103 protein-coding genes, 1 tRNA gene, 3 pseudogenes and 1 riboswitch are annotated in these 105,917 nt (G+C 66.9%); of the genes and pseudogenes, 49 read left to right on the top strand and 58 right to left on the bottom strand.

Annotated features, from left to right (window positions below):
- From OX89_RS03075 to OX89_RS03055, 6 genes and pseudogenes are all read right to left on the bottom strand, one after another.
- A partial coding sequence (locus tag OX89_RS03075) for an ABC transporter substrate-binding protein (protein ID WP_047349506.1) occupies positions 1–775 on the bottom strand: 775 nt, incomplete at its 3' end.
- 83 nt (positions 776–858) lie between these two features.
- A pseudogene (locus tag OX89_RS03070) lies at positions 859–1,792 on the bottom strand (ABC transporter substrate-binding protein); the annotation flags it as partial.
- A gap of 1 nt (position 1,793) precedes the next feature.
- On the bottom strand, positions 1,794–2,061 hold a 268-nt coding region (locus OX89_RS18940; protein WP_234305482.1), incomplete at its 3' end, for an ABC transporter substrate-binding protein.
- A 44-nt stretch (positions 2,062–2,105) separates the two neighbouring features.
- Positions 2,106–2,819 (bottom strand): ABC transporter ATP-binding protein, encoded by a 714-nt coding sequence (locus tag OX89_RS03065; RefSeq protein ID WP_047349504.1) that lies wholly within the window; start codon positions 2,817–2,819, stop codon positions 2,106–2,108.
- A gap of 1 nt (position 2,820) precedes the next feature.
- Positions 2,821–3,591 carry an ABC transporter ATP-binding protein gene (locus tag OX89_RS03060; protein ID WP_047349503.1) on the bottom strand — a complete coding sequence of 257 codons (771 nt, stop codon included), beginning with the start codon at positions 3,589–3,591 and terminating at the stop codon, positions 2,821–2,823.
- A gap of 172 nt (positions 3,592–3,763) precedes the next feature.
- Positions 3,764–4,549: a TOBE domain-containing protein gene (locus OX89_RS03055; protein ID WP_047349516.1), complete on the bottom strand. Its 786-nt coding sequence runs from the start codon at positions 4,547–4,549 to the stop codon at positions 3,764–3,766.
- Between the two features lie 133 nt (positions 4,550–4,682).
- Here OX89_RS03055 and modA point away from each other — a divergent pair, with 133 nt between their 5' ends.
- From modA to modC, 3 genes are all read left to right on the top strand, one after another.
- Entirely contained in the window at positions 4,683–5,444 is a 762-nt protein-coding gene (modA, locus tag OX89_RS03050; protein WP_047349502.1) for a molybdate ABC transporter substrate-binding protein, read from the top strand.
- 91 nt (positions 5,445–5,535) lie between these two features.
- On the top strand, positions 5,536–6,219 hold the full coding sequence (gene modB / locus OX89_RS03045) for a molybdate ABC transporter permease subunit (protein WP_047349501.1): 684 nt from the start codon (positions 5,536–5,538) through the stop codon (positions 6,217–6,219).
- An 8-nt stretch (positions 6,220–6,227) separates the two neighbouring features.
- Positions 6,228–7,304 carry a molybdenum ABC transporter ATP-binding protein gene (gene modC, locus OX89_RS03040; RefSeq protein WP_047349515.1) on the top strand — a complete coding sequence of 359 codons (1,077 nt, stop codon included), beginning with the start codon at positions 6,228–6,230 and terminating at the stop codon, positions 7,302–7,304.
- Positions 7,305–7,428: 124 nt separating this feature from the next.
- Here the strand turns inward: modC and OX89_RS03035 are convergent, their stop codons facing one another.
- The 4 genes from OX89_RS03035 to OX89_RS03020 are packed head-to-tail and all read right to left on the bottom strand — an operon-like array spanning position 7,429 to position 10,624.
- Entirely contained in the window at positions 7,429–8,283 is an 855-nt protein-coding gene (locus OX89_RS03035; RefSeq protein WP_052952228.1) for a molybdate ABC transporter substrate-binding protein, read from the bottom strand.
- A gap of 9 nt (positions 8,284–8,292) precedes the next feature.
- A complete protein-coding gene (locus OX89_RS03030) occupies positions 8,293–9,117 on the bottom strand; it encodes a substrate-binding domain-containing protein (RefSeq protein ID WP_047349500.1) in 825 nt (274 codons plus the stop codon).
- Positions 9,114–9,890, bottom strand: a complete 777-nt coding sequence (locus tag OX89_RS03025) for a phosphate ABC transporter ATP-binding protein (protein WP_047349499.1) — start codon at positions 9,888–9,890, stop codon at positions 9,114–9,116. Before OX89_RS03025 ends, OX89_RS03030 begins: the two co-directional genes overlap by 4 nt.
- The gene (locus OX89_RS03020; RefSeq protein ID WP_011806253.1) at positions 9,887–10,624 is read right to left on the bottom strand and encodes an ABC transporter permease; all 738 of its coding nucleotides are present in this window, start codon (positions 10,622–10,624) and stop codon (positions 9,887–9,889) included. Before OX89_RS03020 ends, OX89_RS03025 begins: the two co-directional genes overlap by 4 nt.
- A gap of 50 nt (positions 10,625–10,674) precedes the next feature.
- On the opposite strand from OX89_RS03020, the gene OX89_RS03015 reads away from it, so the two are divergent.
- Positions 10,675–11,796, top strand: a complete 1,122-nt coding sequence (locus tag OX89_RS03015) for a substrate-binding domain-containing protein (protein ID WP_047349498.1) — start codon at positions 10,675–10,677, stop codon at positions 11,794–11,796.
- Positions 11,797–11,832: 36 nt separating this feature from the next.
- Here OX89_RS03015 and OX89_RS03010 read toward each other — a convergent pair whose 3' ends face one another.
- From OX89_RS03010 to OX89_RS03000, 3 genes are all read right to left on the bottom strand, one after another.
- Positions 11,833–13,812 (bottom strand): TRAP transporter large permease subunit, encoded by a 1,980-nt coding sequence (locus tag OX89_RS03010; protein WP_047349497.1) that lies wholly within the window; start codon positions 13,810–13,812, stop codon positions 11,833–11,835.
- The gene (locus OX89_RS03005) at positions 13,809–14,429 is read right to left on the bottom strand and encodes a TRAP transporter small permease subunit (RefSeq protein WP_011806256.1); all 621 of its coding nucleotides are present in this window, start codon (positions 14,427–14,429) and stop codon (positions 13,809–13,811) included. The genes OX89_RS03010 and OX89_RS03005 overlap by 4 nt, the downstream gene beginning before the upstream one ends.
- A gap of 127 nt (positions 14,430–14,556) precedes the next feature.
- Positions 14,557–15,672: a TRAP transporter substrate-binding protein gene (locus tag OX89_RS03000; RefSeq protein ID WP_011806257.1), complete on the bottom strand. Its 1,116-nt coding sequence runs from the start codon at positions 15,670–15,672 to the stop codon at positions 14,557–14,559.
- Between the two features lie 432 nt (positions 15,673–16,104).
- On the opposite strand from OX89_RS03000, the gene OX89_RS02995 reads away from it, so the two are divergent.
- Together OX89_RS02995 and OX89_RS02990 are read left to right on the top strand one after the other, a co-directional pair.
- Positions 16,105–17,157, top strand: coding sequence for an Ldh family oxidoreductase (locus OX89_RS02995; RefSeq protein ID WP_047349496.1), 1,053 nt, complete (start codon positions 16,105–16,107; stop codon positions 17,155–17,157).
- Between the two features lie 67 nt (positions 17,158–17,224).
- Positions 17,225–18,808 (top strand): phospholipase D family protein, encoded by a 1,584-nt coding sequence (locus OX89_RS02990; protein ID WP_047349495.1) that lies wholly within the window; start codon positions 17,225–17,227, stop codon positions 18,806–18,808.
- Positions 18,809–18,860: 52 nt separating this feature from the next.
- Here the strand turns inward: OX89_RS02990 and OX89_RS02985 are convergent.
- Both OX89_RS02985 and OX89_RS18935 read right to left on the bottom strand, forming a co-directional pair.
- A pseudogene (locus tag OX89_RS02985) lies at positions 18,861–20,226 on the bottom strand (acyl-CoA synthetase); the annotation flags it as partial.
- A gap of 1 nt (position 20,227) precedes the next feature.
- Positions 20,228–20,496, bottom strand: a 269-nt coding sequence (locus tag OX89_RS18935; RefSeq protein ID WP_369799235.1) for an AMP-binding protein, incomplete at its 3' end; no start/stop codon positions are given.
- Between the two features lie 89 nt (positions 20,497–20,585).
- On the opposite strand from OX89_RS18935, the gene dnaG reads away from it, so the two are divergent.
- The 4 genes from dnaG to OX89_RS02965 all read left to right on the top strand — a co-directional run bounded on the left by dnaG (position 20,586) and on the right by OX89_RS02965 (position 26,965).
- On the top strand, positions 20,586–22,526 hold the full coding sequence (gene dnaG / locus OX89_RS02980) for a DNA primase (RefSeq protein ID WP_234305481.1): 1,941 nt from the start codon (positions 20,586–20,588) through the stop codon (positions 22,524–22,526).
- 258 nt (positions 22,527–22,784) lie between these two features.
- Positions 22,785–25,178: an RNA polymerase sigma factor RpoD gene (gene rpoD, locus OX89_RS02975; RefSeq protein ID WP_047349494.1), complete on the top strand. Its 2,394-nt coding sequence runs from the start codon at positions 22,785–22,787 to the stop codon at positions 25,176–25,178.
- A gap of 204 nt (positions 25,179–25,382) precedes the next feature.
- A complete protein-coding gene (locus tag OX89_RS02970) occupies positions 25,383–26,342 on the top strand; it encodes a ketopantoate reductase family protein (protein ID WP_047349493.1) in 960 nt (319 codons plus the stop codon).
- Positions 26,343–26,506: 164 nt separating this feature from the next.
- Positions 26,507–26,965: an isoprenylcysteine carboxylmethyltransferase family protein gene (locus tag OX89_RS02965; protein ID WP_047349492.1), complete on the top strand. Its 459-nt coding sequence runs from the start codon at positions 26,507–26,509 to the stop codon at positions 26,963–26,965.
- Positions 26,966–27,009: 44 nt separating this feature from the next.
- Here OX89_RS02965 and OX89_RS02960 read toward each other — a convergent pair whose 3' ends face one another.
- The 3 genes from OX89_RS02960 to OX89_RS02950 form a co-directional block, all read right to left on the bottom strand.
- A complete protein-coding gene (locus OX89_RS02960; RefSeq protein ID WP_047349491.1) occupies positions 27,010–28,011 on the bottom strand; it encodes a tripartite tricarboxylate transporter substrate binding protein in 1,002 nt (333 codons plus the stop codon).
- 96 nt (positions 28,012–28,107) lie between these two features.
- A complete protein-coding gene (locus OX89_RS02955; protein ID WP_047349490.1) occupies positions 28,108–29,316 on the bottom strand; it encodes a CaiB/BaiF CoA-transferase family protein in 1,209 nt (402 codons plus the stop codon).
- A gap of 37 nt (positions 29,317–29,353) precedes the next feature.
- Positions 29,354–30,325: a hydroxymethylglutaryl-CoA lyase gene (locus OX89_RS02950; protein ID WP_047349489.1), complete on the bottom strand. Its 972-nt coding sequence runs from the start codon at positions 30,323–30,325 to the stop codon at positions 29,354–29,356.
- A gap of 111 nt (positions 30,326–30,436) precedes the next feature.
- On the opposite strand from OX89_RS02950, the gene OX89_RS02945 reads away from it, so the two are divergent.
- The 3 genes from OX89_RS02945 (at position 30,437) to OX89_RS02935 (ending at position 32,307) form a co-directional block, all read left to right on the top strand.
- Complete coding sequence (locus tag OX89_RS02945) at positions 30,437–31,339, top strand: LysR family transcriptional regulator (RefSeq protein WP_047349488.1); 903 nt, start codon at positions 30,437–30,439, stop codon at positions 31,337–31,339.
- A 174-nt stretch (positions 31,340–31,513) separates the two neighbouring features.
- A complete protein-coding gene (locus OX89_RS02940; RefSeq protein ID WP_011806269.1) occupies positions 31,514–31,819 on the top strand; it encodes a helix-turn-helix domain-containing protein in 306 nt (101 codons plus the stop codon).
- A 128-nt stretch (positions 31,820–31,947) separates the two neighbouring features.
- On the top strand, positions 31,948–32,307 hold the full coding sequence (locus OX89_RS02935; protein WP_011806270.1) for an FKBP-type peptidyl-prolyl cis-trans isomerase: 360 nt from the start codon (positions 31,948–31,950) through the stop codon (positions 32,305–32,307).
- Between the two features lie 95 nt (positions 32,308–32,402).
- Here the strand turns inward: OX89_RS02935 and rimO are convergent, their stop codons facing one another.
- The 5 genes from rimO to OX89_RS02910 form a co-directional block, all read right to left on the bottom strand.
- Positions 32,403–33,794: a 30S ribosomal protein S12 methylthiotransferase RimO gene (gene rimO / locus OX89_RS02930; protein WP_015913872.1), complete on the bottom strand. Its 1,392-nt coding sequence runs from the start codon at positions 33,792–33,794 to the stop codon at positions 32,403–32,405.
- A 27-nt stretch (positions 33,795–33,821) separates the two neighbouring features.
- Positions 33,822–34,391: a polyhydroxyalkanoate synthesis repressor PhaR gene (gene phaR / locus OX89_RS02925; RefSeq protein WP_047349487.1), complete on the bottom strand. Its 570-nt coding sequence runs from the start codon at positions 34,389–34,391 to the stop codon at positions 33,822–33,824.
- Between the two features lie 199 nt (positions 34,392–34,590).
- A tRNA-Val gene (locus OX89_RS02920) sits at positions 34,591–34,667 on the bottom strand.
- A gap of 60 nt (positions 34,668–34,727) precedes the next feature.
- Positions 34,728–36,941, bottom strand: coding sequence for a bifunctional (p)ppGpp synthetase/guanosine-3',5'-bis(diphosphate) 3'-pyrophosphohydrolase (locus OX89_RS02915; protein ID WP_234305483.1), 2,214 nt, complete (start codon positions 36,939–36,941; stop codon positions 34,728–34,730).
- Between the two features lie 26 nt (positions 36,942–36,967).
- Positions 36,968–37,903: an alpha/beta fold hydrolase gene (locus OX89_RS02910; protein WP_047349485.1), complete on the bottom strand. Its 936-nt coding sequence runs from the start codon at positions 37,901–37,903 to the stop codon at positions 36,968–36,970.
- A gap of 69 nt (positions 37,904–37,972) precedes the next feature.
- Between OX89_RS02910 and OX89_RS02905 the strand changes: the two genes are divergently transcribed.
- Positions 37,973–38,755 (top strand): 3-hydroxybutyrate dehydrogenase, encoded by a 783-nt coding sequence (locus tag OX89_RS02905; RefSeq protein WP_011806275.1) that lies wholly within the window; start codon positions 37,973–37,975, stop codon positions 38,753–38,755.
- 79 nt (positions 38,756–38,834) lie between these two features.
- On the opposite strand, the gene OX89_RS02900 is transcribed toward OX89_RS02905, so the two are convergent.
- Positions 38,835–39,548, bottom strand: coding sequence for an SIMPL domain-containing protein (locus tag OX89_RS02900; protein WP_011806276.1), 714 nt, complete (start codon positions 39,546–39,548; stop codon positions 38,835–38,837).
- 220 nt (positions 39,549–39,768) lie between these two features.
- On the opposite strand from OX89_RS02900, the gene ompR reads away from it, so the two are divergent.
- Entirely contained in the window at positions 39,769–40,500 is a 732-nt protein-coding gene (ompR, locus tag OX89_RS02895) for a two-component system response regulator OmpR (RefSeq protein ID WP_011806277.1), read from the top strand.
- Positions 40,501–40,583: 83 nt separating this feature from the next.
- A complete protein-coding gene (locus OX89_RS02890; protein ID WP_047349484.1) occupies positions 40,584–42,089 on the top strand; it encodes an ATP-binding protein in 1,506 nt (501 codons plus the stop codon).
- 75 nt (positions 42,090–42,164) lie between these two features.
- On the opposite strand, the gene ispF is transcribed toward OX89_RS02890, so the two are convergent.
- Both ispF and ispD read right to left on the bottom strand, forming a co-directional pair.
- Entirely contained in the window at positions 42,165–42,644 is a 480-nt protein-coding gene (gene ispF, locus OX89_RS02885) for a 2-C-methyl-D-erythritol 2,4-cyclodiphosphate synthase (RefSeq protein ID WP_047349512.1), read from the bottom strand.
- 20 nt (positions 42,645–42,664) lie between these two features.
- On the bottom strand, positions 42,665–43,504 hold the full coding sequence (gene ispD / locus OX89_RS02880; protein ID WP_047349483.1) for a 2-C-methyl-D-erythritol 4-phosphate cytidylyltransferase: 840 nt from the start codon (positions 43,502–43,504) through the stop codon (positions 42,665–42,667).
- Positions 43,505–43,605: 101 nt separating this feature from the next.
- On the opposite strand from ispD, the gene mfd reads away from it, so the two are divergent.
- The 4 genes from mfd to OX89_RS02860 all read left to right on the top strand — a co-directional run bounded on the left by mfd (position 43,606) and on the right by OX89_RS02860 (position 49,573).
- Positions 43,606–47,109, top strand: a complete 3,504-nt coding sequence (mfd, locus tag OX89_RS02875) for a transcription-repair coupling factor (protein WP_047349482.1) — start codon at positions 43,606–43,608, stop codon at positions 47,107–47,109.
- Positions 47,110–47,117: 8 nt separating this feature from the next.
- Positions 47,118–47,792: a hypothetical protein gene (locus OX89_RS02870; RefSeq protein ID WP_047349481.1), complete on the top strand. Its 675-nt coding sequence runs from the start codon at positions 47,118–47,120 to the stop codon at positions 47,790–47,792.
- A gap of 41 nt (positions 47,793–47,833) precedes the next feature.
- Positions 47,834–48,550, top strand: coding sequence for a phosphoserine phosphatase SerB (gene serB, locus OX89_RS02865; RefSeq protein WP_011806283.1), 717 nt, complete (start codon positions 47,834–47,836; stop codon positions 48,548–48,550).
- Positions 48,551–48,787: 237 nt separating this feature from the next.
- Complete coding sequence (locus OX89_RS02860; RefSeq protein WP_047349480.1) at positions 48,788–49,573, top strand: MetQ/NlpA family ABC transporter substrate-binding protein; 786 nt, start codon at positions 48,788–48,790, stop codon at positions 49,571–49,573.
- 73 nt (positions 49,574–49,646) lie between these two features.
- Here OX89_RS02860 and OX89_RS02855 read toward each other — a convergent pair whose 3' ends face one another.
- The gene (locus OX89_RS02855) at positions 49,647–50,282 is read right to left on the bottom strand and encodes a LysE/ArgO family amino acid transporter (RefSeq protein ID WP_015913881.1); all 636 of its coding nucleotides are present in this window, start codon (positions 50,280–50,282) and stop codon (positions 49,647–49,649) included.
- 70 nt (positions 50,283–50,352) lie between these two features.
- Here OX89_RS02855 and OX89_RS02850 point away from each other — a divergent pair, with 70 nt between their 5' ends.
- A complete protein-coding gene (locus OX89_RS02850; protein WP_047349479.1) occupies positions 50,353–51,264 on the top strand; it encodes an HTH-type transcriptional regulator ArgP in 912 nt (303 codons plus the stop codon).
- Between the two features lie 54 nt (positions 51,265–51,318).
- Here OX89_RS02850 and OX89_RS02845 read toward each other — a convergent pair whose 3' ends face one another.
- Complete coding sequence (locus tag OX89_RS02845; RefSeq protein ID WP_047349478.1) at positions 51,319–51,819, bottom strand: Rrf2 family transcriptional regulator; 501 nt, start codon at positions 51,817–51,819, stop codon at positions 51,319–51,321.
- 89 nt (positions 51,820–51,908) lie between these two features.
- On the opposite strand from OX89_RS02845, the gene ytfE reads away from it, so the two are divergent.
- Complete coding sequence (ytfE, locus tag OX89_RS02840) at positions 51,909–52,631, top strand: iron-sulfur cluster repair protein YtfE (protein WP_015913884.1); 723 nt, start codon at positions 51,909–51,911, stop codon at positions 52,629–52,631.
- A gap of 112 nt (positions 52,632–52,743) precedes the next feature.
- Here ytfE and OX89_RS02835 read toward each other — a convergent pair whose 3' ends face one another.
- The 5 genes from OX89_RS02835 to OX89_RS02815 all read right to left on the bottom strand — a co-directional run bounded on the left by OX89_RS02835 (position 52,744) and on the right by OX89_RS02815 (position 55,961).
- Complete coding sequence (locus OX89_RS02835; RefSeq protein ID WP_015913885.1) at positions 52,744–52,995, bottom strand: DUF3820 family protein; 252 nt, start codon at positions 52,993–52,995, stop codon at positions 52,744–52,746.
- Positions 52,995–53,441 (bottom strand): CopD family protein, encoded by a 447-nt coding sequence (locus OX89_RS02830; protein WP_047349477.1) that lies wholly within the window; start codon positions 53,439–53,441, stop codon positions 52,995–52,997. Before OX89_RS02830 ends, OX89_RS02835 begins: the two co-directional genes overlap by 1 nt.
- An 18-nt stretch (positions 53,442–53,459) precedes the next feature.
- Positions 53,460–54,461, bottom strand: coding sequence for an aldo/keto reductase (locus OX89_RS02825; protein ID WP_015913887.1), 1,002 nt, complete (start codon positions 54,459–54,461; stop codon positions 53,460–53,462).
- A gap of 76 nt (positions 54,462–54,537) precedes the next feature.
- Positions 54,538–54,753 carry a SlyX family protein gene (locus tag OX89_RS02820; RefSeq protein WP_011806292.1) on the bottom strand — a complete coding sequence of 72 codons (216 nt, stop codon included), beginning with the start codon at positions 54,751–54,753 and terminating at the stop codon, positions 54,538–54,540.
- A 5-nt stretch (positions 54,754–54,758) separates the two neighbouring features.
- Entirely contained in the window at positions 54,759–55,961 is a 1,203-nt protein-coding gene (locus OX89_RS02815; protein ID WP_041836073.1) for a PLP-dependent aminotransferase family protein, read from the bottom strand.
- Between the two features lie 104 nt (positions 55,962–56,065).
- On the opposite strand from OX89_RS02815, the gene nth reads away from it, so the two are divergent.
- Positions 56,066–56,716 (top strand): endonuclease III, encoded by a 651-nt coding sequence (gene nth, locus OX89_RS02810; RefSeq protein WP_047349476.1) that lies wholly within the window; start codon positions 56,066–56,068, stop codon positions 56,714–56,716.
- Between the two features lie 37 nt (positions 56,717–56,753).
- Here the strand turns inward: nth and OX89_RS02805 are convergent, their stop codons facing one another.
- The 7 genes from OX89_RS02805 to cbiB all read right to left on the bottom strand — a co-directional run bounded on the left by OX89_RS02805 (position 56,754) and on the right by cbiB (position 63,773).
- Positions 56,754–57,635, bottom strand: a complete 882-nt coding sequence (locus tag OX89_RS02805; RefSeq protein WP_369799233.1) for a hypothetical protein — start codon at positions 57,633–57,635, stop codon at positions 56,754–56,756.
- Positions 57,602–57,976: a DUF2334 domain-containing protein gene (locus tag OX89_RS02800; RefSeq protein ID WP_047349475.1), complete on the bottom strand. Its 375-nt coding sequence runs from the start codon at positions 57,974–57,976 to the stop codon at positions 57,602–57,604. Before OX89_RS02800 ends, OX89_RS02805 begins: the two co-directional genes overlap by 34 nt.
- A 166-nt stretch (positions 57,977–58,142) precedes the next feature.
- A complete protein-coding gene (gene cobT, locus OX89_RS02795; protein ID WP_047349474.1) occupies positions 58,143–59,201 on the bottom strand; it encodes a nicotinate-nucleotide--dimethylbenzimidazole phosphoribosyltransferase in 1,059 nt (352 codons plus the stop codon).
- A gap of 104 nt (positions 59,202–59,305) precedes the next feature.
- Entirely contained in the window at positions 59,306–60,067 is a 762-nt protein-coding gene (gene bluB, locus OX89_RS02790; RefSeq protein WP_047349473.1) for a 5,6-dimethylbenzimidazole synthase, read from the bottom strand.
- Positions 60,068–60,111: 44 nt separating this feature from the next.
- Positions 60,112–60,304: riboswitch (cobalamin riboswitch) on the bottom strand.
- Between the two features lie 19 nt (positions 60,305–60,323).
- Complete coding sequence (locus tag OX89_RS02785; RefSeq protein WP_047349472.1) at positions 60,324–61,805, bottom strand: cobyric acid synthase; 1,482 nt, start codon at positions 61,803–61,805, stop codon at positions 60,324–60,326.
- Complete coding sequence (locus tag OX89_RS02780; protein WP_047349471.1) at positions 61,802–62,806, bottom strand: aminotransferase class I/II-fold pyridoxal phosphate-dependent enzyme; 1,005 nt, start codon at positions 62,804–62,806, stop codon at positions 61,802–61,804. Before OX89_RS02780 ends, OX89_RS02785 begins: the two co-directional genes overlap by 4 nt.
- Entirely contained in the window at positions 62,799–63,773 is a 975-nt protein-coding gene (cbiB, locus tag OX89_RS02775) for an adenosylcobinamide-phosphate synthase CbiB (protein WP_047349470.1), read from the bottom strand. The genes OX89_RS02780 and cbiB overlap by 8 nt, the downstream gene beginning before the upstream one ends.
- A 130-nt stretch (positions 63,774–63,903) precedes the next feature.
- Here cbiB and OX89_RS02770 point away from each other — a divergent pair, with 130 nt between their 5' ends.
- The 9 genes and pseudogenes from OX89_RS02770 to OX89_RS02735 all read left to right on the top strand — a co-directional run bounded on the left by OX89_RS02770 (position 63,904) and on the right by OX89_RS02735 (position 74,166).
- On the top strand, positions 63,904–64,503 hold the full coding sequence (locus tag OX89_RS02770) for a GspH/FimT family pseudopilin (protein WP_084001974.1): 600 nt from the start codon (positions 63,904–63,906) through the stop codon (positions 64,501–64,503).
- On the top strand, positions 64,482–65,138 hold the full coding sequence (pilV, locus tag OX89_RS02765; protein ID WP_047349468.1) for a type IV pilus modification protein PilV: 657 nt from the start codon (positions 64,482–64,484) through the stop codon (positions 65,136–65,138). The genes OX89_RS02770 and pilV overlap by 22 nt, the downstream gene beginning before the upstream one ends.
- Positions 65,139–65,236: 98 nt before the next feature.
- Positions 65,237–65,293 (top strand): annotated as a pseudogene (locus tag OX89_RS19335) (prepilin-type N-terminal cleavage/methylation domain-containing protein); the annotation flags it as partial.
- Positions 65,294–65,299: 6 nt separating this feature from the next.
- Positions 65,300–66,082, top strand: coding sequence for a PilW family protein (locus tag OX89_RS02760; RefSeq protein ID WP_369799234.1), 783 nt, complete (start codon positions 65,300–65,302; stop codon positions 66,080–66,082).
- Positions 66,083–66,180: 98 nt separating this feature from the next.
- The gene (locus OX89_RS02755) at positions 66,181–66,930 is read left to right on the top strand and encodes a PilX N-terminal domain-containing pilus assembly protein (protein WP_047349466.1); all 750 of its coding nucleotides are present in this window, start codon (positions 66,181–66,183) and stop codon (positions 66,928–66,930) included.
- 48 nt (positions 66,931–66,978) lie between these two features.
- Positions 66,979–70,719 (top strand): pilus assembly protein, encoded by a 3,741-nt coding sequence (locus tag OX89_RS17920; protein ID WP_084001972.1) that lies wholly within the window; start codon positions 66,979–66,981, stop codon positions 70,717–70,719.
- Positions 70,720–70,729: 10 nt separating this feature from the next.
- A complete protein-coding gene (locus OX89_RS02745; protein ID WP_047349465.1) occupies positions 70,730–71,164 on the top strand; it encodes a type IV pilin protein in 435 nt (144 codons plus the stop codon).
- Between the two features lie 36 nt (positions 71,165–71,200).
- Positions 71,201–72,313, top strand: coding sequence for a bifunctional diaminohydroxyphosphoribosylaminopyrimidine deaminase/5-amino-6-(5-phosphoribosylamino)uracil reductase RibD (gene ribD / locus OX89_RS02740; RefSeq protein WP_047349509.1), 1,113 nt, complete (start codon positions 71,201–71,203; stop codon positions 72,311–72,313).
- 182 nt (positions 72,314–72,495) lie between these two features.
- A complete protein-coding gene (locus OX89_RS02735) occupies positions 72,496–74,166 on the top strand; it encodes a phosphatidylserine/phosphatidylglycerophosphate/cardiolipin synthase family protein (protein ID WP_234305479.1) in 1,671 nt (556 codons plus the stop codon).
- On the opposite strand, the gene OX89_RS02730 is transcribed toward OX89_RS02735, so the two are convergent.
- The 4 genes from OX89_RS02730 to OX89_RS02715 all read right to left on the bottom strand — a co-directional run bounded on the left by OX89_RS02730 (position 74,126) and on the right by OX89_RS02715 (position 78,526).
- Positions 74,126–75,136 carry a tRNA-dihydrouridine synthase gene (locus tag OX89_RS02730; RefSeq protein WP_199856192.1) on the bottom strand — a complete coding sequence of 337 codons (1,011 nt, stop codon included), beginning with the start codon at positions 75,134–75,136 and terminating at the stop codon, positions 74,126–74,128. The genes OX89_RS02735 and OX89_RS02730 overlap by 41 nt on opposite strands.
- Before the next feature lie 95 nt (positions 75,137–75,231).
- Positions 75,232–76,404 carry a class I SAM-dependent methyltransferase gene (locus OX89_RS02725; RefSeq protein ID WP_047349463.1) on the bottom strand — a complete coding sequence of 391 codons (1,173 nt, stop codon included), beginning with the start codon at positions 76,402–76,404 and terminating at the stop codon, positions 75,232–75,234.
- An 8-nt stretch (positions 76,405–76,412) separates the two neighbouring features.
- On the bottom strand, positions 76,413–76,934 hold the full coding sequence (locus tag OX89_RS02720; protein ID WP_047349507.1) for a GNAT family N-acetyltransferase: 522 nt from the start codon (positions 76,932–76,934) through the stop codon (positions 76,413–76,415).
- A gap of 155 nt (positions 76,935–77,089) precedes the next feature.
- On the bottom strand, positions 77,090–78,526 hold the full coding sequence (locus OX89_RS02715) for a coniferyl aldehyde dehydrogenase (RefSeq protein WP_047349462.1): 1,437 nt from the start codon (positions 78,524–78,526) through the stop codon (positions 77,090–77,092).
- A 115-nt stretch (positions 78,527–78,641) separates the two neighbouring features.
- On the opposite strand from OX89_RS02715, the gene OX89_RS02710 reads away from it, so the two are divergent.
- Complete coding sequence (locus tag OX89_RS02710; protein ID WP_015913916.1) at positions 78,642–79,046, top strand: GFA family protein; 405 nt, start codon at positions 78,642–78,644, stop codon at positions 79,044–79,046.
- A gap of 83 nt (positions 79,047–79,129) precedes the next feature.
- On the opposite strand, the gene OX89_RS02705 is transcribed toward OX89_RS02710, so the two are convergent.
- From OX89_RS02705 to moaE, 3 genes are all read right to left on the bottom strand, one after another.
- Entirely contained in the window at positions 79,130–79,435 is a 306-nt protein-coding gene (locus OX89_RS02705; protein WP_047349461.1) for a hypothetical protein, read from the bottom strand.
- 64 nt (positions 79,436–79,499) lie between these two features.
- A complete protein-coding gene (gene clpB, locus OX89_RS02700) occupies positions 79,500–82,103 on the bottom strand; it encodes an ATP-dependent chaperone ClpB (RefSeq protein ID WP_015913918.1) in 2,604 nt (867 codons plus the stop codon).
- Positions 82,104–82,171: 68 nt separating this feature from the next.
- Positions 82,172–82,648, bottom strand: coding sequence for a molybdopterin synthase catalytic subunit MoaE (moaE, locus tag OX89_RS02695; RefSeq protein WP_047349460.1), 477 nt, complete (start codon positions 82,646–82,648; stop codon positions 82,172–82,174).
- Positions 82,649–82,714: 66 nt separating this feature from the next.
- Here moaE and OX89_RS02690 point away from each other — a divergent pair, with 66 nt between their 5' ends.
- The 3 genes from OX89_RS02690 to OX89_RS02685 all read left to right on the top strand — a co-directional run bounded on the left by OX89_RS02690 (position 82,715) and on the right by OX89_RS02685 (position 83,630).
- Positions 82,715–82,969 (top strand): hypothetical protein, encoded by a 255-nt coding sequence (locus OX89_RS02690; protein WP_047349459.1) that lies wholly within the window; start codon positions 82,715–82,717, stop codon positions 82,967–82,969.
- Between the two features lie 112 nt (positions 82,970–83,081).
- Entirely contained in the window at positions 83,082–83,222 is a 141-nt protein-coding gene (locus tag OX89_RS17915) for a DUF3149 domain-containing protein (protein WP_015913920.1), read from the top strand.
- A gap of 78 nt (positions 83,223–83,300) precedes the next feature.
- Positions 83,301–83,630 (top strand): hypothetical protein, encoded by a 330-nt coding sequence (locus OX89_RS02685; RefSeq protein ID WP_047349458.1) that lies wholly within the window; start codon positions 83,301–83,303, stop codon positions 83,628–83,630.
- Between the two features lie 6 nt (positions 83,631–83,636).
- Here OX89_RS02685 and moaD read toward each other — a convergent pair whose 3' ends face one another.
- From moaD to OX89_RS02655, 6 genes are all read right to left on the bottom strand, one after another.
- Positions 83,637–83,900 carry a molybdopterin converting factor subunit 1 gene (gene moaD / locus OX89_RS02680; RefSeq protein WP_047349457.1) on the bottom strand — a complete coding sequence of 88 codons (264 nt, stop codon included), beginning with the start codon at positions 83,898–83,900 and terminating at the stop codon, positions 83,637–83,639.
- Complete coding sequence (gene glp / locus OX89_RS02675; protein WP_047349456.1) at positions 83,897–85,141, bottom strand: gephyrin-like molybdotransferase Glp; 1,245 nt, start codon at positions 85,139–85,141, stop codon at positions 83,897–83,899. Before glp ends, moaD begins: the two co-directional genes overlap by 4 nt.
- On the bottom strand, positions 85,138–85,689 hold the full coding sequence (mobB, locus tag OX89_RS02670) for a molybdopterin-guanine dinucleotide biosynthesis protein B (protein WP_015913922.1): 552 nt from the start codon (positions 85,687–85,689) through the stop codon (positions 85,138–85,140). The genes glp and mobB overlap by 4 nt, the downstream gene beginning before the upstream one ends.
- 79 nt (positions 85,690–85,768) lie before the next feature.
- Positions 85,769–87,199: a threonine synthase gene (gene thrC, locus OX89_RS02665; protein ID WP_047349455.1), complete on the bottom strand. Its 1,431-nt coding sequence runs from the start codon at positions 87,197–87,199 to the stop codon at positions 85,769–85,771.
- A gap of 15 nt (positions 87,200–87,214) precedes the next feature.
- Complete coding sequence (locus OX89_RS02660) at positions 87,215–88,576, bottom strand: homoserine dehydrogenase (RefSeq protein WP_047349454.1); 1,362 nt, start codon at positions 88,574–88,576, stop codon at positions 87,215–87,217.
- A gap of 70 nt (positions 88,577–88,646) precedes the next feature.
- The gene (locus OX89_RS02655; RefSeq protein ID WP_011806328.1) at positions 88,647–89,879 is read right to left on the bottom strand and encodes a pyridoxal phosphate-dependent aminotransferase; all 1,233 of its coding nucleotides are present in this window, start codon (positions 89,877–89,879) and stop codon (positions 88,647–88,649) included.
- 152 nt (positions 89,880–90,031) lie between these two features.
- On the opposite strand from OX89_RS02655, the gene OX89_RS02650 reads away from it, so the two are divergent.
- The 4 genes from OX89_RS02650 to OX89_RS02635 all read left to right on the top strand — a co-directional run bounded on the left by OX89_RS02650 (position 90,032) and on the right by OX89_RS02635 (position 93,344).
- Entirely contained in the window at positions 90,032–90,406 is a 375-nt protein-coding gene (locus tag OX89_RS02650; RefSeq protein WP_047349453.1) for an Mth938-like domain-containing protein, read from the top strand.
- Between the two features lie 165 nt (positions 90,407–90,571).
- Positions 90,572–91,060 (top strand): peroxiredoxin, encoded by a 489-nt coding sequence (locus tag OX89_RS02645; protein WP_011806330.1) that lies wholly within the window; start codon positions 90,572–90,574, stop codon positions 91,058–91,060.
- Positions 91,061–91,215: 155 nt separating this feature from the next.
- Positions 91,216–92,979, top strand: coding sequence for a PhoH family protein (locus tag OX89_RS02640; RefSeq protein WP_047349452.1), 1,764 nt, complete (start codon positions 91,216–91,218; stop codon positions 92,977–92,979).
- Positions 92,979–93,344: a hypothetical protein gene (locus OX89_RS02635; protein ID WP_015913927.1), complete on the top strand. Its 366-nt coding sequence runs from the start codon at positions 92,979–92,981 to the stop codon at positions 93,342–93,344. Before OX89_RS02640 ends, OX89_RS02635 begins: the two co-directional genes overlap by 1 nt.
- A 71-nt stretch (positions 93,345–93,415) precedes the next feature.
- Here OX89_RS02635 and dnaB read toward each other — a convergent pair whose 3' ends face one another.
- The 5 genes from dnaB to rpsF form a co-directional block, all read right to left on the bottom strand.
- On the bottom strand, positions 93,416–94,834 hold the full coding sequence (gene dnaB, locus OX89_RS02630) for a replicative DNA helicase (RefSeq protein ID WP_047349451.1): 1,419 nt from the start codon (positions 94,832–94,834) through the stop codon (positions 93,416–93,418).
- A 182-nt stretch (positions 94,835–95,016) separates the two neighbouring features.
- The gene (gene rplI, locus OX89_RS02625) at positions 95,017–95,469 is read right to left on the bottom strand and encodes a 50S ribosomal protein L9 (protein WP_011806334.1); all 453 of its coding nucleotides are present in this window, start codon (positions 95,467–95,469) and stop codon (positions 95,017–95,019) included.
- Positions 95,470–95,483: 14 nt separating this feature from the next.
- A complete protein-coding gene (rpsR, locus tag OX89_RS02620) occupies positions 95,484–95,765 on the bottom strand; it encodes a 30S ribosomal protein S18 (RefSeq protein WP_011806335.1) in 282 nt (93 codons plus the stop codon).
- An 18-nt stretch (positions 95,766–95,783) separates the two neighbouring features.
- Positions 95,784–96,074, bottom strand: coding sequence for a primosomal replication protein N (priB, locus tag OX89_RS02615; RefSeq protein ID WP_047349450.1), 291 nt, complete (start codon positions 96,072–96,074; stop codon positions 95,784–95,786).
- A gap of 25 nt (positions 96,075–96,099) precedes the next feature.
- Positions 96,100–96,477, bottom strand: coding sequence for a 30S ribosomal protein S6 (gene rpsF / locus OX89_RS02610; protein ID WP_011806337.1), 378 nt, complete (start codon positions 96,475–96,477; stop codon positions 96,100–96,102).
- A gap of 239 nt (positions 96,478–96,716) precedes the next feature.
- Between rpsF and grpE the strand changes: the two genes are divergently transcribed.
- From grpE to ubiD, 9 genes are all read left to right on the top strand, one after another.
- Positions 96,717–97,253: a nucleotide exchange factor GrpE gene (grpE, locus tag OX89_RS02605; protein ID WP_011806338.1), complete on the top strand. Its 537-nt coding sequence runs from the start codon at positions 96,717–96,719 to the stop codon at positions 97,251–97,253.
- An 87-nt stretch (positions 97,254–97,340) separates the two neighbouring features.
- Positions 97,341–99,281, top strand: coding sequence for a molecular chaperone DnaK (dnaK, locus tag OX89_RS02600; protein WP_047349449.1), 1,941 nt, complete (start codon positions 97,341–97,343; stop codon positions 99,279–99,281).
- A gap of 95 nt (positions 99,282–99,376) precedes the next feature.
- Complete coding sequence (gene dnaJ / locus OX89_RS02595) at positions 99,377–100,507, top strand: molecular chaperone DnaJ (RefSeq protein WP_047349448.1); 1,131 nt, start codon at positions 99,377–99,379, stop codon at positions 100,505–100,507.
- A 190-nt stretch (positions 100,508–100,697) separates the two neighbouring features.
- The gene (locus OX89_RS02590) at positions 100,698–101,744 is read left to right on the top strand and encodes a peptidase U32 family protein (protein ID WP_011806341.1); all 1,047 of its coding nucleotides are present in this window, start codon (positions 100,698–100,700) and stop codon (positions 101,742–101,744) included.
- Between the two features lie 109 nt (positions 101,745–101,853).
- Complete coding sequence (locus OX89_RS02585; protein ID WP_011806342.1) at positions 101,854–102,756, top strand: U32 family peptidase; 903 nt, start codon at positions 101,854–101,856, stop codon at positions 102,754–102,756.
- Between the two features lie 25 nt (positions 102,757–102,781).
- A complete protein-coding gene (locus OX89_RS02580) occupies positions 102,782–103,300 on the top strand; it encodes an SCP2 domain-containing protein (RefSeq protein ID WP_011806343.1) in 519 nt (172 codons plus the stop codon).
- Positions 103,297–103,695, top strand: coding sequence for a putative zinc-binding protein (locus OX89_RS02575; protein WP_011806344.1), 399 nt, complete (start codon positions 103,297–103,299; stop codon positions 103,693–103,695). The genes OX89_RS02580 and OX89_RS02575 overlap by 4 nt, the downstream gene beginning before the upstream one ends.
- Complete coding sequence (locus tag OX89_RS02570; protein WP_047349447.1) at positions 103,692–104,279, top strand: UbiX family flavin prenyltransferase; 588 nt, start codon at positions 103,692–103,694, stop codon at positions 104,277–104,279. The genes OX89_RS02575 and OX89_RS02570 overlap by 4 nt, the downstream gene beginning before the upstream one ends.
- Before the next feature lie 56 nt (positions 104,280–104,335).
- Complete coding sequence (gene ubiD / locus OX89_RS02565) at positions 104,336–105,820, top strand: 4-hydroxy-3-polyprenylbenzoate decarboxylase (protein ID WP_047349446.1); 1,485 nt, start codon at positions 104,336–104,338, stop codon at positions 105,818–105,820.
- Positions 105,821–105,917: the final 97 nt, after the last annotated feature.

Below are 105,917 nucleotides of genomic sequence, written 5' to 3'. Positions count from 1 at the left end.
GTGACGGATTCAACAGCCTCACACACAGAAATCCTGACACTCCCCCGATGCCGAATTCCTTGGCCGCCTTGATCGAGTTGATCGTGTCGCCACCGGCGTTGGCCAGGCCCAGGATCTGCGCCTTGGAGTTCTGCGCCTGCAGCAGGAAGGACGAGAAGTCGGAGGCATTCAGCGGGTGGCGCACCGCGCCCACCACCGTGCCGCCCTTTTCCTTGACGACCCTGGACGTGTCCGCCTCGAGCGCGTGGCCGAAGGCATAGTCCGCCGTCAGGAAGAACCAGCTCTTGCCGCCACCGTCGACGATGGCACCGCCCGTGCCCTTGGCCAGGGCCACGGTGTCGTAGGCGTAGTGCACGGTATAGGGCGTGCACTGGTCGTTGGTCAGCGCAGAGGACGCCGCGCCGTTGTTGATCATCACGCGCTTTTTCTCTTCCGCGACCTTGGCCAGCGCCAGCGCAGTGCCGGAGTTGGTGCCGCTGAAGATCATGGTCAGGCCCTGGGTGTCGATCCACTCGCGCGCCTTGCTGGCGGCGATGTCGGCCTTGTTCTGGTGGTCGGCCGTCAGCAGCTCGATGGGTTTGCCCAGCACCTTGCCGCCAAAGTCGTCGATGGCCATCTGGATGGCCACGCCACCGTTCTTGCCTTCCACGTCGGCGTAGAGGCTGGACATGTCGGTGATGAAGCCGATCTTGACCTTGTCCTGCGCGTGCGCGGTCGACGCCATGAGCCCCGCGGCCCCGAGCACGAACGCCAATGTCGTGAGCTTCGCTTTCATGTGGTGTCTCCTTTGTCTTTCATGCTTTGGTTTGCAACGTCGACGCGCGCGGTCCCGGGCAGTGCCCGGGACCGTGGCTCAACTCACTTCCACAGGGCGCACTTGCTCTCGGCCTTGGTGGTGAACACCTGGTCGCCGGGCAGCTTGGCCACGACCTTGTAGTAGTCCCAGGGTTCCTTGGATTCGGAGGGCGACTTCACCTGCATGAGGTACATGTCGTGCACGAAGCGGCCGTCGGCGCGGATCGTGCCCTTGGCGTAGAAGTCGTCGATCGGCGTGGACTTGAGCTTCTCCATGACCTTGTCGGCATCGGTAGTGCCGGCGGCTTGCACGGCCTTCAGGTAGTTCATGGTGGCGGAGTAGTCGGCCGCGTGGATGTCCGTGGGCATGCGCTTGGTCTTGGCGAAGAACTTCTTGCCGAAGGCGCGCGTCTGGTCGTTCAGGTTCCAGTCCCAGCTGGTGGTCAGCAGCAGGCCCTCGGTGTTGCGCAGGCCCAGGCTGTGGATGTCGGTCAGGAACACGAGCAGACCGGCCAGCTTCATGGTCTTGGTGATGCCGAATTCCTTGGCGGCCTTGATGGAATTGATGGTGTCGCCGCCCGCGTTGGCCAGGCCCAGGATCTGCGCCTTGGAGCTTTGCGCCTGCAGCAGGAACGAAGAGAAGTCGGATGCGTTCAGCGGGTGCCTGACGCTGCCCAGCACGCGGCCGCCGTTGTCCTTCACGACCGCGGCCGTGTCGTTCTCCAGCGCCTGGCCGAAGGCGTAGTCGGCCGTCAGGAAGAACCAGTCCTTGCCGCCTTGCTTGACCACGGCGCCGCCGGTGCCCTTGGCCAGTGCCACGGTGTCGTAGGCGTAGTGCACGGTGTAGGGGCTGCACTGGGCGTTGGTCAGCGCCGAGGAGCCCGCGCCGTTGTTGAAATAGACGCGCTTCTTATCCTTCGCCACCTCGGCCATGGCCAGCGCGGTGCCGGAGTTGGTGCCGCCAAACAGCATGGTCAGGTTCTGCGTGTCGATCCATNCGCGCGCCTTGCTGGCGGCGATGTCGGCCTTGTTCTGGTGGTCGGCGGAAATCAGCTCGATGGGCTTGCCGAGCACCTTGCCGCCAAAGTCGTCGATGGCCATCTGGATCGCTACCACGCCGTTCTTGCCTTCCACGTCGGCGTAGAGGCTGGACATGTCGGTGATGAAACCGATCTTGACCTTGTCCTGTGCATGGGCCTGCATGGCGGATACCGCCAGGCCGGCGGCCCCCATCACTGCGACCAGTGTCTTGAGTGTCTTTTGCATTGTTGTCTCCTTGGTGGGTGCGAAACGAATGGGAAAGGGGTCGGTCAGACGCCCAGCAACTGGTTGAGCACGGGCATCTTGGCCTGCAGCTCGTCGGCGCCGAACTGCAGGGCGATCTGGCCGTGCTCCATGACGTAGAAGCGGTCGGCCAGCGGCGCGGCGAAGCGGAAGTTCTGCTCCACCATCACCACCGTGTAGCCCTTCTCGCGCAGCATGGTGATCATGCGGGCCAGCGCCTGCACGATCACGGGCGCCAGGCCTTCGGAAATTTCGTCCAGCAGCAGCAGCTTGGCGCCGGTGCGCAGGATGCGGGCCACGGCCAGCATCTGCTGCTCACCGCCCGACAGGCGCGTGCCCTGGCTGTTCTTGCGCTCGGCCAGGTTGGGGAACATGGCGTAGATCTCGTCGATCGACATGCCCTGCGAGCCCGTCTTGAGCACGGGCGGCAGCATCAGGTTCTCCTCGCACGACAGGCTGGAGAAGATGCCGCGCTCTTCGGGGCAGTAGCCCAGGCCCAGGTGCGCGATGCGGTGCGTTGGCAGGTGGATGGTCTCCACGCCGTGGATCTTCACCGAGCCCTTGCGTGCGCCGGTCAGGCCCATGATGGCGCGCATGGTGGAGGTGCGGCCCGCGCCGTTGCGTCCCAGCAGCGTGACCACTTCGCCGGGCTGCACGACCATGTCCACGCCGTGCAGCACGTGCGACTCGCCGTACCAGGCTTCGAGATTGCGGATTTCCAGTGCGGGGGTGCCGGCCATGTCAGTGCGCCCCCTGCAGTTGGCCGTCGGTCGTGCCCATGTACGCTTCCATGACTTGCGGATTCTTTGAGACTTCTTCGTAGGGCCCTTCGGCCAGGACGGCGCCGCGCTGCAGCACCGTGATGCGGTCGGCGATGGTCGAGATGACCTTCATGTTGTGCTCCACCATGAGGATGGTGCGGCCCGCGGACACCTTCTTGATGAGCTGCGTGACGCGGTCCACGTCCTCGTGGCCCATGCCCTGCGTGGGCTCGTCCAGCAGCATCAGTTCGGGCTCCATGGCCAGCGTGGTGGCGATCTCCAGCGCACGCTTGCGGCCATAGGGCAGGTTCACCGTGACCTCGTCGGCCAGCTCCTGCAGGCCGACCTCGGTCAGCAGTTGCACCGCACGGTCGTTGAGCTGGCTGAGGCTGCGCTCGCTGCGCCAGAAGTGGTAGCTGGTGCCCAGCTTGCGCTGCAGGCCCAGGCGCACGTTCTCCATCAGCGTGAGGTGCGGGAACACCGCCGAGATCTGGAACGAGCGAATCACGCCGCGCCGCGCGATCTGCGCAGGCTGCTCACGGGTGATGTCGTTGCCGTTGAAATGAATGGTGCCCGAGGTGGGCTCCAGGAACTTGGTCAGCAGGTTGAAGCAGGTGGTCTTGCCTGCGCCGTTGGGGCCGATCAGTGCGTGGATGGAACCACGGCGCACGCTCAGGCTCACGTCGCTGACCGCGGTGAAGCCCTTGAATTCCTTGGTGAGGCGGGATGTTTGCAGTATGACGTCGCTCATTGTCATCAGGCACGTGCCGCGCGGGGTGCGCGACACAGACCGTCTCCATGTTTATGTTGCACCGCATCCTAAAGTGCCACCCCCTGCGCCATAACTGGGAGAAATGCCTATGTATAAACGCCTACGTAGGAACGCTTCATGCCCCCGGCCAACACGGGGCCTTGCGGGTCATTCATGCGCTTTCGGCGGCGATCACGATGGCCGACTCCTCGGCCACCATGACGACACGCGAGCGCACGCGCAGCCCCGATCCCGCGGCAGCGAATCCCACCATCTGCATGCCCGCCTCCAACTGCGCCGCGACCTCGTCCCCCAACTCGCCGCGCGACACGCGCGCGGCCCGCGCGGCCCAGTGATTGGCGGCACCAGGCGCAGGCGCGCGTGCCGCAGCCAGCACACGCACGGCCGTGGCCTTGCACAGCGCCTGCACGGGCACGCCCGGGCGCAGGCCCAGCAGCTCGGCGCTCTCGCGCGTGATGCGCGAAAACACCTGCAGCTGCGCCGCGTCGCCCGCCCCACGCAGATGCACGCGCACGATCTGCCCACACGACTGCATGCCTTGCACGATGCAGGGCCATTGGTTGCGCATGCTGGTGCGCACCGCCAGCCGCGCGGCGACCGCCTGTGCGCCGCCGCCCTCGCCCACCCCAGCCAGCACCGTGGCGCGTACCTGCCGCATCGCATCGGCCGCCTCCAGCAACTGCCGCCCCGCGGGCGTGAGGCGCGCGCCGCCGCCGCCCACGCCGCCCACCACGCGCTCCACCAACGGTGCGCCGGCCAGGTTGGTCAGCGTATCCAGCGCCTGCCACGCGGCCTTGTAACTGACGCCCACGGCACGCGCCGCCTGGGAGATGGAGCCGCCCTGCCCGATCTGGCGCAGGATGTCGATGCGCTTGTCGGCCATGCCATGGCCCAGGGCGTCGAGGAACGATACGGAATGCTGCATGGGCGCGATCATGCCGCCTTGCGCGCACGGGCGCCAAGGCGCTTGGGGCGCACGCGGCATGCTGCAAACGGCAAACGGCAAACGGCATGCACGGGTGGGTAGCTATACTTCTCGCTATTCACAAATGGAATAACGAGGTCCTCTCATGTCCGGTTTCCCTGTCCGCTCCATCCTGTGGTCCGCTCTGGCTGCCGCTGCCCTGCTGCCGACAGCGCAGGCGGGTGAGGTGTCGGTGGCCGTGGCCGCCAACTTCACCGCGCCCATGCAACGGATCGCCGCGCAGTTCGAGCAGGACACGGGCCACAAGGCCGTGCTGTCTTTTGGCGCCACGGGCAAGTTCTACGCGCAGATCGCCAACGGCGCGCCGTTCGGGGTGCTGCTGGCGGCCGACGACGCCACGCCGCAGAAGATCGCCCGCGAGGGCCTGGGTAACGGCGCCACGCGCTTCACCTACGCCATCGGCCGGCTGGTGCTGTGGAGCAAGCAGCCCGGCTATGTGGATGCCGAAGGCCAGGTGCTGCGCACCGGCGACTGGAAGCACATCGCCATCGCCAACCCCAAGCTGGCGCCCTACGGCCTGGCCGCGATGCAGACGCTGGACAAGCTGGGCCTTGCGGCGCAGGTGCAGCCACGCGTGGTCACGGGCGAGAACATCGGCCAGACCTACCAGTTCGCCGCATCGGGCAACGCGCAACTGGGCTTCGTGGCGCTCTCGCAGGTGATGGAGAACGGCCAGTTGCGCGAAGGCTCGGCCTGGGTCGTGCCCGCCACCATGCACGCACCGATCCGCCAGGACGCCATCGTGCTCCAGCGGGGCGAGGGCAACCCCGCGGCCGACGCGCTCATGCAGTACCTGCGCGGCGAGAAAGCGCGCGCCGTCATCCGTGCCTACGGCTATGATTTTTGAAGCGCCTTGCGCATGATAGCGGAGCGTTTCCCAGCCAATCCGACTGACAACCCAGATAAATCAAGCGCCAACAGCTCTTGTTTTAATAGCATTGAACACACCCCTGATCGGCCCTGACGACTGGGCCGCCATCTGGCTCACGCTGCAGCTGGCCAGCGTCACCACCGTGCTGCTGCTGGTGCTGTGCACGCCGCTGGCCTGGTGGCTGGCCCACACGCGCTCGCGCTGGCGCGGCCCCGTGGGGGCCGTGGTGGCGCTGCCGCTGGTACTGCCGCCCACGGTGATCGGCTTCTATCTGCTGGTGAGCATGGGGCCAGGCGGCGCCATCGGGCAGCTGACCGAGGCGCTGGGCCTGGGACGGCTGCCGTTCACCTTCCCGGGGCTGGTCGTCGGCTCCCTCGTGTATTCGCTGCCGTTCGCCGTGCAGCCGCTGCAGCGCGCCTTCGAAGCGCTGGGCCGCCGACCGCTGGAGGTGGCGGCCACGCTGGGCGCCAGCCCGCTGGACCGGTTCTTCAGTGTCGCCCTGCCCTTGGCGCGCCCCGGTTTCGTGACGGCCGCCATCCTGAGCTTTGCGCACACGGTGGGCGAATTCGGCGTGGTGCTCATGCTGGGCGGCAACATCCCCGGGGTGACGCGCGTGGTGTCGGTGCAGATCTACGACCATGTGGAAGCCCTGGAGTACGCCCAGGCGCACTGGCTCGCCGGCGGCATGGTGGCGTTCTCGTTCATCGTGCTCATGCTGCTGCACTGGCTGCAGCCCAGGGGGGGGCGATGACGGGCGCAATGAACGGCATTCACGCCCGGCTGTCTTTGGCGCGGCCGGACTTCACGCTGGACGTGCAGCTGGCGCTGCCGGGCCATGGCGTGACGGCGCTGTTCGGCCCCTCGGGCTGCGGCAAGACCACCTGCCTGCGCGCGCTGGCGGGGCTGGAGCGCGCGCGCGGCAGCGTGCAGGTCAACGGCGAAGTCTGGCAGGACGACGCCACCGGCCAGTGGCGCCCCACGCACCAGCGCGCGCTGGGCTATGTGTTCCAGGAGGCCAGCCTGTTCGCGCACCTGGACGTGCGCCGCAACATGGAATACGGCCTGCGCCGCCAGCCGCCCGCACGCCGCCGCGTGTCGCTGGAGCAGGCGGTGGAACTGCTGGGCCTGGGCGCCCTGCTGCCCCGCATGCCCCACACCCTCTCGGGCGGTGAGCGCCAGCGCGTGGCGATTGCGCGGGCTCTCGCCACCAGCCCGCGCGTGCTGCTGATGGACGAACCCCTGGCTGCACTGGACGCCGCGCGCAAGGCCGAGGTCATGCCCTACCTGGAGCGCCTGCAGCGCAGCCTGGACATTCCCGTGCTCTACGTGAGCCACTCGAGCGACGAGGTGGCCCGGCTGGCCTCCCACCTGGTGCTGCTGCAGGCCGGCCGCGTCACGGCCCAGGGCCCCACGGCCGAGCTGATGGCGCGGCTGGACCTGCCCCTGGCGCACGGGGACGCCGCCGCCGCGCTGGTGCAGGGCCGCGTGCTGGCGCACGATGCGCACGACCAGTTGCTGACTGTGGCCATCGACGGCGGGCAGATTCAGTTGGCCAGCGGCCGCCCGCGCGCCGTGGGCGAGAGCGTGCGTCTGCGCGTGCTGGCGCGCGACGTGAGCCTGGCGCGCACCCGCGCAGCGGACAGCAGCATCCTGAACCTGCTGCCCGCGCGCATCACGCAGTTGGCCGACGACGGCCCCGGCCAGGTGTTGGTGGTGCTGGACGTGGCGGGCACCACGCTGCTGGCGCGCATCACGCTGCGCTCTTGCCGCACGCTGGCGCTGGCCGTGGGCGATGAGGTGTTTGCGCAGGTCAAGGGCGTGGCGCTGGTGGACTGAGACGATCACTCCTGCGGACGCACGGCGCTACACGTCATCTGGGCCAGCCATGCCGCGACACGCAGGTGCGCCCACCCATCGCCAAGTTCAACGCCCGCGATGGTGAAGCCGTGCCGCGCGCCGCTCAGGGCGCGGCAAATCCCAGGCGCCGCAGCACGCGCTGCGCGGGCTCGGCCATCAGGGTCTGGGCAAAGTCCAGCGCGGCCTGGGGCGCACCGCGACGCACCGTAAGCCCATAAGCTGCAGCCACGTGCAGCTCTGGCGGCACCTGCACCACCTGCAGCGCCGGCACTTCGCGGTGGGCAGAAACGGCGTTGGTGCAGTAGGTCAGAAACACGTCCGCCCGCCCCTCGGCCATGACCCAGGCATAGGTGCCGCGACCGGGTGGCGCCTTGGGCGAGGTGGGCCCGCCGGTCAGTTGCAGCGCCTTGGCCTCCAGCCGCGCAAAGGCGCCGGGGCGTACCTGCTCTGCCCGGCGAAACAGCTCCCAGGCATAGTCGCCCGACGGGTCCGACTGGGGCGTGGAGGTGCCCAGCCGCATGTCGGCGCGCAGCAGCGTGTCCAGCAGGTTGGCCGTGGTCACCGGCACGCCGGGCGCAGCCAGTGCACACAGGGCATTGCGGGTGAACACCTGCGGCGCGCCCCAATCGCCCGCGCGCGCCAGGCGCTGCGGGTGCTCGGTATCGGCGGAGGCGAATACCATGGCCGGCTCGCCGGACTCGATGCGCTCGCGCAGCAGGCCGGACGCTCCGAAGGTCAATGCCACCTTCTGGCCCGTGCGCACCTCGTGCTCACGCGCAATCTCGGTGAAGGCCTCGCGCAGGCTGCCGGCGGCATAAACGGTCACGTTCGTGGCCGCGCCCATGCCCGCGGACGGCGTGCTTGCACCCATTGCCGTGCCGCCAGGCTGGGCACAACCGCTCAACACGGCAGCCATTGCGGCCACGCCGGCCACACGGAGCAAGGAACGGCGGTCCATGGCATGGCCTTACGGGTTGGCGTTGGGGAAGAACAGCTGCTCGCCGTTGATCTTGTAGCCGGCGATGGCACTCTGGCCCGCGGGCGAGACCACCCAGTCCACGAACTTCTGCGCCTCGGCCTGCTTTACATGCGGGTGCTTGGCGGGGTTCACCACCATCACGCCATACTGGTTGAACAGGCGCTTGTCGCCTTCCACCAGCACCGCGAGGTTGTCGCGGTTCTTGAAGTTGAGCCAGGTGCCTCGGTCCGTCAGCGCGTACGCACCGCTGGAGGCCGCGATGTTCAGCGCCGGGCCCATGCCGCACCCGCATTCCTTGTAGCCGCTGCCCTTCACGCCCTCGGTGGCGATCTTCCAGTAGCGCAGCTCGGCTGCATGGGTGCCGCTCTTGTCACCGCGCGAGATGAACTCCGCGTTGGCCGCGGCGATCTTCTTGAGCGCGGCGGCGATGTCGTTGCCCTTGGTGCCGGCAGCATCCGCCTTGCCACCCACGAGGATGAAGTCGTTGTACATGACCGGGTAGCGCTTCACGCCCCAGCCGTCGGCCACGAACTTCTCCTCGGCCACCTGGTCGTGCACGAACAGCACGTCGGCGTCGCCGCGGCGCGCCATGTCCAGCGCCTGGCCGGTGCCCACGGCCACCACCTTCACGTCGATGCCGGTGGCCTGCTTGAAGGCCGGCAGTAGGTGGGTGAACAGGCCCGATTGCTCGGTGGAGGTGGTCGATGCCAGGGTGATGGCCTGCGCCGCAGCGCTGCCATACGCTACCAAAGCAATAGCTGCTACCGCAGTCTGTGTAAGCGCTAGAGGCCAAAAACGCTTGTGATTTTTCATGCTATTTCTCCTTTGACGAACAGACGGGCGGCCTCGGGCAGGGGGCCGTTGAAAAAATCGTGCACGGGCAGGTCCGCCAGCACGCGCCCGTGCTCCAGGTAGAGCACACGGCTGGCCAGGCGCTTGACCTGTCCCAGGTTGTGGCTGCTGAACAGCATGGTCACCGGCTGATCGGGGCCGGCGCTGCCGTGGCTGGCGGCAAAGTCGGCCATCAGCGATTCGATCTCGCGCTTGGCATGCGGGTCCAGGCTGGCGGTGGGCTCGTCCAGCAGCAGCACGTCGGGCCGCAGGGCCCAGGCGCGCGCAAACGCCAGCCGCTGCTGCTGCCCGCCGGACAAGGTGCGCGCGTTCTGCCGCGCGATGTCCTGCAGCCCCACGCGGTGCAGCGCCACGGAGGCCTGGGCGCAGGCCTCCTGCCAGCGCACCCGGCGCAGCCACAATCCCAGCGCCACGTTGTTCAGCGCGCTGGTGCGCAACACGAAAGGCCGCTGGAACACCATGGCCACGCGCGGCGCGCCGTCGCGGCGCAGCTGTCCCGCGCTGGGGCGCACCAGGCCGTGCAATGCGCGCAGCAGCGTGCTCTTGCCACTGCCGTTGGCACCCACCAGGGCCACGCGCTCGCCGGGCATCACACGCAGATTGATGCCGGCCAGCGCCTGCACCGCGCCGTAGCGCACGGACAGCTCGCGCAGCGCAAACAACGGCGGCTCGATGGTGGAAACGTCGCCCGGGCTCTCCTCCCCGGGGAAGACGGGTGACGGCAGCGCGCTCATGCCCCCACCCCGGCCAGGCCTCCCACGGCGGCACCATCCACGCGTTCGCGCCAGCGACGCAGCAGCGCAATGCCCACGTTGAGCAACAACACGACGCCCAGCAGCACGAGGCCCAGCGCCAGCGCCAGCGGCAGGTCGCCCTTGCTGGTCTCCAGCGCGATGGCGGTGGTCATGACGCGCGTGAAGCCGTCGATGTTGCCGCCCACGATCATCACCGCGCCCACCTCCGAGATGGCGCGGCCGAATGCGGCGATCAGCACCGTGAGCAGCGCATAGCGCTCGTCCCAGGCCACCAACAGGGCACGCAACAGGGTGCCGGCGCCCAGCGAGCGCAACTGCTCGCCATGCAGGCGGTCCACGTCCTCGACCACCTGGCGCGTAAGCGCGGTGACCACGGGCAACACCAGCAGCGCCTGCGCCAGCACCATCGCCTTGAAGGAAAACAGCCAGCCCAGGCTGCCCAGCGGGCCGGTGCGCGACAGCAGCAGGTACACGCCCAGGCCCACCACCACCGAGGGCACGGCCAGCAGGGTATTGAGCACCGCGAGCACCGCGTCGCGCCCGGCAAAGCGCGCCACGCCCAGCCATGCCCCCAGCACCACGCCCGCGCCGCAGGCGAGCAGGCAGGCCGTGGCACTCACGGCGAGCGAACGCACGACGATGGTCCACAAGGCGGCATCGGCGGAGGTGATGAGGTGCAGCGCCGTGGCGACGCTCTGGGTCATTGTGGACATGGGTTGGGCTATCGTATGCAGCAATCCAATACCCGGCGATATGAAAACTTGTGCATAGGATCCAACTCCACTACACGCTCGACCGCGACGCGGACGACGCGCTGATCCGCAATCCCCTGCTCGACATGCTGCAGGCCGTGGCGCAGCAGGGCTCCATCTCGGGCGCGGCGCGCGCGCTGGACCTGTCGTACCGCCACGTGTGGGGCGCACTCAAGCGCTGGGAAGAACAACTGGGCAGCGAGCTCATCGTCTGGGGCAAGGGCCAGTCCGCCCAGCTCAGCGAATTCGGCACCAAGCTGCTGTGGGCCGAGCGCCAGGCGCAGGCGCGGCTCGCGCCGCAGATCGAGGCGCTGCGCGCCGATCTGGAGCGCGCGTTTGCCGTGGCGTTCGACGAACATGCCCATGTGCTGACGCTGTATGCCAGCCACGACGATGCGCTGTCCGTGCTGCGCGCGTTCGCCACCGCGCCCGCCCACGCGGGCCAGGGCGGTGCGCTGCACCTGGACATCCGCTTCACCGGCAGCGTGGACGCGATCCGTGCACTCAACGAAGGGCGGTGCACCATCGCCGGCTTTCACACGCTGGAGGAGCCGGGCATGGATACCCTGGCCGCGCAGACCTACCGCCCCCTGCTGCAGCCGGGGCTGCACAAGGTGATCGGCTTCGCGCGCCGCGCGCAGGGCCTGATCGTGGCGCGCGGCAACCCGCTGGGCCTGACCTCGCTGGCGGACGTGGCGCGCACGGGCGCGCGCTTCGTCAACCGCCCGCTGGGCACGGGCACGCGGGTGCTGTTGACCGACCTGCTCGCGCAGGCGGGCCTGGAACCCGCAGAGATCGAGGGCTACGACCGCGATGAGCCCTCGCACGCCGCGCTGGCGCAGGCCATCGCCGCCGGCAATGCCGACGTGGGCATGGGCATCGAGCTGGCGGCGCGTGCGCGCGGGCTGGACTTCGTGCCGCTGGTGTACGAGCGCTACCACCTGGCCTGCCTGAAGTCCTCACTGGAGCAGCCGGCCACGCGCGCGCTGCGCGAACTGCTGCAGACCCCTGCCTGGCAACGGCGCATGGCTGCCATGCCCGGCTATGCACCCATGCACTGCGGCGAAGTGCTGGCCATGAGCCGCGTGCTGCCGTGGTGGAACTTCACGCGCCGCAGGGCCGCGGCGCGTTGACGCCATGAGGCGGGGACCGCAGTCCCCGGCCCGGCATCACTTGTAGAGCAGTTGCGGCAGCCACAGACCGATCTGCGGCCACACATACAGCAGCACGATCGCCAGCACCTGGATGCCCATGAACGGCAGCATGCCCAGGAAGATCTGGTTGAGCGTCACATGCGGCGGCGCCACGCCCTTCAGGTAGAACGCCGACATGGCCACGGGCGGCGACAGGAAGGCGGTCTGCAGGTTCAGCGCCACCAGCAGGCCGAAGAACAGCGGGTCCACGCCGAAGTGGCTCAGCAGCGGAATGAAGATGGGCATGAAGATCACGATGATCTCCGTCCACTCCAGCGGCCAGCCCAGCAGGAAGATCACCACCTGCGACAGCACCATGAACTCGATCTTGCTCAGGTTCATGGAGAGCACCCACTGCTCGATGAGCTCCTGCCCCCCCAGCAGCGCGAAGGCCGCGGAGAAGATGGCCGAGCCCACGAACAGCCAGCACACCATGGCCGAGGTCTTGGCCGTGAGGTACACCGACTCGCGCACCACATCCATGCTCAGGCGCTTGTAGGCCGCGGCCAGCACGAAGCCGCCGAACGCCCCCATGGCCGCCGCCTCGGTCGGCGTCGCCAGACCGAACACGATGGAGCCCAGCACGGCCATGATCAGTGTCAGCAGCGGGAAGAACGAGCCCAGCAGCATCTTGAAGATTTCCAGCCGCGCGAAGCTCAGGAACAGATAGAAGAGCGCGGTGGCCGCACCCAGCACGCCAAACATCACCCACCACCAGGTGGGCGCGGGTTGCGTGGCAGCCTGGGGCGTGGCACCTGCGGTGGAGCCGGGTGGCTCCCCCACTGCAGATTGGGCAGATTGGGCGGATGGGGCGGACTGCGCGGGCTCGGCGCCGGGGGGCTCGGCCAGCGCACCACTGTCCGCGCCCGGAGGCTCCTGCAGGCCCGTGGATTCCTGCGGCGGTTCTTGCAGACCGCCCTCCACCGGCGGCTCCTGCAAGCCAAACTCCGACGCCACCCGGGACGAGTTGTCGTTGAAGCCGATGGGTTGGATGCCGTACGCCTCCTCCACCGACACCGTGGTGACCGCACGCCAGCTGCTGGTGGCCAGCAGTACGAACAGCAGCCCCGGCATCACCACCAGTGCCAGTTGCCGCAGCACATAGGCCGTGGGTACCTGCGCATTGCGCTTGCCCTTGAGGGCATCCAGCAAGCGCACGGGGGCATATTGCCGCGTCTCGGCGGGCAGCGCGGCGGTCATGGCCGGCAGCACCACCTGCCGTTCCTCGGCCGACAGCGGCGGCGCCCAGGCCGGCTTGAGCTTGGCCATCAGGATCACGTACATCACATACAGGCCCGCCAGCATGATGCCGGGGAAGAAGGCGCCCGCGTACAGCTGCACCACCGATACGCCCGCCGTGGCGCCATACAGGATCAGCAGCACCGACGGCGGAATCAGGATGCCCAGGCAGCCACCCGCCGTGATCGCGCCGGCCGACATGGGCGTGCTGTAGCCCGCGCGCAGCATGGCCGGCAGCGCCAGCAGGCCCATCAGCGTGACCACCGCGCCCACGATGCCCGTGGCGGTGGCAAAGATGGCGCAGGTGATCAGCGTGGCCACGGCCAGCGAACCCGGCACGCGCGCCATGGCCAGGTGCAGGCTCTTGAAAAGCTTTTCGATCAGGTTGGCCCGCTCGACCAGGTAGCCCATGAACACGAACAACGGAATGGCGATGAGCACGTCGTTGGCCATGCTCTTGTAAGCCGCCTGCACCATCAGGTCCAGCGTGCGCGTGATGTCGCGGTCGTACGCCAGCCAGGTGAAGATCATGCCCATGCCCATGAGCGTGAACGCGGTGGGAAAACCCAGCATGATGGCCACCACCACCAGCGACAGCATCAGCAAGCCCAGGTGGCCGCGCGTGATCGTCTCCACGCCCAGCAGCATCCCGACGGCGCCGGCCACCACCAGCGCCATGATGGCAAAGCCGAACCACAGTTCCTTGCGCATCTTCATGGCTTGCCCCCCTGTGCGGCGGATGCGGGAGCCGGCACCTGCAGGTCGCTGTCGTTCACGTGCACCATCTCCTTGAGCTTCTCGACGTCCACCTCTTCCACGTCCTCGCCGCGCCGGGGCCACGCGCCCTGGCGCAGGCAGATCACGCAGCGCGCGATCTCCGCCAGCCCCTGCAGCAGCAGCACGGCGCCCGCCAGGGGAATCACGAACTTGAAGGGGTACAGCGGCAGCGGCGTGGCGGAGAACGTCTGCTCGCGGATGGCCAGCGATTCCTGCGCATAGGTCCAGCCGGCCCAGGTCATGGCCAGCACGCCCGGCAGGAAGAACAGGATGTAGAGCAGCAGGTCCAGCCCGGCCTGCACGCGCGGGCTGAAGAAGCCGTACAGCACGTCGCCGCGCACGTGGCCGTTCTTGGCCAGGGTGTAGGCGCCCGCCAGCATGAACATGGTGCCGTACAGCATGATCTGTGCGTCCAGCACCCAGGCATGGGGGTTGTTCAGCGCGTAGCGCGAGAAGACCTCCCAGCAGATCAGGGCCGTCAGGCCCACGACGGCCCAGGCCGCCGCCTTGCCGATGAAGGTGGACACGGCATCGATGCCGAGTAAGAGTTTTTGCATGGCTGGAAGAGAACGCTGCGGCCCCGCGGGGCAATGAACGGATACACGCTGGCCCGGGCGGCACCGCCTGCGCGCGCCCCCGGCCCTCGTCAGAATGAAAGGCAGGCCCGCCGGGCCTGCCGCGGCATCAGCTCTTGCGCTGCGCGAAGTAGTGGTTCCAGGCCATCTTGAAGTCGACGTCGGTGTCGTTCTTCCAGCGGCCGCTCCTCTGCGCAAAGGTGCGCATGGAGTCCATCACCTTCTTGAACATGGCGTTCTCTTCGGCTTTTTTGGCCGTGACCTTGTCCCAGGCGGCCAACTGCGCGCGCAGGATGGCGTCCGGCGTCTTGTAGAACTTCACCCCCTGCTTGGATTGCATCTCGGCGTAGTCCTTGGCGTAGCGGTCGGCGGCCTTCCAGCTCATGTCGGCGCTGGCGGCCTGCACGGCGTAGTCGATGACCGCCTTCAGCTCCGACGACAGCGCGTCGTACTTGCTCTTGTTGAACAGCACTTCGAACTGCTCGCTGGACTGGTGGAAGCTGTGCAGCATGCAGTTCTTGGCCACGTCGGGAAAGCCCAGCACGCGGTCGCTGGAGGCGTTGTTGAACTCGGCCGCATCCAGCAGGCCGCGGTCCAGCGCGGGCACGATCTCGCCGCCGGGCAGCGGGTTCACGGCCACGCCCATCTCGGTGAACACGTCCACCGCCAGCCCCACGGTGCGGAACTTCAAACCCTTGAGGTCTTCCACGCGCGCCACCGGCTTCTTGAACCAGCCCAGCGGCTGCGTGGGCATGGGGCCGTAGAGCTTGGAGACCACGTCCAGGTTCAGGCTCTTGTAGATCTCGTCGAGCAGCTCCTTACCGCCGCCGTAGTAATGCCACGCGAGCACGCCGTTGGCATCCAGGCCAAAGGCCGGGCCCGAGCCCCACAGCGCCACGGCTTGGTTCTTGCCGTACCAGTAGGCCACCACGCCGTGGCCACCGTCCAGCGTGCCCTTGGCCACGGCATCCAGCAACTGGAAGGCCGGCACCACGGCACCCGCGGGCAACACCTCGATCTTCAGGCGGCTGCCCGCCATGTCGTTGATCTTCTTGGCCAGGTCTCCCGCGAACTCGTGAAAGATATCCTTGGCGGGCCAGGTGCTCTGGAATCGGAACACCGTGGTCTGGGCCGTGCTGATCATGGGCACGGACATGGCTCCCGCGGCAACCGCAGCACCCTTGAGTAGGTTTCGGCGGCCTGGGGTCTTGGTCTGCTCTGTCATCTACTTCACTCCTTGATTGGGATGCCTGGACAATCCAGACCTGCATCTTTGGCGGGTTGCAAACGCACGCCAAAGAGGGTTTACGCGAAGCATCGCGCACCCCACCACGGCGTTCCGCCGCTTTTTGCGCAGTGCACACCTGCGCAGCTCCAGCGCACCGCACCTGTGCAATGCCGTGCATATCTGGCGCAGGGCGCTACGAATTGCGAAGCATGGTGGTGGGGTATGGCCCCGCAATTACTGCGGCGCAGCACGCAGGACCCACTCGGCATCTAGCGGCATGCGCACCACACGCGCCCCAGCGGGATGGATCATGCGAAGATTGAAGCGAAAACACCGTTAGCCCCATAGTGGGAGAGCGCGAGAAGCTATGCTTTTGGAAGCAAGACCCCCCTGCACACCACTTACGCGCCCCACACAGGAGACCTCTGCATGCCCCTTTCTCACACCGCCAGCGGCGACGTCCAGCACGTGCCTTTCGATGACCTGCGCGGCACGCTCGCGCGCATCTTCGAGCGGCACGGCACCAGCGCCGAAGTGGCCACCGTGCTGGCCCACAACTGCGCCAGCGCCGAACGCGACGGCGCGCACAGCCATGGCGTGTTCCGCATCCCTGGCTACCTGTCGACATTGGCCAGCGGCTGGGTGGACGGCCGCGCCGTGCCGCGTGTGGAGGATGTGGCGCCCGGTTACCTGGCGGTGGATGCCGGCAATGGCTTTGCCCAACCCGCCTACCGGGCCGCCTATTCGGCGCTGGTGGCCAAGGCGCGCGCGAACGGCGTGGCGCTGCTGGCAATCCGCAACTCGCACCACTTTGCGGCGCTGTGGCCCGACGTGGAGCCGCTGGCTGACGACGGGTTGGTGGCGCTGGCACTCGTCAACAGCATGGCCTGCGTGGTGCCCAGCGGCGGCACCACGGCGCTCTTCGGCACCAACCCCATCGCCTTCGCCGCGCCCCGCGCGGGCCATGAGCCGCTGGTGTTCGACCTGGCCACCAGCGCCATCGCCCACGGCGACGTGCAGATCGCCGCGCGCGAGGGCCGCCTGCTGCCCGACGGCCACGGCGTGGACCGCCACGGCCAGCCCACGAACGACCCGCGCGCCATCCTGGACGGCGGCGCGCTGCTGCCCTTCGGCGGCGTGCACAGCAGCTACAAGGGATCGGCCCTGTCGATGATGGTGGAGCTGCTGGCCGCCGCGCTCACCGGCGGCAACTTCTCGTTCGAGTTCGACTGGAGCCAGCACCCGGGCGCGCAGACGCCGTGGACGGGCGAACTGATCATCGCCATCGACCCGGCCAAGCATGCCGGCCGCGGCTTCGCCGAGCGCTGCGAGGACCTGGTGCAGGCCATGGCCGCCGCCGGCCAGACGCGCCAGCCCGGCGAGCGCCGCTACCGCCAGCGCGCACAGTCGCTGCGCGAAGGCATTGCGCTGCCCGCCGCCACCTGGCAGGAGCTGCAGCGCCTGGCAGGCGTGCCGGTCTGACCGCGGCACAATACAAGCCAAAATGGCCTGCAGCGCCCATATATAAAGCGCAAACAGCTATTAAATAATGAGCAAAATCTTCTCACCACTCCAGCCGCCGCGCCGCGCCCTCGCACTGCTGGGCGGCGTGCTGGCCAGTCTGCTGCTGGGCGGCTGGGCCCTGCCGCCGCTGGCGGGGCGCAGCGCATCGACCGCGCTGGACCTGCCCGCCGCGCAGGCCACGCCCCTGGGCCTGGCGCTGGCGCCCGAGGTGCAGGCGCGCCCCGGCCTGAGCGGCATCCACCCGCTGGAGCACCCGCACGATGCCTTCGCCGCCCGCGCGCTGCTGGCCCGCGCGGCCGAGCGCACGCTGGACGTGCAGTACTACATCTGGCGCGGCGACACCACCGGCACGCTGCTGCTGGGCGAGCTGCTGGCCGCGGCCGAGCGCGGCGTGCGCGTGCGCCTGCTGCTGGACGACGTGGGCACGTCCGGGCTGGACGCGCAGCTCGCGGCGCTGGACGCCCACCCGCACATCGAGGTGCGCCTGTTCAACCCCTTCGCGCTGCGCAGCCCCAAGGTGCTGGGCTATCTGGCGGACCTGCGGCGCGCCAACCGGCGCATGCACAACAAGTCGTTCACGGCGGACAACCAGGCCAGCATCGTCGGCGGGCGCAACGTGGGCGACGAGTACTTCGGCGCCACCTCGGGCGTGCTGTTCGCCGACCTGGACGTGCTGGCCGTCGGCCCCGTGGTGCAGGCCGTGTCCACCGACTTCGACCGCTACTGGAGCAGCGCCAGCGCCTACCCGGCCCAGGGCCTCCTGCCGGCCGTGGAGCCCGCCGCCATGGCCCAGTTGGCGCAGCAGGCGCAGGCACTGCTGGCGTCCGACGGCGCGCGCGACTATGCCCTCGCCATCCTGCGCAGCGACTTCGTCCAGCGCCTGCTGCGCCACGAGCTGCCGCTGGAATGGGCCCGCGTGCAGATGCTCAGCGACGACCCGGCCAAGGGCCTGGGCGCGGCGCGGCGCGAAGGCCTGCTGCTGCCCCAGCTGGAGGCCGCACTGGGCCAGCCGCGGCGCAGCGTCGACCTGGTCTCGCCCTACTTCGTTCCCACGGCCGCCGGCGTGGCGGCCTTTGCGCGGCTCCAGGAGGCCGGCGTGCGCGTGCAGGTGCTGACCAACGCCTTCGAGGCGACCGACGTGCCCGCCGTGCACGCGGGCTACGCCAAGTACCGCCGGCCCCTGCTGGCCGCCGGCGTCACGCTCTACGAGATGCGCCGCCTGGTGCCCGAACTGGCCGGCGCACCGGCCCAGCCGCTGGCCCGGCGCCTGGGCAGCTCGGGCTCCAGCCTGCACGCCAAGACCTTCGCGGTGGACGGCGAGCGCGTGTTCGTGGGCTCGCTCAACTTCGACCCGCGCTCGGCGCACCTGAACACCGAGCTGGGTTTCCTCATCGACAGCCCGGCGCTGGCGCAGCAGGTCGCACAGGCCTTCGCCACCACGGTGCCCGAACAGTCCTACCGCGTGAAGCTGGCCGGCGACGGCGCACTGCAATGGCACGGCGGCCTGGGCGACCCGCCGCCGGTCTACGCCACCGAGCCCCACACCACCTGGTGGAGCCGCACGATGGTGCGCGTGCTCATGTGCCTGCCCATCGAGTGGCTGCTGTAGCGCGCTGCCCCCGCCTGCGGCGCGGCGGGGGGCTGGCCTGACGCAGAAGGCCTCAGACGTCGATGGCCGCGGCCGATCCCGCCTGCTTGCGCAGCTCGAACTTCTGGATCTTGCCGGTGCTGGTCTTGGGCAACTCGCCGAACACCACGGCACGCGGCACCTTGAAGCCCGCCAGGTGCTTCTTGCAGTGCGCCACGATGTCCTCGGGCGTGGCCTGCGCGCCCGCCTTCAGCTCCACGAAGGCGCAGGGCGTCTCTCCCCACTTGGCGTCGGGCTTGGCGACCACGGCGGCGGCCAGCACGTCGGGGTGGCGGTAGAGCACGTCCTCCACCTCGATGGAGGAGATGTTCTCGCCGCCCGAGATGATGATGTCCTTGCTGCGGTCCTTGATCTTGATGTAGCCGTCGGGGTACTGCACCGCCAGGTCACCACTGTGGAACCAGCCGCCACGGAAGGCCTCCTCGGTGGCCTTGGGGTTCTTCAGGTAGCCCTTCATGGCGATGTTGCCGCGGAACATGATCTCGCCCATGGTCTCGCCGTCGTGCGGCACGGGCTCCATGGTGTCTGGGTTGAGCACCATGGCCGCGCGTTGCAGGTGGTAGCGCACGCCCTGGCGGGCATTCAGGCGCGCACGCTCGCCGATGTCCAGCGCGTCCCAGGCCGCGTGCTTGGCGCAGACGGTGGCCGGGCCATACACCTCCGTGAGGCCGTACACATGGGTCAGGTCGAACCCCATCTGCTCCATGCCCTCGATCATCGAGGCCGGCGGCGCTGCCCCGGCCACCATGGCCTTCACGCCCGCGGGAACGCCCTCCTTCATCGCCGCTGGCGCGTTGACCAGCAGGCCATGCACGATGGGCGCGCCGCAGTAGTGTGTGACGCCGTGGTTGCGGATGGCGTCGAAGATGGCCTGCGCCTCGACCCGGCGCAGGCACACATTGACGCCCGCGCGCGCCGCCACCGTCCAGGGAAAGCACCAGCCGTTGCAGTGGAACATGGGCAGCGTCCAGAGGTAGACGGCATGCTTGGGCATGTCCCACTCCAGCACGTTGCTGACGGCATTGGTGTGCGCGCCGCGGTGGTGGTAGACCACGCCCTTGGGGTTGCCCGTGGTGCCCGAGGTGTAGTTGAGTGCGATGGCGTCCCACTCGTCGCCGGGCAGTTCCCAGGCGAACTGCGCGTCACCCTGGGCCAGGAAGTCCTCGTACGTCAGCGTGCCCAGGCGCTGCGCGGCCGGGCCGTAGAAGGCGTCTTCCACGTCGATGAGCAGCAGCGGCGCCTGCGACTGGCGCAGCGCCAGCGCCTTGGCCATCACGGGGGCGAATTCGGGGTCCACGATCACCGCCTTGGCCTCGCCGTGGTCCAGCATGAAGGCGATGGTCTCCGGGTCCAGCCGGGTATTCAGCGCATTGAGCACCNCCCGCCATGGGCACGCCGAAGTGCGCCTCCACCATCGGCGGGGTGTTGGGCAGCATCACGGCCACGGTGTCGTTCTTGCCGATGCCCGCGCGGCGCAGGCTGCTGGCCAGGCGGCGGCAGCGCGCGTAGGTCTGCCCCCAGGTCTGGCGCAGCTCGCCATGCACGATAGCCAGGCGGTCGGGGTAGACCTCGGCCGTGCGTTCGATGAAGGACAGGGGCGACAGCGGCGCATGGTTGGCTTCGGTGCGCGGCAGATTCTGGTCGTACATGCTGGTCACGTGCGGGGCTCCTTTGTTTCTTGTTCAGGCCGGGAATGCAAGACCCGTTCATTAGAGCAAAGCCAGCTGGCGGCGGGCTGATGGAAAATACCCCGGTGTCCATCCCCCAGTCGTTCATCCAGGAGTTGCTTGCGCGCGTTGACGTCGTCGATGTGGTCGGCCGCTATGTGCAGCTCAAGAAGAGCGGCGCCAACTTCATGGGCCTGTGCCCCTTCCACGGGGAAAAATCGCCCTCATTCAGCGTCAGCCCGTCCAAGCAGTTCTTCCACTGCTTTGGCTGTGGCAAGAACGGCAATGCGATCGGGTTTCTCATGGACCACGCGGGCATGGGCTTTCGCGAGGCCGTGCAGGACCTGGCCCAGCAGATCGGTATGCAGGTGCCCGACGACGAGAACACCTCGCCCCAGGACCGCGAACGCGCCGCCGCCCAGCGCCAGAAGCAGGCCACGCTGACCGACGTGCTGGAGAAGGCCGGCGACGCCTGGCGACGCCACCTGCGCGAGTCACCGCGCGCCGTCCAGTATTTCAAGGGCCGGGGCGTATCAGGCCAGGTGGCCAAGCGCTACGGCCTGGGCTACGCGCCGGAGGGCTGGCGGGGCTTGGCCAGCGTGTTCCCCGAGTACGACAGCCCGCTGCTGGAGGAAAGCGGCCTGGTGATCGTGAACGAGGAAGACGGCAAGCGCTACGACCGCTTCCGTGACCGCGTGATGTTCCCCATTCGCAACGTCAAGGGCGAGTGCATCGGCTTTGGCGGACGCGTGTTGGGCGACGACAAGCCCAAGTACCTCAACTCCCCCGAAACCCCGGTGTTCCACAAGGGCCGCGAGCTCTACGGCCTGTACGAGGCGCGCAACGCCATCCGCGAACACGGCTACGCCCTGGTCACCGAAGGCTACATGGACGTGGTGGCGCTGGCGCAACTGGGCTTTCCCAATGCCGTGGCCACGCTGGGCACGGCATGTACGCCCGAGCATGTGCACAAGCTGTTCCGCTTCACCGACGTGGTGGTGTTCAGCTTCGACGGCGACGCGGCCGGCCGCCGCGCGGCGCGCAAGGCGCTCGACGGCGCCCTGCCCTACGCGAGCGACACGCGCAGCATCAAGTTCCTGTTCCTGCCGCCCGAGCACGACCCCGACAGCTTCGTGCGCGCCTATGGACCGGAGGCGTTCGCGCGCCACGTGGGCGACGCCATGCCGCTGTCGCGCTTCCTGCTCGAATCCGCGCGGGAGGGCTGCGATCTCGGCACGGCCGAGGGCCGCGCCCACATGCTGGCCAACGCCCGCCCGCTCTGGAGCCAGCTGCCCGACGGCGCCCTCAAGCGCCAGTTGCTGACCGAGCTGGGTGAACTGGGCCAGTTGCCGGCCAAGGACCTGGCCGAGCTCTGGGCTCAGGAGGGCCCGCGCGCCGCGCCCGCGGCAGCGCCGGAGGGCGGCGACCCGTTCGCGGACGAGCCGCCCTGGCACCCGCAGCCGCCCGGCCCGTGGCAGGGCGAACTCGCGCGCCGCCCCTGGCGCAAGGACGCCGGCGGCCGCTGGCGCCGCGAGCCCGCGCGCCCGGCCCAGCCCCCGCTGCCGCGCAGGCCCGCCGCCAGCCGCATCGACCACGCGGCGCGGCTGCTGCTGTCGCACATGCAGTTCCTCGAAGGCCTCTCGCACGAGGACCACGCCGCGCTGTGCGCCCAGCCCGAGCCGCACGGCCCGCTGTTCGCGTGGCTCGAAGGCCAGCTCCACGAGCACGGCCCCCAGCCCTGGGCCGTGCTGCGCGAGGCGCTGCGCGGCCACGACTGCGAGCCGCTCGCCGAGCGCGTGATGACCGGCTCGCACGCCCAGACCGAGGGCGACGAGGCCGAGCTGCACGCCGAGCTGCGCGGCCTGCTCGACCGCATGCTGATCGAGGAATTCAAGCGCCAGCAGCAGGAGCTGGTGCCCCGCGTGACGCGCGACCCCGCCGCGCTCGCGCAGTACCAGGCGCTGGAGCAGCGGCTCAAGGGATTGCTCGGTATTTCTCCCAGGCCTACTTGAAATACGCACCGCCGCTATAATTTAGGGTTTGTCGGCAAGAGCGACAGCAGCACCTCCGGACCAGGCGACCGTGACAAACGCGCACAACCGCCCTCCCCCACCGCAAGGACTGCACACCAAATGTTCGCCCAGACATCTTGCCCCTGAGGGTTTTCCCCTCAAACCGCGAAGGCCCTTGCCGTCGCCGTGCCTGCCCGCGCCGGGTTCCTTGGCGCTTGTGTTTTCTTTGTGTGTCCGTTTTTGACCTTGAGGTTGTCCATGCCCGTTCAAAAGTCCGCGAAGTCGCCCAAGTCTGCCTCTGGCACCCCCGCGAAGGCCGCTTCCAAAGCCGCAACCACTGTGAAAGCCGCCGCCAAGGCGCCCGCGAAAGCCGCCCCTGTCAAGGCCGCTGCCGCCGCGCCCAAGGCTGCGCCGAAAGTCAAGACTGTGTCCACGCCGAAAACTGCTGCCGAGCTGAAAAAAGCCGCTGATGAACTGTTGAAGAAGAAGCCCGCGCGCGCCAAGGCGGCTGCTGCCGAGCCCGAAGTCGCCGAAGAGGCGCCCAAGAAGAAGCCCGGCCGCCCCGCCAAGGCCGCCGGCACCACCGCTGCTGCCAAGCGCGGCCGCAAGCCCAAGGCCAAGGAAGAAGGCCTGGAGGACGACGCCGACCTGTCCGACATCGAGTCCGACCTCGAAGGCGAGCCCGAAGCCGAGGTGGTTGAGGCCGCCGAAGCCGCCCCGGTCGAGAAGGCCAAGCCCCTGCGCATGAAGATCAGCAAGGCCAAGGAACGCGCCTTGATGAAGGAGTTCGGCCTGGACGAGACCGTGCTGTCCGAAGAGGACATGGCCAAGCGGCGCTCGCAGCTCAAGAAGCTGATCACGCTGGGCAAGACGCGCGGCTACCTCACGCAGGTGGAAATCTCCGACCACCTGCCCGACAAGCTGGTGGACGCCGAAACCATGGAAGTCGTGGTCGCCATGCTGGGCGACATGGGCGTGGCCGTGTACGAGCAAACGCCCGACGCGGAAACCCTGTTCCAGAACAACGTGACCCCCACGGCCACCACCGTGGAGGAGGCCGAGGAAGAAGCCGAGGCCGCCCTGTCCACCGTGGACTCGGAATTCGGCCGCACCACCGACCCCGTGCGCATGTACATGCGCGAGATGGGTACGGTGGAGCTGCTCACGCGCGAAGGTGAGATCGAGATCGCCAAGCGCATCGAGGGCGGCCTGATGGACATGATGGAGGCCATCAGCGCCTCGCCCGCCACCATCGCCGAGATCCTCAACATGGGTGAGGAAATCCGCGAGGGCAAGGTCGTCATCTCCACCGTGGTGGACGGCTTCTCCAATCCCAACGAGGCCGACGACTACGTGGCCGAGGAAGATTTCGACGAATTCGACGAGGAAGACGACGACGACGGCAAGGGCGGCTCCAAGGCCCTGACCAAGAAGCTCGAAGAGCTCAAGAACGAGGCCCTGCGCCGCTTCGACACGCTGCGCGCGCTGTTCGAGAAGATGCACAAGATCTACGACCGCGAAGGCTACGGCGGCCCGGCGTACATGAAGGTGCAGCGCGAAATCTCGGCCGAGCTGATGACCATCCGCTTCACGGCCAAGACCATCGAGAAGCTGTGCGACATGGTGCGCGCCCAGGTGGACGACGTGCGCAAGAAGGAGCGCGAGCTGCGCCGCATCATCGTGGACAAGTGCGGCATGCCGCAGGAAATCTTCATCAAGGAGTTCCCGCCCAACCTGCTGAACCTGCAGTGGGTGGAGAAGCAGGCCGCCGCCGGCAAGCCCTGGAGCGCCGTGATGCAGCGCAACATTCCCCCCATCCAGGAACTGCAGCAAAAGCTGATCGACCTGCAGTCGCGTGTGGTGGTGCCGCTGTCCGAGCTCAAGGAGATCAACAAGCGCATGAACGAGGGCGAGGCTGCATCGCGCCACGCCAAGAAGGAGATGATCGAGGCCAACCTGCGCCTGGTGATCTCGATCGCCAAGAAGTACACCAACCGCGGCCTGCAGTTCCTGGATCTGATCCAGGAGGGCAACATCGGCCTGATGAAGGCGGTGGACAAGTTCGAATACCGCCGCGGCTACAAGTTCTCGACCTACGCCACGTGGTGGATCCGCCAGGCGATCACACGATCCATCGCGGATCAAGCTCGAACCATCCGCATCCCGGTGCACATGATCGAGACCATCAACAAGATGAACCGCATCAGCCGCCAGCACCTGCAGGAGTTCGGCTTCGAGCCCGATGCGTCCATCCTGGCCGCGAAGATGGAGATCCCCGAGGACAAGATCCGCAAGATCATGAAGATCGCCAAGGAGCCGATCTCGATGGAAACCCCCATCGGCGACGACGACGACAGCCACCTGGGCGACTTCATCGAGGACAGCAACAACACCGCACCCGTGGACGCCGCCATGCAGGCCGGCCTGCGCGACGTGGTGAAGGACATCCTCGACGGCCTGACCCCGCGCGAAGCCAAGGTGCTGCGCATGCGCTTCGGCATCGAAATGTCCACCGACCACACGCTGGAAGAAGTGGGCAAGCAGTTCGACGTGACGCGCGAACGCATCCGCCAGATCGAGGCCAAGGCGCTGCGCAAGCTCAAGCACCCGAGCCGCTCGGACAAGCTGCGCAGCTTCATCGACTCGCTGTAAGCCACGCATCTTCCGCGCACACCTCGCGCAGCCAACGCCCCCGCCGCTCGGCCGGGGCGTTTTTTATTGCGCGTCAGGGTTTCAAGCCAAATCGGCTTTTCACGCTTATACAGCAAGCGCCAGCAGCTATATTTTTGATAGCAAAACATGGAACGCCCGATCGGTGGACAATGGCCGTCCCGTCCTTCCTGAAAGCTCCCCGCCATGCCTCTGAACACCCCTTCGCACACAGGCCGTCTGCGCTTCGCCGTGATGGGCGCAGGCGCGGTGGGCTGCTACTTTGGCGCCCTGCTGGCGCGTGCGGGCCACGCGGTCACGCTCATCGGCCGCCCGGACCACGTGCAGGCGATCCAGGCCCACGGCCTGCGACTGCAAACCGCCACGCAGGACACCCATGTGCCACTGGAGGCCAGTACCGATGCCAGCGCCGTGCGTGGCGCCGACGTGGTGCTGCTGTGCGTGAAGTCCACCGACACCGAGGCAGCGGCGCGCCAGATGCAGCCCTACCTGGCACCGGGCGCGCTGGTGCTCACGCTGCAAAACGGCGTGGACAACGACGAGCGCGCCCGCGCCGTGCTGGGCGCGGCGCACCCCGTGGCGGCCGCCGTGGTGTATGTGGCCACAGCCATGGCCGGGCCTGGGCACGTGCGTCACTTCGGGCGGGGTGAGCTGGTGATCGGCCCGTCGCCCGCCAGCGCGCGCGTGGCGCGGGAGCTGTGCGACGCGGGCATCCCCGCCGAGGTGTCGGACAACGTGCGCAGCGCCCTGTGGGCCAAGCTGGTCATCAACTGCGCCTACAACGCGCTGTCGGCCATCGTGCAGCAGCCCTACGGCTGGCTGGTGCAGCAGGACGGCGCGACCGATGTGATCGCCGACGTCGTGGCCGAATGCCTGGCCGTGGCGCAGGCGGACGGGGTGCCCCCTCCCGCAGACATCCACGCGGCCGTGCGCAGCATCGCGCAGAGCATGGCGGGCCAACGGTCCTCCACCGCGCAGGACCTGGCACGGGGCCGCCCCACCGAGATCGGCCACCTGAATGGCTACGTGGTGCAGCGCGGCGCCGCGCTGGGTGTCGCCACGCCGGTCAACCGCGCGCTGCTGGTGCTGGTACGCATGGCCGAGGCCAGTGGCGTGCATGGCCCCCAGGACCATCAAAAAACATAGCTGCCAGCGCTTGATAGGCAAGCGCTAGAGGCCAAAAACACCCTGAATCGCCACAACGCAGACGCGCCGCACCGCGGGCTGGGCGCCGCCTCGGGACCGGCCTACACTGGCTGCGCGTGCACCCTTCCCCTTTTCCGCCGCCGGGCGTCCGGCGGCCCACACCCATGCACTGGCTTGAACACAAGATCCCTCCGCCGCTCGTCGCCGCCCTTGCCGGCGTGGCGATGTGGTTCACCGCGCAGGCCAGCGGCGGCGTGACGGACAGCGCGCCGCGCACCGCGGCGGCCGTCCTGCTCGCGCTGGTGGGCCTGGCGTTCGACGTGGCCGGCCTGCACGCGTTTCGGCGCGCGCGCACCACCGTCAACCCGCTGCGGCCGGGCGGTGCTTCGGCGCTGGTGGTGGGCGGCGTGTACCGCGTCACGCGCAACCCGATGTACGTGGGCCTCGCCCTCCTGCTGCTCGCATGGACGGTGTACCTGGGTGCGCCGCTGGCGCTGCTGGGCGTTGCGGCGTTCGTGGCCTACATCACGCGCTTTCAGATCGTTCCGGAAGAGGGGGTGCTGGCGCAGAAGTTCGGGCCGGAATTCGCCGCCTATCGATCCAGGGTGCGCAGGTGGCTGTAGCGCTTATCCAGCAAGCGCTGACAGCTCCTTGAACGATAGCGAAGTCAGTCCATCTTCACGCTGGCGCTCTTCACCACCTGCCCCATGCGCGCCAGTTCGCTGCGAAAGAACGCGGCCGAGGCATCGGGCGGCGTGAGCTTGATCTCGTAGCCCTGCGCCACCAGCGCGTCGCGCGCCTCCGGCATGGTCAGCGCGGCCTTGAAGCCGTGGTACAGCCGCGCCACGTCCGCCGGGGGCACGCCGGCAGGCGCCACGGCGGCGATCCAGCCCTCCAGTTCACAGCGCGGCAGGCCCTGTTCGGCGAGGGTGGGCACGCCGGGCAGCGAGGGGACGCGGGCGGCCGTGGTCACGCCCAGCGCGCGCAGGCTGCCGGACTTGATGTGCGCGGCCGCCGGCGCCACGGCCACCACGCCCAGCTGCACCTGCCCGCCCAGGATGTCATTCATCAGCGGGCCCATGCCGCGGTAGGGGATGTGCTTGATGTCCAGCTGCGCCTGGTCCACGAACATGGCCGCGCCCAGGTGCAGGATGGTGCCGTTGCCCGATGAGCCGTAGTTGAGCACCCCGGGCTTGGCCTTGGCGAGCGCGATGAGTTCGCGCGCGTTCCGGGCCTGCACCGAGGGATGGGCGACGAGCATGAAGGGCGTGGCGCCGATCACGGTGATGGGCGTGATGTCCTCGATGGCATCGAAAGGCGCCGATGGGTACACATGCGGGTTCACCACGTGGTTGTTGGACACCAGGCCGATCACCGAGCCGTCCTTGGGCGCGCGCACGAGCTGCGTGGTGCCCGTGATGCCGCCCGCGCCGGGCAGGTTCTCGATCACCACCGCCTGGCCCAGCGCCCTGGACAGGCTGGCCTGAATGGCGCGGATGGCACCGTCCGCGCCCGAGCCGGCCGACAGCGGCAGGATCACGCGCAGCGGCCGGTCGGCCGCACCGGGGCCCTGCGCATGCGCCAGCGCGGGCGCACAGAGGGCAACACTCCAGGCCAGCGCCTGGCGGCGCGTGAGGCGGCGGGGTGCGGGGAATGCATCGAGGGGCATGGGTGTCTCCGGTGGTTTTTATAGGGGTCTCAGAAAGCGCGGACTCAGGGATTGGCGGGCCACGCATGCACAAGGCCGTGGCCCGATTGATACCCCTCAGGCCACGGCTGCGCACGCGCGCAGCGCGGCCACCTGGTCGGCCGTGTAGCCCAGGCCTGCCAGCAGATCCTGCGTGTGCTGGCCGAGCCGCGGTGGGTCCAGGCGCACGCCCATGCGCTGGCCGTCCAGGCGCAGCGGCATGAGCGTGGTGCGTGCGGTGCCGCCCGCGCGCTCCCCGTCGGGCAGGGTGATCTCGGCCAGGCCGCCCGTGGCGTTGAGGTGCGGGTCGTCAAACAATTGCTCGGGCCGCAGGATGGGTGCGAACGGCAGGCCATGGCGCTCGAAGACCGCCGCCAGTGCATCGGCCGTGTGGGCGGCCAGGCGCTGGCGCAGCTCGGGCAACAGCGTGGGCCGCGCGCGCACGCGGTCGTTGTTGGTGGCATAGCGCGGGTCGGCCTTGAGGTCGGCATAGCCCATGGCGTCGCAGAAGGTCTGCCACTGCGCGTCGCTCACCGCGGCCAGGAAGATCTGGCCGCCGTCCTTGACGCTGAACACGTCGTACACCGCCCAGGACGAGATGCGGTCGGGCATGGGCGCGGCGGGCTGGCCGGTGACGGCGTACTGCATCATGTGCTGGCCGACCAGGAACACGTTGTTCTCGAACAGCGCCGAGTCCACCTCCTGGCCGCGCCCGGTCTGCTGGCGCTGCATGAGCGCCGCCATGGCGCCGATGGCGCCGAACATGCCGCCCATGATGTCGTTCACGCTGCTGCCGGCGCGCAGCGGGTCGCCCGGGCGGCCGGTCATGTAGGCCAGCCCCCCCATCATCTGCACCACCTCGTCCAGCGCCGTGCGGTGCTCGTAAGGGCCGGGCAGGAAACCCGTGTGGTTCACATACACCAGGCGCTCGTTCAGGCGCGACAGGGCCGCGTAGTCCAGGCCGTACTTGGCCATCACGCCGGGCTTGAAGTTCTGCGCCACCACGTCGGCCGACGAGGCCAGGCGGATGGCCACCTCCAGCCCCGCGGTACTGCGCAGGTCGATGGCGATGCTCTTCTTGTTGCGGTTGAACATGGGAAAGAAGCCCGCGCCCGCGCCCAGCAGGTGGCGTGTGCGGTCGCCATCCACGGGCTCGACCTTGATGACCTCGGCGCCCAGGTCGGCCAGCACCATGCCGCAGGTGGGGCCCATGACCATGTGGGTGAACTCCACCACGCGCAGGCCCTCCAGGGGCAGCCGGGACGAAGAGGAAGCGTTGGAATTCATGGTGTCCCAAAGAAGAAGCTAAAACAGGCGCGCCCGCTCAGGCAGGCTGCGCCAGGGTGGAAACAGAAGCGCCCGTGTGGCGCGGCAGACCGGCCTGCCACAGCGTGCCATGCAGCGTCTCGCCCGCGAGCCAGCCCTGCACGCGCTGGCGCAGCGCGAGCAGCGCGGCCACGTCGAGTCCCGTGGACAGCCCCATGCGCTCCAGCATGAAGGCCAGGTCTTCGGTGGTCACGTTACCGCTGGCGCCGGGCGCATGCGGACAGCCGCCAATGCCGCCCAGGCAGGCGTCGAAGCGCGTGATGCCCGCCTGCCAGGCGGCGTAGCAGTTGGCCAGCCCCATGCCGCGCGTGTCGTGGAAATGCGCGGCGGCCAGGCGGTCGCCCACCAGCGTGCGCGCCTTCTCGAAGAGGCGCTGCACGCCGGCCGGATCGGCATAGCCCACGGTGTCGGCCAGGCTCACGCGGTCGGCGCCGGCATCCAGCAGCGCCTGCAGCAGGCGCAGCACCTCGTCCTCGGCCACGTCGCCCTGGAGCGTGCAGCCGAAGGCCGTGCCCACGCCGCCCTCGATGCGCGACGCGCTGCCCGCCGCATCGCGGGTGGCGCGGATGCGGGCCACCTCCGCCACCACCTCGTCGGGCGTCTTGCGCAGGTTGGCGAGGCTGTGCGCATGGCTGGCCGACAGCGGCACGATCATCCAGTGCGCACCCGCGTCGATGGCGCGCTCGGCCCCCTTGAGGTTGGGCACCAGCACCGAGGCCACCAACCCCGGCAGCGTGAGCGCATGCGCGAGCACCTCGGCGGTGTCGGCCAGTTGCGGCAGCAGGCGCGCGGGCACGAATGAGCCCACCTCGATCTCGCGTTGGCCTGCGGCGTAGGCGGCGTCCAGCCACGCGATCTTGTGTGCTGTCGGCAGCGTGGTGGCGATGCTCTGCAGGCCGTCGCGCAGGCCCACCTCGCGCACGGTGGCGTGGCCGGGGCGCGGGTCGCAGAGGGTGGGTAGCGAAGCCATGGAATTGCCTGGAGGGTTGATGTGCGTCAGTGCCGTTGTGGATTTTAAAAATTCCAGCACACTACGAAATCTCAATTTTGGAACCCCACGTATTCCCAAACGGAAATTTTCATGCGTCTGCCCGACCTGCTCTCGCTCAAGCTGTTCGTCGCCGTGTGCGAGCACCGCAACATTGCGCGTGCCGCGCAGCAGGAGGCCATCGTGGGCTCGGCCGTCAGCAAACGGCTGGCGCAACTGGAAGACACCGTGGGCGCGCGCCTGCTGGTGCGCCGCCGGCATGGCGTGGCGCCCACCCCGGCGGGTGAGGCGCTGCTGGAGCATGCGCGCGAGATGCTGGCCAGCGTGGGGCGCATCGAGCGTGACATGGCCGCGTTCAACACCGGCATCCGCGGACAGGTGCGCATGCTGGTCACCGCCTCGGTCATGGCCGAGTCGCTGGCCGACGACGTAGCAGCGTTCCTGCAGGACCCCGCGCACCGCGACATCCAGGTGAGCATGGAGGAGCGCGTGAGCCCCGAGGTGGTGCGCGGCATCCGCGAGGGCAGCGCCACCGTGGGCATCTGCTGGGACGCGGCGGACCTGCAGGGGCTGCAGACCCGCAGCTACCGCCACGACCATCTGGCCATCGTCGCGCACCCCGATCACCCCGTGGCCCAGTCGGCGCGCGTGCGCTTTGCCGACGTGCTGGGGCATGAGTTCGTCAGCATGCCGGCGCTGAGCGCCGTACAGGTGCTGCTGGCGCGCGCCGCGGCCGTGGAGGGCAAGATGCTGGCACACCGCGTGCAGGTGTCCAACTTCGACGCTGCGCTGCGCGTGGTGCGCGCCAACCTGGCCATCAGCGTGATCCCACGCGAAGTGGCCGAGCCGTTTGCCGCCGCCACCGGCGTGCGCGTGATTCCGCTGGCCGACGGCTGGGCACGGCGGCGCTTTGCCATCTGCTTTCGCAGCGAGGAGGGCCTGTCACCCGCCGCCCGGCTGCTGGTGGAGCACCTCGTGCGCAGGGCGCCGGAGTGAGCCGCATGGCTACCCCATTTTTCAGGGTTTGCACATGTCAGCCGGACGCAACGAGCTACTAAACTTGTAGCAGGTACATTTCCAGGCTATATTGCTATCGTTTTTTGCAACCACTGCCGCTCCGCGCCTGCGCGGCGCGGCACCCCACCACCCTATGCGCAAGGAGAAGCGTTCATGAGCTCCAAGGAAAACGCCGCCGTCAACCAGCTGTTCGAGAAACTCGAATGCCGTTATGCGCTGCGCGTGCTGTGGGCCCTGCGCGACGGCCATCCGCAGACGTTCCGCCTGCTGCAAGACAGCGTCGGCGGCATCACGCCCAACACGCTCAACACCCGCATCAAGGAACTGCGCGAGTGCGGGCTGCTGGACCACGGCAGCGACGGCTACACCGTCACCCCCGTAGGCCAGGATCTGCTCAAGCGCCTGTCCGATGTGCAGGCTTTTGCCACCCGCTGGTCCGCCGCGCGCGTGAAGAAGTAAAGCGCCCCGCAAGCCCTTAGGCCCCCACCAGCCCGCCGTGTGCGGGTTTTGGTCTTTTTGGCCCCTAGCGCTTATTGGATAAGCGCTAACAGCTATCTTTTTTGAATCAAATCAAGGAACCGTTCACCATGGCATTCACCACCACCGCCTCCGGCCTGCAGTATGAAGACACCGTCGTCGGCACCGGCGCGCAGGCCACGCGCGGCCAGTCGGTGCGCGTGCACTACACCGGCTGGCTCTACAACGACGGCCAGCAAGGCGCCAAGTTCGATTCCAGCCGCGACCGCAACGACCCGTTCGAGTTTCCCCTGGGCGCGGGCATGGTCATCAAGGGCTGGGACGAGGGCGTGCAAGGCATGCAGATCGGCGGCCAGCGCACACTGATCATCCCGGCAGCCCTGGGCTACGGCGCACGCGGCGCCGGCGGCGTGATCCCGCCCAACGCCACGCTGAAGTTCGACGTGGAGCTGCTGGCCGTCGGCGTCTGACGGAACTCCGCGCCCCGCTGGCGGGGCGCCCGGAAAAAAAAGGGAACGTGGTTCGCACGTTCCCTTTTTTGTGGGCGCTGTATGGCCGCCGTTGATTACACCGGCACGCCCACCAGGTCATGCCCCTGCGTTCCCACGATGCGCGCCTTCACGAAGTCGCCCACCTTGTAGGTCTTGCTGAATTTCTCGGGCGGCAGCAGGTGCACCACGCCGTCGATCTCGGGCGCATCGGCGTAGCTGCGGCCCACGCCGCCCTTCTTGCCCAGGCCCACGGCCTGGTCCACCAGCACCTGCATGGTCTGGCCCACGCGGCGCTGCAGCTTGGCGGTGGAGACTTCCTCCGCCACCGCCATGAAGCGCGCACGGCGCTCCTCGCGCAGTTCCATGGGCAGCATGCCCGGCAGCTCGTTGGCAGCGGCGCCTTCCACGTCGCTGTAGGCAAAGCAGCCCGCACGGTCGATCTGCGCCTCGCGCACGAAGTCCAGCAGGTGCTGGAACTCTTCTTCCGTCTCGCCGGGGAAGCCCGCGATGAAGGTGCTGCGGATCACGATCTCCGGGCAGGCCTCGCGCCAGCGCAGGATGCGCTCCAGATTCTTCTCGCCGCTGGCGGGGCGCTTCATGCGCTTGAGCACGTCGGGGTGGCTGTGCTGGAAGGGCACATCCAGGTACGGCAGCACCAAGCCCTGCGCCATCAGCGGAATGATGTCGTCCACGCTCGGGTAGGGGTAGACATAGTGCAGGCGCACCCACGCGCCGTAGGTGGCGGCCATCTCGCCCAGCGTCTGCACCAGCTCCAGTGTGCGCGTCTTGACGGGCTTGCCGTCCCAGAAGCCCGTGCGGTACTTCACGTCCACGCCATAGGCCGAGGTGTCCTGGCTGATGACCAGCAGTTCCTTCACCCCGCCCTCGAACAGCGCCTTGGCTTCCTTGAGCACATCGCCCACCGGGCGGGACACCAGGTCGCCGCGCATCGAGGGGATGATGCAGAAGGTGCAGCGGTGGTTGCAGCCCTCGCTGATCTTCAGGTAGGCATAGTGGCGCGGCGTGAGCTTGATGCCCGCCTCGCCGAAGCTGCCCGGCACCAGGTCAAGGAAGGGGTCGTGCGGCTTGGGGCAGTGGGTATGCACGACCTCCATCACTTCCTGCGCCGCATGCGGCCCGGTCACGGCCAGCACGCTGGGGTGTACCTCTTTCACGAGGTTGCCGCCCGTCTCGCCGGCGCGCGCGCCCAGGCAACCGGTAACGATCACCTTGCCGTTCTCGGCCAGGGCCTCGCCGATGGTGTCCAGGCTTTCCTTCACGGCTTCATCGATGAAGCCGCAGGTGTTGACGATGACGAGGTCTGCGCCCTCGAAGGTCTTGGAGGTTTCGTAGCCCTCGGCGCTGAGTTGCGTGAGGAGGAGTTCGGAGTCGGTGAGGTTCTTGGGGCAGCCGAGGCTGACGAACCCGATCTTGGGGGTCTTGGCGGGGGAGAGTGCTTGGCTCATCCCCGCATTTTCCCAGTTCTGCCAGGCTCAGCGTTTTTTGAGGCCAAACGCGCCCAGCATCTGCTCGGTCTGCTTCTGCATCTGGTCCTGCATCTGCAGGAACATGTTCTGCGACTGCTCCACGTAGTTGCCCATCAGCCCCTTCATCATGGGCGACTGCAGATTCATGAATTGCGTCCACATCTCGGGCGTGAGGCCTTGCGACTGCTCGGCCAGCTTGGCCTGGATCTCGGTGAACATCTGCACGTTCTTTTCCAGGTACGCGCCCATGAAGCCCTGCATGGCGTGGCCATAGAAGCGGATGATGTTGGCCAGCGCCGCCTCGCTGAACATTGGCGCGCCGCCCGCTTCCTCCTCCAGGATGATCTGCAGCAGGATGCTGCGCGTGAGGTCTTCGCTGGTCTTGGCGTCGCGCACCACGACGGATTCGCCCTGCATCACCAGCTGCTTGACCTCGGCCAGCGTGACATAGGTGGAGGTGGACGTGTCGTACAGCCGGCGGTTGGGGTACTTCTTGATCACGCGCTGGGCGGTTTTTGGGTCAGGTGCTGGGGTCTTGTCTGGCACAGGCGGCTCCTCGGGTACATGGCCCGTCATGGCTTGTATTGCAGTGCAGCAGATTCTAGGCAGGCCGCACCCGCGCAGCGCGCAGGAATACCCTGATGGCTTGCACGACCGCCTGCTCCAGGCGGAATGCGGGGGATCCGGAAACAAAAAAGCCGCTCTGTCGAGCGGCGTTTTGTACAGAATTTCTCTCTTTGCATGCTGAAGTCTGGGTGGCTTCCGCAGAGAGAAATGGTAGGCGCGATTGGACTCGAACCAACGACCCCCACCATGTCAAGGTGGTGCTCTAACCAGCTGAGCTACGCGCCTGTGTTTGTTCGAGAAGCGGGAGTATAGCAGCAAAAAATGCCGCCTCAGCCCTGGCGGCCATCATCGCCGGCGCGCCGACCGCACCCCCTGCACCGCGGCCACGATACCCAGCACCTTGTTGAGCCGCCCCGCATCGGACACTTCCACGGTGAAGGTCATCCATGCCGTTCCCTTGACGGACTGTGTTTGCACGCCGATGACGTTGGTCTTCTCGCGCGCGAACACTTCCGAGATGTCGCGCAGCAGGCCCTGGCGGTCCGAGGCTTCCACCGCCACGTCCACAGGGTAGACGGCGGCTTCTCCGGCGACGCGCTGCGACTTTCCCCACTCCACGTCGATCACGCGCTCCGCATTGCGCGCCGCCATCTCGCGGAAGTTGCTGCAGTCGGCGCGGTGCACGCTCACGCCCTTGCCGCGCGTGACGAAACCACGGATTTCATCGGGCGGCGCGGGCTTGCAGCACTTGGCCAACTGCGTCATGAGGGAATCCACGCCCACCACCAGCACGCCGCCCTTGGGCGCGCCGTCGGGTGTGCGCGCCTTCTTGAGCAGCACGTCAGGCTCATCGACCGCTGGCTCGGGTGGCCGCAACAAGGTCTCGATGCTGCGCAGCGAGAATTCGTCCTTGCCCACCACTTCGAACAAGGCCTCGGCCGACTTGAAGCCCAGCTGCACCGCCAGGTCGTCAAGCTTGAGGGCCGTCTTGCCCTCGCGCTGCAGCAGCTTTTCCACCAGCTCGCGGCCGCGCGCCACCGTGGCATGGGTGGCCTGTGCGTTGAACCACGCGCGCACCTTGGCCTTCGCGCGGTTGCTGGTGAGGTAGCCCAGTTCCGGGTTGAGCCAGTCGCGCGAAGGACGCCCTTCCTTCACGGTGGTGATCTCCACCGTCTGGCCGTTTTGCAGCGGCGTGTTCAGCGGAACCATGTTGCCGTCGACACGCGCACCCCGGCAGCGGTGGCCGACGCTGGTGTGCACGGCATAGGCGAAGTCCACGGGCGTGGCGCCCTGGGGCAGTTCCACCACGGCCGCGTCCGGGGTCAGCACATAGATGCGGTCTTCGAACAACCCGCTGCGGCTGGCGGAGCCCACCAGGTCGCGCTCCCACGCCAGCAGCTGGCGCAGTACGGCGATCTTGGCGTCGTACTCGCTGCTGGCCGACACGCCAGCGTAGCCCTTGGTGCCCGCCTCCTTGTAGGCCCAGTGCGCGGCCACGCCATGCTCGGCATGGTCGTGCATGGCCTGGGTGCGGATCTGGATCTCGATGGCCTTGCCCGCCTCGTCGCGCACCACGGTGTGCAGCGACTGGTAGCCATTGGGCTTGGGGCGGGCGATGTAGTCGTCGAACTCCGCCTCGATGGGCTTGAACTGGCTGTGCACCCAGCTCAAAGCGGCATAGCAGTCCTTGACGCTCGGCACCACCACACGCAGCGCACGGATGTCGAACACCTGGTCGAAGTTCAGCGACTTGCCACGCATCTTCTTGACGATGCTGTAGATGTGCTTGGGCCGGCCCTGCACGCTGGCACTGATGCTGCGCGCGCGCAATTCGGACTCCAGCCGGCTGCGCACCTGCTCCATGTACAGCTCGCGCTCCACGCGCTTCTCGTCGAGCAGGCGGGCCACTTCCTTGTAGGTCTCGGGCTCCAGGAAGCGGAAGGCCAGGTCTTCCAGCTCCCACTTCATCTGCCAGATGCCCAGGCGGTTGGCCAGCGGCGCGAACACCTGCAGCGCCTCGCGCGCGATGGCCGGCGATACCGGGCGCTTGGCTGCGGCATAAAAGCGCAGCGTCTGCAGGCGGGACGCCAGGCGCAGCATCACCACGCGCAGGTCGCGCGAGAAGGCCAGCAGCATCTTGCGCACGTTCTCGGTCTGCGTGGCCGCATCGTCCACCTGCTGGCCCGTCACCTGCGCCTCGCGCGCCTGCAGTTGCACGCGCATGAGCTTGGTGGTCTCCAGCGCCAGCGCGGCGAAATTGCTACCGAAGGCCTTGGTGATCACTTCCTCGGGCTTGTTCAGGTGCGAGCAGGCATACACCAGATAGACCGCCGCCTGCATGGTTTCCGAGCCGCCCAGGTGCTTGAGGATGGCGGACACCGCATCGGCATGGACGAGGGTGTTCTCTCCAGTTTCCAACGTTTCGCCGATCAAGAGCGGCTCGGCAAAGGCGCGGGCGCGCACCAGGGCGTCGGCATGCTCCGGTCCCGCCTGCGCGGTGGCTGCGATGAGCTGCGGCACCGCCTCGGGTCGGGGCCCGGCGGCCGCGCCCTGCCCCATGGGCAGATGGCCGATGGAACTGCTCTTCATGCTGTCAACTCCTCCTGCCGCTCCAGCAGGAACTGCGCGACCACGGCCACCTGGTCCGGCTGCACCAGCGTCGGCGCGTGGCCCACGCCGGCGAACTCCACCAGCCGCGCACGCGGGCCGCGCGCGGTCATCTCGCGCGCCGTGGCGCTGGACAGCAGGTCCGAGTCCGCGCCGCGCAGCAGCAGCACCTGGGCCGGGATCTGGTCGTACAGCTGCCATAGCTGCTGCTCACCCGCCAGCGCGGCCTCGGGCGTGAGGGCGCGAAAGGGCACGGCGATCGCCGGGTCGTAGTGCAGGGCCAAGCCCCCTTGGGGCGTCTCGCGCACCATGGCGCGAGACAGCTCCAGCCACTGCGCAGGCGTGTGCGGCCCGAAGCTGCGCGACACCGCCCACAGCGCGTCGGCCGCCTGCTGCAGCGTCGCGAAATGCGCGGGCTGGCCCAGGTACTGGCCGATGCGCGCGAGCGCCTGCCACTCCACCCGCGGCCCCACATCGTTGAGCACCAGGCGCCGCACGGGTACCGGCAACACCCCCGTCTGGCCGCACAGGCCCATGCCGATGAGCCCGCCCATGCTCGTGCCCACCCAATCCAGGGTGGCGATGGGGCCCTGGCTATGCAGCTGGACCAGCAAGGCCAGCATGTCGGCCGCGTACAGCGGCAATTGGTATTGCATCGGATCGGCCAGCCAATCGCTGCGTCCGCGCCCCACGACATCGGGGCAGACCACGCGCGCATGGCGGGCCAGCGCGCGTGCCAGGGTGTCGAAGTCCCGCCCCTGGCGTGCCAGCCCGTGGACGCAGACGATCACATGGGGATGGGCCGCGTCGCCCGTCTCGTTCCACTCCCAGTAGGCCATGCGATGGCCTTGTTCCGGGTGGCCGGCGGCCGCGGGGCCGGGGCACGGTACGTATTTCAGCGTAGGTTGAATCATGGAAACGGTACCGTCATGCAGCGCTCGATAATGCCTGCGCTGCATCCTAATTCATTCGGAGAGACTCTCATGTTGAACGGCAAAACCGCCCTCGTCACCGGCTCCACCAGCGGCATCGGCCTGGGCATCGCCAAGGCGCTCGCGCGCCAGGGGGCGAACATCGTGCTCAACGGCTTTGGCGACGTGGACGGTCCGCGCGCCGAGGTGCTGGCCGCCGGCGAGGCCGCAGGCGCCCGCGTGGCCTACCACGGCGCGGACATGAGCCGCCCCGCGGAGATCGAGGACATGCTCAAGTACGCCGCATCCCAGTTCGGCCGCGTGGACATCCTGGTCAACAACGCCGGCATCCAGCACGTGGCCAGCGTGCAGGACTTCCCGGTGGAGAAGTGGGACGCCATCATCGCCATCAACTTGACCAGCGCCTTCCACACCACGCGCCTGGCGCTGCCCGGCATGCTGGCCAATGACTGGGGCCGCATCATCAACGTGGCGTCGGTGCACGGCCTGGTGGGCTCGGCGCAGAAGTCGGCCTACGTGGCGGCCAAGCACGGCATCGTGGGCCTGACCAAGGTGACGGCGCTGGAGACCGCCCCGACGGGCGTGACCTGCAACGCGATCTGCCCCGGCTGGGTGCTCACGCCGCTGGTGCAAAAGCAGGTGGACGCCAAGGCCGCCGCGCTGGGCATCTCCAATGAAGAAGCCAAGAAAGTGCTGCTGGGCGAGAAGGAGCCCTCCATGCAGTTCACCACACCCGAAGAGCTGGGTGAGCTGGCCGTGTTCTTCTGCTCGGCCGCCGCCAACAACGTGCGCGGCGTGGCATGGAATATGGACGGCGGCTGGGTGGCGCAGTAAGACCGCTATCAAAAAGATAGCTGGTAACGCCCGGCTGGCGGGCGCTGCAGGCCAAAATGGCTGATAGCGAACGCTGGGGTCACTTGAGCTGTACCGAGCCAGCCACCGTCACCACCACCTGGGCCTTGCCGGCCTCCACGGGCACGGGAGCGTCGGACGCATAGGATGCCGCCTTGGCCTCCATGGCCATCATGCGCGGGCGCGGGCCGGGCGACATCTCATTGCTGTTCACCGCCACCTCGCGCAGCGAGTAGCCGCCAAAACCGAAGCCCCGCGCCAGTTCGGAGGCGCGTGCCTTGAAGGCTTCGATGGCCTGCGCCTGGGCCTCGGTCTCCACCTTGGCCCGCGCCTCGCGCGACAAGTCGAATGCGATCTGGCTGATGGACATGCTCTGGATCTTGCCCGCCGTGGCCGTGATGCGCGGGAAGTCGCGCCCTTCCAGCACCAGCTCGGCGCGGCCCTGCCAGCCGGTGATCTTGCCGTCCTTGCCATAGCGCGGGTACATGCCGAAGGCCCCCGTGCGCACGTCCATCTGCTGCGGCTGGGCGGCGCGGCGGGCTTCGGCCAGCGCGGCGTCCAGCGCCTGTTTGAGTTGCGTTTGCACGCCTGCGGCGTCCGCGGCTTCCTTGGTGGCGGCCAGCGTCAGCACCAGCAAGTCCTGCTGCACCTGCACCGTGCCCGATGCGGAGAGCTGCAGCACGTTCTGCGGCGGCGCCGAAGGATTCTGAGCGTAAGCGGCCACAGCGCCCGCCATCAGTGCGCAAGCAGCTATTGTTTTTATAGTTCTTTGCATGGTGTTCCTTTTCTTGGGTTGACGTTGTACGGGCATGTGCAGCATGCCCCAGGACCGACGCTAACCGCGTCAGCGCAGCGCTGGCATGAATGCCGGGTAATGTCGTTGCGAGGTGTCGCAAAACCTGTAACAGTTGGTCAGACCCCGGGGTAAAACCGGACTTTCCGTTCGCAAGCTGGTCAGAATCGGCTCTGTTACAAATTGGACTGGGAAAGAAAGCATGGCTTCAACAACCAACCGTACCGACAAAGTTCTCGTGGTGGATGACGATGCGCGCATCCGCGACCTGCTGCGCCGCTACCTCACCCAGGAAGGCTTTGAAGTTATGGTCGCGGAAGACGGCAAGGCCCTCAACCGCATCCTGCTGCGCGAGACCGTGGACCTGATCGTGCTGGACCTGATGATGCCGGGGGAAGACGGCCTGTCGATCTGCCGGCGCCTGCGCGCGGCCAATGACCGCACGCCCATCATCATGCTGACCGCCAAGGGCGAGGACGTGGACCGCATCGTGGGCCTGGAAGTGGGCGCCGACGACTACCTGGGCAAGCCCTTCAACCCGCGCGAACTGCTGGCCCGCATCCACGCCGTGCTGCGCCGCCGCCCGCCGCAGGAGGCCCCGGGCGCACCGTCGGGCGACAACGAAGTGGTGACCTTCGGCCCCTTCACCTTCGACCTGGGCACGCGCGCGCTGCAAAAGAACGGCGAGGAACTGCCGCTGACCACGGGCGAATTCGCCATGCTGAAAGCCCTGGTGCGCCACCCGCGCCAGCCGCTGTCGCGCGAAAAGCTCGCGCTGCTGGCGCGCGGGCGCGAGTTCGAGCCGTTCGACCGCAGCCTGGACGTGCAGATCTCGCGCCTGCGCAAGCTGGTCGAGGTGGACGCCGCCGCGCCGCGCTACATCCAGACCGTTTGGGGTGTGGGCTACGTGTTCGTGCCGGACGGCACGAACTGACCAGGGCATCCCTGCGAAAGGAACGGCGGCCCCACTCCACCGGCACGCCGTGCCCTGCATGACCGCTTGCACGCCACCTTGACATGAGCGCCACCCACGACGCGCCTTCCGATGCCACCAGCCCCGCGCCGCTGGAAACGTCCGCCAGCCGGCGGGCCCAGCGTGCGCGCGTGGGGCTGAACCTCTTCTGGCGCACCTTCTTCCTGCTGGCGGTGCTGCTGATCGGCAGCATCATGGCGTGGCTGCAGACGCTGCGTGCGCTGGAGTTCGAGCCCCGCGCCCTGCAGACGGCGCAGCAGATTGCATCGCTGGTCAACCTGAGCCGCGCGGCGCTCATCCACTCCGATGCCATCGCGCGCGTGTCGCTGCTCAAGACCATGGCCGACCAGGAGGGCGTGCGCATCCTGCCGCGCGAGCCGGGTGACAAGTTCGAGTTGCTCTCGCCCTCCCCGCTCGGCTCGCGCCTGACCGAAGAACTCACCCAGCGCCTGGGGCCCGGCACCATCGTGGCCGCCAGCGTGAATGGCGAGAAGGGGCTGTGGGTGGGCTTCACCATCAATGGCGACCCCAACTGGATGCTGATGGACCGTTCGCGCCTGAGTGCCGCTGGCGGCAAGACCTGGATGATCTGGTTGATCACCGCAGGCGCGCTGTCGCTGGCGGGTGCCGCCGTCATCGCGCGGCTGATCAACCGTCCGCTCAAGCAGCTCAGCGACGCGGCCAACCGCGTGCGCGACGGCGACTTTGCCAACAGCCGCCTGGACGAAGAGGCCGTGACCAGCGAGATCCGCGAGGTCAACATCGGCTTCAACCGCATGGCGCAAAAGCTCGCCAAGCTGGAGCAGGACCGCGCGGTGATGCTGGCCGGCATCTCGCACGACCTGCGCACGCCGCTGGCGCGGCTGCGCCTGGAAACCGAGATGAGCGTCACCGACGACGTGGCGCGCGAGCACATGGTGGCCGACATCGTGCAGCTGGACGCCACCATCGACAAGTTCCTGGACTATGCGCGGCCCGACACCACGGTGGCCCTGAGCCCCGTCAACCTGCATGGCGTGGTGTCGTCCTGCGTGTACGCGGTGCAGGACCACCGCGAGTTGCAGATCTCGATGAACGTGCCCGAGGACCTGATCGTGATGGCCGACGAGGTGGAGCTGGCGCGCGTGATCTCCAACCTGCTGGAGAACGCCCGCCGCTACGGCAAGAACCGCGAAACCGGCATCACCACCGTGGACATCGCCGCCAAGGCGCGCGAGAAGTGGGTGCTGGTGAAGCTGCGCGACCACGGGCCCGGCGCACCACCCGAGCAACTGGCCAACCTCACCAAGCCGTTCTTTCGCGGCGACTCCGCGCGCACGGCCGCGGCCGGCGCGGGCCTGGGCCTGTCGATCGTGGACAAGACCGTGCAGCGCATGGGGGGCATCTTCGCGCTGGCCAACTCGGGCTCGGGCGGGCTGGTGGCCCACATCCAGTTGCAGCGCGCGATGAACTTGCGGCAGGGCCAGGACCCCCAGCAGCGCCTGCAGCGCCCGCAGATCAAGCGCCACCTGCCACCGCGCAGCGGTGTGCCGCCATCTCAGCAAAATTGATAGCAGCCAGCGCTTGCTGCGTGGCTGATTTACAGCGTTTTCTGCCGGAAACCGGCACTCTTCCAGCGCAAGCAGCTATTTTTTGAATAGCAACACGGCGGCGCGCGCCTCGATGGACAGGCCCTGCCCCACGGGGCCCAGGCGCTCGGCGGTCTTGGCCTTCACGTTCACTTGGTCCAGCACCAGGCCCAGCGCGGCGGCAATGCGCTCGCGCATGGCGGGGATGTGCGTCGCCAGGCGCGGTGCCTGCGCAACGACTGTGCTGTCGATGTTGCCGATGGCGTAGCCCGTGTCGCCCACGCGGCGCGCCGCCTCCTCCAGCAGCGCCACCGAGTCCGCGCCCTTGAAGCGCGCGTCGGTGTCGGGGAAGTGGCTGCCGATGTCGCCCAGCGCCGCAGCGCCCAGCAGCGCATCGGTGATGGCATGCAGCAGCACATCGGCATCGGAATGGCCCAGCAAGCCCATGGCGTGCGGGATCTCCACCCCGCCGATGACCAGGCGCCGCCCGGGCACCAGCGCATGCACGTCCCACCCTTCGCCGATTCTGAAATTCATGCCCATTGCGTTCGCCGCCCTCATGCCTTGGAAGAAAAGAAAGTCTTGACCGGGTCGCTCGCCGCGGCGCCGCGTTCGCCGCCAAAGCGCTCCAGCGTGGCGCCGTGCATGCGCTGGGCCAGCACGGCCTCGGCCAGCGCGAAGTCCTCGGGGTAGGTCACCTTGAAGTTCTGCGCGCCGCCAGGCACCAGGCGCGGGCGCAGGCCCATGGCCTCCATGGCACTGGCCTCGTCGGTGGCGGTGGCGCCCACCCGCTCCAGCGCATGGCGCAGCGCACCGATGCGGAACATCTGCGGCGTCTGCGCCAGCCATTTGTCGCTGCGGTCCACGGTGGCGGCCACGCGCACGCCGCCGGGGCCGTCGCTCGCCACCTTGAGCGTGTCCGCCAGCTTGTGCGCCAGCAGCCCGCCCACGCTGTCGTGCTGGCAGGCGTCGATGAGCGCATCGATCTGCTGCGCCGTCACCAGGCAGCGCGCCGCATCGTGCACCAGCGCCCAGTCCTCGTCCTGCGCGCCGCGCGATTGCAGGGCCTTCAGGCCGCCCAGCACCGTGTCGGCGCGCGTGGGCCCGCCGCAGGGCACGGCAAAGAAGGCCGGGTGGGGGTGACCGTCGAAGAAGGTGTCGCCCGCGGCCACGGCCACCAGCGTGCCCGCCAGGCGCGCCACGCCCGCAAAGGCCGCCAGCGTGTGCAGCACCATCGGGTGACCCGCCACCGTGTGGTACTGCTTGGGCAGCACGGGGGGGCCGTCCTGCCCGCCCCTGCGCACGGCGCGCGTGCCGGTGCCGGCGCAGGGCACCAGCCCCCAGAAGCGCCCGGCCACAGGGCGAGCAGGGGTAGTGGGCGGCAGCAGGTCGGTCATGGGCGGGCATTCTAAAATCCCCGATCGTCGTCTTGAGCCTCGTGGCGCACACTGCTCCGTGTCCTGCGCCCTATCCCACACCATGGGGCGACGCCACCTGCATGCAGCTGCCCAAACTCTCCCCCGGAAAACGATTCACCCTGCCCCGCCCCGTGGGCAGCGCCGACGCCTTGCTGCTGGCCCGCCTGGGCGAGCGGGAAAAGGCCGCAGGCCGCACCACCGCCATCGTCACCGCCGATGCAACCGACGCCCAGCGCCTCATCGACGAGATGGCCTTCTTCGCGCCCGAGTTGCGCTGCGCGCTGTTTCCCGACTGGGAAACGCTGCCCTACGACAGCTTCTCGCCGCACCAGGACCTGATCAGCGAGCGGCTGGCCACACTCTGGCGCATCCAGCAGCGCGACAAGGACACGGGCGCCGACGTGGTGCTGGTGCCGGCCACCACGGCGCTGTACCGGCTGGCGCCGCCCTCGTTCCTGGCGGGCTACACCTTCCATTTCAAGGTCAAGCAGAAGCTGGACGAGGCCAAGCTGCGCGCCCAGCTCACGCTCGCGGGCTACCAGCATGTGTCCCAGGTGGTGGGCCATGGCGAATACGCGGTGCGCGGCGGGTTGATCGACCTGTTCCCGATGGGTTCGGCCGTGCCGTACCGGGTGGACCTGTTCGACGACGAGATCGACTCCATCCGCACGTTCGACCCCGACAGCCAGCGCAGCCTCTACCCGGTGCCCGAGGTGCGCCTGCTGCCCGGGCGCGAGTTCCCCATGGACGACGCGGCGCGCGCCAAGTTCCGCCAGCGCTGGCGCGAGCTGCTGGAGGGCGATCCCACGAGGAGCCGCATCTACAAGGACATGGGCAACGGTGTGGCCACGGCGGGCATCGAGTACTACCTGCCGCTGTTCTTCGATGAGACGGCCACCGTGTTCGATTACCTGGGCAACGAAGCCACCGTGGTGCTGCACGGCGACCTAGAGACAGCCTTCCAGCGCTTCTGGCAGGACACGCGCGACCGCTACCGCCTGATCCAGGGCGACCCGGACCACCCCACCCTGCCGCCGGAGGCGCTGTTCCTGGGCGCCGAGCAGTTCTACGCCCACGCCAACCAGCATGCCCAGTTGTCGCTGCGCCCCGGTGTGGAAGACGTGGCGGACAACGCGCAGTTCCAGAAGCTGCCCGACCTGTCCGTGGTGCGCGGCGCCGAGGACCCGCTGGCGCGGCTGCAGGCGCACATCCGCGCCACCGGGCAGACCGGCCAGCGCGTGCTGCTGCTGGCTGAAAGCGACGGCCGGCGCGAGAGCCTGCTGGATTTCCTGCGGGCCTCGGGGTTGAACCCGCCGGCTTTCGATTCGCTGGCCGAATTCCAGGGGACGCCCGAAGAGCGCGTCGGCATCGCCACGGCGGCGCTGGCCTCGGGCTTCGCGTGGATGGAAGAAGGGCTGGACCTGGTCACCGAGACCGAGCTGTTCGCCGCCGGCTCCACCACGCGCCGGCGCAAGAAGCAGGAGCAGGCCAGCGACGTCGAAGCGCTGATCAAGGACCTGTCCGAGCTGAAGGTGGGCGACCCCGTGGTGCACAACCAGCACGGCATCGGGCGCTACCGCGGCCTCATCCACATGGATGTGGGCAACAAGAACCCCGACGGCAGCCCCGCGCTGCAGGAGTTCCTGCACCTGGAATACGCCGACAAGGCCGTGCTCTACGTGCCTGTGAGTCAGCTACAACTCATCGGCCGCTACACGGGCGTGTCTGCCGACGAGGCCCCGCTGCACAAGCTGGGCAGCGGCCAGTGGGAAAAGGCCAAGCGCAAGGCCGCCGAGCAGGTGCGCGACGCCGCGGCCGAGCTGCTCAACATCTACGCCCGCCGCGCTGCGCGCGAGGGGCATGCCTTCCGCTACTCGCCCAACGACTACGAGCAGTTCGCCAACGACTTCGGCTTCGAGGAGACCGCGGACCAGAAGGCCGCGATCCACGCCGTGGTGCAGGACATGATCAGCCCGCGCCCCATGGACCGGCTGGTCTGCGGCGACGTGGGCTTTGGCAAGACCGAGGTCGCACTGCGTGCCTGCTTCGTGGCCGTGGCCGGGGGCAAGCAGGTGGCGTTCCTGGCGCCCACCACGCTGCTGGCCGAGCAGCACTACCGCACGCTGAGCGACCGCTTCAGCAAGTGGCCCGTGAAGGTGGCCGAGGTCTCGCGCTTTCGCTCGGGCAAGGAGATCACCGCCGCCGTCAAGGGCATTGCCGACGGCACGGTGGACATCGTCGTGGGCACGCACAAGCTGCTCAGCGAATCGACCCAGTTCAAGAACCTGGGCCTGCTCATCATCGACGAAGAACACCGCTTCGGCGTGCGCCACAAGGAGGCGATGAAGCAGTTCCGCGCCGAGGTGGATGTGCTCACGCTCACCGCCACGCCGATCCCGCGCACCATGGGCATGGCGCTGGAGGGGCTGCGCGACCTGTCCGTGATCGCCACCGCGCCGCAGCGGCGCCTGGCCATCAAGACCTTCGTGCGCAACGAAGGCACGGGCGTGATCCGCGAGGCCGTGCTGCGCGAGCTCAAGCGCGGCGGCCAGTGCTACTTCCTGCACAACGAGGTCGAGACCATCGAGAACCGGCGCCAGAAGCTCGAAGAGATATTGCCCGAGGCGCGCATCGCCGTGGCCCACGGCCAGATGCCCGAGCGCGAGCTGGAGCGCGTGATGCGCGACTTCGTGGCCCAGCGCTACAACATCCTGCTGTGCTCGACCATCATCGAGACCGGCATCGACGTGCCCACGGCCAACACCATCATCATCAGCCGCGCCGACAAGTTCGGCCTGGCGCAGCTGCACCAATTGCGCGGGCGCGTGGGCCGCAGCCACCACCAGGCCTACGCCTACCTGATGGTGCCCGACATCGACGGCCTGACCAAGCAGGCGCAGCAGCGCCTGGACGCCATCCAGCAGATGGAGGAGCTGGGCAGCGGCTTCTACCTGGCCATGCACGACCTGGAGATCCGCGGCGCGGGCGAGGTGCTGGGCGAGAGCCAGAGCGGCAACATGATGGAGATCGGCTTCCAGCTCTACAACGAGATGCTGGCCGAGGCGGTGAAGCAACTCAAGGCCGGCAAGGAGCCCGACCTGCTCGCCCCCATGCAGGCCGCCACCGACATCAACCTGCACGCCCCGGCCCTGCTGCCCGACGACTATTGCGGCGACGTGCACCTGCGCCTGTCGTTCTACAAGAAGCTGGCCACGGCCAAGACCAGCGACCAGATCGACGGCCTGCTCGAAGAGATCGTGGACCGCTTCGGCAAGCTGCCGCCGCAGGCACAGACGCTCATCGACGTGCACCGTCTGCGCGTGCTGTCCGCGCCCTACGGCGTCGTGAAGGTGGATGCCGCCCCCGGCGTGATCACCATCACCTTCAAGCCGCAGCCCCCGGTGGACCCGATGGCCATCATCCACCTGATCCAGAAAAACAAGCACATCAAGCTGGCGGGCAATGAGAAGCTGCGCATCGAGCGCGAGCTGCCCGACCCCGCCGCGCGCGCCCAGATGGTGCGCGACGTGCTGCGCAGCCTGGGCCAGCCGCTGGCCGAGGCACAGGCCGCCGTCCCCGCCTAGGCAGATCCATGGCACTGGAAGCCGCCCTCGCCCTGCTGGCACTGGCCTTCGCGCTGGCTGCGCGGCCCTGGCGGCTGCTGGGCAGCCGCAAACCGTTGGCGCACGAGGCCCATGGCGCACCTGCCACGCTGTGGACGCCGCTGCTCGCCACGCTCGTGCTGCTGCCCTGGGCCTGGGCTCTGCCTACGCTGCACCGCATGCCGCTGCAGCTGCAGTGGTCAGGCGCCTGCCTGGTGCTGCTCATGCTGGGCTGGCCGCTGGCGGTTCCGGCCCTGCTGGCCGTCGGCACGATCGCCGCGCTGGTCTCGCCCAGCCTGGGCTGGGGCGACGCGCTGGGCCTGGCCGTGTGGCAGGGCATCGTCCCCGCCACGCTCGCGCTGCTCGTGGGCGTGCTGCTGCGGCGCCTGGCGGGCGCGCGTGCGCTCACCGGCGTGCGCATCTTCGTCTATGTGCTGGGCCGGGGCTTCCTGGGCACGGCGCTGTGCGTGTTCGTGGCAGGCTCGCTGTCGCAATGGGCGGGCCATGTGCTGCCGGGCGTGGGTGAACAGTTGTCGCTGGTGGCGCGCTGGCTCATGGCCTGGGGCGATGGCATGGTCACGGGCATGCTGTGCGCGGTGTTCGTGGCCTTCAAGCCCGGGTGGCTGGCCACCTGGTCCGACCAGCTGTACCTGCCCAAGCCCTGAACGACAATCCCTCTTTTTCGCATCCGCTCTACTCCGCCTCCATGTCCCAGACTCCTTTTGAATTTGCCCCCGGTCTCGTCGTGCAGGGCATCACGCCGCCGCTGCGGCTCGCCGACTACAAGCTCATCGCCTTCGACATGGACTCCACGCTCATCAGCATCGAATGCGTGGACGAGATCGCCGACGCCGCCGGCCGCAAGGCCGAGGTGGCCGCCATCACCGAGGCCGCCATGCAGGGCCTGATCGCCGACTACAAGGAAAGCCTGCGCCAGCGCGTGGCGCTGCTCAAGGGCGTGGGCACGGACCACCTGGAGCGCGTGTTCACCGAGCGCTTGCGCTTCAACCCCGGCGCGGCCGAACTCATCGCCGCCGCCAAGGCCGCGGGGCTGGCCACGCTGCTCGTTTCGGGTGGGTTCACTTTCTTCTCCGACCGCGTGAAGGCGCACCTGGGGATCGACTTCGCACGCTCCAATGTGCTGGAGATCGAGAACGGCCTGCTCACCGGTCGCATGGTGGACCAACCCTGGGGCGACATCTGCGATGGCGCGGAAAAACGGCGCACCCTGCTGGAGGTCGCCTCGCTCATGGGCATCGACGCGCGCCAGACCATCGCCGTGGGCGACGGGGCCAACGACCTGCCCATGATGGGCGCGGCCGGGCTGTCCGTGGCCTACCACGCCAAGCCCGCCGTGCGCGCACAGGCCCGCGTGGCCATCAACCAGGGTGGACTGGACCGGCTGCTGGAAGTGCTGCGCTGAGCACCTATACCGCAGCCCCATTCACGCTCCCATATTCATAGCTTCTAGCGCTTGTCAAATGGGCGCTAGTGCGGTTTTTTATCAAAATAACAAAAGATAAAGAACCCATTCCATATATGAATATAAAAATAAAAACGACTTGCGGCTGAGTCGTCCCGCTTACACTTCACACCCTGGCCATCGCCCTCTTGCACAGGGCGGTGCTCTCAAGTCACCGCTACAAGGAAACCGTTCTCCATGCTGAAGAAAACCCTGTCTGCCATTGCCCTGGCCGCTGCCGCGCTGGGCGCGCAAGCCGCCGACGTGCTCAAGGTAGCCGCCACGGCCGTGCCGCACGCGGAGATCCTGAACTTCGTGAAGCCCCAGCTCAAGGCCCAGGGCCTGGACCTGCAGGTCAAGGAATTCAGCGATTACGTGCAGCCCAACGCCGCCGTCGAGGACAAGCAGCTGGACGCCAACTTCTTCCAGCACCAGCCCTACCTGGACAGCTACAACAAGGACCGCAAGAGCAGCCTGGTGGCCGTGCCCAACGGCAAGATCCACGTGGAGCCCTTTGGCGCCTACTCCAACAAGATCAAGAACGTGAAGGACTTGAAGGACGGCGCCACCGTGGCCATCCCCAACGATCCCTCCAACGGCGGCCGCGCGCTGATTCTGCTGGCCAAGCAGGGCCTGATCGAGCTCAAGGACCCCAAGAGCCTCACGCCCACCCCGCTGGACGTGGTGAAGAACCCCAAGAAGCTCAAGTTCAAGGAGCTCGAAGCCCCGCTGCTGCCGCGTGCGCTGGCCGATGTGGACCTGGCCCTGATCAACACCAACTACGCGATCGAAGCCAAGCTCAACCCCACCAAGGATGCGCTGTTCATCGAAGGCGCCGACTCGCCCTACACCAACATCGTGGCGGCCCGTGCCGACCGCGCCAACGACCCCAACATCGCCAAGCTGATCAAGGCGCTGCACACGCCCGAGGTGAAGAAGTTCATCCAGGACAAGTACAAGGGCGCCGTGGTCCCCGCGTTCTGACCGCGCAGCGGCAACGCTGTACGAAGAAAAGCGCTGCCGCGGCAGCGCTTTTTTCATGGGTGCGGGCACGACGTCAGGCACCCTGCCACACCCACCAGGCCAGCACGAACATCATCGCGCCCGTCAGCGTGTCCAGCACGCGCCAGGCGCGCGGGTTGGCAAACACGCCCTGCAGGCGCCGCCCGGCGAAGGCCAGCACCACGAACCAGGTCAGGCTGGCCGACGCCGCCCCCAGCACGAACACCCACTTGAGCCAACCATCCTGGCGCGCACCGATGGAGCCGATCAGCACCACCGTGTCCAGGTACACATGCGGGTTGAGCAGCGTGATGACGGCCAGGCCGCTGAGCACACCCAGCACCCCGCGCGCCACGCGTTCGCCACCCGAGGCGTTCAGCCCCGCATCCGGTGCAAAGAAAGCGCGATGCCAGGCAAACAAGCCGTAGGCCAGCAGGAACAGCGCACCGCCCAGTTGCAGCGCATGCGCCAGCGTGGGCGAACGGCCCAGCACCTGCGCCATACCGGCCACGCCCAGCGCCACCAGCAGCGCGTCGCTCGCCACGCACCACGCCACGCAGGCGCGCACGTGTTGACCCTGCACGGCCTGGCGCAGCACGTACAGGTTCTGCGCTCCGATGGAGACGATGAGCGACAGGCACACGGTGAAGCCCGTGAGCCAGGAGGAAGCGGCGGCGTGTTGAGTGAACATGCGCCCGATGGTAGGCCGCGCATTCATTTAAGTACACTTCAAACTTCTAACCGATATTAAGTAAAACTGAATGCTGGACTACGCTGGACTGGAAGCATTGGCCGCCGTGGTGCGCGAAGGCAGCTTCGAGCGGGCAGCGCGCCGCCTGCACGTAACGCCATCGGCCGTGTCGCAACGCATCAAGCAGTTGGAGGAGCGCGTGGGACAGGTGCTGGTGCAGCGCGGCAGCCCCTGCACCGGCACCGACGCGGGCCGCCGGCTGTGCCTGCACCTGGAACAGGTAGCGCTGCTGGAAAACCAGTTGCGCCGTACCAACCCCGACCTGCTGCCCGACATGCCCGCGCCGGCACCAACGCTCAAACTGGCCGTCAACGCGGATTCTCTGTCCACCTGGTTCATGGACGCCATGGCCGCCTTCACCGCGGGCGGCAACGAATTGCTGGACCTGCGCATCGACGACCAGGAGCACACGGGCGAGCGGCTGCGCCAGGGCGAAGTGATCGCCGCCGTCACCGCCACGGGCACGGCCATCGCCGGCTGCAACACCTGGCCGCTGGGCACCATGCGCTATGTGGCCGCCGCCAGCCCCGGGTTCATTGCGCGGCACTTTGCCGACGGTGTGACGGCCGCCACGCTGGCGCGCGCGCCGATCATGACCTTCGACCGCAAGGACCGGCTGCAAGACCAATGGATGCAGGCGCACGGCCTCACGTCGCGCACGCATGCACCCAGGCACTTCCTGCCGTCCAACTTTGGCTACGTGCGCGCCTGCGAGGTGGGCATGGGGTGGGGCATGCACCCGCTGACGCTGATCGGCCAGCAACTGGCCGAGGGCCGTTTGGTGCAGTTGCTGCCGAACACCGCCATGGACGTGCCGCTGTACTGGGCCCACCCGCGCACGGCGCAGGTGGCGCTGGAGCGCCTCACCCAGTGCGTGATGGCGGCGGCGCGCCAGTGGCTGGAGCCGCCGCTGGCGGCCTGAATCATCAAAAAGTAGAGCGCTTCGCGCTTGCAGGTAAAGCGCTGGAGCCCGTTTTTACGCCAATGTCTCGGCGCGGGTGATGGGCAACCCTGGCACCCAGCGCATGGACTGCACCAGCGCCGCCCCGCCCTGCCGCTGCGCAGCGATGGACGGGGTGACCAGATCGGCCACGGTGAAGCTGTCCAGCACTGCAAGGTAGGCCCGCGTGGCGTCGGACAGCACGGCTTGCAGACGGCAGTGGCTGCTCATGCGGCACTGGTTCAACTCGGCATTGAAGCACTCGACCATGTCGAAGTCGGTCTCCGTCATGCGCACGATCTGGCCCAGGTTGATCTCGCTGGCCGGCTTCATCAGGCGCATGCCGCCGCCACGCCCGCGCGTGGTGTCCAGCAGCCCCTGGGCCGCGAGTTGCTGCACGATCTTCGTGAGATGGCTGCGCGAGATGCCGTGTGCCTCGGCCACCTCGCTGATGGTCACGGGCTGCTCGCGCTCCTGGCAGGCGGCGCAGTACATGAGCACGCGCAGCGTGTAGTCGGTCCACTGGGTCAGTCGCATGGTTGCACCAAGGGTTCACACAAAGATTCACTCTATGTGGATTTTAATGAATAAAATATTCATCACAAGTGAACCTTTAAGGAAGCCCCATGAATACCGCCACATCTCCCTCCCTCGACCCCCGTCAGGCCATCGGCCAGATTGCCGTTGAACTGCCTGGCGCGACCGCCGTGTTCCGCCGCCTGAAGCTGGACTTCTGCTGCGGCGGCCAAGTGCCGCTGGAACAGGCGGCCGCGGACAAAGGCCTGGACCTGCAGGCCGTGGTGGATGAGCTTTCCGCCCTGCAACGCCCCAACGAACTGCCCGACGCCGGCACACCCACGGAACTGATCGACCACATCGTCGCGCGCTACCACGAGGTGCACCGCGCCCAGTTGCCCGAGCTGGTGCGCATGGCGCGCCGCGTGGAAGCCGTGCACCGCGACAACCCCAACACCCCGCACGGCCTGGCCGACGCGCTGGAAGAGATGCAGCAGGAGCTGCTGACCCACATGCACAAGGAGGAAGCCATCCTGTTCCCCATGCTGCGCAGCGGCGGCAACGCCTTCGTGACCCAGCCCATCGGCATGATGCGCAGCGAGCACGTGGACCACGGCGAGGCACTGGAGCAGATCGCGCGCCTGACCAACGACATCACCCCGCCCATGGGCGCCTGCAACACCTGGCGCGCGCTGTATGCGGGCCTCGCGCAGCTCAGCGACGACCTGGTGAACCACATCCACCTGGAGAACAACGTGCTGTTCCCGCAGTTCGAGGCCGGCGCCTCGCAGGGCTGCGGCAGCGGCTCGGCATGTTCGTGCAGCGGCGGCTGATGCCCGTCAGCGGCGCGCGCCAACGGGCGTGAACCGCTAGGCGCGGACGGAGCCCGCATGGCGGCGCTCCGCGCCCTTGCGTAAAAGCGTGAAAGCAGCCCGCGACTGCCGCTCACCGCCCTGGCGCAGCGCGCAGCGGGGCCAGCAGATCGCGCAAGCCGTTATGGTCCAGCTCGTACATCAGAGCGAGAAGCTGGCCGATCTCGCCGCGCGGAAACCCCTCGCGGGCGAACCAATGCAGGTAGTTGGCGGGCAGATCGGCGATCACCGTGCCACGGTGTTTGCCAAACGGCATCTCGCGCGTCAGCAGCAACTGCAGGCGCCGCGCATCGCAGCCCGGCACCGCAGGGCCCGCCCCTTCCATCACATTCCCAGTCCGCCGTAGCGGAACGCGATGCCCGTGAGCACGAAGCCCACCGACAGCAGCGTGACGGCCGCCACGTGCCACGCCATCAGCGGCAGCGTGCGTGCGCTCAGCGTGGGAATGACGCGCAACCGCGCATGGGCGGCCACCAACAGCGTGGCGGCCAGCAGCGCGAGCTTGAGCGACACGGCGCGTTCCAGTGGCGCATCAGGGCTGAACCACTGCCCCCAGTCGGGCACGAGCTGCAAGGCCATCCACAGCCCGGTGGCGACCTGGATGATCAGCGCGGGCATGCCCACGTGTTCGTAGCCCTGCTCGAAGTCCAGCAGCGCCTGGGGCGACCGCTGGCGCAGCGCGCGCGGCAACACGGTGAATGCCAGCACCAGATGGCCACCGGTCCAGACGGTGGCGGCCAGCAGGTGCAATGCAAAGACGTAGGGATACATGGCTCCGGTCCTCGGGCGTCAGGCGCGGCGCGCCTGCAGCGGATAGGCCGGGTCGGTAAAGCCCGGCGTCGACGGGTGGCCGGGGGCCACCAGGCTGTCGATGAGCGCCTCGTCCTCGGGCGTGACTCCATAGTCGAGCGCCGGCAGGTAGTCCTGCCACTGCGCCAGCGTGCGCGGCCCGGCGATGACGGAGCTGACGCCGCGGTGCGCCAGCACCCAGGCCGTGGCGAACTGCGCAAGCGTGATGCCCCGGGCCTCGGCATGCAGTTTGAGCTGCTGGGCGATCTGGAGCGACTCCTCGCGGAACTCGGTCTCGCCCATGCGCCGGTCGCCGCGCCCGGCACGTGTGCCTTGCTGGGGTGCCTGGCCTGGCAGGTACTTGCCGGTCAACACACCGCGCGCCACAGGGCTGTAGGGCGTCACGCCCAGCCCGTAATGCTGGCAGGCCGGCAGGATCTCCACCTCGGGCATGCGGTTGAGCAGGTTGTAGTACGGCTGGCACACGACGGGGCCGGGCATGCCGATGCGGCGCGCACCGTGCACCAGCTCGGCAATGCGCCAGCCGCGGAAATTGGACACGCCCCAGTAGCGGATCTTGCCCGCGCGCAGCAGCGCATCGATGGCGAACAGCGGCTCCTCCAGGTCCATGCCCTCGTAGTCGCGGTGCAGGTAGAGGATGTCCACATGATCCGTCTGCAGCCGCGTCAGGCTGGCTTCCACCTCGCGCAGCATCCAGGCGCGCGAGTAGCGACCCTCGTTGGGCCGCTCGGACATCTTGTTGCCCAGCTTGGTGGCCAGCACCCAGTCGTGGCGCTGGCCCTGCAGCAGCGTGCCCAGCATGCGCTCGGACGCGCCCTTGGTGTACACGTCGGCCGTGTCCATGTAGTTCACGCCATGCGCACGCGCGTGGGCCACGATGGAAGCGGCCTCGGCCTTATCCGTCTGGTCGCCGAACATCATCGTGCCCAGGCACAGCGTGGACACCTGGAGCTGGCTCTTGCCAAGAAAACGGTATTGCATGGGGCAGCCTTCGCTATATAAATAAGAGCTGCTAGCGCTTGATGGACGAGCGCTAGCGGCCAATTTGACGTAAACCTCAGTAATGCGGCGGCAGTTCGTCGCGCAGGCTGCGCACGGTGGCGCCGCCCCCCTCGGGCACCTGCTGGCGCAACTGCGCCACGGTGCGCGCCAGCTCGTCGATCTGTTGCTGCTGGCGGTAGATGGTCAGGTTGAGCTGGTCCAGCAGGTCTTCGGTGAAGGCGGCCTTGACCTCCAGCGCTTCCACCCGCTCCTGCGTGCGTGCGTCCACCATCGCCATCAACCCTTGAGCGCCTGCCCGAGGCGCGCCACGCCTTCGCGGATCTTGGCCACATCGGCCGTGGCGAACGACAGGCGCAGCGTGGCCGCGTCGGGGTTCTGGCTGAAGAATGGCGTGCCGGGCACGAAGGCCACGCCCTTGTCGATCGCGCGTTTGGCCAATGCGCCGGCATCACGCTCCTGCCCGCGCGCCCCTGTCAGGCGCACCCACAGGAACAGGCCGCCGCGCGGCTGCACGAACTCCACCGCGTCGCCCAGTTCCGCACGCAGCGCATCGCCCATGGCCTGCGCGCGCTCGGCATACACGGTGCGCACATGGGCCAGCGTCGCGGGCATGGCGCCGCTCTTGAGGTACTGCGCGGCCGTGGCCTGGGCAAAGGTGCTGGTATGCGCATCGCTGAACTGCTTGCACATCACGGCGCGCGCCAGCAGCTCGGGCGGTGCGATCAGCCAGCCCACGCGCAGGCCGGGGGACAGCACCTTGCTCAGGCTGCCGCAGTGCGCCAGCCACTCCCGACTGCCCGGCACCTGGGCCGAGAGCGCCAGCAGGCTGGCCGGCGGCGCCTCGCCGAAGTACAGGTCGCCATAGGGGTCGTCCTCCACCACCAGCACCTGGTGCCGCGCGGCCAGTTCCAGCACGCGCTTGCGGCGCTCCAGGCTCAAGGTGGCGCCGCTGGGGTTGCCAAAGGTAGGAATCAGGTAGACCAGCTTGGGGCGGTGCTCGACGATCAGCCGCTCCAGCGCATCGGGCTGCACGCCCTCGCCGTCCACGGGCGCGCTGATCACCTCGGCGCCATAGAGGCGAAAGCACTGGATGGTCGCAAGAAAGGTGGGGCCCTCGACGATCACCTTGTCACCGGGGTCGATCATGGTCTTGCCGAGCAGGTCCAGCGCCTGCTGGCTGCCCGTGGTGACGATGAGCTGCTCGGGCGCCAGCCCCGCCACGCCCTTGCCTTGCATGAAGGTGGCCAGTTGCTCGCGCAGCGGCTGGTAGCCCTCGGTGGCGCCGTACTGCAGCGCGGCGCCGGGCTCCTCGGCCAGCACGCGCTCGCTGGCGGCGCGGATGCCGGCCACGTCGAACATGGCGCTGTCCGGGAAGCCGCCCGCAAAACTGATGATGCCGGGCTTGCCCAGCAGCTTGAACAGTTCGCGGATGGCGGAGGTTTCAACGTTATTCAGGCGGTCGGCAAAGGCAAGCGGCATGGACGGCAATCGGGTGGATGGGTGAAAGACGGTAGCCCCCATTGTCGCCAATTGCCGCGCAGCTTTCCTGCGGCGCGCCCCTCAGCCGGCGACAATCGCCGCCCATGAAGCCCCAGGACATCGAGCCCTTCTTCGCGGCGCTGCAGGCCGCCAACCCGCAGCCCAACACCGAGCTGGAATACACCAACGTATTCGAGCTGCTGGCCGCCGTGCTGCTGTCGGCGCAGGCCACCGACGTGGGTGTGAACAAGGCCACGCGCCGGCTGTTTCCCGTCGCCAATACGCCGCAGGCCGTTCTGGAGCTGGGCCTGGACGGCCTGGAGGGCTATATCAAGACCATCGGCCTGTACCGCACCAAGGCGAAGAACCTGATGCAGACCTGCCGCATCCTGGTGGAGCAGCACGGCGGCCAGGTGCCGCGCACGCGCGAGGCGCTGCAAGCCCTGCCCGGCGTGGGCCGCAAGACCGCCAACGTGGTGCTGAACGTGGCGTTCGGCCAGCCCACCATGGCGGTGGACACGCACATCTTCCGCGTGGGCAACCGCACCGGCCTGGCGCCCGGCAAGAACCCGCTGGCCGTGGAGATGCAGCTGCTGCAGCGCGTGCCACCGCAGTATCTGGTGGACGCCCACCACTGGTTGATTCTGCTGGGCCGCTACGTGTGCCAGGCACGCAAACCGCGCTGCTGGGAATGCGTGGTCGCACCCTGGTGCGACTACGAGCCGAAGACGCCGGCGCCGTTCAACGCGGGTTGATCAACCTTGCGGGGTGCTGCCGCGGCAGCCGCCGGCATCAGCGCACGCCCTGCGCCACCAGCTCAGCCACCAGCGGCTCTCCCAGGTAGTGCGGGCCGTCGAAGGCCAGCACCTCCCACCCCTTGTAGGCATCGATCTGCGGCAGGAACTCCGCCGCCGTGGCGCTGCGGAACCCGCCTTCTGGCGCGGGGCGAAAAGCCTCGGCAATCATCTGCACGCGCGCCTGACCCAGGCGGTAGGTCAGCACCTGCAAGTACTTCAGCGCAACCTCCGGACTGCGCGCATGCACGCCCACGCCGTCCTGGAAGAACACCCCTACGTCGCCCGGCAGCCAGCGCTCGATCCAGTCCGCCAGCACGTGCGGGCCGAGGTTGGCACTGTCATAGGCGCTGATCCACAGCGGGCGTGGCAACTGCGCCAGGCCCTGGGACCACTCTGGCCCCGGCAGCCAGGTGGGATCCACCTCCAGGGGGAAATACCAGCCACCCAGCCTCAGCGGGAGCCGCTGCACGATGGGCACCAGGGCGTGCGCCTGCTCCACCAGCAGCGCCACCGAGGCACGTGCCTGCGCCTCGCCATGCATGGCCGCCAGGCCCACGATCACCTCCTGGGCCCAGGGCTCGGCGGCGATGCGCTCCCAGTCGGGTAGCTCAGCCGCGATCGGAGGCAGGCCGGTGCCCGGCACAAAAGCCTGTGAATCCACCGCCGTCCATTGCACCAACAGGCGGCGAACGCCCAGTTGCGCCCAGTTGCCCTGGGGGCGCAGCGTGCGCAGGCTGGGCTGCCACACCATGCCGCCGAGGTGGCGCAATGGCGCGCCGCACGACGGCGGCAAAGACACCGCGCACGGCAGCATGGCCGCCATGGCCACGCGCCGTGTCAGGGTCAGGGCTTGCGCTGGCGGCTGGGTGAGGTCCACGTGTAGCCCATGGCCGTCAGGCCATCCACGATTTCCTTCAGGTGCGTATAACCGCGCCCGTCATACTTCTGCGCCTGGGACTCAACCGCCAGGAAGGGGTGGAAGAAGAACGAGGCAAAGCCGTCACGCACCACCTTCTGGTAGCGCGCGTTTTCCAGCACCTCCTTGGATGTCAGCTCCTCATCTGCTCCGAACTCGAAATACTGCAGGTTGCCCAGGTTCTCCGGCAGCACGCGCAGGCCGTAGCGGTCGCGCTCGATGACGAAGGGGAAGAACTGGTCCACCATGTAGTCCCCGGCCTGGAGGTCGGGCTGGTCGGACGTGTAGTACCAGGGTTTCAATAGGTCACTTGGTAGAGAAGATTCTTACTACTTTTTCATCAATTGGCAAATTCGATCGATAGTATTTAGCTATTTACCCAGTGCGTGATAGGACGGCGTCTGGTTGCACAGCCCCTTCGAATTCCTCATGCGCCCATCCTGAAGATGGCAAGTGCCGGCAAGACACTTAGCGCATCGCTCCGTCCACCCCGGCCGCTTGAAAACTCGCCATCTCGCGCAGCACGCGGCATGCCGACTCCAGCAACGGCCAAGCCAGAGCGGCACCTGAGCCTTCTCCCAAGCGCAGCCCCAGGTCCAGCAGCGGCTGCGCCTGCAAAGCCTGCAGCATGTGGCCATGGCCCCGTTCGCCGGAGCGATGGGCAAACACACAGCGCTGCAGCACGGCAGGCGCCAGGCGCACGGCCACCAGCACAGCCGCGCAGGTGATGAAGCCGTCGACCACGATCACACGACGCTCGGCGGCGGCCTGCAGCACGGCGCCGGTGAGCGTGGCGACTTCAAAACCACCCAGGGCGGCCAGGGCCTCCAAGGGCTGCCTAGCACCGGCGTTGGCCGCCAGCGCCTGCTCCAGCACGGCCTGCTTGCGCGCGATGCCTGCCGCATCCAGTCCCGTACCGGCACCCGTGCACTCGGCCAGCGGCACGCCTGCCAGACGCGCCAACAACAGCGACGCCACGGACGTGTTGCCGATGCCCATCTCGCCCAGCAGCAGCGCGTTGCCGGGCATGGCGCGCACGATATCCATGCCGTTGCGCAGCGCCTGGGCGCACTGCGCCTCGGTCATCGCAGGGCCGACGCTCGCGTCCTGCGTGCCCGCCGCCACACGGCAGTGCACCAGGCGAGGCGCATCGGGAACGGCGTCGCGCGCGGGTACTTCGCGCGCCACGCCGCAGTCGGCCACGGTGAGCTGAAGGCCGTGCTGGCGCGCCAGCACGCTCACGGCTGCGCCGCCTGCCAGAAAGTTCTCGACCATCTGCCAGGTCACGTCGCTCGGGTAGGCCGATACGCCCTTGGCCGCCAGGCCATGGTCGCCCGCGCACACCAGCATCTGCGGCGCCTGCAGCATGGGTGATTCGGTACCTTGGATCTGGCCGAGACGGAGGGCGAGTTGCTCCAGGCGCCCCAACGCACCCAGTGGTTTGGTCTTGTTGTCCAGCTTGTGCTGCAGGGCCTGCGTCAGCGGCAGATCGGTGAGGTCAGCAACGAAAGGCAGGTCAATGATCATGGCGTGTTTCGATTGTCAAAAAAGGTCCAGCGCAACCCCGACTCACGGGGCGCACATCCAGAAGTGGCCGTATTGCGGGGCGGGCCCCATGCGTTGTGGCTGGCTTATGCCGGTGCGGTCTGGCGACTGCACTGCGCCGCAGCCTGGTCGCACCGCAGATGCGCGATGAGCGGCTGCTGGTCGTCGCGCTGCCCCCATTGCTCGAAGTACACCAGGTCTTCCACGGGCAGGCGTGGCAGCCAGCCAGCGGTTTCCAGTTCGGGCTTGGCATGGAAGTGGCTGACATAGCCGACACACAGGTAGGCGATGGGGGTGATGCCTTTGGGAATACCCAGCGCCTGCTGCAGGTCGGCCTGGTGAAAGATGCTCACCCATCCCACCCCAAGCCCTTCGGCGCGCGCGGCGAGCCACAGGTTTTGCACGGCACAGACGCTGCTGTACAGGTCCATGGTTTTCATGTGGGTACGCCCTACCACCACCGGACCGGTGCGCTCGCGGTCGCACGTGATGCAGAGGCCGATGGGCGACTCCAGAATGCCCTCGAGCTTGAGACGCTGGTACACCGCGCGCTTGTCGCCCTCGAACATACCGGCCGCTTCGGCATGGGCCTTGGCGAAGGCATCATGCACCCGGCGCTTGGTGTCCTGCGATCGAACCACCAGGAAGTTCCATGGCTGCATGAAGCCTACGGAAGGCGCATAGTGCGCCGCGGTCAGGATGCGGCTGAGCACCTCGTCCGGTACCGGGGTGGGCAGAAACTGCCCGCGCACATCACGGCGTGAAAAGATGGTGCGGTAAATGGCGTCGCGGGCCTCTTGCGTAAAGGCGTGAACGCTTTGCGTGGCTTGCGCCTGCGCGGTATTCATGGCAGTCCCCTGTGCGTGAATAGGTCGCACGCTGCCTGGCCTTGCAGCGCGATGAACGTTCAGGCCGGTCTTCTGGCTTGGATTCATCTGACCCGCCGCGCCTTCCCGGCCTTGGCAGCCAGTGGCATTGAGCGGGGGTCATCTTCCTTACAGCGTTGGGCACGCGGCGGACTCCAACCGCCTTCCCGATTCTCCCTTTGCCTTGCGGCAGCGGGCACCTGAAGACGGGGATGATAACAACCGCAGTTATCGTCCTTTACTGCACAGCGAGGGCATCCAACACCCCAGGCTCGAAGTGCCGTGCGATGCCGACGGCCAGCCCCTCAAACACCGCATCCAGCGTCGGAGCGTCGGCACCGAACAGTGCCCGCAGCACGGCTGCGTCCTCGAACAGGCCGTGCAGGTACAGGCCCAGCACATTGCCCCCGGGGTTCTGCCACGCCAACCCGGGCATGATTTCGCGCGCCACATCGCCGCTGGCTGCCATGGCCGGGTGCTGAGCAGTCTGGCCGTGGTGGATTTCATAGCCTTGCACAGCCACGCCGGCGAGATGCCGCCAGGCGCCTTGTACGGCGCCGAAGCACTGGCGCGTGGGCCGCACGGTCTTGGTGGCCTCGAAGCTCGTCACCAACGGCAGCAGGCCCAGGCCTGGGCCATTGCCGTCCACCCCCACGGTGTCGATCAACGCCTCGCCGAGCATCTGCAGTCCACCGCAGACTCCCAGCACACGGCCACCGCGTGCCGCATGGGCAGCAATCGCCGCGTCCAACCCCTGTGCGCGCAGCCAGGCCAGGTCAGCCGCCGTGGCCTTGCTGCCGGGCAGGACGATCCAGTCGGCGCCCTCCACATCCGCTGGGCTGCACGCCCAGGACAGACGCACACCCGGCACATTTTTGAGCGGCTGGAATTCGTCCAGATTGCTGATGCGCGGATACGCCACCACGGCGATGCGCGTATGCACGGCACCGACGGCGGTGGAGCGCATGTCGAACACGCCGTCCTCCTCGGGCAGGCCGTGGTTCCACTGCATCGGAATGGTGGCGACGACGGGCACGCCGGTCTTGTCCTGCAGCATTTGCGGCGCTGGCGCCAGCAGTGCCTCGTCGCCCCGGAACTTGTTGAGCACGAAGCCAGCGATGAGCGCGCGTTCTTCCTCGGGCAGCAACGCCCATGTGCCAAACAGGTGGGCAAAGGCGCCGCCGCGGTCGATATCCGTCACCAGCAGGCAACGCGCCTCAGCATGGCGCGCCACGCGCATGTTGACCACGTCGCTGGCGTGCAGATTGATCTCTGCCGGCGAGCCCGCGCCTTCGATGACCACCACGTCGTTCTCGGCCCGCAGTGCGTCCAGCGCCGCCGCGATCTGCGGCCACACACGCTGGCTGCGGCCGCGCCATGGCAGTTGCGAAAGCTCATCGCTCACCTGACCCAGCAGCACCACCTGGCTCTTCGTGTCCGCTTCGGGCTTGAGCAGCAGCGGGTTCATGCGCACGTCGGGCACGGCCCGCGCTGCCAGCGCCTGGAAATACTGGGCGCTGCCAATCTCGCCGAACTGCTCGCCCGGTGCAGCCACCACGCGCGCGTTGTTGCTCATGTTCTGCGCCTTGAAAGGCGCCACCTTCAGGCCCTGGTTGCTGTAGTAGCGGCACAGCGCGGTGGCCAGCCAGCTCTTGCCCGCGCCGCTGGTGGTGCCCAGCACCATGACGCAGCGCGCCGGCCCGGGTCGGGTCTTGTTCATTGCGATTCCTTGTAGAGGCGCCACGATACCTCCAACGCCCGCTGCGACTGCGGTGGCAGCACGCCCAGGCGCACATGCCCGGGCAGGCCAAACGAGGTGCAGTCGCGCAGCTTGACGCCACGCGAGCGCAGCCATTGCAGGAAGGTCCCCACATCTTGCACCGGCGGACATGCCGTGAAGAAGTTGGCGAGACTGCCCGGCGCAACGGCCCAGCCCAGGGCCGCGCACAGCGCCAGTTGCGCGGCCTTCCATTCGCGCAGGGTCGCCAGCGATTGCGCGAGCCATGCCTGCGTATCCGGCCGGACCCAGGCCGCCAACAGGGCAACACCGTCGGCACCGACCGGCCAGGAGGCCGCCAGCGCCTGCACAGCGGCGACACTGCCATCGGCGACCGCTGCACTCGGCGCAATGGCATAGGCCGCGCGTACGCCGGTCAGGCCCAGCGCCTTGTTGGGCGTCCACATCTGCCAGGCGGCATCAGGCGCTACGGTGGCGGCTCCCTCCAGGCGCAGTGGTGCATAGGCGCAGTCCAGTATGCGCAACACGCCGACAGGGGCCGGGGCGCACCACGCCGCCAGTGCAGCATCGGTCGTTCCCAACGGGCTGGCGGGCTCGCACGCCCAGTGCAGCGCCGGCTCAGAAGAAGGAGTGTGGCGGCAGTCCAGCCCCCACACTTGGGCCGCGCGGGTGTAGTCGCCGTAGCCATGCGCGGGCACAGCGACCTGGCGCACGCCGCTGCGTGCCGCGTGCGCGGTGATGCGATGAATGAACTCGCTGGCGCTGGCGGCGAGCACCACGCGCTGCACCGCCACGCCGTGGAACGTGGCGATCTGCGCGCGCAGCGCGGTGTAGGCCGGGTCGGGGTAGTGGGTGAAGTCACTCTGTCGGAGCGCCGCGATGGCCTGCGGACAAGGACCGCAGGCGTTGGCGTTGGTGGAGAAGTCATGCAGCGGCACGCCCAGCGCATCCGGGCCGCCGTGCTGTGGCGCATGGTCAGACATGGGTGTGCACTATAGCTATCAATAACAGAGCTGCTACCGCAAGCACCACAAGCGCTAGCAGTGTTTTTGATGCCAAATGCACCGCACGCTGCGTGTCCGCGGCCTGGGGCGCACGCCCGGGGGCGTTCAACACGTACACACCAGGTTTGGACAGGCGCACCCCCAACGCCAGCGCCATGGCGCCCATGGGCCAGCCGCCGTTGGGCGACGGCGTGGTGCGCGCCTGCAGCCGCAACGCGCCCCAGCGCACGCCGCCGCGCGCCGCAGCCCACAGCAGCAGCGCCGTGAGCCGCGCCGGCAACCACGACAGCACGTCGTCCGCCCGCGCCGCCCATTTGCCGGCCCACAGCCAGTAGCGGCCGCCGCGCATGCCCGGATAGCCCCACATGGCGTCGGCGGTGTTGGCAAAGCGGTACAGCGCCGCGCCCGGCAGGCCCAGCAGCACGAACCACAACAGCGGCGCCACCACCGAGTCGCTCAGGTTCTCGGCCAGGGATTCTATGGCGCTTTCGCGCACGGCCGTGGCATCGAGCCGCTGCACATCGCGGCTCACCAGCCAGGCCAGGCGCGCGCGCCCGGCCTCCAGCGACTCGCCCAGCGCCGCCTCCACCGCCAGCACCTCGCCACGCAACATGCGCCAGGCCAGCAGCGGTTTCAGCAACAGCCCCAAGGCCAGCGCCGCGCCCCAGGCCGGCAAATGGGCCCATGCCGCCCATTGCAATGCCGCAGCGCCCCCAAAAACCATAGCTGCCAGCGCGCACCAGATAATCGCCGCAAGCCAAAAAGACCATAAATCACGCCCCGTGGCCCGCACCGGCGCCACGCGCGCACCGCAGGCGCCCAGCGCCCGCCCCATCCACACCACGGGGTGCAGGGCCGCGGGCGGCTCGCCCCACCAGCGATCAACAGCCAGGGCCAGCAGCAGGGCCGCGGCGGCCACGGCGGCATCCAATGTCCAGAACAACATGCGACGAGCCTACCGCGAATGCGGGATGCGGACGCCCACCCGCTGCCGTGCGCGCCGCCCGTCGGCATGGCGGCTCCGCTCGTCCATCTGGCAGGTGTCAAGCAGACATGTCACAAATAGCATCAGCGGCATGCAATCGTTGCCCTTGTCTTGCCCGCCGCGAACCCATCCGCGCCATCGCCTCGGGGCCCTCTCGCGCGGTTTCACGGCCATTGAGCTGATGGTGGTCGTCGCCATCGTGGCGGTGCTCGCCGCGCTGGCGGCACCCAGCTTCACGCCCCTGATCGAGCGCTGGCGCGTGCGGCAGGCGGTGGAAGGGCTGCAGTCCTCGATTTACCTCGCACGCTCAGAGGCCATCAAACGCGGTGGCGGCATCGTCATACAGAAAAACGCCAACACTGCCCAGTGCGCGACAAGCGCCAAACAAGAGTGGGACTGCGGCTGGTTCGTGTGTGAAGACACCAACAACAACGGCAAGTGCGACAACACCGAGTCTGTGCTGCAGAGCGTTGAAACGCCTTCAAAGGTTCAGGTCACCCGGACTGGCGGCGGTGAAACCATCCAACTCAACCGCTGGGGCCTGGTGAATGGCACCTGGCTCGGATTCAGCTTGGTTCCCCTCAACAAATCCAGTTCCGACCCAGCCGCACGTGGTGTCTGCATGAGCTCCGGCGGGCGGATCAAGGTCATTCCCCCGGAGGACATTCCATGCTCCGCTTCAAACTCATGAAGCTCTCCCCCTCGCACCGCCAGCGCGGGATCACGCTGATCGAATCCCTCGTCGCTATCGTCATCGCGGCATTGGGCATTCTCGGTATCGTAGGCGTGCAAATACGCACGCTGGCCGACACGCAGACCACCGTGCGCCGCGCGCAAGCCATCCGCTTGATTGAAGACTTAGGCGAGCGCATGCGGGCAAGCCCCAATGCGTTATTGAACCTTGATAACTACGCGTCGGGTTTCGACAAGAAGGCGAGCGATCTGGCAGCCTCTGATTGCAGCAGTTCAAAGTGCACCTCAGCCGAGCAGGCCGCCTACGATCTCAAGCAATGGAAAACAGCGCTGGAACAAACCCTTCCGGGGGGGCAAGCCAGCCTCTTTCGAGCGCCTGGCGAAACCGTTGACGCCAACCGCCGACAGCTCGGCGTGATCATCGCGTGGCGTGAAAACGAGCGGGAGGGAACTAAGGACGACGCCATCGACGCCACCAAAGTCCGCGCCGCCGATGGCACTTTTTCTGCGGGAACCGACGACGCCAATGCCTGCCCTGCGGAAAAAACCTGCCACTTGCAGTACATCCCGGTCGCAGCCCGCTGCGCACCTTATTCGGACGGCAGCGGCACGGTGACGCTCTACTGCTCGTGAACGAGGCGATGCCATGCTTTCAAAAACTCATAGCGCTTCGCGCAAACCCGGCAAGCTCTTCCGCATGAAAAAAAAACCCATTACCGCTCAGGGAGCGCGGTGTAACACTGATGGAGCTAATGGTCGGCCTGGCCATAGGATTGTTGGTCGTTGCGGTGGCTATGGGGGCTTTGATAGCCTCACGCGGAATTTCTGGCACGGTGAGCGACGCCAGCAATATTCAACAACAGGCGGCCTTCGCGCTCAGAGTGATCGGCCAGCAACTGCGGCAGGCCGGCTCGCTGTATTTGAACCCCGATCCGATCGGCGGTGCTGCCTCCGATGCATTGAGTCCTGTGGTGTTTGAGATCAGTGCCACAGCACAGGGCAGCGGCAACAGTTTCAATCAGAACGACACCCTCTCGGGTAATGCAAGCACCTTTACGACGGGGTTTCGCCGCTACCCAGACACTGTTTTTATGGCTGCAAACGCCACCGCCTCCAGTGCAGGAACGGACTATCTGGCTCGCAACTGCGTGGGCGCGCCTGGCAACGGAAGTACCGATCAACGGATCGAAAGTATCTTCACCCTTGACACCGCCAAACAAGAACTGAAATGCGCCGGCAACGGCACGGCAGCGCAGGCGATCGCGCGCAAAGTGGCCCAGTTTGATGTCAATTATCTGGAGCAGACGGTTGAAGCCGGTACCGGTACCACCATGAAATACACAAAAGGCAGTGACATGCCAGCGAGCGACGCCACCGACAGATGGCGCCGGGTGCAAGGCGTGCAGGTGTGCATGGTGCTCTACGGCAGCGAGACGATCGACATGCCCGCAGGCAGCAGCTACACGGACTGTGAAGGTAAGAGTGTGGACATGACCACGCTCACTGGAGAGCGCAAGAACCGCATGCATCTGCTCTTTCGTGCCACCTACCAATTGCGTAGCCAAGGACTGATTTGATGCGCACGCCCCCGAATAGACGTCAATCCGCTGCCATGTCTGGACACTCGCTCTTCACCGCTTCGCGCAGGCCTGGCAATGGCGCCCCGGGACGAGCCATGCATGGCCACCAACGAGGCGTGGCACTTTTCGTTGTCATCGTGTTCGTCATGCTCTCAATGCTCTTGGCGCTGTGGGCTTCGCGCACCTCCCTGTTCAATGAAATGGTGGTGAGCAACGATGCTGACTACCAGCGCGCATTTGAAGCGGCGCAGGCCCTGCTGCAGGACGCAGAACTCGACATACGCGGCGAAATGGCCGATGGCTCCCCATGCAGCGGTCCTCCATGTCGGGCGTACTCAGGTGCACTGAAGTTCCCTGGTGACACCAACGAGATCAACCCCCTGATCACGCGGCTCGAAAGCGAGTCCACACGCTGTAAGGATGGTCTGTGCGCGCGGCGCGTGGGGCGACAGGACTTCTGGAACTACGAGAAAGGCACAACCACCATTACGCCAGCTGCCGATACCAGCCTAGGCGAAGTGCCGCTGACCGAACTCACGAAAGAGAACGTGGCAGCTCGTTACGGGCAGTTCACCGGGGCAGCCGACGACACGTCTTCGGGCCCCCTCAATCCCATCTTGACCGAGAAGGATGAAGGGAAGGGCGGATGGTATTGGATTGAAATCCTGCGCTACAGCGAAAAGGCCAAAACCGCCAATTTGATCGTGGACTCAAGCACCAGCCAGTTGCCGCTGAATTTGGATGTGTACGTTGTTTACCGCATTACCGCAGTAGCCAAAGGGCTCAAGCCCAATACCACCGTCGTGCTTCAGGAAACCTATGCACGCCAACGCGCCAAAGACTGAGCCTCGACCTTGTACGCCATTCAAACAATAGCTGGAAGCGCTTTACCCATGACCATGGCCGTCGCATGCCAATTTATTTTTCGCATTGACTCTACGCAGAAGGAGCACTCCATGCCCTGCACCCAGACCTTCCCTTTTCAGAAGAATCTGCTGGCCCTTGCCATCGGCTGCGCCCTGACTCCTGCTTGGGCACTGGAATTGGTACAGGAGCCGCCACTGCCCACATCCAAATCGGCATTTGTAGCGCCTAACGTGATTATCTCAATCGATAGTTCCGGAAGTATGAACGACGGCGTCAAAACCAGCGACACTGGATCTTCCTTAACCGGGAAAGGATATACAGAACCCGACAATACCGGCAAATGGAAAGACAATGCCAGGCGCATCAATGTCCTCAAATACTCCCTAAGGACCGTATTCAACAACAAAGACCTCATCCCAGATAATAAACTACGAATTGCCTGGCAGGCCATGAGCGGCACCACCAAAAATGTGGACAGCGCCACCATGGTCACCAACTCCATGAGGCCCATTGATGCCACGGTAGGCAAAAATAAGCATCGCGATAATTTTTTGAGCTTTGTTGACGGCATTTCACCGAGCGGCTATACGCCAACCCACCTCATGTTCAGCCAGGCCGATAGCTATATGCGGCGTCCACTGACCAGTAGCAGCCCTTGGTCCACGGACCCTGGCGGCACAGGCAGCAAGGCCACTGAATATCTCGGCTGCCGCCGCAATTACCACATCGTGATGACCGACGGTCGCTGGAATGTCAACAATCTCCCGAACCAGAAAAGAACAGGAGGCAACCAAGACGGCACCAATTGGGTAGCGCAAGGTGATCGGAAAGCCTATAGCACCACCTCCGATCAAACACGCATTTATTACGACAACGACCCGGATACGTTGTCGGACTGGGCTTTCAAGAGCTGGATGGATCCTTTGCAGAATGCAGCAAACCTGAAGGATGCAGACAAACTTAAACCATCGAAGGTTTATGAAGACGCACCAACCACGGAGCTATTCACAAAAACAAAAATCGTGGACGTCTTCGAGACGAGGCCAATATATGAGCAGCAATGTCAAAAATGGGAATGGAAAAAGGGTAGTCTGCAATGCACAGGGGGTTGGAAAGACGTTCAAACTGGCACACAGGAGGTTAAAGTAGGCACCAGGAATGAAACAAAATCAGTCAATCTAGAAAAATACTGGAACCCCAAATACAACCCGGCCAACTGGCCACATATGGTAACCTATACCATCGGCTTCAGTGACGAAGCCGTGACCTGGCCCGGGGCGAGCGAAATTATTGCGCCATCGACAAAAGTTCCATTTGGTTATGACAATAGTTTTGTCGACCTGGTAACCGGCTGGCAAACATGGCCCGCCATGGATGCCGAAAATAAGCGTTCTCTCGATTTATGGCATAGCGCCATCAACGGACGCGGTCGTTATTACGCCGTCACTGAAGCCGAAGATCTCGCTAAGGCATTTACAGAAATCATCGGCAAGATCAATGAGGAAAGCGCCCCTCTGCCCGATGAAATTGCCGGCGGTGGCAGCACCAGCGGCTACAACGTTTCGCAAAACAACGCGGGGATTTTTGCGTCGGTCTACAGCCCCAAGAGAGGATGGAGCGGCTCCATCACCGCCACGCGCGCGGTCGAGCCCGAAGAATATGCTTGCCCCACGAAAGCCGACCCGGCTCTCAAATGCATCCGTTTTCCTGACACGACGGCAGGGTGGGAAGGCAAGTCCACGGCAGATCGCTTGGATGAGCTGGCATCTGTCGACAACCGGTTGATTTTGAGCTGGAGCGACGAAACCAACAAAGGCATCCCGTTCAAGTGGGACAGCACGACACCCATCGGGTACAGCACGGCCCAGAAGTTGGCGCTTCTTGGCGTGACTTCGGGCGATACCACAGCGGATCCGCTAAAAACGCAAGGGCAAAACATCGTCAACTACATCCGCGGCGACCGGTCGTTGGAGGGCACCACGACTGACAAACCGCTGCGCGTGCGTTATAGCCGGCAAGGCGACGTGGTCAACTCTGAGATCTGGTACACGGGCCGGCCGTCTAGCAACTATGCAATGGGCTATTCATCCTTCGTTGCTGCCCAGAAAGACCGCACGCCTGTCATTTACGTCGGCGGCAATGACGGCATGCTGCATGGTTTTTCGGCCACCAATGGCACAGAGTTGATCGCGTATGTGCCGCGCGGCGTTGTGGGCAGCCTGAAAGCCCTCACCGACAAAGACTACCAGCACCAATACTATGTCGATGGATCGCCCATGACGGGCGACATCAAGGATGGTACTAGCTGGAAAACAATGCTCGTAGGCTCATTGGGGGCCGGTGGCAAGGGCTATTTTTTGCTGGACGTGACTAACCCTGACGGCTTCGCCAGTGCCACTGCGGCCAGCCTGGTCGTACTGGACCGTACCCGCGGCAACAGCGAGCCCCCCCCTAACTGTGCTGCGTTGGCCAGCGCGGCGCAAACTGCGTGCTATGCGGCAGTCGAAGAAAACAAAGACATTGGCAACATCGTCGCCAAGCCTGGGCGCAACCCCGCCAATCTGCAGGAGGCAACGCAGATCACCCGCATGAACAATGGCCGCTGGGCGGTAGTGATGGGCAATGGCTACAACAGCGCCAACCAGCGTCCTGTGCTGCTGGTGCAATACCTGGATGGAGACAAAGCGCTCAAGCGTATCCAGGCAACTACCCACATCACGGGCGCTGGCAATGCTGCTGATAACGGCTTGGCATCGCCTGCACTTGTGGATCTGGATGGGGATGGCAAGACCGATGTGGTCTATGCCGGCGACAACCTGGGCAATCTCTGGAAGTTCGACCTGACGAGTACAGACGACAGTAATTGGAGGGTCGCGTTTGGGGACAACATTCCGCTAGTCACGGCGCGTGGCCCGGCAACGCTGACGGGCACCACGCGCGACAAGGTGCAACCCATTACTGCGCCACCCATCGTGCGGCCCAACGATCGTGTCATGACCGTTGGCACCGGCCCTACCGCCAAGACGGTTCCGGTGGGGGGCATGATGGTCGCCTTTGGCACAGGTCGCAATCTCACTACAACGGACCGCCGAACCGACATTGCCCAACCAATACAAACACTGTATTCGGTACTGGACAACACCCGCTATCGAATGAAGTCTGACAACTCCTCCCTGGAAGTTCACCCAGGCAGTGGCGACATACCAGCACCCACGCCACTAGGTGTCATAGCCAACGACGGTAAGCCCCTGGCCAAACAAAGCATCAAAACCGTGAGTGGCGACTTCGCCACAGTGGAAGCAACCCAGGAATTGAAGAATGAAACTTGGAAAAACTACAAGGGCTGGTATCTGGACCTGCCATTCGCAGGCGAGCGGCTTCTCAAACCCATGCAATTTTTCGACGGCAGCAATATTTTGGCGGTGTACACCGAATCGCCCGACGGCACCAAGAACAGCGAGAGTGACAACATCAACGAGAGCTGCGTGCCGGTAAAGGTGGATACGAGCGCCGGTAGCCAGTTCCGCACGCTCATCAACATCATGGACGGCAAAATTCCCCGCGTCCAATTGGTGGACTATGACAACAACGGTGTCTACGACGCTGCAGACATGAAGGTAGCCCGCGCGCCAGTAAAAACCGGAACGCCCATTCTGATCACGAAAACCAATCGCATTGTGGACCTCACAGGCGGGGGCGGCGCCCGAGATACGTTGAATCGCATGCCCGAGCAATCCGTGCGCCCCAGTTGGCGCCAACTAAAGTGAGAGACTGACCATGGTTCCCCATCCTCAGAAGACGCAACGCGGCTTCACGCTCATCGAGCTGATGATCGTGGTCGCCGTCGTGGGCATCCTGTCGGCCATCGCCTACCCCAGCTACACCGAGTACGTGCGGCGCGGCCACCGGGCGGATGCGCGCACCGGGCTGCTGCAGGCGCAGCAGTGGCTGGAGCGGGCGGCGACCGCCACCGGCACCTACCCCACGGCGCTACCTGCGGCCCTCACCTGGAGTGGCGACACCACCAAGCGTTATGACATCGCCTTCCAGGCAGGCAACACCAATGCCGCCTACACGCTCACGGCCACGCCCAAGGGCGCGCAGGCGGGTGACAAGTGCGGCACCTACACGCTGAGCCATACCGGCGTGCGGGGCGCCGCCGGCAAGAAAGCCGGCGAGACCGGCTACAACCCCGACTGCTGGGGCAAGTAAGCCGCCCGCGTCATGGCGCGCTACCATCGTGGCGCCATGACAGATGCATCGCCCTTCATCACCCAAGCGCTTGGGCTCGCCGCCCAGGCGCTTTTTCTTTCCAACCCCAATCCGCGCGTGGGCTGCGTCATCATCAGCCGCGACGGTGCGGTTCTAGGCCGGGGCTTTACCCAGCAGGCCGGCGGGCCGCATGCCGAGGTGGTGGCGCTGCGCGACGCGGCGGCGGCTGGCCACGACCTGCGCGGCGCCACGGCCTATGTGACGCTGGAGCCCTGCGCGCACCAGGGGCGCACCGGCCCGTGCTGCGACGCGCTGATCCAGGCCGGCATAGGGCGCGTGGTGGCCTCGATTGCCGACCCCAATCCGCTGGTAGCGGGCCAGGGCTTTGCGCGGCTGCGGGCCGCGGGGGTGGAGGTCGAGGTGGGGCCGGGCGGCGCGCAGTCGCGTGAACTCAACATCGGTTTTTTCAGCCGCATGGTGCGCGGCACTCCCTGGGTGCGCATGAAGGCCGCGGCCTCGCTCGATGGCGTGACCGCATTAGCCAACGGCACCAGTCAATGGATCACATCCCCGGCGGCCCGTGCCGACGGGCATGCCTGGCGTGCCCGCGCCTGCGCCGTGTTGACAGGCGTCGGCACCGTGTTGGCGGATGATCCGCGCCTGGATGTGCGGGAGATCGCCACCCCACGCCAGCCGCATCTGGTGATTGTCGACAGCCTGCTGCAGACGCCTGCGAATGCCCGGCTGTTCGACGTTGCCGACCGGCGCGTACTGATCTACACCGCCCGGCCAGATGCCGCTGGCGCCGCGGCGCTGCGGGCACGCGGCGCCACGATCACCGAACTGCCCAATGACCAGGGCAAGGTGGATCTGCCCGCCCTGTTGCGCGACCTGGCCCGCGAAGGCGTGAATGAATTGCACCTGGAGGCCGGTCACAAGCTCAACGGCTCCTTCCTGCGGGAAGGGCTCGTGGATGAGCTGCTGCTCTATCTGGCCCCGCTCATGCTGGGCCAGGGAGCCCAGGGCCTGTCCAACTGGGGGCCGTTGCAGACGCTGGCCGACGGGATTCCGATGCAATTCCAAACCGTGCAGCAGGTGGGGCCCGATTTACGGGTGGTGGCCCGCATCGCGGGGCACGCGGACTTCTGAATCCCGCCCTGCGCAGTCCAGGCGATGCACCACACGCCCGCGTGCTTGCATGCCGTTGTCCGACAGTCGCGCTGCCGAGTTTCGCGCTATACCCCTGTCGTCACCTCACCTTATTGCGTTCGATGTCCTTCATAGACCTGCTCCGCCACCTTCGCCATCGCACCTGGTCGCGCTGGCTGACCATGGCTTTGCTGGTCCTGTCCTTCGGCGGTTGCGGTGGGTTGCCCAAGGATGTGGACCGGCCCGTGTCCATGGCGTTGGACACGGCGGGCGAGCCTACGGAGTTAGCCACCATAGTGCAACAGCTGCGCCAGAAGGCAGGCGCCCGCCATGCGTCAGGATTCTCCCTCTTGAGCGGCCCGCAGGAGGCCTATGGCAGCCGGCTCGCGCTGGTGCAGGCGGCGCAGAAGACGTTGGACCTGCAGTACTACGCCATCCATGCCGATGCCAGCTCCGCGCACCTGCTGCGCAGCGTGGTGGGCGCGGCGCGGCGTGGCGTACGCGTGCGCATCCTGCTCGATGACTTTCACAGCACGGGGCGCAACGCGCTGGTCATGCGCATGGCGTTCGAGCCGAACATCGAAATGCGCATGTTCAACCCGGTGGCGGGCCCCCGGGCATCGTTCCTGGGCCGGATGTGGGGCGCGGTCAGCGATTTTTCGCGTGTGCAGCAGCGCATGCACAACAAGCTGTTCCTGGCCGACAACATGATGGGCGTAACCGGAGGGCGCAACCTGGGCGACGCGTACTTCGGCAAGGCAGAGGCCGAGAATTTTGTTGACCTGGACGTGCTGGCCGTCGGCCCCATCGTGGCCGACATGTCGCGCAGTTTTGACAGCTACTGGAACAACCCGCGCGCCTATCCCGTGCAGTCGCTCGTCAGCCGAGAAGAGCTGGACCGTTTGCGTGCGCAGGTGCGCAGCAGTGGCGAGAAGGCAGGCGCGCAAGCCGGCTCGCCCGGCTCCACCACCCCTGCAGACCGCCCCCGCACCTCATCGCCCCAATGGGACACGCAGCCCATGGACCTGCGCACCGTCGATTTCATATGGGCGCCCGCCGCCATGCTGGTGGACGAGCCGACCAAGATTCCGCTGGAGGGTGACGAACCGCCACCGTCGGCCGCGATACGCGCGGGCACAACGCCGGGCGCCCATCCGGAAGCCAGCGACACGCCCCAAGCACTGCCGGCGCCCGCAGCGCCCGTGTCCAGCGGGGACACGGTGGTGGACGGGCTGCTCACCCTCATGGACCGTACACGGCGCGAGCTGCTCATCATCTCACCCTACTTCGTTCCAGGCGACGACATGAAGCGCGCCTTTGCACGTGCGCGCCAGCGCGGCGTGCGTGTGCGGTTGCTCACCAATTCGCTAGCGTCCAATGACGCGCCCATTGCCCACGTGGGCTATGCCCGCCACCGCGAAGACCTGTTGGCCATGGGTGTGGAGCTGTACGAACTGCGCAGCGAGCAGGCCGGCCTGCGCTCGGCCTTTGGCAGTTCGGGCGCGAGCGCGGCGGGGGCTTCGCGCTCCATGCTGCATTCGAAGGTCATGGTCGTGGACGGCCGCATGGTGGTGGTCGGCTCCATGAACCTGGATCTGCGCTCCCAGTTGCACAACACCGAGATCGCCCTGCTGATTCGCAGCCGCGCCCTGGCCGCCGAAGCTGCGCAGCAAATCGACACCGCCATGCGCGAGGGGGCGTGGCACCTGCAACGCAGCGCCGACGGTGACCTGGTCTGGCGCGCGCCGCAGGGCAGCGGCCTGGAGGATGCGCACACCGACCCCGACAGCAGCCTGGCCTTGCGGCTGTTGCTCAAGCTGCTGGGGCCGCTGGCGCCCGACCACCTGCTGTGACAGATGCCCCAGCGCAGACGCGCGCCACCCACGCGGTAATGGCCTGCTGGTCGGTCATCACGCGCACCTCGTCGAACGCGGCCTGCGCCTGCGGGTAACGGCGGCGCAGCAGGTTCAGCCACTGCTTGAGCCGGCCGGCGCGCTGGCGCGGCTCCAGGTCTTCGCACACCAGATGCCAGAAGCGCGCCATGTGCGGCAGCAGGTCTTCCCAGGGCAGGCCCAGTGCAGGCGCACCGCGGTCGTGCGCGCGGATAGACAGTGCCAGGCCCGGGTCTGCCACGATGCCGCGGCCCAGCATAAGAGCGTCGCAGCCCGACACGCTGCGGCACCGCAGTGCGTCCTGCACGGTCCAGATCTCGCCGTTGGCCACCACCGGAATGCCCACCGCCTCGCGAATCGCGGGGATCTGCTCCCAGTACGCGGGCGGGCGGTAGCCGTCGGCCTTCGTGCGCGCATGCACCACCAGCTCGCAGGCGCCGCCGCGTGCCATGGCCTGCGCGCATTCACGCGCCAGGGCTGCATCGTCGTAGCCCAGGCGCATCTTGGCGGACACCGGTACATGCGCGGGCACGGCGCGGCGCACCGCCTCCACCACCGCCGCGATGCGCTCGGGCTCGCGCAACAGGGCCGCGCCACCCCCATGGCGGTTCACCGTCTTGGCGGGGCAACCGAAATTCAGGTCAATGCCTTCCGGACCCAGCTCTGCCAGCCGGGCCGCGTTCTCGGCCATGCTGACCGGGTCCGATCCCAGCAGCTGCGCCCGCACGGGCACCCCTGCCAGCGTGCGGCCGCCGTGGTTCAGCTCGGGTATGTAACGCAGGAACACCTTGTCCGGCAGCAGGCTGCCGGTGACGCGGATGAACTCGGACACACAGCGGTCCACCCCGCCCACCCGTGTGAGCACGTCGCGCAGCACGAAGTCGAGCAGCCCTTCCATGGGGGCGAGCAGCAGTGGTGCGGGCGTGCTCATCAGCAGTTTATGGGTCAAACAAGCCTCTAGCGCTTACTATTCAAGCGCTGTAAGCTATAAAAACAGGAGCATAGTATCGCCCGAGCGCATGCGATTCAGGACTGTTGCGTCGGGCTTGCCAAACCCAGGCGCCACAGCGACGTGACCTCGGCCGCGCGCGCGTCGGCCAGTGCATCGCCACCGGCGGTGGCCTTGGCGTGGCGCGGGCGGATGTCGTGGCGGCCCAGCACCCGCAACCCCGCGGCGCCAATCCAGCCTAGCAGTGCGTCGCGGGTGCGCAGGCGCAAATGCTCCGCCAGATCCGACAGGATGAGCCATCCCTCGCCGTGCGGCGCCAGGTGCGCAGGCAGCCCCGTCAGAAAACCACGCAGCATGCGACTGTCTTCGTCATACACCGCGCGCTCGATGGGCGCGCTGGCCTTGGCCGGCAACCAGGGCGGGTTGCAGACGATGAGTGGCGCCCGCCCGAAGGTGGTCGCGGGCGGGAACAGATCGGTCTGCAGCAGCTGCACGCGGTCCTCCAGGCCCAGCCGCGTCAGGTTGTCCCGCGCGCAGGCCAGGGCACGCGGGTCCAACTCGGTCGCCACCACGCGGGCCACGCCACGCCGTGCCAGCACCGCGGCCAGCACGCCGGTGCCGGTGCCGATCTCGAAAGCGAGCGCATCCGCGCCCGGCGGCAGCGGGGCCTGGGCGACCAGGTCCACATACTCGCCCCGCACGGGCGAAAACACGCCGTAATGCGGGTAAATGCGTGCGCCCAGAGCGGGCACATCCACGCCCTTGCGGCGCCATTCGTGCGCCCCCACGGCGCCCAGCAACTCGCGCAGCGAGACAATGGTGGACTCCTGCAGCGCCGGGCCCCAGGCCTCGGCGCAGGCCGCGCGCCAGTCGGGCGCGCGGCGCAGGGCGATGCTCCAGTCGGGCTGCAGCTCGATCAGCAGCAGCCCCAGCAGGCGGGCGCGCTGTGCCTGCGCCTGGCGATGCAAATGAAAGGCGTGCGGGAACTCCGCCGCGGGCACGGCGTTGTTCCGACCGCCTTTGCCGCTCTTGCGCGGACGTTCGATACGGCGCTTGAGCGCGTCCAGCAGATGGCGCGCGTTCTGAAAGTCGCCGCGCCACAGCAGGCCCGTGCCTTCGCATACCAGGCGATAGGCCGCATCGGCAGCCAGCGTATCGTCAGCCAACACCACCCGGCGCGGCGCGCTGGCGCCGCTTTCGGAGCGCCACGGCGCGCTGCGGTCCTCGCCGTGTTCGCTCCAGTGGATCATGGCGGGGCTCAGTTGATCGGGCGCTTGAGGCGCACTTCCTCGATCTTCACGCCGCCGACCACAGCGGTCTTGGCGGTCGTCATCTCGCGCTTGAAGCCGGCAAGTTCATGAAAGCGCAGGGCACGCTCATTGCGCAGCGGCACCCAGGCCGTCACGGTGGTGCAGCCCTCTTCGTGCAGGCCCTCGCGCGCGGCGTCCCACAGGGCCACGCCCACACCCTTGTTCCAATGCGAGGGGGCCGCGTAGATGGCCCAGATTTCACCGGTGGTGTTGCGCGTCTTTTCATCACGCGAGCGGTCGAAGCCGACGAAACCGACGATCTTGTCGCCGTCCACGGCCACCTGGACCTGGGGCTCGCAATACTCGATCGCCTCGCGCCAGTAGGCTTGGCGCTTCTCGACGGACGACATGGACTTCAACTGATCGTCAGGCAGCAGCCCTCGGTAAGCTTCCAACGCGGCGGAGGTATGAACCTGGGCAATGGCTTTGGCATCGCGAAGGGTGGCGGGACGAACCTGGATACTGGACATGGGAAAACGAAAGCAGGTGAAAAGCGAAAAACCCAGCATTTTCGCGCAAATGCCGCTTCGCCTCTCATGCCCCGCAGTTTCCACCTTGCCAACCCCGCCATTGCACGCAAACGCGGCCATCTGTGGCATAGCGCACATGCCACGGCCACGCCGCGCTACATCAGGCGGCGCAGCAGCGCCATTACCTGGTCGAAACGCGCGCCATAGGGCGGGTATAGCAGATGTCCCAGCGACCAGCGCGACTGCGCCAGCACCGACTTCTGGTGGCAAAAGCGCAGAAAGCCCGCCTCGCCATGGTAGGCGCCCCAGCCGCTGTCACCCACGCCGCCAAAAGGCAGCGCGTCGTGCGCGATGTGCATCAGCGTGTCGTTCACCGAGACGCCGCCGCTCACGGTGCGCCGCAGCACATCGTCGCGCACCGCCTCGCTGCGCCCGAACCAATACAGCGCCAACGGACGCGGGTGGGCGTTGATGTGGGCAATGGCATCGTCCAGGCGCTCGTAGCTGAGCACGGGCAGCACGGGCCCGAAGATCTCTTCCTGCATGAGCTGCATGTTCGGGCTGGCACCGAACACCAGCGTTGGCGCCATCTGCCGCCCTACCCCGTCGCCGATACCCTGAGGCGGTGGCGGGGGCGAGCCAGGCACGGGTTGCAGCACGTGTACCTCCGCCCCTTGCGTCTGGGCCTGCTGCAGCATGGTGCGCAGCCGCGCGAGGTGGCGCGTGCTGATGATGGAGGCGTAATCCGGGTTGCCCTCGAAGTACGGAAACAGCCGCGCCACCGCCACGCGGAACGCCTCGGCAAAGGCCGCCTCGTTGCCACGCGGCAGCAGCACGTAGTCGGGTGCGATGCAGGTCTGGCCCGCGTTGAGCAGCTTGCCATGGGCGATCTTGAGCGCGGCCTCCTGCATGTCGCAGTCCGCATCGATGATGCACGGCGACTTGCCGCCCAGCTCCAGCGTGGTCGGCGTGAGGTTGGCCGCCGCCGCCTGCGCTACCTTGCGCCCCACGGCGGTGGAGCCGGTGAACACCAGATGGTCGAACGGCAGCGATGCCACGAGCGCGGCCGTGGCCGCGTCGCCCTGCACCACGCAGAACTCTTCGGGCGCGAAGAACTGTGCCACCAGCGCGGCCAGTTGGGCCGACGTGTGGGGCGTGAGCTCACTCGGCTTGAGCATCACCCGGTTGCCCGCGGCCAGCGCACCAATGGCCGGCCCCAGCGCCAGCTGCACCGGGTAGTTCCACGGCGAGATGATGCCCACCACGCCCAGCGGCTGGCGCTCGATCCAGCCGCGTGCGGGCTGCAGGAACAGCGGCGTGCGCACCTTGGTGCGCCGACTCCAACGCGCCAGATGCCTGAGCGTGTGCCCCAGTTCCGCGCGCAGCACGAAAAGGTCGGCCACCTCCGTCAGGCGCTGTGAGCGCATGCCAAAGTCCGCCTGCACCGCCGCTGCCAGCACCGGCCCATGTTCGTCCAGCATCTTGGACAGCCGCAGCAAGCGCTCTCGACGCACCATCAAGGGCACATCGGGGTGGGCGCGGCTGGCTTGGCGCTGGAGGTCGAACAGGTGGTGGATGTCATCAGGGCTCATGCCGTGCATGATAGGGCTCGCCACCCCACCGCCAGACCGAGCCGCGCGTGACATTGTGTTGCCGCCCTGCCCCCGTAAGATGCGCCCCTGCCCTCCCGCTTGAAAGGAACACGAGATGAACGGTCATTGTCTTTGCGGCGCAGTCCACTTCACGTCCCCCGTGGCCAAGGAAATCGGCGCCTGCCATTGCGGCTTCTGCCGCCGCTGGGGTGGCGGGCCGCTGCTGGCCGTGCATTGCGGGCCGGAGGTGGAGTTCACGGGTGAGGAGCATATCGGCGTGTATGCGTCCTCTGATTGGGCACAGCGGGCCTTCTGCACGCGCTGCGGAACACACCTGTACTACAAGTTGCTGGCGACGGGCGAATATTTCATTCCCGCCGGGGCCTTCGAGACGCAGGACTTCGAACTGGCCAGCCAGATCTACATCGACAAGAAGCCCGCGTACTACGCCTTCGCGAACCAGACGCCGACGCTCACCGAGCAACAGGTGATCGCGCAATACGGGCCGCCCAACGGCTGAATGCACGGGGTGGAGAGTGTTATAGCCTTTTAAGCCTGCAGCGCTTATCCAGCAAGCGCAAGCAGCTCATGTTTCAATAGCAATCAATGCACTTCGCGCGGCACGACGTCGGTGACGTCCGTGCTGCGCTGCGGGGCATGCGCCGTCGGGCCGGGCGCCGTCCAGCGCGCCGTGCTGCGGTACACGGTGCTCCACCCCTCGCGCGGGTTCATGCGCATCGCCCAGGGCATGACCGGGCGGCCCGTGAGGCGCGCCCACACGGCGCGTGCGCCCCACACGAGTGCCAGAACGGCGGCTGCGGCCAGCAGACTCAGGAAAAAAAGTGCACCCATGGCGACGACCACGAGCTGCAACGTCCACCGGATCGCGCCGGCCACAATGTCGTTCAAACCATGCCCCTTTCTGGCAGATGAGGGCGCGGGAAAGGCCCGCGCCCTCGTTCAATGGTAGACCTCACCCCGCGGGGCGGGCCTCGCCGAAGTGGAATACCCCTGGGTCTGTCACAGGATCGACATCCACCGGAATCACGCTCTTGGGCGGGTAGCGCCCCTCCAGCAGCAGCTTGGACAGCGGGTTCTCGATGCGCTGCTGGATGGCCCGCTTGAGCGGACGCGCCCCGAACACCGGGTCGAACCCCACCTTGGCCAGTTCGCCCATCGCGGCCGGCGACACCTGCAGGGCCAGGTCCATTTTGGCCAGCCGCGCCTCCAGCAGACGCAACTGAATGCGTGCAATCGCTTCGATGTGCTTGGCATCCAGCCCGTGGAACACCACCGTCTCGTCGATGCGGTTGAGGAATTCGGGACGGAAATGGCCCTTGAGTTCCCCCCACACGGCTTCCTTGATGTCCTCGGCATCCTGGCCCACCATGGCCTGGATCAGGTGCGAGCCAATGTTGCTGGTCATCACGATCACCGTGTTCTTGAAGTCCACGGTGCGGCCCTGGCCATCGGTCAGGCGGCCGTCGTCCAGCACCTGGAGCAGCACGTTGAACACGTCGGGGTGTGCCTTTTCCACCTCATCCAGCAGCAGCACACTGTAGGGCTTGCGGCGCACAGCCTCGGTCAGGTAGCCGCCCTCTTCATAGCCCACATAGCCGGGAGGCGCGCCAATCAAGCGTGCCACGCTATGCTTTTCCATGAACTCGCTCATGTCGATGCGCACCAGATGCTCTTCACTGTCGAACAAAAAGCCCGCCAGCGCCTTGCACAGCTCGGTCTTGCCCACGCCCGTGGGGCCCAGGAACAGGAAGCTGCCCAGCGGCCGGTTGGGGTCCGATAGGCCGGAGCGCGAGCGGCGGATGGCATTGGCCACGGCGGAGATCGCCTCGTCCTGGCCCACCACGCGCTCATGCAGCTTTTCCTCCATGTGCAGCAGCTTGTCCTTCTCGCCCTGCATCATCTTGGCCACGGGAATGCCCGTGGCGCGGCTGACCACCTCGGCGATCTCTTCGGCGCCCACCTGGGTGCGCAGCAGCTTGTGCTTGGTGCCCGTGCCGCCGGCCTCGCTGTCCTGCGCTTCCTTCAGGCGCTTTTCCAGTTCTGGCAGCGTGCCGTACTGCAGCTCGGCGACCTTGTTGAAGTCGCCCTTGCGCTTCAGGTCGTCGATCTGTGTGCGGATGGCATCGATGTCCTTGCGGATCTGCTCAGAGCCCTGCGCGCTGGCCTTCTCGGCCTTCCAGACCTCTTCCAGATCGGCGTACTCGCGCTCCACATTGCCCAACTCTTCCTCGATGAGCTGCAGGCGTTTTTGCGAGGCCTCATCGGTCTCTTTCTTCATCGCCTCGCGCTCGATCTTGAGCTGGATCATGCGGCGCTCGAGCTTGTCCATCGACTCGGGCTTGGAGTCGATCTCGATCTTGATCTTGGCCGCGGCCTCGTCGATCAGGTCGATGGCCTTGTCAGGCAAAAAACGGTCGGTGATGTAGCGGTGCGACAGCTCGGCCGCGGCCACGATGGCCGGGTCGGTGATGTCCACGCCGTGGTGCGCCTCGTAGCGCACCTGCAGGCCGCGCAGGATGGCGATGGTGTCTTCCACGCTGGGCTCGTCCACCAGCACCTTCTGAAAGCGCCGCTCCAGCGCCGCATCCTTCTCGATGTACTTGCGGTACTCGTCCAGCGTGGTCGCGCCGATACAGTGCAGCTCGCCGCGCGCCAGTGCGGGTTTCAGCATGTTGCCCGCGTCCATGGCGCCTTCGGCCTTGCCGGCGCCGACCATGGTGTGGATCTCGTCGATGAAGAGGATGATGCGGCCTTCCTCGTGCGCCACTTCCTTCAGCACGGACTTCAGGCGCTCCTCGAACTCGCCACGGTACTTGGCACCCGCCAGCAGGCCGGCCATGTCCAGCACCAGCACGCGCTTGTTCTTCAGCGTCTCGGGCACCTCGCCCTCGACGATGCGCTGGGCCAGCCCCTCGACGATGGCGGTCTTGCCCACGCCGGGCTCGCCGATCAGCACGGGGTTGTTCTTGCTGCGCCGCTGCAGCACCTGGATGGCGCGGCGGATCTCGTCGTCGCGGCCGATCACCGGGTCCAGCTTGCCCTGGCGGGCGCGCTCGGTCAGGTCCAGCGTGTATTTCTTCAGCGCCTCGCGCTGGCCCTCGGCTTCGGCGCTGTCCACCTTCTGGCCGCCGCGCACGGCGTCGATGGCCGCCTCCAGGCTCTTGCGGGTCACGCCGTTGTCCTTGGCCAGCTGCGCGGCCTCGCCCTTGCTGTCGACCAGCGCCAGCAAAAACAATTCGCTGGCGATGAACTGGTCGCCGCGCTTGATGGCTTCCTTCTCGGTGGCCTGCAGCACACGGCCCAGCTCGGGGCTGCCCTGCACCTGGTCCTGGCCCTGCACCTGGGGCAGGCGCTTGACGGCGGCCTCGGCCGCGGCCAGCAGGCCCGGCACATTGGCGCCGGCACGCTGCAGCAGCGCGCGCGGGCCTTCATCCTGGCGCAGCATGGCCACCAGCATGTGCACGGGCTCTATGTAGGCGTTGTCATGTCCCAGGGCCAGCGACTGCGCATCGGACAGCGCTTCTTGGAACTTCGTGGTGAATTTATCGAGACGCATGTGAAACCTCCAACTTGTCGCTAGCTAGGGCTCCGGGGCCTCGATTTCAAGCCGCCGGACGATAAAAGTCAGCCCGCCTGCGGCGGCGCGGCGATGCCCCAGCGCGCCAGCGCCGCATCGTCGCTCACGCGCGCATCCACCCAGCGCGCACCCTCCGGCGTCTGCTCCTTCTTCCAGAACGGCGCCTGGGTCTTGAGGTAGTCCATGACGAACTCGCAGGCCTGAAAGCTCTCGCCGCGGTGCGCCGAGGTCACGGCCACCATCACGATCTGGTCCATGGGCGCGAGCAGCCCCACGCGGTGGATCACGCGCACGCCATAGAGGTCAAAACGTGCAAACGCCGCATCCACCATGGCATCGATGGATTTCTCGGTCATGCCCGGGTAGTGCTCCAGCTCCATGGAGGCCACGCTGTCCCCTTCGTTGCGGTCGCGCACCGTGCCCACGAAGCAGCACACCGCCCCCACGCGCGCGTCCCGCGCACGCAGCGCCGCCAGCTCGGTGGAAACGTCGAAGTCATGGGTCTGGATGGAAACGCGGTGCATGGCAGTGGTCAGCGGCAGAATTGCGGAATTGACGGCACTTTAACGCCCACCCCACACTTGCACACCATGGCCCTGCAGACCATCACCACCGACGACTACCTGCTCTACCCCTCGCCGCGCAATGCGCACCGTGTGGTGTTTGAGTTCCAGACTTTCGTGCCCCACCCCTATGCCTTGGTCGATCTGCCCAGCTTCGACCTGGCGGGCCGCTACAGCCTGTTCTCCGCCCACCGCAAGGCTGACGCGAAGATGGGCCAGCTCGTGACCTTCGAGCTGGAAGGCGACCAGCAGCGCTTTGAGCGCCTGTTCGTGCCTGATTGAAGGTACTTGACGACAATAGTGGGGTATACCCGGATTTTTGACTTGTCTCAAAGGGGCTTCCGCCGGGCTGCGCTGCAATGGCTCCATCACATAACGACGGAGGAAAAACGCCATGCAACTGCTCAAGCAACTCTTCACCACCGAGGTGGGCCTGTTCAGCGCCATAGGCATCGGTTTCATGCTGTGCATGGGGGGCTTCTTCGTCTGGCTGTTCACGCGCAACGATGCGCCCCCGGCACAGCAAAAGCGCTGATCCACTCCATACCCGCGCAGGTGCTGTCTCCACCAGGAGCGGCGCCTGTGTTTTTTCGCCGTGCCAGACAATAGGCAGATGCACGACGACAACCAGATCCTGGTCCCGCCCTCCTTCATCGCGCTGTACAGCGACACACGCGCACGCCTGCAGGCGCCTGCCGCCGAGGTGCGGGCGCGCTACGAGTGGTGCGAGGACCTGGCCTGCCACTTGGTGGAACAGGCGCAGCAGCTGTACCACGGCGGTGCGCGGTCGGAAGAAGGGGTGCTGCTGGGCATCCACGCCGGCCTGGCCGGTCCGGACGCGGGCGTGACCCCGGCCGAGGCGCGCTGGATCACGCTGCGCCTGGCCGAGTTGCTGGGGTGGCGCAGCCCCGAGCTGCCCGCCCAGGCGGTGCGGCAGCCTTGAAGGCCGTCAACCGCCCGTGACGGGCGGAAAGAACGCCGCCTCGGCGCCTGCCGCCAGCGGCGTGGCGTCATGCGCCATGGTCTGGTCGAGGGCCACGCGCACGGCGCGCCCGCGCGAGAGGCAGGTGGCCCAGGGCTCGCCACGGGCGATGAGTTCATCGCGCAAGGCGCCCAGCGTGGTGGCGCCGGTCTGCACCGTCTCCTGCCCCGTGCCCACGGCCTCGCGGATGGAGGCGAAGTAGCGCACCGTGATCGTGAAGGGCGTGGTCATGACAGCAACTCCGCAAATGGCAGGAAGCGCACGGTGTCGCCGCGCGCAATGGTCTGGCCGGCGGGGTTGTCCACCACGCCGTCCGCCCAGGCGGCCGAGGTAAGCACGCCCGAGCTTTGGTTGGGAAACAGCTCCAGCGTGCCATCGGCGCCCTGGCGCACGCGCAGGAATTCACGGCGTTTATCGGCCCGGGGCCAGTCGAATCCAGCCGTAGCAGCTATCGCTTTAGGAGCAACATCACGCACGCCCTGCAGGCGCAACAGGAAGGGGCGCACCAGCAGGCCGAAGGTGACGAAGCTGGACACGGGGTTGCCCGGCAGGCCCATGAAGTGTGCACTGCCGCCCGCGTGGGGAATCTGGCCGTAGGCGAAGGGCTTGCCCGGCTTCATGGCGATCTGCCAGAGCTGCAGCGTGCCCAAGCGCTCCACCGCCGGCTTGATGTGGTCTTCCTCGCCCACACTCACGCCGCCGCTGGTCAGGATCAGGTCATGTCCCTGGGCAGCCTCGCGCAGCGCGGCCACGGTGGCCTCGCGCCGGTCGGGCACTATCCCTAAGTCGCTCACCTCGCAGCCCAGGCGCAGCAGCATGGCGCGCAGGAAGAAACGGTTGCTGTTGTAGATGGCGCCGGGCTTCATCTGCGCGGGCGGCACATCACCCGGCATGACGAGTTCGTCGCCCGTGGAAAAAAGCGCCACGCGGGGCCGGCGCGCCACCTGCAGGGTGCCCAAGCCGATACTGGCAGCCAGGCCCAGCTCTGCGGGGGTGAGGCGCGTGCCAGCGGCCAGCACCTCAGCACCCCGGGTGATGTCCTCGCCCGCGCGCCGAATCCACTGACCCTGGGCCGGTACGGCATTCACGCGCACGCGATCCCCGTCGAGCGCCTCGCAGTCTTCCTGCATCACGATGGCATCGGCCCCCTCGGGCACCGGCGCGCCCGTGAAGATGCGCGCCGCCGTACCCGCCGCCAGCGGCACGCCGAAGGCGCCCGCGGGAATACGCTGCGCCACCGGCAACTCCACCCCCGCTGCCGGCACGTCGGCGCAGCGCACGGCGTAGCCGTCCATCGAGCTGTTGTCGTTGGGCGGCACCTGCAGCGGCGAGGTGGCGGCCTGCGCGAGCACGCGACCGTCGGCGTCGAAGGTGTTGACGGTGTCGGTGCCTGCCAGCGGGGCGGCCTGCGCCAGCAGTTCGGCCAGGGCTTCGTCCAGTGGCTTGAGGGGTGCACGCGCTTGGGGTTTCATTCGCAGGCCTCCGCCCGGTCGGGCACATAGTCAAAACGCGCGCCCTGCGCCAGCAGCCATTGCACCACGGCGTGAGGGTCGTCCAGGTTGAGCACCGGCAGCGCGGTGGGCACCGGCGGCAGCGGCGCGTCGGTGGCCACGGCGACGATGCAGGGATCGTGCGGATAGAGAGCGGGCCGTTCGCGGTAATCGGGTGATGCGGCGCGCCAGATCTCGATCTTGGGCAGGTCGCTTTCCTTGAAGCCTTCCACCAGCACCCAGTCCACGCGCGGATCCAGCTCGGCCAGCAGTTCGTGCACGCTGGGCGTGTGCTCCTGCTCGAATTCGCGCATCAGCGCCATGCGCCGGTCGGAGGCCACGGCCACTTCGTAGGCGCCGGCCTCGCGGTGGCGCCAGGTGTCCTTGCCCACATGGTCGATGTCGAACTTGTGGTGCGCATGCTTGACCACCGACACGCGCAGGCCATGCAGGCGCAGTTCGGGAATCAGCTGCTCCACCAGCGTGGTCTTGCCGCTGCCTGAATAGCCGGCAAAGCCAACCACCTTCATCCCGCCACTCCTTCAGTTTCACTCATCTATTAATAGCTACCAGCGCTTGATGGATAAGCGCCATAGGCCGATTTGATCCCTAATCGCAATGGGCTGCGATATAGGCCTTGACCTGCTCGGCATCGGCCGCCAGCACCTGCAGGCGCTTGGGCAATTGCTCGATGCCCTCGAACCTGGCCGGGCGCTCGGGCGCGCGGCCCAGGGCTTCCTGGATGGTCTCGGCGAACTTGATGGGCAGGGCCGTCTCCAGCACGATCATGGGCACAGCGGGATCGCCACGGTGCTCGCGCGCTACCTTCACGCCGTCGGCGGTGTGGGTATCGATGATCTGGCCGAAGCGCTCGTACGTGTCGCGGATGGTGGCCAGGCGGTCGGCGTGCGTGCTCTTGCCGCTCTCGAAGCCGTACTTGGCGCGTGCGTCTCGGAACACGGGGTCGCTCCCCAGGTCGAAGAAGCCCTGTTTGGCCACGCCCTCGGCGAACAGCTCGCGCGTGCGCTCCGCATTGCGCCCCAGCAGGTCGAACACGAAACGCTCGAAGTTGCTGGCCTTGCTGATGTCCATGCTGGGGCTGCTGGTCTCGTGCGTGTCGGCCGCGCCGCGCACGCGGTAGGCGCCGGTGCGGAAGAACTCGTCGAGCACGTCGTTTTCGTTGGTGGCAACGATCAGGCGGTCGATCGGCAGGCCCATCTGGCGCGCCACGTGCCCGGCGCAGATGTTGCCGAAGTTGCCGCTGGGCACGGTGAAGCTGACCTTCTGGCCGTTCGTCTCCGTCGCCTGGATGTAGCCCGCGAAGTAGTACACCACCTGCGCCAGCAGGCGCGCCCAGTTGATCGAGTTGACGGTGCCGATCTTGTATTGGGCCTTGAACGCGTGGTCGTTGCTCACCGCCTTGACGATGTCCTGGCAGTCGTCGAATACGCCTTCGATGGCCAGGTTGTGGATGTTCGCGTCCTGCAGGCTGAACATCTGCGCTTGCTGGAACGGGCTCATGCGACCGTGCGGGCTGGTCATGAACACGCGCACGCCCTGCTTGCCGCGCATGGCGTACTCGGCCGCGCTGCCGGTGTCGCCGCTGGTGGCGCCCAGAATGTTGAGCTGCTCGCCACGGCGGGCCAGTTCGTACTCGAACAGGTTGCCCAGCAGTTGCATGGCCATGTCCTTGAAGGCCAGCGTGGGACCGTTGGACAGGGCCTCGATCCACAGGCCGTCTTCCAGGTGGCGCAGCGGCACGATCTCGCCCGTGCCGAACACCTCGGCGGTGTACGTTTTCTCGCACAGGCGCTTCAGGTCCGCGGGCGGGATGTCGTCGATGTACAGCGACAGGATGCGCAAGGCCAGCTCGGCATAGCCTTGCGTGTGATAGGCGGTGCGCAGCGCGGTCAGCTCGGCGTCGCTGATCTGCGGGTAGCGCTCGGGCAGGTACAGGCCGCCGTCGGGCGCCAGGCCTTCGAGCAGGATGTCGCAGAAATGCTTGCGGTCCGCGTGGCCGCGGGTGGACAGGTACAGCATGGCGTGCAGCCCCTCTTAGTTGTTGAGCTCTTCCTTGCGGATGCGCGTGATGCTGGCCAGCACGGTGGGCAGGCCCTGGATTTGGGCGAGCGCGGCGTCCATGTCGCCCTCGCGCGTGTCGTGCGTGAGGATGATCAGGTCGGTCTGCGTGCTGCCTTCGCCGCCCACCTCGTCGGCCTCGCGCTGCAGCACGGCGTCGATGCTGATGCCCGCGCCGGCCAGGATGCCGGTGATCTTGGCCAAAACACCGGCCTCGTCGGCTACGCGGATACGCAGGTAGTAGCTGGTGACCACGTCGGCCATGGGCAGCACGGGCAGCTCCTGCCCCGCCTCGCGCAGCGTGTGGCTCTGGAAGGCCAGCGGCGGCACGCGGTGCGCGGGGTCGGCCTCGATCAGGCGGGTGATGTCCACCAGGTCGGCGATCACGGCGCTGGCGGTGGGCTCGCTGCCCGCGCCCTTGCCGTAGTACAACGTGGTGCCCACGGCGTCCCCGTGCACCACCACGGCGTTCATCGCGCCTTCGACATTGGCGATCAGGCGCTTGGCAGGCACCAGCGCGGGGTGCACGCGCAGCTCCACGCCATCGGGCGTGCGCTTGGTCGCGTCGCCCTGGCGGCGCTTGGCGATCCCCAGCAGCTTGATGCGGTAGCCCAGTTGCTCGGCATAGCGGATGTCGACGGCGGACAACTTGGTGATGCCCTCCACGTAGGCCTTGTCGAACTGCACCGGAATGCCGAAGGCGATGGCGCTCATGATGGTGGCCTTGTGCGCGGCGTCCACGCCCTCGATGTCGAAGGTGGGGTCGGCCTCGGCGTAGCCCAACGCTTGCGCTTCCTTGAGCACCACGTCGAAGTCCAGGCCCTTGTCGCGCATCTCGGACAGGATGAAGTTGGTGGTGCCGTTGATGATGCCGGCCACCCACTGGATCTGGTTGGCCGCCAGGCCTTCGCGCAGCGCCTTGATGATCGGGATGCCGCCGGCCACCGCCGCCTCGTAGGCGACCACCACCCCCTTCTCGGCCGCGGCCTTGAAGATCTCCGTGCCATGCACGGCCAGCAGGGCCTTGTTGGCCGTCACGACATGCTTGCCGGCGGCGATCGCCTCCAGCACCAGCTGCTTGGCGATGCCGTAGCCGCCGATCAGCTCGACCACGATGTCGATCTCAGGGTTGGCGATCACTTCGCGCGCATCGCCCACCACGCGGGCGTTCTCGCCCACGATGGAGCGTGCGCGGGCGGTGTCCAGGTCGGCCACACAAGCCATCTCGATGCCGCGGCCGGCGCGGCGGCGGATTTCTTCCTGGTTGCGCGACAGGACGTTGAACACGCCGCTGCCCACGGTGCCAATGCCCAGCAGGCCCACTTGGATCGGTTTCATATCAGGGTTACCCGTCAAAAAAGGCTCCAGCGCCCTATTGACGGGCGCCAGCAGCTATCAAAAATGAAGTTCACGCCGCCTTGGCGTGGCGCTGCCGGTAGGCGGCCAGGAAGCCCGCCAGCCGGCCGATGGCCTCGCGCAGGTCGTCTTCGTGCGGCAGGAACACGATGCGAAAGTGCTGGTTGTCGGGGTAATTGAAGCCCGAGCCCTGCACCAGCATGACCCGCGTGGCGCGCAGCACTTCCATAAAGAACTGGCGGTCGTCCGCGATGGGGTACATCTCGGGGTCCAGGCGGGGGAACATGTACAGCGCCGCCTGCGGCTTGACGCAGGTGACGCCGGGGATGGCGGTGATCAGCTCGTAGGCCAGGTCGCGCTGGCGGCACAGGCGCCCGCCGGGTTTGACCAGGTCGTTGATGCTCTGGTAGCCGCCCAGCGCGGTCTGGATGGCCCACTGGCCCGGCACGTTGGAGCCGAGCTTGATGTTGGCCAGCATGTTGATGCCTTCGATGTAGTCGCGCGCGGCCGTCTTGTCGCCCGAGATCACCATCCACCCGGCGCGGTAGCCGCAGGAGCGGTAGGCCTTGGAGAGCGAGTTGAAGGTGAGCGTGACCACGTCGGTCGACAGGCTGGCCATGGCCGTGTGCTTGACGCCGTCGTACAGCACCTTGTCGTACACCTCGTCGGCAAACAGCACCAGGTTGTGCTCGCGCGCGATCTGCACGATGCCCTTGAGCAGCTCGTCCGAGTACAGCGCGCCCGTGGGGTTGTTGGGGTTGATGACCACGATGCCGCGCGTGCGCGGGGTGATCTTGGCGCGGATGTCCGTCAGGCTGGGCATCCAGCCGTTGTCTTCATCGCACAGGTAGTGCACAGGCCGACCGCCCGACAGGCTGGCCGCCGCCGTCCACAGCGGATAGTCGGGTGCGGGCACCAGCAGCTCGTCGCCGTCGTCGAGCAGCGCGTTGGTGGCCATGGTGATCAGGTCGCTCGCGCCGTTGCCCAGGTAAATATCGTCCAGCGTCACGCCGGCCACGCCCTGCTGCTGGCTGTAGTGCATCACGGCCTTGCGCGCCGCAAAGATGCCCTTGCTGTCCGAGTAGCCCGCCGAGTTGGGCAGGTTGCGGATCATGTCCTGCTGGATCTCCTCGGGCGCGTCAAAGCCGAACGGCGCAAGGTTGCCGATGTTCAGCTTGATGATCTTCTGGCCCTCGTCCTCCATCTGCTTGGCCGCGTCCACGATGGGGCCCCGGACATCGTAGAGAACATTGTTGAGCTTGGCGGATTTGCGGATGGGCTTCATGTGCGGGCAGGCGTGAGGAGAGGGGCACAAGTGGGGCTGCGGCCCCGCCGGGCGCAAGGCGCCTCGGTGAAACCTATAATTTGACCACAGTTCCACCCACGGCCCCGGCCGCCCCACAACCGCGCAGGGTGCGGGCAGCCTCCGCAACGCCCATGAAATTCCAGCCCGAACGCCCCGATACCCAGTCCATCACCGCCTACGGGCCGGACTGGATCGGCGTGGACGCCGATCGGGTGACCGAGAGCGTCATCATCGGTGCGCGCGGCCAGCGCATCGCCTGGGACTGCCGCCGCTTCGAGGACCTGACTGCCGCGCACTTCGCGCAACTCGCCGAACTGGACGCCGAGGTGGTGATCTTCGGCAGCGGCCTGCGCAACCGCTTTCCACCGCCCGCCTGGTTGCAGCCACTGATGGCGCGGCGTATCGGCCTGGAAACCATGGACACCCAGGCCGCCTGCCGGACCTACAACGTCCTGGCAGGCGAAGGGCGCAACGTGGTCGCAGCCCTGCTGTTGGAAACCGAGTAACGGCAGATTTCCCCTGTCGCCGTATCCGGGTGCCAGGGCGGCCGTTTCTCCTGGAGGGGGTTTCGGGGTAAAATAGCCTGTTGCGGTCGGGGGCACCACCCAAAAAAGAGTACACCCCCACTCCCCCGGCTTTTCTTCGACTAATTCGTGAGAGATAGAAGTGCCATGGCGATCGTTGTCAACAAACCCCTTCCTGAATTTGAAGCCAACGCGACTGGCGGAATCAAGGTTTCCAACGTCTCGCACCAGGGCCAGATTCTGATTCTGTATTTCTACCCGAAGGACAACACCCCGGGCTGCACCACCGAGGCCATGCAGTTCCGCGACAAGTTCAAGGATTTCGAGAAGGCCGGTGCCGTGGTCTTCGGCGTGTCGCGCGACAACATGAAGTCGCATGACGACTTCAAGGAAAAGCTGGAACTGCCCTTCGAGCTGATCGCCGACACCGAAGAGAAGATGTGCCACATGTTCGGCGTAGTGAAGAACAAGATCATGTACGGCAAGAAGGTCAAGGGCATCGAGCGCAGCACCTTCCTCGTCAATCCCGAAGGCATTCTGGTGCAGGAATGGCGCGGCCTGAAGGTACCCGGCCACGTGGACGAGGTATTGAAGGCCGTGAAGGCGATCAAAGCGCCTGTCAAGAAGGCGGCCTGAACACCCAGCGGCTCTACCGTGGGCCGTCACGGGGAGCATGCATAATGGGTCAATGCTGCTGAGAAACGCAACACGCTCCCCGCAATCCAAAGCCGCCTCGGTCTCCTAGGCGGCTTTGTGCTTTTTGAACGTTACTTTCCTCAAGGCTCCCTGCAATGCCCCTGCCCCCCGCCCCGACCCAGCGCGCCGCCCTGCTCAAACCAGACGCCTATCGCATGACGGTTTTCGAGGATGACGAGGCCGCGGAGGCTTCCGCGGCCCCGCCCGCTACAGCGGCCGCTCCCACTCGCAAGCGCGCGGCCACCAAGACCAGCGCCGCCAAGAAAGCCGCCGCACCTGATACCGCCATCCCATCCGGTGCAGGCCGCTCGACCAAAGCAGGGGTATCTGCTGCACCCGCCCATTCGCGCGCACGCCCTGCGGATGAGGGCGCAGTGCGCATGAGGCCCCCCGTCACCGCAGTGCCCCCGGCTGCCGCGCCGCGCGCCGCACCGGACGCTGCACCTCGCAAGAAGCGTGCTGCCGGGCCGAAGAAAATGTTCGTGCTCGACACCAACGTGCTGCTGCACGATCCCACGAGCCTGTTCCGCTTCGAAGAACACGACATCTTCCTGCCAATGATCGTGCTGGAGGAACTCGACGGCCACAAGAAGGGCATGACCGAAGTGGCCCGCAACGGCCGCCAGGCCAGCCGTACGCTGGATGCGCTGGCGGCAGCCCATGGCAGCGCCGATATGGCCTTGGGCCTGCGCCTGGATTCCACGGGCCAGCGCGCCGCCGGCGGTTGCCTGTACTTCCAGACCGCCCCCCTGAACTACCAGTTGCCCTCCAGCCTGCCCCAGGGCAAGGCCGACAACCAGATCCTGGGCGTGGTGGAAGCGCTGCGCAAGCTGCATGCGCCGCGCGAGGTGGTGCTGGTGTCCAAGGACATCAACATGCGCGTGAAGGCGCGCGCCCTGGGCCTGGTCGCGGAGGATTACCAGAACGACAAGACGCTGGAAGACGGCGACCTGCTCTATTCGGGCAGCCTTGCGCTGCCAACGGACTTCTGGACCAAGGCCGGCAAGAACGTCGAAAGCTGGCAGAGCGGCGTGCACATGTACTACCGCATCAGCGGCCCCGTGGTGGCGCAGCTGATGATCAACCAGTTTGTGTATTTCGAGGCGCCGGGCGAACCCAGCCTGTATGCGCGCGTGACCGAGATCCGGGACAAGACGGCGGTGCTGGAGACGCTCAAGGACTATGGCTCGTCCAAGAATACGGTCTGGGGTGTGAACACCCGCAACCGCGAGCAGAACTTCGCCATGAACCTGCTCATGGACCCCGACGTGGACTTCGTGACGCTGACCGGCACGGCCGGCACCGGCAAAACGCTGATGGCGCTGGCCGCGGGCCTGACCCAGGTGCTGGACGAGCGCCGCTATACCGAGATCATCATGACCCGCGCCACGGTGAGCGTGGGCGAGGACATCGGCTTCCTGCCCGGTACGGAGGAAGAAAAGATGGGCCCCTGGATGGGCGCGCTGGACGACAACCTGGAATTTCTTGCCAAGGGCGACGGGGGCAATGCTGGCGAGTGGGGCCGCGCGGCCACCAATGAGCTGATCCGCAGCCGCATCAAGATCAAGAGCATGAACTTCATGCGTGGGCGTACCTTTCTGAACAAGTACGTCATCATCGACGAGGCGCAGAATCTGACGCCCAAGCAGATGAAGACGCTGGTCACCCGCGCGGGCCCCGGCACCAAAATCATCTGCATGGGCAACCTGGCACAGATCGACACGCCCTACCTCACGGAAGGCTCCTCCGGCCTGACCTATGCGGTGGACCGGTTCAAGGGCTGGCCACACAGCGGGCACATCCTGCTCGCGCGCGGCGAGCGCTCACGCTTGGCCGACTTCGCCAGCGAGGTGCTCTGATGGCCGTGGGCTGGATGTCCGCGCTGAAGCTTGTGCCCTGGGGCGACGTGATCGAGGCCACGCCCCAGATCATGCAGGCCGCGCGCAAACTCATCAGCAACACGCGCAAGGCGCCGCCGCCCGAGGCGCCCGCGCAGCGGATCGATAGCACGCCCGATCAACTGGCAGTACTGCAAGCGCGGATGGCCCAGCTGGAGGAAGACCAGCGCGCGTCCGCCGCGCTGATCGAATCGCTGGCCGAGCAGAACGCCCAACTGGTGCGCGCCGTCGATGGGTTGCGCCGGCGCAGCCTGCACCTGCTGCTCGCCGTCTGCGGGCTCGGCGTATGCACGCTGGCGCTGCTCGCCTGGGCACTGTCGCGTTGAGACCGCTCAATCACTACTAAATAAATAGCTACTAGCGCTTACCCAGTAAGCGCTAGAGCCATTTTTGACTCTTAATAGTAATCGTCACCTGCGCCCACCGCCAGGTTCTCAAAGCGCGTCTGGTTCTTCTGGAAGAACAGCTTCACCGTGCCCGTGGGGCCGTTACGCTGCTTGCCGATGATGACTTCGGCAATGTTCGGCTCCTTGGACTCCTTGTTGTAGTAGTCGTCGCGGTAGATGAACATGATGATGTCCGCGTCCTGTTCGATGGCGCCCGATTCGCGCAGATCGCTCATCATGGGACGCTTGTCGGTGCGCTGCTCCACCGAACGGTTGAGCTGCGACAGCGCGATCACCGGGCACTGCAGCTCCTTGGCCAGCATCTTCAGGCCCCGCGAGATCTCGCCCAGCTCGGTGGCGCGGTTGTCGGAGCTGTTGCTGCCCGAACCGCTCATGAGCTGCAGATAGTCGACCACGATCAGGCCGAGCTTGCCGCACTGGCGCGCCAAGCGGCGCGCGTTGGCGCGCAGCTCGGATGGGGTCAGGCCCGGCGTCTCGTCGATGTGCAGGCTCACGGTGCGCAGCCGCTCGATGGCTTCGGTCAGGCGCGGCCACTCCTCGTCGCTGAGCTTGCCGGTGCGCAGGTTGCCCTGGTTCACGCGCCCGATCGAGCCCACGATACGCACCGCCAGTTGGGCGGCGCCCATTTCCATCGAGAAGATGGCCACCGGAAGGCCCTCGTTGAGCGCCACATGCTCGGCAATGTTCACCGCGAACGAGGTCTTGCCCATGGAGGGGCGTGCCGCGAGCACCACCAGGTCGCCTGCCTGCAGACCGCTGGTCATGCGGTCCAGGTCGGCGAAGCCCGTGGGCACGCCGGTCACGTCCATGGGGTTGTCGGCCATCTCCTGTACGCGGTCCAGCAGGTCGATCACGAGCGAATCGAGCGACTGGAAGCCCTGCTTCATCCGCGAGCCCTCTTCGCCGATGGCGAAGATCTTCTGCTCAGCCTCGTCCAGGATGCGCTCCACCGGCCGGCCCTGGGGATTGAAGGCGTTGGTGGCGATGTCGTCGCTGGCGGTCACCAGCTTGCGCAGGATGGCGCGCTCGCGCACGATCTCTGCGTAGCGGCGGATGTTGCTGGCGCTGGGCACGTACTGCGCCAGGCTGTTCAGATAGGCCAGCCCGCCGATCTCCTCGGCCTTGCCCATGCCCTGCAGATGCTCGTAGACCGTGATCACGTCCGCGGGCTTGCTGGCGTTGATCAGCGCGCCGATGGCGGCGTAGATCTGCTGGTGCTCGTGGCGGTAGAAATCGCCATCCACCAGCAGGTCACCCACGCGGTCCCACGCCATGTTGTCCAGCAACAGGCCGCCCAGCACGCTGGACTCTGCCTCGATGGAATGGGGCGGAACACGCAACTGGGCCACCTCGCGATCCAGCGATGGGACGGTATAACCGTCAGGAAGGGTGGGCACAACGGCAGACATGGGACTCAGGGGCTTTCAGGAGGGCAAGCAGACGATGCTAGCGGGCGGTGCCACGCCCGTCATTGCACAACTCTGTGGATAAGGCGTGCAAAGGCAGTGGGCAGCAGGTGCACAGGTGCGGGTGAAAAAACAAAAGCCGCCCAAGGGCGGCTTTGTATGGCAGAGCCAGGGGTGCGAACCGATCAGGCCGTTTCGCCGTAGACGGACACGGTGACTTCAACGGCCACGTCGGTGTGCAGGGCCACCGTGACGGTGTTGTCGCCCACGACCTTGATCGGGCCGTTGGGCAGGCGGACTTGCGACTTCACCACGTTGTAGCCTTGCTTGTTCAGCTCTTCGGCGATGTCATGGTTGGTCACGGAGCCGAACAGACGGCCGTCCACGCCAGCCTTCTGCGTCAGCTTGACGGTGGTGCCGGCCAGCTTTTCGCCTTGTGCCTGGGCGGCAGCCAGCTTCTCGGCGGCGGCCTTTTCAAGTTCGGCGCGCTTGGCCTCGAACTCGGCCTTGGCGGCTTCGGTGGCGCGGCGGGCGCGGCCCGTAGGGATCAGGAAGTTGCGGGCGTAACCGTCCTTGACCTTGACGATCTCGCCGAGGTTACCGAGGTTCACGACCTTGTCGAGCAGGATGATTTGCATGGTAATCGTGCTCCTTAGATCTTGTGCTGGTCGCTGTAGGGCAACAGGGCCAGGAAGCGGGCGCGCTTGATGGCGGTGTTGAGCTGGCGCTGGTAGATCGCGCGCGTGCCGGTCAGGCGCGCGGGGATGATCTTGCCGTTCTCGGCGATGAAGTCACGCAGGGTGTCGACATCCTTGTAGTCGATTTCTTCGACGCCTGCGACCGTGAAGCGGCAGAAGCGCTTGCGCTTGAACAGCAGCGACTGGGTGTTGCGCTTCGGGCGCTTGTCCTTGTTGAATTTCTTGAACGTGGCCATTTTCGGACCTCTTGAAAATTAATCTTGTTGAATATCCTGGATGTGGAACACCAATCCCTTGCCGCTGCGCCCCGTGGCCAAGAAGCCCTGGAACCTCCAGACGCTTCCCAGTGCTTGCCGGGCCAGGCGCTCCGCAAGAGCGCCAAATGCGAGGGCTTTCACGCTGGCCTTGACCTGCCGATCCGCCCCGGCTTCCCGCTGGAGCGACTCGTGCTCGAGTCGTATATCCAGCGCCGGCAGGCCGGCGGGCGTGTAGCGCAGAGGCTGGACCTCGGCGATACAGGCTGTCAGGACCCAATGGTTGTTCACACCTCCTGGCTGACAGGCTGGTCGATCAGCGCTCGTTCGAAGCGGCAAACTCGGCCTGGCTGGCCTTGCGTGCTTCTTCGCGCTCGACGGTCTTCATCATGGAGGACGCGCCCGTTTCGGCCTTCTTCTTCTGCACCGTCAGGTGACGCAGCACGGCGTCGTTGAACTTGAAGGCGTGCTCGAGTTCGGCCATCACAGCCTGGTCGGCTTCGATGTTCAGGCACAGGTAGTGGGCCTTGGCCAGCTTGTTGATCAGGTAAGCCAGTTGACGGCGACCCCAATCTTCCACACGGTGCACCTGGCCGCCGCCGGCAACGATCATGCCCTTGTAGCGCTCCAGCATGGCCGGAACCTGTTCGCTCTGATCCGGATGGATCAACAAAATGATTTCGTAGTGACGCATGCAAACTCCTTTTGGATGACACCACCCGCCGCGTCGTGTAGCGGTGTGGCAAGGCAAAGCGCGAGATTATAGCAACGCGCGCTCACCTTGTACACTGCGCACCGTCCACACTCCTGCACGCGGCACGCCAAAGCCCCCGCGTTGCACGCAAAGCACGCCATTTGCACCATTCGCGCTTGAAAACCGCGGATGCGCCCCTAACTGGCGCGCACAAGCATTCCAATTCAACCCGAGTCGACATGTCCGAGAACCAGAATCCCCCTCCCTCTCCTGAAGAGATTGAAGCGGCGATGTCCGCCAATGCCGCCGACGAACTGAACCGCCTGCAGGGCGAACTGGCCGAGCTCAAAGCCAAGAGCGCCGACCTGGCCGATCAATTTTTGCGCGCCAAGGCCGAGGCCGAGAATGCCCGCCGGCGTGCGGAGGATGAGGTAGCCAAGGCCCGCAAGTTCGGCATTGAGAGCTTCGCCGAAAGCCTGCTGCCTGTCTGCGACAGCCTGGACGCCGCCCTGGCCATCGAGAACGCCACGGCCGAGCAACTGCGCGAGGGTTCGGACGCCACCCTGCGCCAACTGATGTCGGCGCTGGAGCGCAACAAGGTGGTCATCGTGAACCCCGAGGCCGGCACCAAGTTCGACCCGCACCAGCACCAGGCCATCAGCATGGTGCCCGCCGACCAGGAAGCCAACACCGTCGTGAGCGTGCTGCAAAAGGGCTATCTGATCTTTGACCGCGTCCTGCGCCCTGCGCTGGTCACGGTGGCCGCGCCCAAGTAAATAAATCTCAGCACCGCCGCTTGAAGACGGGCAAGTTATCCACAAGTTACTGGCTATCCAGCCATTTCAGACATCACGGAGAAAAACATGGGAAAAATCATCGGTATTGACCTGGGCACCACCAACAGCTGCGTGGCCATCATGGAAGGCAACAACACGCGCGTGATCGAGAACAGCGAAGGCGCGCGCACCACGCCGTCCATCGTCGCGTACCAGGAAGACGGCGAGATTCTGGTCGGCGCCTCGGCCAAGCGCCAGGCCGTGACCAACCCCAAGAACACGATCTACGCCGCCAAGCGCCTGATCGGCCGCAAGTTCGAGGAAAAGGAAGTGCAGAAGGACATCGACCTGATGCCCTTCACCATCACCCGCGCCGACAACGGCGATGCCTGGGTGGAAGTGCGCGGCCAGAAGCTGGCCCCCCCGCAGATCTCCGCGGAAGTGCTGCGCAAGATGAAGAAGACCGCCGAGGACTTCCTGGGCGAGCCGGTGACCGAGGCCGTGATCACGGTTCCCGCATACTTCAACGACGCTCAGCGCCAGGCCACCAAGGACGCCGGCCGTATCGCGGGCCTGGATGTGAAGCGCATCATCAATGAGCCTACCGCCGCCGCGCTGGCTTTCGGCCTGGACAAGCAGGACAAGGGCGACCGCAAGATCGCCGTGTATGACCTGGGTGGTGGCACGTTCGACGTGTCCATCATCGAGATCGCCGACGTCGATGGCGAGAAGCAGTTCGAGGTGCTGTCCACCAACGGCGACACTTTCCTGGGCGGCGAGGACTTCGACCAGCGCATCATCGACTACATCATCGGCGAGTTCAAAAAGGAACAGGGCGTGGACCTGTCCAAGGACGTGCTGGCCTTGCAGCGCCTGAAGGAAGCCGCCGAGAAGGCCAAGATCGAGCTGTCCAACAGCGCGCAGACCGACATCAACCTGCCCTACATCACGGCCGATGCCTCGGGTCCCAAGCACCTGAACATCAAGCTGACCCGCGCCAAGCTGGAATCGCTGGTAGAAGACCTGATTGAGCGCACCATCGCGCCCTGCCGCACGGCCATCAAGGACGCCGGCATCTCCGTGTCCGACATCGACGACGTGATCCTGGTCGGCGGCATGACCCGCATGCCCAAGGTGCAGGAAAAGGTCAAGGAATTCTTCGGCAAGGAACCCCGCAAGGACGTGAACCCCGACGAAGCCGTGGCCGTGGGCGCAGCCATCCAGGGCCAGGTGCTGTCGGGCGACCGCAAGGACGTGCTGCTGCTGGACGTGACGCCGCTGTCGCTGGGCATCGAGACCCTGGGCGGCGTGATGACCAAGATGATCACGAAGAACACCACGATCCCGACGAAGTTCGCGCAGACCTTCTCGACGGCCGAGGACAACCAGCCCGCCGTGACGATCAAGGTGTTCCAGGGCGAGCGCGAGATTGCCAGCGCCAACAAGCTGCTGGGCGAGTTCAACCTGGAAGGCATTCCCCCGGCGTCGCGCGGCACGCCCCAGATCGAAGTGACCTTTGACATCGACGCCAACGGCATCCTGCACGTGAGCGCCAAGGACAAGGGCACGGGCAAGGAGAACAAGATCACCATCAAGGCCAACTCCGGCCTGTCCGAGGACGAGATCCAGAAGATGGTGAAGGACGCCGAGCTCAACGCCGCCGACGACAAGAAGAAGCTGGAGCTGGTGCAGGCCCGCAACCAGGGTGAGGCCGCCGTGCACACGGTGACCAAGAGCCTGTCCGAGCACGGCGACAAGCTGGACGCCGGTGAGAAGGAAAAGATCGAGGCCGCCGTGAAGGACCTGGAAGCTGCCCTCAAGACCGAGGACAAGGCCGCCATCGACGAGAAGACCACCGCACTGATGGCTGCCAGCCAGAAGCTCGGCGAGAAGATGTACGGCGATGCGCAGGCCGCTCAAGGGGCCGAGGCTGCCGGTGCGCAAGCTGCCGCCAGTGGCTCCGCCGGCGCCGCCGCGCAGGACGACAACGTGGTGGATGCCGAGGTCAAGGAAGTCAAGAAGGGCTGATCGCGCCAGCGCATCCCGTGCCTAGCCGCCGCGTCGGGCCCTGCCAGCCGGGGTTCGCGCGGCGTTCGTGCTCCCAACCGGCCTGAAGATTGCCCATGTCCAAGAGAGATTTTTACGAGGTCCTTGGCGTTCCCAAGAACGCCTCGGACGATGAGATCAAGAAAGCCTATCGCAAGCTCGCCATGAAGTACCACCCTGACCGCAACCAGGGTGATGCTGCCAAGCCTGCCGAGGAGAAGTTCAAGGAGGCCAAGGAAGCCTACGAGATCCTGTCCGACGCACAGAAACGCGCCGCCTACGACCAGTACGGCCACGCGGGCGTAGACCCCAACATGCGTGGCGGCATGGGTGGCGCCGAGGGCTTTGGTGGCTTTGCCGAAGCCTTCGGAGACATCTTCGGCGACATGTTCGGCGGCGCGCGCGGGCGCGGCGGCCGGCAGGTGTACCGCGGCAACGACCTCTCCTACGCGATGGAAATCACGCTGGAGGAAGCCGCCAAGGGCAAGGAAGCGCAGATCCGCATTCCCAGTTGGGAAAGCTGCGAGACCTGCCACGGCAGCGGCGCCAAACCCGGCACCAGCGCCAAGACCTGCGGCACCTGCCAGGGCTCTGGCACGGTGCAGATGCGCCAGGGTTTCTTCAGCGTGCAGCAGACCTGCCCCCACTGCCGCGGCACGGGCAAGATCATTCCCGAGCCCTGCACGACCTGCCACGGCCAGGGCCGGGTCAAGAAACAAAAGACGCTGGAGGTGAAGATCCCCGCCGGCATCGACGACGGCATGCGCATCCGCTCCACCGGCAACGGGGAACCGGGCACCAATGGCGGGCCGCCGGGCGACCTGTACATCGAGATCCGCATCAGGAAGCACGACATCTTCGAGCGCGACGGCGACGATCTGCACTGCCAGGTTCCGGTGAGCTTCATCACCGCGGCGCTGGGTGGAGAGATCGAGGTGCCCACGCTGCAGGGCAAGGCGGCCATCGATATCCCCGAAGGCACACAGGCCGGCAAACAGTTTCGCCTGAGGGGCAAGGGCATCAAGGGGGTGCGCTCCAGCTACCCCGGCGATCTGTACTGCCACATCATCGTGGAAACCCCGGTCAAGCTCACCGAGCACCAGCGCAAGCTGCTCAAGGAACTGGACGAGTCGCTCAAGAAGGGCGGTGCCAAGCATTCGCCGTCCACCGAGAGCTGGACCGACCGGCTCAAGAGCTTCTTCAGCTGACCCCCTGGACAAGGCCCGCGGACAGCGGGCCTTTTTTTGCCTGGGCTTTGGTCAATCCCGATCTGTTTATTCAGGAACGACCGGCCCATCGTTGACAAAAATCAGGTTATGGGTATTCACCGCGACCTAAGGTACGCAGCCTGCGCAGGATCAGACGATCCGCGCACAAGCCAGCCGAAAGAGCGCCCCCGTGACCGACCCAGCCCGCCAACCGACTTCCCCCGACATCCCTTCCGCACCCGAACTGGTCTGCCCCGCCGGCAGCCTGCCTGCACTCAAGGCGGCCGTTGACGGCGGAGCCGACTGCGTCTACCTCGGACTGCGCGACGCGACGAATGCACGCAATTTCGCGGGTCTGAACTTTGACGAGGCGGCCATCCAGAACGGCATTGCCTACGCCCATGCGCGCGGGCGCAAGGTGCTGCTGGCACTCAACACCTACCCGCAGGCCGCCAACCCCGCCCCCTGGCGCGCCGCCCTGGACCGCGCGGCCGCCTGGGGGATCGACGCCGTGATCATGGCCGATCCCGGCCTGATGCAATACGCCATGCGCCACCATCCGCAGCTGCGGCTGCACCTGTCGGTGCAGGGCTCGGCCACCAACCACGACGCCATCAACTTCTACCACCAGCAGTTCGGCATCCAGCGCGCCGTGCTGCCGCGCGTGCTCTCGCTGGAGCAGGTGCGCCAGGTGATCGACCGCACGCCGGTGGAGATCGAGGTGTTCGCCTTCGGCAGCCTGTGCGTGATGGTCGAAGGGCGCTGCGCGCTGTCGTCTTATGCCACGGGTGAGTCGCCCAACACGCACGGCGTGTGCTCACCCGCGAAGTTCGTGCGCTGGCAGGAGACGCCCAAGGGCCTGGAGTCGCGCCTGAATGGCGTGCTCATCGACCGCTACGGCAACGGCGAGAACGCCGGCTACCCCACGCTGTGCAAGGGCCGCTTCGACGTGGGCGACGAGAGCAACTACTACGCGCTGGAGGAACCCACCAGCCTCAACACGCTGGAACTGCTGCCCAAGCTTGTGAAGATGGGCGTGCGTGCCTTCAAGATCGAGGGCCGTCAGCGCAGCCCCGCGTACGTGGCCCAGGTGACCAAGGTCTGGCGCGAGGCCATCGACCACTGCATGGCGCAAGGCCACCTGTACAGCCCCAAGACCGCCTGGATGGCCAGCCTGGACCAGGTGGCCGAGGGCCAGCAGCACACGCTGGGCGCCTACCACCGCCCCTGGAAATGAAGTGCGAAGAACACCCCCCTGTGCCGTTGCCCGGCAGCCTGGGCCTGGGTCACGCCGATTTATGCGGCGGGGACTGCGCTTGGCCCCCTGAAGAACTGAGAGCATCAAGATGAAACTAGCCCTGGGCCCGCTGCAGTACTACTGGCCGCGCGATACCGTTTTTGATTTTTACCAGGCCATGGCCGAGACGCCGGTGGACGTCGTCTACCTTGGCGAAGCCGTGTGCTCGCGCCGCCGCGAGCTGCGCCAGAGCGACTGGATCGACATCGCACGCATGCTGCGCGACGCCGGCAAGCAGGCGGTGCTCTCCACCATGGTGCTGCTGGAGTCCACCTCCGACGTATCCGCCATGCACAAGATCGCCCAGGACGAGGAATTCCTCATCGAGGCGAACGACATGGGCGCCGTGCACCAGCTCGCAGGCAAGCGCGCCTTCGTCGCCGGCCCCCAGCTCAACCTGTTCAATGCCGATTCGCTGAACTGGATGGTCGGCCTGGGCGCCAGCCGCTGGGTCATGCCATTGGAGATGCGCCAGGCCGACCTGGCCGTGCTGCAGCAGCACAAGCCCGCGGGGCTGGAGACCGAAGTCTTCGCCTACGGCCGCATGCCCTTGGCGTTCTCGGCGCGCTGCTTCACGGCACGCCACCACAACCTGCCCAAGGACGACTGCGGTTTTCGCTGCATCGAGCACCCGGACGGCCAGCTGCTGGCCACCCGCGAAGGCGAGGGCTTCCTGGTGCTCAACGGCATCCAGACCCAGTCGGCGCGCGTGCACAACCTCATCCAGGACGTACCTGCGCTGCGCGCGCTGGGCGTGGAACTGCTGCGCCTGTCCCCCCAATCGCAGCACATGGCAGAGGTCATCGCCGCCTTCGACGCGGCCCGCAAGGCGCCCCAACCCGATGCAGGTGCCCTTGACCGCATGCGCCCCCTGATGCCCGAGGCCCCCTGCAACGGTTACTGGCACGGCAAGCCCGGACTGGATCTGGTGCAGCCCGCCGTGACATCCTGAGCCACCGCACTTACTCCTTCAAGCCATGACCGCTACCCCACCCGCACCGTTCACCCTGCCGCGCCCCGTGGGCGCCGTGCTCTCGCGTCTGCCCGCCTATCCGGGCTCGGTCCTGCTGGTTACGGCCATCAACCTGGCCCTGTCGCGCCACCTGCCGCAGGACGTGAAGGACCTGCTCAAGGACAAGCGCCTGTCCATCCGCGTGCGCGACGCGCGCGTGGCCTTCGACTTCACTTGGAACGGCCAACGCTTTGCGCCCAGCGCGCCGCAGGGCAACCCGGACCTCGCGATCAGCGCCAATGCGCAGGACTTCGTGCTGCTGGCGCAACGCCGCCAGGACCCGGACACGCTGTTCTTCAACCGCCGCCTGGTGATGGAGGGCGACACCGAGCTGGGCCTGGTGGTCAAGAACGCGCTGGACGCCATCGACCTGCCCGTGCTCGACCCGCGCCACTGGGCGCCGCGCGCCGTGCTCTCGCGCTGGGCACCGCAGCTTGCGCGACAATTGCCGCCTCTTCCGCCCTTCTTTGGAGGTCGTTCGTGACGGAACCTGCCCCTTGCGATGCCCACCCGCTGGTCTATTCCTGCTCCGGCTGCTCCAGCGCCGCGCAGCTGGCCAACCATGTCGCCGTGCGGCTGGACCGTGAGGGCGTGGCGGAGATGTCGTGCATCGCTGGCGTGGGGGGCGACGTGCCCAAGCTGGTCAAGCTGGCGCGCTCGGGCCGTCCCATCATCGCGCTCGACGGCTGCCCCCTGGTGTGCGTGAAGAGCAGCCTGGCGCGCCACGGCATTACGCCGGCACGCCACTTCCAGTTGCATGAATACGGCGTGAAGAAGCGCAACCACCAGGACTTCGACCCGGCCGAGGCCGCCCAGGTGCTGGCGCGCATCCAGGCCGACCTGCACGACCATCCCCTGCGCTCCAAGGCCGCCGCATGAGCCAGCCGCCCCACCGCGTGATCGTGGGCATCTCGGGCGCCAGCGGTGCCGTGTATGGCGCACGCCTGCTGCAGGCGCTGCAGGACATGCCCAACGTGGAATCGCACCTGGTCGTCTCCGACGCCGGCTGGCGCAACCTGCGCCACGAGCTGGACATGGACCGCGCCAGCGTCGAGGCGCTGGCGGACGTGGTGCACGACCTCGCCAACGTGGGCGCCAGCATTGCCAGCGGCTCGTTCGCCGCGCACGGCATGGTGGTGGCGCCCTGCTCCATGCGCACGCTGGCGGCCGTGGCCCACGGCCTGGCGGACAACCTGCTCACGCGCGCGGCCGACGTGGTGCTCAAGGAGCGGCGCCGCCTGGTGCTGATGGTGCGCGAATCCCCTCTGCACCTGGTGCACCTGCGCAACATGGCGACGGTGACCGAGATGGGCGGCATCGTGTGCCCGCCCATGCCCGCGTTCTACCAGCGCCCCACCAGCGTGGGCGAGATCGTGGACCACAGCGTGGCCCGCGTGCTGGACCTGCTGGGGCTGGAGCACGCCCTGGCGCCGCAATGGCAGGGCCTGCCGTTGGACTCCTGAAACAATAGCTGCTAGCGCTTGCTGGATAAGCGCTGGAGCCTGATTTCATTCAAAGCATGCATTACCGCGACCTGCGCGACTTCATGGCCCAGCTGGAGGCCGCGGGCGAATTGCGCCGCATTGCCGAGCCCGTATCCCCTCACCTGGAAATGACCGCGCTGGCCGACCGCGTACTGCGCGCGGGCGGCCCCGCATTGCTGTTCGAGCACCCCACGGGCCATACCATGCCGGTGCTCGCCAACCTGTTCGGCACGCCCGGGCGCGTGGCCCGCGCATTGGGCGTGGCGGGGCTGCCGGAAATCCGCGCCTTCGGCGAGGTGCTGGCGCAGCTCAAGGAGCCCGAGCCGCCGCGCGGCATGAAGGACCTGTGGGGCAAGCGCGACCTGCTCAAGACCCTGTGGAGCATGGCCCCGGCCACCGTGCGCCGCCCGCCCTGCCAGGAGGTGGTGTGGGAGGGCAGCGACGTCGACCTGACCCGCCTGCCCATCCAGCACTGCTGGCCTGGCGACGTGGCGCCATTGGTCACCTGGGGCCTCACCATCACGCGCGGGCCGCGCAAGGCACGCCAGAACTTAGGGATATACCGCCAGCAGCTGCTGGGCAAGAACCAGCTCATCATGCGCTGGCTGTCGCACCGCGGCGGTGCGCTGGACTTTGCCGACCACTGCCGGCTCAACCCCGGCCAGCCCTACCCGGTGGCCGTGGCCATCGGGGCCGACCCGGCCACCATCCTGGGCGCCGTCACGCCCGTGCCCGACACGCTGTCGGAATACCAGTTCGCCGGCCTGCTGCGCGGCGCGCGCACCGAGGTGGCGCCCGCTTTGGGCGTGCCGCTGCAGGTGCCGGCCAGCGCCGAGATCGTGCTGGAAGGCCACATCCATCCCGATGCCAACCACAAGAGCGGCTGGCAGCACGCGCTGGAAGGCCCCTACGGCGACCACACTGGCTACTACAACGAGTGCGCCGAGTTCCCCGTGTTCACCGTCGAGCGCATCACGCAGCGCCAGGACGCCCTGTACCACAGCACCTACACCGGCAAGCCGCCCGACGAGCCGGCCATGCTGGGCCTGGCGCTGAACGAGCTGTTCGTGCCGCTGCTGCAGCGCGCCTTCCCGGAGATCATCGACTTCTACCTGCCGCCCGAGGCCTGCAGCTACCGCATGGCGGTGGTGCGCATCCGCAAGGCCTATGCGGGCCATGCACGGCGCGTGATGATGGGCGTGTGGAGCCACCTGCGCCAGTTTCTGTACACCAAGTTCATCGTGGTGGTGGACGAGGACGTGGACGCGCGCGACTGGAAGGAAGTCATCTGGGCCCTGACCACACGCATGGACCCGGCGCGCGACACCCTGTTGATCGAGCACACGCCCATCGACTACCTGGACTTCGCTTCACCCGTGGCAGGCCTGGGCAGCAAGATGGGACTGGACGCCACCAACAAATGGCCCGGGGAGACCCAGCGCGAATGGGGCCGCCCCATGGCCATGGATGCCGGCGTGAGCCAGCGCATGAACGCGCTGGCCGACGCGCTGGGACTGTAGAACCCGTCTGCGGTCGCCTCGCCGGGTGGGCGAAGCCGCAGGAAGCCTTCCAAGGAGATGTAATGGATGCCTCCCTCCCCACGGGGAAGTCGATCGC

The organism is Diaphorobacter sp. J5-51, assembly GCF_001023515.1.
Taxonomy (GTDB): domain Bacteria; phylum Pseudomonadota; class Gammaproteobacteria; order Burkholderiales; family Burkholderiaceae_C; genus Diaphorobacter; species Diaphorobacter nitroreducens.
Note: the sequence above shows the minus strand (reverse complement) of the source record. Positions and strands in the feature narration are given on the sequence as shown.

Bases quoted from the DNA above. Each gene is read 5' to 3' on its own strand.
- OX89_RS03065 (WP_047349504.1), bottom strand. From the start codon at position 2,819: ATGGCCGGCACCCCCGCACTGGAAATCCGCAATCTCGAAGCCTGGTAC.
- OX89_RS03060 (WP_047349503.1), bottom strand. From the start codon at position 3,591: ATGAGCGACGTCATACTGCAAACATCCCGCCTCACCAAGGAATTCAAG.
- OX89_RS03055 (WP_047349516.1), bottom strand. From the start codon at position 4,549: ATGATCGCGCCCATGCAGCATTCCGTATCGTTCCTCGACGCCCTGGGC.
- modA (WP_047349502.1), top strand. From the start codon at position 4,683: ATGTCCGGTTTCCCTGTCCGCTCCATCCTGTGGTCCGCTCTGGCTGCC.
- modC (WP_047349515.1), top strand. From the start codon at position 6,228: ATGAACGGCATTCACGCCCGGCTGTCTTTGGCGCGGCCGGACTTCACG.
- OX89_RS03035 (WP_052952228.1), bottom strand. From the start codon at position 8,283: ATGGACCGCCGTTCCTTGCTCCGTGTGGCCGGCGTGGCCGCAATGGCT.
- OX89_RS03030 (WP_047349500.1), bottom strand. From the start codon at position 9,117: ATGAAAAATCACAAGCGTTTTTGGCCTCTAGCGCTTACACAGACTGCG.
- OX89_RS03025 (WP_047349499.1), bottom strand. From the start codon at position 9,890: ATGAGCGCGCTGCCGTCACCCGTCTTCCCCGGGGAGGAGAGCCCGGGC.
- OX89_RS03020 (WP_011806253.1), bottom strand. From the start codon at position 10,624: ATGTCCACAATGACCCAGAGCGTCGCCACGGCGCTGCACCTCATCACC.
- OX89_RS03010 (WP_047349497.1), bottom strand. From the start codon at position 13,812: ATGAAGATGCGCAAGGAACTGTGGTTCGGCTTTGCCATCATGGCGCTG.
- OX89_RS03005 (WP_011806256.1), bottom strand. From the start codon at position 14,429: ATGCAAAAACTCTTACTCGGCATCGATGCCGTGTCCACCTTCATCGGC.
- OX89_RS03000 (WP_011806257.1), bottom strand. From the start codon at position 15,672: ATGACAGAGCAGACCAAGACCCCAGGCCGCCGAAACCTACTCAAGGGT.
- OX89_RS02995 (WP_047349496.1), top strand. From the start codon at position 16,105: ATGCCCCTTTCTCACACCGCCAGCGGCGACGTCCAGCACGTGCCTTTC.
- OX89_RS02990 (WP_047349495.1), top strand. From the start codon at position 17,225: ATGAGCAAAATCTTCTCACCACTCCAGCCGCCGCGCCGCGCCCTCGCA.
- dnaG (WP_234305481.1), top strand. From the start codon at position 20,586: ATGGAAAATACCCCGGTGTCCATCCCCCAGTCGTTCATCCAGGAGTTG.
- rpoD (WP_047349494.1), top strand. From the start codon at position 22,785: ATGCCCGTTCAAAAGTCCGCGAAGTCGCCCAAGTCTGCCTCTGGCACC.
- OX89_RS02970 (WP_047349493.1), top strand. From the start codon at position 25,383: ATGCCTCTGAACACCCCTTCGCACACAGGCCGTCTGCGCTTCGCCGTG.
- OX89_RS02965 (WP_047349492.1), top strand. From the start codon at position 26,507: ATGCACTGGCTTGAACACAAGATCCCTCCGCCGCTCGTCGCCGCCCTT.
- OX89_RS02960 (WP_047349491.1), bottom strand. From the start codon at position 28,011: ATGCCCCTCGATGCATTCCCCGCACCCCGCCGCCTCACGCGCCGCCAG.
- OX89_RS02955 (WP_047349490.1), bottom strand. From the start codon at position 29,316: ATGAATTCCAACGCTTCCTCTTCGTCCCGGCTGCCCCTGGAGGGCCTG.
- OX89_RS02950 (WP_047349489.1), bottom strand. From the start codon at position 30,325: ATGGCTTCGCTACCCACCCTCTGCGACCCGCGCCCCGGCCACGCCACC.
- OX89_RS02945 (WP_047349488.1), top strand. From the start codon at position 30,437: ATGCGTCTGCCCGACCTGCTCTCGCTCAAGCTGTTCGTCGCCGTGTGC.
- OX89_RS02940 (WP_011806269.1), top strand. From the start codon at position 31,514: ATGAGCTCCAAGGAAAACGCCGCCGTCAACCAGCTGTTCGAGAAACTC.
- OX89_RS02935 (WP_011806270.1), top strand. From the start codon at position 31,948: ATGGCATTCACCACCACCGCCTCCGGCCTGCAGTATGAAGACACCGTC.
- rimO (WP_015913872.1), bottom strand. From the start codon at position 33,794: ATGAGCCAAGCACTCTCCCCCGCCAAGACCCCCAAGATCGGGTTCGTC.
- phaR (WP_047349487.1), bottom strand. From the start codon at position 34,391: ATGACGGGCCATGTACCCGAGGAGCCGCCTGTGCCAGACAAGACCCCA.
- OX89_RS02915 (WP_234305483.1), bottom strand. From the start codon at position 36,941: ATGGGGCAGGGCGCGGCCGCCGGGCCCCGACCCGAGGCGGTGCCGCAG.
- OX89_RS02910 (WP_047349485.1), bottom strand. From the start codon at position 37,903: ATGATTCAACCTACGCTGAAATACGTACCGTGCCCCGGCCCCGCGGCC.
- OX89_RS02905 (WP_011806275.1), top strand. From the start codon at position 37,973: ATGTTGAACGGCAAAACCGCCCTCGTCACCGGCTCCACCAGCGGCATC.
- OX89_RS02900 (WP_011806276.1), bottom strand. From the start codon at position 39,548: ATGCAAAGAACTATAAAAACAATAGCTGCTTGCGCACTGATGGCGGGC.
- ompR (WP_011806277.1), top strand. From the start codon at position 39,769: ATGGCTTCAACAACCAACCGTACCGACAAAGTTCTCGTGGTGGATGAC.
- OX89_RS02890 (WP_047349484.1), top strand. From the start codon at position 40,584: ATGAGCGCCACCCACGACGCGCCTTCCGATGCCACCAGCCCCGCGCCG.
- ispF (WP_047349512.1), bottom strand. From the start codon at position 42,644: ATGAATTTCAGAATCGGCGAAGGGTGGGACGTGCATGCGCTGGTGCCC.
- ispD (WP_047349483.1), bottom strand. From the start codon at position 43,504: ATGACCGACCTGCTGCCGCCCACTACCCCTGCTCGCCCTGTGGCCGGG.
- mfd (WP_047349482.1), top strand. From the start codon at position 43,606: ATGCAGCTGCCCAAACTCTCCCCCGGAAAACGATTCACCCTGCCCCGC.
- OX89_RS02870 (WP_047349481.1), top strand. From the start codon at position 47,118: ATGGCACTGGAAGCCGCCCTCGCCCTGCTGGCACTGGCCTTCGCGCTG.
- serB (WP_011806283.1), top strand. From the start codon at position 47,834: ATGTCCCAGACTCCTTTTGAATTTGCCCCCGGTCTCGTCGTGCAGGGC.
- OX89_RS02860 (WP_047349480.1), top strand. From the start codon at position 48,788: ATGCTGAAGAAAACCCTGTCTGCCATTGCCCTGGCCGCTGCCGCGCTG.
- OX89_RS02855 (WP_015913881.1), bottom strand. From the start codon at position 50,282: ATGTTCACTCAACACGCCGCCGCTTCCTCCTGGCTCACGGGCTTCACC.
- OX89_RS02850 (WP_047349479.1), top strand. From the start codon at position 50,353: ATGCTGGACTACGCTGGACTGGAAGCATTGGCCGCCGTGGTGCGCGAA.
- OX89_RS02845 (WP_047349478.1), bottom strand. From the start codon at position 51,819: ATGCGACTGACCCAGTGGACCGACTACACGCTGCGCGTGCTCATGTAC.
- ytfE (WP_015913884.1), top strand. From the start codon at position 51,909: ATGAATACCGCCACATCTCCCTCCCTCGACCCCCGTCAGGCCATCGGC.
- OX89_RS02835 (WP_015913885.1), bottom strand. From the start codon at position 52,995: ATGGAAGGGGCGGGCCCTGCGGTGCCGGGCTGCGATGCGCGGCGCCTG.
- OX89_RS02830 (WP_047349477.1), bottom strand. From the start codon at position 53,441: ATGTATCCCTACGTCTTTGCATTGCACCTGCTGGCCGCCACCGTCTGG.
- OX89_RS02825 (WP_015913887.1), bottom strand. From the start codon at position 54,461: ATGCAATACCGTTTTCTTGGCAAGAGCCAGCTCCAGGTGTCCACGCTG.
- OX89_RS02820 (WP_011806292.1), bottom strand. From the start codon at position 54,753: ATGGTGGACGCACGCACGCAGGAGCGGGTGGAAGCGCTGGAGGTCAAG.
- OX89_RS02815 (WP_041836073.1), bottom strand. From the start codon at position 55,961: ATGCCGCTTGCCTTTGCCGACCGCCTGAATAACGTTGAAACCTCCGCC.
- nth (WP_047349476.1), top strand. From the start codon at position 56,066: ATGAAGCCCCAGGACATCGAGCCCTTCTTCGCGGCGCTGCAGGCCGCC.
- cobT (WP_047349474.1), bottom strand. From the start codon at position 59,201: ATGATCATTGACCTGCCTTTCGTTGCTGACCTCACCGATCTGCCGCTG.
- bluB (WP_047349473.1), bottom strand. From the start codon at position 60,067: ATGAATACCGCGCAGGCGCAAGCCACGCAAAGCGTTCACGCCTTTACG.
- OX89_RS02785 (WP_047349472.1), bottom strand. From the start codon at position 61,805: ATGAACAAGACCCGACCCGGGCCGGCGCGCTGCGTCATGGTGCTGGGC.
- OX89_RS02780 (WP_047349471.1), bottom strand. From the start codon at position 62,806: ATGTCTGACCATGCGCCACAGCACGGCGGCCCGGATGCGCTGGGCGTG.
- cbiB (WP_047349470.1), bottom strand. From the start codon at position 63,773: ATGTTGTTCTGGACATTGGATGCCGCCGTGGCCGCCGCGGCCCTGCTG.
- OX89_RS02770 (WP_084001974.1), top strand. From the start codon at position 63,904: ATGCAATCGTTGCCCTTGTCTTGCCCGCCGCGAACCCATCCGCGCCAT.
- pilV (WP_047349468.1), top strand. From the start codon at position 64,482: ATGCTCCGCTTCAAACTCATGAAGCTCTCCCCCTCGCACCGCCAGCGC.
- OX89_RS02760 (WP_369799234.1), top strand. From the start codon at position 65,300: ATGGGGGCTTTGATAGCCTCACGCGGAATTTCTGGCACGGTGAGCGAC.
- OX89_RS02755 (WP_047349466.1), top strand. From the start codon at position 66,181: ATGCATGGCCACCAACGAGGCGTGGCACTTTTCGTTGTCATCGTGTTC.
- OX89_RS17920 (WP_084001972.1), top strand. From the start codon at position 66,979: ATGACCATGGCCGTCGCATGCCAATTTATTTTTCGCATTGACTCTACG.
- OX89_RS02745 (WP_047349465.1), top strand. From the start codon at position 70,730: ATGGTTCCCCATCCTCAGAAGACGCAACGCGGCTTCACGCTCATCGAG.
- ribD (WP_047349509.1), top strand. From the start codon at position 71,201: ATGACAGATGCATCGCCCTTCATCACCCAAGCGCTTGGGCTCGCCGCC.
- OX89_RS02735 (WP_234305479.1), top strand. From the start codon at position 72,496: ATGGCTTTGCTGGTCCTGTCCTTCGGCGGTTGCGGTGGGTTGCCCAAG.
- OX89_RS02730 (WP_199856192.1), bottom strand. From the start codon at position 75,136: ATGAGCACGCCCGCACCACTGCTGCTCGCCCCCATGGAAGGGCTGCTC.
- OX89_RS02725 (WP_047349463.1), bottom strand. From the start codon at position 76,404: ATGATCCACTGGAGCGAACACGGCGAGGACCGCAGCGCGCCGTGGCGC.
- OX89_RS02720 (WP_047349507.1), bottom strand. From the start codon at position 76,934: ATGTCCAGTATCCAGGTTCGTCCCGCCACCCTTCGCGATGCCAAAGCC.
- OX89_RS02715 (WP_047349462.1), bottom strand. From the start codon at position 78,526: ATGAGCCCTGATGACATCCACCACCTGTTCGACCTCCAGCGCCAAGCC.
- OX89_RS02710 (WP_015913916.1), top strand. From the start codon at position 78,642: ATGAACGGTCATTGTCTTTGCGGCGCAGTCCACTTCACGTCCCCCGTG.
- clpB (WP_015913918.1), bottom strand. From the start codon at position 82,103: ATGCGTCTCGATAAATTCACCACGAAGTTCCAAGAAGCGCTGTCCGAT.
- moaE (WP_047349460.1), bottom strand. From the start codon at position 82,648: ATGCACCGCGTTTCCATCCAGACCCATGACTTCGACGTTTCCACCGAG.
- OX89_RS02690 (WP_047349459.1), top strand. From the start codon at position 82,715: ATGGCCCTGCAGACCATCACCACCGACGACTACCTGCTCTACCCCTCG.
- OX89_RS17915 (WP_015913920.1), top strand. From the start codon at position 83,082: ATGCAACTGCTCAAGCAACTCTTCACCACCGAGGTGGGCCTGTTCAGC.
- OX89_RS02685 (WP_047349458.1), top strand. From the start codon at position 83,301: ATGCACGACGACAACCAGATCCTGGTCCCGCCCTCCTTCATCGCGCTG.
- moaD (WP_047349457.1), bottom strand. From the start codon at position 83,900: ATGACCACGCCCTTCACGATCACGGTGCGCTACTTCGCCTCCATCCGC.
- glp (WP_047349456.1), bottom strand. From the start codon at position 85,141: ATGAAACCCCAAGCGCGTGCACCCCTCAAGCCACTGGACGAAGCCCTG.
- mobB (WP_015913922.1), bottom strand. From the start codon at position 85,689: ATGAAGGTGGTTGGCTTTGCCGGCTATTCAGGCAGCGGCAAGACCACG.
- thrC (WP_047349455.1), bottom strand. From the start codon at position 87,199: ATGCTGTACCTGTCCACCCGCGGCCACGCGGACCGCAAGCATTTCTGC.
- OX89_RS02660 (WP_047349454.1), bottom strand. From the start codon at position 88,576: ATGAAACCGATCCAAGTGGGCCTGCTGGGCATTGGCACCGTGGGCAGC.
- OX89_RS02655 (WP_011806328.1), bottom strand. From the start codon at position 89,879: ATGAAGCCCATCCGCAAATCCGCCAAGCTCAACAATGTTCTCTACGAT.
- OX89_RS02650 (WP_047349453.1), top strand. From the start codon at position 90,032: ATGAAATTCCAGCCCGAACGCCCCGATACCCAGTCCATCACCGCCTAC.
- OX89_RS02645 (WP_011806330.1), top strand. From the start codon at position 90,572: ATGGCGATCGTTGTCAACAAACCCCTTCCTGAATTTGAAGCCAACGCG.
- OX89_RS02640 (WP_047349452.1), top strand. From the start codon at position 91,216: ATGCCCCTGCCCCCCGCCCCGACCCAGCGCGCCGCCCTGCTCAAACCA.
- OX89_RS02635 (WP_015913927.1), top strand. From the start codon at position 92,979: ATGGCCGTGGGCTGGATGTCCGCGCTGAAGCTTGTGCCCTGGGGCGAC.
- dnaB (WP_047349451.1), bottom strand. From the start codon at position 94,834: ATGTCTGCCGTTGTGCCCACCCTTCCTGACGGTTATACCGTCCCATCG.
- rplI (WP_011806334.1), bottom strand. From the start codon at position 95,469: ATGCAAATCATCCTGCTCGACAAGGTCGTGAACCTCGGTAACCTCGGC.
- rpsR (WP_011806335.1), bottom strand. From the start codon at position 95,765: ATGGCCACGTTCAAGAAATTCAACAAGGACAAGCGCCCGAAGCGCAAC.
- rpsF (WP_011806337.1), bottom strand. From the start codon at position 96,477: ATGCGTCACTACGAAATCATTTTGTTGATCCATCCGGATCAGAGCGAA.
- grpE (WP_011806338.1), top strand. From the start codon at position 96,717: ATGTCCGAGAACCAGAATCCCCCTCCCTCTCCTGAAGAGATTGAAGCG.
- dnaK (WP_047349449.1), top strand. From the start codon at position 97,341: ATGGGAAAAATCATCGGTATTGACCTGGGCACCACCAACAGCTGCGTG.
- dnaJ (WP_047349448.1), top strand. From the start codon at position 99,377: ATGTCCAAGAGAGATTTTTACGAGGTCCTTGGCGTTCCCAAGAACGCC.
- OX89_RS02585 (WP_011806342.1), top strand. From the start codon at position 101,854: ATGAAACTAGCCCTGGGCCCGCTGCAGTACTACTGGCCGCGCGATACC.
- OX89_RS02580 (WP_011806343.1), top strand. From the start codon at position 102,782: ATGACCGCTACCCCACCCGCACCGTTCACCCTGCCGCGCCCCGTGGGC.
- OX89_RS02570 (WP_047349447.1), top strand. From the start codon at position 103,692: ATGAGCCAGCCGCCCCACCGCGTGATCGTGGGCATCTCGGGCGCCAGC.
- ubiD (WP_047349446.1), top strand. From the start codon at position 104,336: ATGCATTACCGCGACCTGCGCGACTTCATGGCCCAGCTGGAGGCCGCG.